Below are 87,861 nucleotides of genomic sequence, written 5' to 3'. Positions count from 1 at the left end.
AATCTTGGAGGAGCCGGATGCGATGACCCGCATGTCCGGATCTGTGAGAGGCCCATGCAATTGCGCATGGGCCTACTCGATATCCAATTATGCAAAAGTAAAGGTGCAAGGGTCGTCGGACTTACCTCTACCGATACTAAAAAGCAAGTCGCGCTAGACGCTGGGGCAGATGAGGTCATCTTGTACGGGACAGAGTGGGTCGATGAAGTACGGCAGTGGTCGTTTGAAAAAGAAGGTGTCCATGTCGCGTATGATTCAGTTGGTTCCACATTAATGGACAGTTTCGCTGCGGTTCGAACCAAGGGAACTGTCGTTTTCTATGGTATGGCAGGTGGAGACCCAGCACTCGTGGATCCAAGAATGTTGATGGATTCCTCCAAAACGTTAACTGGCGGCGACCTCTGGAATCACGTGACTAGTGTGGAGAATCGTATTCAGCGAGCTCATGATTTGTTTGAAGCACTTCGTGCTGGCAGTCTCAAATTGGATACAGTGACAACATTCCCATTGCAGGACGGGGCTGACGCCCATCGATTACTCGAGAGCAGAAAGAGTATAGGCAAAATTTTGCTAATACCATAAAGAAATGCGGTAAGTGTAGGGAGAGATTTTGAACATATAGTCCATGGAGCTGCTTATCATGGGTATTCTCGCTTTGTCCAAAGCATGTTAACTTTAAGTAGTAGTTATTTAAAGGAGGCTGGAATGTACAATGAGCATAAACCCATTGAGAATTGGCGTTATTGGTGCAGGTTCAATTTCTGATTTGCACTTTGCTTCATATACGAAATCAGATGATGCTGTCATTGTCGCTGTCTGTGATCTTAATCGTGAACGTGCAGCCGCGAAAGCGGAGAAATATGACATTGCGAACATTTATACAGATTATAACGAGCTTTTAGCGAATCCCGAGATTGATGCTGTAAGTATTTGTACATGGAATAATACACATGCTGAGATCAGTATTGCCGCTCTTCATGCAGGCAAGCATGTATTGGTTGAGAAACCGCTATGTAAAACGGTAGAAGAAGCGCAACGCATTCAGGATGCCGTTCGTGAAACAGGGAAGATTCTGCAAGTTGGATTTGTGAGAAGATATGATACGAATGCTCAGCTTGTGAAACATTTTATAGATAATGGTCAATTAGGTGAGATTTATTATGCCAAAGCGTCATGCCTTCGTCGTTTAGGCAACCCAGGCGGTTGGTTCTCGGATGTTGAGCGCTCCGGCGGCGGACCGTTGATTGATATCGGTGTTCACGTAATTGATGTCTGTTGGTATTTGATGGGCAAACCGAAGCCAGTTGCGGTGAGCGGTCATACGTATAACAAGCTTGGCAATCGAAAAAACGTGAAAAACTTATCCTTTTATCAAGCTGCCGATTATGATGCAGAACGCAATACGGTTGAGGATTTGGCGAATGTGTTGATCCGTTTTGAGAACGGCGCTTCTCTCATGGTGGACGTTAGTTTCACGCTTCATGCTAAGAAGGATGAAATCGCTATCAAGCTTTATGGGGATAAAGGCGGCGTTGAGCTAGAGCCTGAAATTGTACTTGTTACGGAAATGTTGGACACGATTACGAATGTAACCCCTCAAATCAATAACAAATCGATCGATATTAACGGCGCTTTCCAAAATGAAATCAATCATTTCGTATCCTGCTGTCAGTCTGGTGAAACACCGATTAGTCCAGTCGAAGATGGTCTTGAAATCATGAAAATCTTATGCGGTATTTACGAGTCTGCTGCGAAGGGTCAAGAAATCAGGTTATAATTCCAACGAATCAGAGAATTGGAGGAGCGCGTATGAAATTAGGGGTTAGCACATATAGCTTGTATCAAGCCTTGAATTCTGGCGAAATGTCCATCATGGACGTCATCGATTGGATTGCGGATCAGGGAGGTGAACACGTCGAGATCGTGCCATTGGGATATGATTTGCCGGGTAACTTTGCGCTTGCGGATGCGATTCGTGAGAAGGCTCAGGCTCGAGGTATTGATATTTCCAATTATGCCATCGGCGCTAATTTCCTTACAGAGACTGAAGAACAGTATCAGGAGGAAATCAAGCGAGTGAAGGGTGAGGTCGATCTTGCTGCCAGATTAGGTGTTACGAAAATGCGGCATGATGTTGCTCGAAGTGAAGATCTCTCGATTCGTAATTTCAATGTGAACTTGGAACGCTTAGCAGAGGCATGTCGTCAGATTGCCGACTATGCGAAGCAATTTGGCATTGTGACCAGTGTTGAGAATCACGGTTTCTTCGTGCAGCATAGTGACCGTGTTCAAGCCCTGATTCATGCTGTCGATCGTGAGAATTTCCGTACAACATTGGATGTTGGTAATTTTGTTTGTGTAGACGAGGATTCCGTGGCCGCTGTGACGAATAATCTTCCTTATGCCTCTATAGTCCATGTTAAAGATTTCTACATTCGCCCATCCAATCAGAATCCAGGCGAAGGCTGGTTCAAGTCGACTTATGGTACTTATTTGCGCGGCGCGATTGTGGCTCAAGGCGATTTGAATATTCCTGAAATTTTACGGGTCGTCAAGAACTCAGGTTATGATGGTTATATTTCCTTGGAATTTGAAGGGATGGAAGAGTGCAAGCGAGGCACATTGATCGGATTACAGAATATCCGCAGAATATGGGACGAAATTAACTAACGCTAAGCTCGTCGCGATAAGGAGTGTTTATACGAAATGCTAATCAATCCAATTGGTATTATGGTAGATAGCTTGCGTCTCGGACTACGGGATGGTTTGAAAAAATCGAAAGAACTTGGCGCCGATGGTGTTCAGATTTATGCGGTTTCTGGTGAAATGGACCCTGCTAACTTATCGGCTGGCGCACGTAAGGAATTGCGTGAGTACATCGCGTCGTTGGATCTACAAATTTCAGCCCTGTGTGGTGATTTAGGCGGACATGGCTTTCAGGATGAAACCGTAAATGCAGCGAAAATTGAGAAATCGAAGCGCATTCTTGATCTAGCTGTTGAGTTGGGGTCGAACGTGGTGACGACGCATATTGGTGTTGTGCCGGAAGATCGAAATAGCCCCATTTATCAAACGATGCTGCAAGCTTGCGAAGAGCTTGGGGTATATGCAAGCAGTTTAGGCGCCTATTTCGCCGTAGAAACGGGGCCAGAGACATCGGCACATCTGAAAAGCTTCCTGGATAACCTATCCACCAAAGGTGTCTCCGTCAACTTCGACCCAGCGAATATGGTGATGGTGACAGGGGATGATCCTGTTCAAGGTGTTTACACGCTGAAGGATTATATCGTTCATACGCATGTCAAAGACGGCATTCGACTTCGTCAAGCCGATCCGCGTGAAGTGTATGGCTCACTTGGCTATAAGCCAATGTCACACGAGAACATTGCAGAGGCCGCAACATCTGGAGATACGTACCGCGAGCTAGCGCTGGGCGAAGGTCACGTCGATTTCGGACGTTACTTCCAGGCGCTGCTGGAGATTGGCTACAAAGGCTACCTTACCATTGAGCGTGAAGTTGGGGCGCAGCCTGAGAAAGATATTGCAAGTGCGATTGCTTTTATTCAAAAGTATAAATAAGATGTTGGAAGCCTCGCCGGTGGCGAGGTTTCTTTGCGTAATATTGCCGTAGTCACTGGTTTTATTGTGTTTGATGTGAACTTGGGGTATGTAGGGGACGGGGAACTTATTAACCCAAGAAAATGAAGAATCCAGAACCCCCGACCCCAGAATTCAGAACCCAAGAACTAAGAAACCAAGAACCCAAGAACCCAAGAAAACCCAGAAATACAGGGGAAACCAAGATAATCTAGTAAACCCAGTAAACCCACCAAACCCACCAAACTCAGCACTTTCAGTCACTCACCACGCCAACACCATAATCCACTCATGCTGTACGCGAGAATTTGTAATAGTTCGATATTTCCCAACTAAATGGAGAATTTCTCTCTAAAAAGAGCAAATAGTCCGACTTTACCCAATTAAATGCTCGTTTTTTGATGATAAGGTGTGATTATCGCGATTTAGTAAGGAAAACTCGGACTATAGACTAATGAATTGTGCTTAAACAAGTAGACGACAATATACGCTCACATGCGACTCCAAATAAAGGTCTGCCTTAACCCTATTTATTCGCCCGGATTCTCTGCCATACGAGCAAATAAGTGATTTGCATAACGTTATTTTTGGTGACTGGCCTTAACTTCTTGGCAAGGTAGACAGTCGCAGGTTACGGACATAGATGACGAACGTATCCTATTTTTCTAAATTGGGCTTCTTAATCTTCCAAAAGGAGAGTAAAATAAAGGACAAGAGGAGGATTGATTTAGGATGTCTACATGGAAGAGTTTCACGGATTCGGAACAGCAGATTTCGTTGGAGTTACGAGATGATCATTTAACAGTGCTTCGTTTCTACGGTGAAACATCCATTTACCCCTTCAAAAATATTTCACTTGCCTCTGGACCTATTCCCGAGTACCCCTCTAATCGCGTTGCCCTAACTGTTATTGATTTCAACACAGGCGTAACCGATTTCAAATTTTCGTCACATTTACTAGAGTTTGAGATTTTCGTCCAAAAACTGCTTGAAGCACATAGTGAATTCATCCCAAACCACTAATTTTTTCATAAGTTATTCATTTGAAAAACCGCTGCGGCGGTTTTTTTCTATAAAGTTAACTCTTCCCAACTGCTATCAGTGGCGGACGGAATGTAGCTGCATTTAGCGACTACTTCACATACGGGTGCCTGAAAACATCTGGCGTAAGTCCAACTGCTTTCCGGAAAGTAGAGATGAAATGCGATGCATCAAGAAAGCCCGTGGCTTCGGCAATTTGCTTTACAGTCAGATCAGGCTGCGCGATTAGCAATTCTTTGGACTTCTGCAGGCGAAGCTGCAGCAGATATTGGTAGGGGGAGAGTCCGAAGGCGCGGCGAAACAAGGTATTCACATGCTGCGCAGAGACACCGAGCTGAGTCGCCATCCAGCTAAGGCCGACGTGAGCAGAGCCGAAGCTATGCTCTAGCTCGAGCAGCAGCGGAAGAAGTCGCTCATGACTTTGCGAGAAGGAAGCGCTCTTGTTGATAATGCCGTGCTTCTTCAACAGCGTCAGGAATTGATAGATTTCCAAGGAACCGTTGGTTCCAGTGAAGTCGTGACTATCGCGGTATTTATGATAGTAATACTCATGGATACTTGCAAGTGGCGTATCGGATCCCCAGCTAATGGGGGTAGATAGCGGGATGGCTAATGCGTGCACGATAGAGGCAGCTAACGCACCATCAAAGGTTAGATACCAAGTCGACCAAGGTGTGTCGGGGACTTGGTAAGCATGGGGGACACCACCAGCAAGCAGCATACCTTGTCGTTCGTTCAGTTTGACGGGGCCGCTGTCTAGAATAATTTCACCACTGCCGGAGATTGTTTGCAACCAGTGAAAACAAGGATAGCCCTCTTCACGTTGATAATGTTGCTGTTCGCTCTCATATCCGATCGTGTCGAGGATGAGTGGGAGTTTGCGGTCGGTTTCAGTAATGACAAAAAACTTTCGATAGTCATTCGCCAAGGGAAAATCATCTCTTTCATTTTTTAATATATCATGCGTTATTTATTATATTTTAAATGAAATAAATGTCTTGTACAATAAGGGCATAAACGAAATGATTAACCAATAATGCAAAGTGAGGACAATCATCCATGGCGAATAAATTTGTATACACAGCTCCTGCAAACGGTTACCCTGAATGGAATAATAATCCCGATATTTATCAATTAAATCGATTGGAAGCGCATGCGACACTGATGCCCTATCATACGGAAGCGGAAGCACTGGCAGGAGTACGCGAAGCGTCGCAATTTTATAACAACTTAAATGGCACATGGAAATTTCATTGGGCAGAAAATGCACAAGGTCGTCCTCAGGATTTTTACAAAAATGACTTTGACACCAGCACTTGGGCGGATATGCCTGTGCCATCGCATTGGCAGCTGCAAGGTTTTGATTTTCCGCAGTACACGAATATTATTTACCCATGGGTAGGACACGAGGATCTTAAGCCACCATTTGCCCCTGTGAAGTATAACCCAGTTGGTTCTTATGTGCGCAGCTTCTCAATTTCTGAAAGTTGGAATGGGCAGCCTGTCTATCTGAGCTTTCAAGGTGTGGAGTCGGCATTCTATGTATGGGTGAATGGTGATTTGGTTGGCTTTAGCCAAGATTCTTTTACACCTGCGGATTTTGATATTACACCTTATTTGAAGGATGGTGAGAACAAGCTCGCGGTAGAAGTGTATCGTTGGAGTGATGCAAGCTGGTTAGAAGATCAGGATTTCTGGCGTTTGAGTGGGATTTTCCGCGATGTATATCTGTACACAACACCTACGGCACATATCGCTGATTTCAAAGTAAATACGATTTTGGATGCGGCTTGCGAGGATGCTGAGCTGAACATTCAGGCAACGATCACCAATTATGATGGGAAGAGTCAAGGTCTGCATCATGTGGAAGCAATGTTGTACGACGGTGAGCAGCAAGCACTATGGGAAGCACCACTACGTGTAGGCATTCAAACGAAGGACCTCCCAAGCCAAGCTGTAGAACTGTCCGCGCATGTGACCCGACCAGCCAAATGGAGTGCTGAAAGTCCATACCTGTACACGCTCGTTCTTCGTTTAGTTAATGAAGAGGGTACGCTCCTTGAGACGGAAAGCTGCAAGGTTGGCTTCCGCAAGTTTGAGATTGAAGATGGTTTAATGAAAATTAATGGAGAAGTCATTGTCTTCAAAGGTGTAAACCGTCATGAATTTGACCGTGATCGCGGACGTTCCGTCGATGCGGAAAGTATGCTTGCTGATATTTTGCTAATGAAACAATATAATATTAACGCTGTGCGGACATCGCATTATCCGAATAATCCGCTATGGTATGAGCTTTGTGATCAATATGGTTTGTATGTCATTGATGAAACGAATTTGGAGACCCACGGTTCCTGGAGCTATCCGCAATTCGAATTAGGTGAAACGGTGCCAGGAAGTCGACCAGAGTGGACGGGAGCCGTACTTGACCGCGCTAACTCCATGATGCAGCGAGATAAAAATCATCCATCGATTGTCATCTGGTCATTGGGTAATGAGTCATTTGGTGGAGATAATTTCTTGAAAATGCATGATTTCCTGCGTGAAGCCGATCCGACTCGTGTTGTTCACTATGAAGGCGTGTTCTGGTGGCGCGAATCAGAAAGAGCGTCGGATATGGAAAGTCAAATGTATTCCAAAATTGAAAAGATTGAAGAATACGCCAAAAACAATCCGAAGAAGCCATTTATCCTTTGCGAGTATAGCCATGCTATGGGGAACTCTTGTGGTAACTTATTCAAATATTGGGAATTGTTTGATAAATACCCAGTTTTACAAGGTGGATTCATCTGGGATTGGATCGATCAATCTATTCGTACAACGACTTCTGATGGTGTCGCGTATCACGCGTATGGCGGCGATTTTGGTGATACGCCAAATGATGGCAACTTCTGTGGCAATGGTTTGATTTTCGCAGATCGCTCCGTTTCACCGAAGCTGCACGAAGTGAAGAAGTGCTATCAGAATGTGAAGTTCGAAGCGGTAGATGTGGCAAAGGGACAAATCAAAGTAACCAATCAATTCTTGTTCACTAACTTGAATGAATATGATTGGACTTGGACGATTGCTCGTAATGGTGTTGTGGAAAGCCGACAATTTACCGGAACATTTGCGGTTGCACCAGGTGAAACGACAACAGTTGAACTAGCACTTGATGCTGTTGAAAGTCGTTTCCCGAACGATGAATTTGTATTAACACTGAGTCTGGTCCTGAAAGAAGCAACTTTATGGGGAGCTAAGGGACATGAGATCGCTTGGGAGCAATTTATTCTTCCAGCGGTGAATACAGCAATCCATGCACGCAATGGGGAGGCGGAAAAAGAATCCGCAGCTGCACTTACAACGGTGACAGCTATTCAAGTCACGCAGTCATCCGATCGTATCAGCTTGCAAGGGGAGCGATTTGCACTTAGCTTTGATGCAGGAACTGGCGATATCACTTCCTATTTGTGGGACGGAGTCGAGTTATTCCAAAGTGGGCCAGTACCTAATTTCTGGCGTGCCTACACGGATAACGATCGTGGGAACCAGCACCACATTCGTTGTGCACCTTGGCAAGAAGCGGGCAGCGGGCGTAAACTCCTTACTTTGAATGCAAAATCACTGGATACTGGACGCGCTGAAGTTCGGGTACGTTATGAATTGGGGACTAAGCCAGTTTCTGAAGTACAGCTTGTTTATAGCGTTTCTTCAAATGGGGAAGTTGAAGTGGGCATGACCTTAACGCCAGGTGACAGATTGCCTGAAATTCCTGAAGTCGGTGTCATGTTTGAACTAGATGCTGCCTTTGAGAATTTAACTTGGTATGGCCGCGGGCCGCATGAGAACCACTGGGATCGTAATGTCGGCGCAAAACTTGCGCTTCATAATGGAACTGTCGAAGAGCAATTCGTTCCGTACTTGCGCCCACAAGAATGTGGCAATAAGACCGATGTTCGCTGGGCAACCATAACGAATGCGGCTGGGCGCGGACTCCGCATCGCAGGTTTACCAACCGTTGAGCTCAATGCCTTGCCATATTCACCATCTGAACTAGAAGCACACGATCACCCTTACAAGCTGCCTGCAAGTGATAAAGTTGTAGTCCGTGTGAATTACAAGCAAATGGGCGTTGGCGGAGACGATAGCTGGGGAGCTAGAACACATCCCGAGTTCACGTTATACGCGAACAGACAATATACGTATGTGTTCACTTTCCAAGGTATGTAATCGTTGAGTTAAGCCGTTCCATGGGGGTTGTCCCTGTGGAACGGCTTTTTGGCCGCCGCCCATCGCCCGCTAGCGCACCACGTTTGACCCGAGGGATAGAGGGTGATAAGTTTAAATGGAGAAAACATACGACATTTAGGTACCTGAGAAAGGTGGACATTGATATGACAACACCAACGGCACAACCAATCATAGGACTCATTGGCACAGGCGTGATGGGAAAAAGCATGGCAGGCCATTTGATTGGCGCAGGATATGAGGTACATGTGTATACACGTACGAAAGCTAAGGCAGGGGAGTTAGTGGAGAAAGGGGCACATTGGGAGGATACACCAGGCGCCTTAGCACAGAAGTGTCAGGTTATTATGACTATGGTCGGATTTCCAACGGACGTTGAAGACATTTATTTTGGGCAAAATGGTATTCTTGCTATGGCAGAACCAGGCAGCTTCCTGATTGACTTGACGACATCAAGCCCATCTCTGGCCAAACGCATCCATGAGGAAGCGCTGACTCGTCAGCTGTACGCCTTGGATGCTCCCGTTTCTGGCGGAGATATCGGGGCAAGAGAAGCACGATTATCCATTATGGTCGGAGGCGCTCGAGACGTGTTCGAGCAGATGGTTCCTATTTTCCAAGTAATCGGCACGAATATCGTTCATCAAGGTGAAGCAGGAGCAGGGCAACACACGAAGATGTGCAATCAGATTGCGATCGCTAGCAACATGATGGGAGTTGTTGAAGCGCTGGTATATGCGAAGAAAGCGGGACTTAATCCGACGACTGTGCTGCAAAGTATTGAGACAGGTGCCGCGGGCAGCTGGTCGTTAAGTAATTTGGGGCCGCGGATGATCGCTGACAATTTTGCGCCAGGTTTCTATGTGAAACATTTTATTAAGGATATGGGGATAGCTTTACAATCGGCTGAAGAAATGAACATTGATCTTCCGGGTTTGACTCTGGCCAAATCTCTCTATGAACAATTAGCTGCGATGGGCGAAGAGGATAGTGGCACCCAAGCGTTGTATAAGTTAATAGATAAATAAGCGTAAGTTGTTCAATCTGGAGGTTAACTTATGAAAATCGTGATTGCACCTGACTCGTTTAAAGGCAGCTTAAGTTCAGAAGAAGCAGCTAACGCGATAAGAAACGGAATTTTGCGGGCTATCCTAGAAGCTGAAACCGTCCTTATCCCTATGGCAGACGGTGGGGAGGGGACGGTTGATAGCCTTGTACAGGCAACGCGAGGGAGTAAGGTCTTTGTTCCCGTGCAAGGCCCGCTGCAAGATGAGGTAATGGCCTCATATGGTGTCTTAGGAGACGGGGTCACGTGCGTGATTGAGATGGCGTCAGCTTCCGGACTGGTGCTAATTCCAGAAGACCAACGAAATCCGCTGCTTGCGACGACCTACGGAACTGGTCAGTTAATTCGCCATGCGCTCGATCATGGCTATCGTTCCTTCATTCTGGCACTCGGTGGCAGCGCAACGAATGATGGTGGGAGCGGCATGCTCCAAGCGTTAGGTTTACGACTCCTAGATGCCGAAGGGCGTGACATTGGAGCAGGAGGCCAAGCATTGTCTCGCCTGACGCAACTGGATGCTACGCACTGGGATGAGCGAGCCATCCGCGAATCGCAGTTTATCATTGCATCAGATGTAACGAATCCATTTGTCGGCCCGCAAGGGGCATCCCATGTCTTTGGTCCGCAGAAAGGCGCGACACCCGAGATGGTCGAAGCCCTCGATGCAGCGCTCACCAATTGGGCAGATGTGATGGCAGCGCATACGGGAGTTGCCGTGCATCACCTTCCTGGAGCAGGCGCAGCAGGTGGGCTTGGTGGAGCGTTTCAAGCATTTTTCCCTGCAAGCATGAAGCGAGGAATCGATGTTGTGATCGAGATGACCCAATTAATTGAGCATCTGCAGGATGCCAATCTCGTCATCACTGGCGAAGGGCAGACGGATGCCCAGACAGCTTCTGGCAAAGCGCCGATGGGGATTGCGCAAGCTGCTTCAAAGCTTGGGGTACCCGTTATTGTTATCTCTGGTTCCATCGGGCAAGGCATCGAGAAGCTGTATGATTATGGGGTGACAAGTATACATAGCATCGTGAACGGTCCGATGACACTTCAAGAGGCGATGAATCGCACGCCTGAGCTTCTAGCGCAGAGGGCAGAGCAAGTCATGCGTACTTTTTTGGCTGGACGAAAGAAGGAGCTATAACGCCCCTTAACGAATAAACAAGAGGAAGAACAAGTAGAATTCGCGTATACTGACAAGCTCCTAGTCATAAGTCTGGTTATTATGATGTATAAAGGAGTATGCACATGACACTCACAACTCAATTGTATGTAGCGACAACCGGCAACGATGATAATAATGGAAGCCACGAGGCGCCATTCTTAACGATAACCAAAGCTCAGATGACAGTTCGGGAACTTATCCGTAAAGGGATAAACCACGATGTCATCGTCTTTGTGTTCGGGGGGACGTACTATTTAGAAGAAACCTGGCAGCTAGATGAGCGCGATTCAGGCAGAAATGGCTATCGGGTAAGTTATTGCAATGTATCTGGAGAAGTAGTATATATCGTAGGTGGCAGGCCAGTTACGAGCTGGGAGCCGTATAGTTCCGACATGTGGAGGGCGCGGATAGATCCTGGAAACAACTTCCATACGCTGTATGCGGATGGCGAACGCGTGGCTAAAGCACGTTTGCCAGCAAGGGGTTACTTTCAAGTTGCTGGCGAGCCAGAAACAGCTTGTCGCGAAGGCATGTATTATCGAGAGGGAGATCTGCCAGAAGGAAGTGACCTTACGCAAGCTCAGGTATTCATTTGGCCTGGAAAAGGAGAATGGAACTGGTTCTCTGAGCTTCGATCTTTAAAATCTCATGATGCTGAAGCTAGATATGTGGCATTTCAACAACCTTCCATTTGGGAGATTGGCGCAGATTCACGTTATTATATACAAGGATCACTGGAATTTCTACAAGAGCCAGGTCAATTCTATTGGGATGATAAGGACGGTTGGCTCTACTACAAGCCGTATTCAGGTTCACCTTTGCAGCAAGAGATTATCGTACCCACCGTCACGAGGTTAGTTGAGTTGAAGGGCAAAGATCAAGGTGAGCCTATTCAGCATCTTCACTTTCATGGACTCCACTTCTCCTGCACAGACTTCTGGCCCGATTATCAAATGATTCAAGAAGACGAGGGTCTAAGTAATGTCGAGCGGGATGAGCACCGTGAAGGAATAATCTATATGCAGCATGCAGCGGAGATCACAATCTCAGATTGCCACATCGTAAACTCAGGCAGCAGCGGGATCTTTTTGGATCAACAGACGAGGAACATCCGAATTAACAGAAATCACATCGAACATATCGGATATATAGGGATCTATGCTTCAGGCTTTTCACCACTGCAAGGGAATTTCACCTCAGCGACGACCTCCTACACGAATAAGGAACATAAGATAACGAATAATGTCATTCGCTATGGTGGTGAGCTGATTGGACATGGCTGTGGCATTCTCCTGTATCAAAGTGGACATAACGAAATCACTCATAATCGTATATCGCATATGCCGCGCTATGGCATCTCCTTGAAAGGCTTGCGTCACAAGGTTATGCCAGCGACCATATACGACATTCCAGTAACTTGGGAAAATCATTGGGATTTCCTGCACACGAGGAATAATTATATCGCCAATAACGATATTTCCAGTGTCATGATGGATAGTCAGGATGGCGGTATGATTGAATCGTGGGGTGTTGGGAAGGGCAATGCCATTCATGGGAACCGCTTACATGACAGTGGGATTCATTTTTCATTTGGTTTTGGTATTTATTTGGATGATGCTTCAGACTACTTCACGGTTACCCAGAATGTCATTACGGGGCTCTACAGCACAGGCGAAGGGAAGCTATGGATGCTCATTTTTTCCAAAGGCATCGGCAACCATATTCAAGGAAATGTGCTCGCATGTAACCCCGATGCCATAGCGGCGATTGGCACACAAGAGATGGCCGGCGAGGACAATAAAGAGCTCATAGTGAAAGGGAACATTGTATACAACTCAGGCTATCTCTACTACTTCGTCAATTGGCGGGATGATAAGTTTGCCGAAGCAGACGGTAATCTGTATTGGTCCGATCGTGACCAGGGTCTATGTCAGGTTGCAGGGAAACTACCTCTGCCTTCATCGGGAACGGACTTATTAGGTCGAGATATCTATGACTGGCAGGCATGGCGCTCCTTACTAGGTGGGAAATTCGACGCACGTTCGCTTATCGCAGATCCACTGTTGCTCCTAACGCCAGATGGGAAAATTCACCTTGAGACCACGTCACCCGCTTATGCACTAGGTTGGGTTGAATTGGATGATAAATCAATAGGGCCACAGTAAATTCATCCTAATAAGAGGGGGCTTGGTACTTATGAGAGGATTTGGCTTCTATAAATCCAAGAAATATTTACAGCGCGTACTAAGCTCCATCATGTTATCGATGGTTATTGTCCTATTAGCTTCCTCCTTTGCCAATACGTATTTGCTGGAAAAATCAATGAAACGGATTCAAGAGGACTCTAATCTCAAAATTCTCACGCAATTGCAATATAATTTCTCTTACATGAACGAAATCATTACACATTTATCTTACTTTGTTTTAAAAGATAACTTACTCATTCCTCTCATGTTCGATGAAACCTTGCCCAAAATGGATTTAATTCGCAGTTATCAACGCATGTCCAGTATCATGGACAGCTCCTCTTTCTTACATTCCATGGTCGTCTATAATCATTCTCAAAATGAAATCTACGGGACGACCACCAATTTCTTATTGGATGGCGGTGTGACCAAAAAGAAAATCTCGGATTGGCTGCTAGATCCTGCCCACCAACATGAAACATCCCGGCTCATTCCTGTCAGTCTCGAACGCGAGGATGGTCAAATGGATGCCTTCGCGTTCGTCGTAACCGAATCGTTGAAGCCTTTTTCACGTGGTGAGTCAGCTATTGTTCTCTATATCAAGTCGGATTGGGTTTTCGACAGCTTGAAGAAAATGAACGATACAGGCAGCCGCTCGCAAGGCGATATTCTAATGGCAGATCAGGACGGTCGCTTATACTCTTCCCACAACATAGATACTTATCAAAGCAAAGCGACACAGGAAACCATTCATACCTATATTAAGAATCATAAATCTGCAACGGGTGAGCCTTCAGGATTCGTTATTGGGGACGTGGAAGGCGAGAAAAGCATGATTACGTATATGGCTAATCCGATTCCTAATTGGACGATTCTGTATGTGCAGTCGTATGACCAATTGATGGCCGAAGTCACTCAGACGCGTGTGAAGTCGTTACTTGTCTCAGGCAGTCTCCTATTGATTGCGATTGCTATATCGGTCTGGTTATCCTATAAATTGTATCACCCCATTGAAGATATGCTGCAGCGCATTCGATTTCAGCAACCTCGGGGTGAATCTACGAGGCGAACCGAGGGCGGTGGTGATGAGCTACATGCCGTGAGTGAGAATTATTTGAAATTGTCCCATACGCTGCAGGAAATCAGCTCCGAACACATCGTCAATAAATATTACATCCGTAAATTTATGACCGACGGTCAGATGTTCTCTCATCACGATATGATTAGTTTAATTGACAAGCATGGGCTGAATATTGCTTATCCTGCCGAAATACTCGTTTGTGTGCTCCGTTTGGATCAGTTCCAATCGTATGCGAGTCACACGGCCCTTGCTTTGAAGAAAACACATAGCTTTGCCATCACGAATATTGCGCAGGAAATGATGATCAAGGCGTATCCCTGTGAAGCTGTGGAGGTGTGGGGAGATCATATTATTCTGATTGTATCTCTGGTTGACGCGCCTGCCACTGCGAAGACAGATACGATTCTTCCCATACTTCGAGATATACAGCATACGATTGAGCAATATTACCAGTTGAGTCTCTCGTGTGGGCTAAGTGATGCCATTTCTCAATTGACCCAGCTGTCATTTGGTTATACGCAAGCTTTGCAGAACAGCTTGTACACCCTTATTTTCGGTTATCAATCCATTATTACGAGTGACATGGTGAAAGAAAACAATGCGAATAAGCGGGTGTCGATTCCAGAAACGATTGAGAGGAAACTTTCGGAGAGTTTGAAGAAGGGGCTCATGACAGAAGCGGGAATTGAGCTGGAGAAGGCGTTCTCCCTTTTTGCCACCTTCCATTATCATGATATTCACCGCGCTGTAACGAATTTAACCTGGGTAATCAAGTATGCGGTCGTTGAAATTATGGAAAATCGCGTAACGAAGATGAGCTTCCATGTAGATTATATTCATCACATTCCGCAAGAGAAGGAAACGTTAGAAGAAATGTACCTAGCTTTGTTAGCCTTATGCGCACAAATTTGTGAAGGTCAGAAGCCGTCTAACGTGGAGCGGAATGACATGATCTTGGAAACAGTCAAAGAACTCATCCATCAGAAGTATGCCGATATTAATCTGAGCCAGCAAACGATCGCCTCGACAGTCAAGCTGTCATCCCCTTATTTGGGAAAGTTATTCAAGGATAGCTATCAGATTACACTTACCGAGTATATCAACGAAGTACGGTTGCAACATGCCAAGCATCTTCTTGAGAGCGGGGATCATTCGGTATTAGATATTATGGAAAAATGCGGTTATGCCAATCCGAGCTATTTTTTTCGATTGTTCAAAGCCAAATTCGGCAGTACGCCGAAGGAATATCGCATGAAGAAATCCATTTCATAACAGGGGAATTGTGTTATAACAGCCGCCAACTTCTTCCACCAATTGGTGCATAGTAGGGCGGTTTTGTGCATTTACATGGTAAAAAGAGAGTAATTCGAACATTGTACATATGCATTCTACACTTTTTCGAACATCGTACGCTATGTAAACGCTTCATCCTGTGGCAAGATGCGTTTAGGGAAGGAGGAGCACAATGACGAAATCGCATCCCAACAAAAAAGGTTGGCTATTCCAGGAATTTAAGTACCTGCGAAAAAATCGAGAGCTGCTGATGCTTGCGATGCCAGGTATTTTATTTGAACTGGTGATTAAGTATTTGCCCATGATCGGCCTCATCTTAGCTTTCAAGTATTTCAGGTATGATCAAGGCATTCTGGGAAGCAAATGGGTCGGCTTCAAAAATTTCGAATTTATTTTCAAATCGCAGGACGCCTGGCGCATTATTCGCAATACGCTTTTATACAACATGTCCTATATCGTTCTTGGAACGCTTGCTGCGTTAGTCCTTTCTATCCTGTTGTATGAGGTAAGCGGGCGCATGGTGAAGATGTATCAAACAACCCTATTTCTACCGTATTTCATCTCGCTTGTATTGGTCGGTTACATTACGTACGGTTTCCTGGAGCATAAGAGCGGGTACCTCAATAGCTTACTGATCAACATCGGGCTTTCTCCGCACAAATGGTACTTTGAGACGACACCTTGGCTATTCATTCTCCCTGTAGTCGCCGTATGGAAAAGTGTCGGCTTCTCGACCTTGATCTACTATGCTGGCATTGTCGGCATTAACACCGAATATTACGAAGCAGCTAAATTAGACGGCGCATCGCGCGTTCAAATGATTACTCGAATTACGCTGCCGCTCATGAAGCCGTTGATTATCATCGTGTTTATTCTGGGCTTAGGCAATATTTTCCGTGGGGATTTCGGATTGCATTACTTCGTGCCGAATAATGTTGGCGCTAATTTGGCCACGACAGATGTCATAGATACGTATGTGTATCGTGCATTAGCGAAGCTTGGTGATATTAATTCCGGGGCAGCAGTAGGCTTCCTACAGTCAGTTGTAGGACTAATCACCATTGTGACTGCGAATGCAGCGGTTCGCCGAATTGATAAAGAGAACGCGTTATTCTAATGGGGAGGAGACTAGGAGGTTTATGGAACTTGCCTTAGCTAAACCAGTGAGACCGGCATCGATGTGGTATATTCACGTATTTTTCACCCTTATCTCGGTGTTGATGATTATTCCATTTATCCTCGTGATTGCGGTGTCATTGTCATCGGAGAATAGTTTGGTTCATTTCGGATATCGTTTTATTCCCAAAGAGCTCAGCTTAGAAGCTTACCGAATTGTGTTCAAATCTCCCGAGATTTGGCTCAAATCGTATGGGGTTACGATCGGAATTACGATTATTGGGACTGTGTTATCGCTATTATTAACGACGTTGACGGCATATCCCATGTCACGACGCGACTTTCGTTATCATCGACCTCTTACGTTTTATATTTTTTTCACCTTGTTGTTCAATGGGGGCACGATCCCGTTCTATATCCTAATGACACAATACTTGCATTTGAAAAATTCCATCCTTGCTCTAATCATTCCGCTGCTCATGAATCCGTTCAATATTATTATTATGAAAAGTTTTCTCGATAAAATTTCGATGGAAATTATTGAATCCGCCAAGATTGACGGTTCCAGTGAACTTCGCATTTTCTATCGTATTATTATGCCGCTTTCGACACCGGCATTAGCGACACTCGGCTTATTTATTTCTTTTGCCTATTGGAATGATTGGTTTAATGCTCTGTTGTTTATCGATGATAACAAATATGTACCGCTTCAATTGCTGCTTGTTCGCATTCTATCGCAGATTGAATTCCTGGCGAATTCGCCTTTAGCCGAGGCGGCAAGCAAGTTACAATTTGCCAACTTCCCTACCTTATCTGTGCGGATGGCAATGGCTTTGGTTGCGGGCGGTCCGATGATGATCATGTTCCCTTTTTTCCAAAAGTATTTCGTGAAAGGGATTACAGTAGGTTCACTCAAAAGCTGAGAGGGGGTGAGGGCGCGTTTGTAAGGATTGATTGATGTTCTGAAGTTACAAGGGGTTCTTAATATGGAGGTGTTTAGGTTGATTCAAGTAAAAAAAATGTACCTGAGCTCTGCGGCCATTATGCTTCTGAGTATGTCCGTATTAGCTGGATGCAAGACCGACACGGCAAGTGAAACGACAACACCGGCAGCAACACCCCCACCAACAACGACGAGCGCGACGCCCGCTACACCTGCACCAAGCACATTGCCTGAAGTCAAATTAACATTCTATTATCCAAGTAATCCGCCTGGTAAAGATCAGGCACTCGTGAATGAGGAAGTCAATAAATATGTGAAGAGCAAAATTAATGCTACTGTCGATCTTAAGCCGCTTTCCTTTGATGAATATGATCCGAAATTGAACACTATCATGGCCTCCGGTGAAGCTTTCGATGTGGCGTGGGGCTCCAAATATTGGCTGCTTAGTTATCAGCCGAACATTGACAAAGGTGCGCTCTTGGAGCTGACCGATGCAATGATCAGTAAAAATGCTGCAGCGGCTCGGAAGAATATTCCCGATAAATTCTGGCCGGATATGAAAGCGACGGATGGCAAAGTGTATGGCTTCCCGGTTTATCAAATCGCAGCCAAGACCAAAAGTCTCGTCATTCAAAAGCAATTCGTAGACAAATATAAACTGGATGTTGCTTCAATTAAAACCTATAAAGATCTCGAACCTTTCTTGAAATCGATCAAGGACAATGAAAAGGATGTAATTCCTTTCGGGATGGCTCAAAATTCATGGGGCCTCTATACAGACCCGAATCTAGTTGCCGCAGATGGGCTTGCGGTTGCGTATAAGAAAGATGACAAAACGTACACCTCCATCACGAAAATTCAACAACTGCAGAATAAGAAGGACTTTTTTACGACGATGCATAAATGGTCATTGGCTGGCTATATCAATGAGGATGCGCCGCTATTGAAGAACATTACGGATCTCAAGAAGAAGGGGAAAGTAGCGGTAAGCCTTGAGTTTACGACGAAGCCAGGCGGCGAAGTGGATGAAATGGCGAATAACGGCGGCAACGCTGTTATGTATGTACCTATCTCTGATTCCTACTTCACAGGCGTTGCGAGTGCGATGCAGGTGATTAGCAAAACCTCCAAGAACCCAGATCGTGCCCTCATGTTCATCAACCTTCTGAACACAGATAAAGTGTTATATAATCTGATTTCGAATGGGTTGGAAGGCAAGCATTATACGAAGAAGGATGACAAGTATATTGAACCGATCAAGGATTCCGGCTATGCACCCAATGTGGATTGGGTATTCGGCAACCAATTTAACGCCTTCTTGAAAGGTGCACAGACTCCTGATGTGTGGGACAAAACGATCAAATTAAACGAAAGCGCCATGGTGCCAGTTTCCTACGGCTTTGATGTGAACAGAGACGCCATCAAGTCTGAGGTGGCCAATGTGACTGCTGTAGATAACGAGTTCCAAGTGGCACTTGAAACAGGTGCTGTAGATCCTGCAGATCAACTGCAGAAGTATATCGACAAGCTGAAAGCAGCGGGTCAAGACAAGATCGATGCGGAAACGACGAAGCAGTGGCAAGCTTTCCTGAAAGCGAGAGGCTTGTAACGCGTAGTAGACAAGAAGCCGTTCTTTGGGTCATTTGACCCCAAGGGACGGCTTTTATGTCGCTTCATCATATTAGGCCAAGCTTTCGAATATAGATGAGTAAACATGAAGACAAAGTAAGCTGCCTTTGCACACCTTTTTCACAGCAAAAGGATAGCTGTTTTTGTTTACATGCATATACTAATCATACAGTAGCAAGAATGAAAGAGGTGATCTTGGTGGGAACACGGCTATTATCGGAACAGCTAGTGAAAACTCGCTTTCCCCATTTAAGGTACATCCGAATTCACACGTCTGATAAATATAGGGCAACGATTTATGCATGGAATGAGGATCTGCAACTATCGAAACAGGATGCGCTCAATGTGGAAAAATATGCAAACGCTTACTTGTACCCATACGTGGTTTTTCAAGTTAAGGCTTATTGTGCAGTTCGTGCGGATAACGTGCCGCTGTTGCAAGAAGTGCCTGTGGATATTACGCAAACGGCGTTGCGCTCTAACTTAAATCAATATGGTATTCTAGCCGCGATCAATCGGCAATTTCCTTATGGACGTTTGCGATTTAAACATTATGACGTCATTCATAGCATGATCCATTTTGATTTTGATGCGCTTAAACGTATGGGGGAGCATGAGAAGGAGATTCTGCTGCGCTTCTTGCGCGAAATGATCCCGCTTGGCTGCTACTGTGAGGTTCAATTTCTAGAGGACGATAGTTAAACATGTGATCGTTCACCTGAGTCTCCGAGAGAATCGGAGACTTTTGTTTGCGTTTAACTTATAATTTGTACATGGCGTTCTCGTATTAATACATAATGACAACGATAAGGAGATACTATTTTCCATGTTGAAACGATCCCCGTACCTTTTGTTAATCTTAGCAACTTGTATTTGGGGAGGAAACTTTGTGGCGGGTAAGTCACTTGTTCTACATATTCCTCCTGTTACACTCGCAACTGTGCGCTGGGGTATAGCATTCTTGTGCTTACTACCCCTGTATGGCAAAGCTGCTTGGAAACTGAAACATGAATACCTTGCAAATTGGAAAATGGTGATATTCCTCTCCCTGACTGGGGTAGCGGGATTTAATTCACTCACGTATGTCGCTGTCCAATACACGGGGTCCATCAATGCCTCCTTAATGAATTCGGCGACACCGATATTCGTTATTCTCATCACTTGGGCAGTCATGAAGGAAAGACTTGCCTGGTGGGCACTTCCTGGAATAGGCGTATCGATCCTAGGTGTATGTTGGATTATAAGTCAAGGGGATTTGCCTGCCCTCCTTCGGTTATCCGTTAATCGAGGCGATATGTTCATGCTGATTGCCATCTTATGTTGGGCTTTATATTCAGTGGGCATGAAGAAAATGGCTGGTCGCTTTCCGGCAAGTCCATTTCTGCTGGTGCAAGTTACCGTTGCGCTTGTGGTGTTGATACCCAGTTCTTCGATCGAGTGGATCATTCAAGCACCTGATGTATCTTGGAGTCCTGCCTTAGTTAGTGGGTTGCTATATGTAGGTATCTTTGCATCCATCGTAGCTTTCCTGAGTTGGAATAAAGCCATTGAGCTTGCCGGTCCGCAGCGGTGTGCAGGATTCCTCAACTTCATCCCATTGTTTAGTGCGATCTTCGCAACCACATTTACAGGGGAATCCTTGCAGTTCTATCATCTTCTGGGCGCATTCTCCATCGTGTTAGGAGTGTATTTGACGAATCGGGCAATGAAGAAGCAAGTGCGCCTCATTTTATCTAAATGAATCAAACGCTACCTGAATATAGCATGGCTGTTTTCCTATTTCGTTGGCACGCCAATCCATGGTTTACATCGTCCTTTTACGGCATCAAGCCTGTTGTGACTGGTTTTATTATTTATGCAGCGCTGCATTTCGGCCAATCTACCTTTGGAACTGTAGAAGTGGGGGTCACGTGGAAACAAATTGCCACACTGCTCATTGCTGCCGGCGCTTTTGTGGCAATCGTCACATATAAGCTGCATCCTATTGGGGTTATTGTAGGCGCCGGCGTGATGGGCATTGTATTTTTCTTGTGAAATGCTGGAGTACCGTGGAGAGAGAAAAGCGCCCGCCGTAACTGAATAGATGGATTTTCTGTAGTTAAATTCTTAGATTTATCGATAAAAAGGAAATTAGATGGATTTCATGTAGCTAGTTTTGGGTATTTTTCCGGGATTGAGTGTTTTTAGGGAAATTAACTGTATATTTTCCATTAAAGAGGAATATTTGACGGATTTCTTCTGGATTAGCTGTATATTTTACAGGTAAATGGTTTATGTAAGGGTAGCAGAAGTTGTCCGTCTACCCACTTGCCATAGCTCACTCAAGTCCAAGAAATTCCATTGACTTAGCCGCAGCCAGAACCCGCCACGCCACCAGCTAGCCAATTCCCCAACCTGGCCTGGCCCGATCCAATCATTCAGTCGCTATCATCAAACCCTTACCATTCCTCTCAAAGAGTTGGTGGTAAGGGTTTTTCACTGTATTCAGCTTAGTGAACTGATAAATATTTCTTTTATAGGCAATAAACATCTTTATATTTCGAATAAATGTTATATAATGTACAATATATAACAAATAGAACACACTATATAGCATTGTTAAGTAGCATTAGGAGGGATACATCATTGAACTTACGGCTCGCCAAATAGAAATTATTGATCTCGTCGGCAAATATGCGCCGATTGCTGGGGAACGCATTGCAGAGCTGCTGGGAGTTAGTCGACCGACGATTCGGTCGGATTTAGCGGTATTAGTGATGTTACGGCATATAGATGCCAAGCCAAAGGTTGGCTATTTTCTCGGAACAGCAGTGCAAGACGCACATGCACCCAGCAAGTTGATTGAATCCTTGAAGGTGAAAGACGTGATGGGCATTCCTGTATTGCTTCGTGAAACGGTAACGGTAAGTGATGCGGTTGTTGCCCTTTTTCTCGAAAATGTGGGAAGTTTGATGATTGTTAATCAGGAAGATGCGCTAGCTGGCGTCGTTTCTCGAAAGGATTTGCTGAAGGTCACCTTAGGACATGCAACGGCAACGGCTATGCCAGTTTCGCTGGTCATGACCAGGCAACCCAACATTATTACGGTCAAGCCTGAGGATAGTGTGCTAGAAGCAGCCCGGAAAATGATTCAGCATGAAGTAGACAGCTTGCCTGTCGTTAAGGCGATGGAAGGCCGGGAAGGGCTGGAAGTGCTTGGCCGAATTACGAAAACAACAATGACCAAATTGCTGCTGGATGTAGCGCTAGGTACGTAAATCAGGGGGAATTTACATGGGAGAGAAGCTGCATACCATTTTCGTATGTTCGGATTCGGTAGGAGAAACAGCAAATACGGTTGTTCAAGCAACGATTCGGCAATTTAATGCAAGTCAGGTTGCCGTCAAGCGATATGGTTCCATTCGAACCGAAGATGAAGTGCGAGCGATTGTGGAAGAAGCCTCACGACTGAATGGATTTATCGCATACACACTTGTATTGCCTGAACTAAGAGAAATGATGCGGCAAGAAGCCATTCGTTTGAATGTGAATGCCATTGATATCATGGGACCGATGATGCAAGCCTTTATCGACACGTTTAAGGATTCGCCGAAGCGGAAAGTCGGGCTGCTTTATCAATTAGATGAACAGTATTATCAACGGGTGGAAGCAGTGGAATTTACAGTCAATAGCGATGATGGCAAAGATCCAAGCATGATGAAACAGGCACATATCGTCTTATTGGGACCGTCACGAACTTCCAAAACACCCCTTAGTATTTACCTGGCGCATAAGGGATTTAAGGTATCGAACTATCCGTTAGTTCCAGAGGTTAAGCCGCCTAGTCTATTATTTGAGCTTGACCCGAAGAAGCTTGTCGGGCTGACGATGAGTGTGGATAAGCTGATTGGGATACGTACAGAACGATTGAAAGCCGTTGGCCTCCCTTTCGGGGCTAAATACGCGACGAAAGAGCGCATAGAGGAAGAAGTAGCTTTTGCCATGAAATTGTATCGTGAGTTGGGTTGTTCGATTATTGATGTGAGTGAGAAAGCAATTGAGGAAACAGCGGGCTTAATTTTGGCGGAAAGATCATAACGCATCAGTCAACGAATCAAACCAATTTCGAGAGGGTGGGATCGCTTATGCACAGAGACTTATCGTTGGAAATCGTACGGGTAACGGAGGCGGCAGCCATTGCATCATCCAGTTGGACAGGGAAAGGGAATAAACATGATGCGGATGGAGCAGCTACTTCTGCGATGCGGGAATATTTTGGTGCTGTTCCTTTCCGGGGGACTGTCGTCATCGGTGAAGGTGAAATGGACGAAGCGCCTATGCTTTACATTGGTGAAGAGGTAGGGAGTGGCGTTGGACCTGAATTTGATGTAGCCGTTGATCCCTTAGAGGGAACGGATATTGTTGCAAGCGGACGGAATAATGCCCTATCTGTTGTGGCTATCGCGGAAAAAGGTAATCTCCTCCATGCCCCTGATATGTATATGGCTAAGCTGGCTGTCGGACCACGATTGGCTGGCAAACTGAGTCTGGAAGATCCGCTTGAGCTGACCATTCGGAAAGCGGCAAGCATTCTACATAAGGAAATCTCAGAATTGACCGTTTCCATCTTAGATCGCAACAGACATGCCGAACACATAATGATTTTGCGAAGACTCGGGGTCAAAATATATTTACTCAGTGACGGCGATGTGGCCGGTGCAATGGCGGTGGCATTCCCAGAAACGGGGATTGATCTCCATGTAGGCTCAGGGGGAGCTCCTGAAGGAGTTCTTGCAGCAGCAGCATTGCGTTGTATGGGAGGCGAACTACAAGGGCGTTTGCTACCCGAGAATGAAGAAGAGCATCTTCGGTGTCTAGCCATGGGGATTACGGATCCATTGAAAGTCTTAGGCATGCGGGACCTAGTTGGCGATTCAGATATTATTTTCGCGGCTACAGGGGTCACATCAGGCGATTTCTTAAATGGTGTTAAATATGGCTGGGGCGGTCGTGCACAGACGCACTCGGTTGTGATGAGAGCACAGACACAGACTGTGCGTTTTATCCAATGCCTTCATCAGTTGCATGAGGAGCAACGCGGAAGCGCCTAACCTAATCATGCTAGACATGTGCCAAGTTCCCCGCCGCATATACTTGAGATGAGAAGATGTGAAAAGAGGGATAACATGAGCTTGTCTTCAATTGATTTTCTTTCCGTCGTCCGCAGTTGCATACCTGAGGAGGCAGAGATTGTCGTGCTGAAGCAGGAGGGAGATCCCGCGGCAATTCTTTACGCCGATGTGGATGGTGATGGGTTTCCAGAAATCACAGCTCTATATAGATATTTGGACCATCAATATTTGTTTTCCTTGAAAGAGTACTCTGGCAATTGGTTTCCGATCGGGTCGGCATCCACAGGCAGGAATCTAGCGGTTAAAGATTTTGCTGCAGCCCCTATTTCTCGCAAAGAAGGCTGGGATGTCTTAATCGGTTGGGAGCGGGCAGAGGAACCTATCGCAGAGTTGGATATTATTCAATGGACACAGAATGGATTTCAACGTGTAATTCCACCTGGTACGACCTATTCACATTTGGAAATCGAAGATATGCCGACGCGGAATGGGCAGGATGGCCTTTGCGAAATCGCCTTATGGACGCAGGAGCAAGGTCAAGCGTATCGTGTAGAAACGTTTCGCTGGGATCCCTTCCGGCTAGTGCCGACCAGTGACGTACATGCTTATTATTTTCAAAAAGTCGCTCGCTACTATGAGAATTTAACGCAGGAACAGCCGAATGAACCCCTATATCGCAGTTATTTGGAGGATGCTCAGAAAAGGGTAGGTAGCAGCTAAGTAAGTCTAAGTAAAAGCCAGGAGACATCTTCTCCTGGTTTTTTGTCGTGTCGTAATTTCTGAGTCTGATTGTCCGAAAGTTAGACTAAAAATAAGCGTTTTCATGTGCTACATTTATTAGAGTTGTCTAGATATCATATATGTGTGTTGCAAGGCAAAAACCTACTGGAGGTCTTCACATGTCACGTAAGTATCGAATTGGTATTATTGGTTGCGGTGGAATTGCGAATGGTAAGCATTTACCTAGTTTGAGTAAGTTATCCAATGTTGAATTGGTCGCATTTTGTGACATTATTCAAGAGAGTGCTGCGACTGCTGCAGCGAAATATGGGATTGAAGGCGCGCTAGTTTGCGAAGATTATAAAGAAGTTCTACAAGATGCTACGATTGATATCGTGCATGTACTAACACCGAATATTTCACATGCGGAAATTTCAATTGCTGCTCTTGAAGCTGGCAAGCATGTTATGTGTGAGAAACCGATGGCGAAAACAGCTGAAGATGCGAAACGCATGGTTGAAACAGCGAAACGCACTGGCAAAAAATTGACGATTGGTTACAACAACCGTTTCCGTCCGGATAGTCAACATTTGAAAAATGTGTGTGAAGATGGGGAGCTTGGTCACATTTATTTTGCTAAAGCACATGCTATTCGTCGTCGTGCGGTACCTACATGGGGTGTTTTCCTTGATGAAGAGAAGCAAGGTGGCGGTCCGTTAATCGATATCGGTACGCATGCCTTAGATCTTACACTTTGGATGATGGACAACTATAAGCCGAAAGTCGTATTAGGTACGTCTTATCACCAATTGTCCCAAAAAGAGAACGCAGCTAACGCATGGGGACCATGGGATCCAAGTAAATTTACTGTTGAGGATTCCGCATTCGGGATGATCGTTATGGAGAATGGCGCAACCATTATTCTTGAATCCAGCTGGGCTTTAAACACGCTTGAAGTCGACGAAGCGAAGTGCTCGCTCAGTGGTACAGAAGGTGGAGCGGATATGAAAGGCGGCCTTCGCATCAATGGTGAGAAGCACAGTCGTCTATACACAACCGAGGTTGATTTGAATGCAGGCGGAGTTGCATTCTACGACGGTAAAAGCGAAAGTGCTGCTGACGTAGAAATGCGCACTTGGATCAATGCGATTGACCAAGACATTGATCCGGTAGTAACACCTGAGCAAGCATATGTTGTATCGCAAATTCTTGAAGCCATCTATGAGTCCGCTCGCACGGGCCAAGCTGTTTATTTAAACCAATAGCAACGGCCAAGGAAAACCATGAGGATGTTAAGTCCTCGTGGTTTTTTCTTTGCGTTTGTTTCAGATGGAATTTGAAAATAGGGGTGTAGTTGGCGTATGCTTATTAGTAGGTTGCCATAAATCTGGTATTGAGAGAAAGGAAGCGGACCATATGCACTTGGGCTTGCAAAATAAGGTAGCATTAATTACAGGTGGAAGCAAAGGGATTGGATTAGCTACTGCTATTTCGCTGTCCCGCGAAGGGGCGAAAGTGGCTATACTTGCGCGAAATCCAGAGCAGCTTCAGGAAGCTGCGATTCAAATTGCTAATCTAACTGAAGGCGAAGTTTTAACAATTGTGGCAGATGTGACATCAGAGGCCGATTGTCAGCGAGCAATTGAAGAGACAGTTCAGCATTTTGGCGGATTACATATTCTTGTGAATAATGCAGGGACTTCTGCTGCAGCACCATTTGAACAGGTAGGTTCGGCTGTGTGGCGTCAAGATTTAGAATTAAAATTATTCGGGGCGATCCATTGCTCGCAATTTGCGATTCCCCATATGCGAGAAGCAGGTGGCGGATCAATCATACATATTACAACTTCAGCAGCCAAAACACCTTCAGCTTCATCGCTCCCGACATCGGTTAGCAGAGCGGCTGGATTGGCGTTAACGAATGCGATGAGCAAAGATTTGGGCTCTGCACAGATTCGGGTCAACACCGTATGTATTGGAACTATTCGCAGTGACCAGATCGAGAAAGTGTGGAAAAAAGTTGCACCTGACCTCACGTGGGATGAGTTCGCAAGTGATCCGCGACATGATATTCCATTAGGCCGTATTGGGAGTGCGGAGGAAGCTGCGAATGTGATTACCTTTTTGGCATCTGATGCGGCTTCCTATGTAACCGGGACCTCTGTGAATATTGATGGTGGAAAAGGCGCAGCCTTATAGAAGTTCATATAAGTTCTCAAAATACAAATAAGCTCGAATGCAACAAAGCCTATGTCTCTCCGATAACGGAAAGCCATAGGCTTTGTTCTTCTTCTATGTTTCTTAGGGCATGGTGATTGGATTAAATTCTACGTTTCTTTCTTAGATACCAGACGATCTCAGAGATAGCGTCCCGGATAGAAGTAGTGTGGTGAAAGCCGAATGTGATTGTCATAAGCAAGAAACCTCCCTAACCCTGAAAGAATGTCATGCATGAATAGTATTACGTAAGGAAATCGATGTTGGTTCTATTTTTTTTTAGAGGGAAAAGCCTTTTTTGAAAAATAAATTAAATTAAAGTTTTACTTTAGAGATCGGCTTCAAAATCGTTAATTTTACTTGACAGGTTAAACGTTTCAATTTAATCTAAATATGAGTGTTAAACGTTTAACTCGCTCGTGAATTTGGAGGATGTAATGAGCAACCTATAACAAGGGATACGGAGTGATTCGATCATGTGGAAACAAGCGATTGAGGATGCTTTACAGAAGACGAAAGTGAATATTGAGCGTTTTGGGGATCAGTTCCCTCATGTTAGTGAGAACGATATTTATCATCTGAATCCGAATACCGATTGGACGGATGGCTTCTGGTCAGGGATTCTGTGGCTGAGCTACCAGTATAGCGGTGACAAAGTATTCCAAGAGGCTGCACAAAAAACGGTTGCGAGTTTTAAAAATCGACTAGAGAATCATGTTGGATTGGATCATCATGATATTGGATTCTTATATTCCCTTTCTTCCAAAGCGCAATGGATCCTGGAGAAGGATGAGAACGCGAAGCAACTTACATTGCAAGCTGCAGATGTGTTGATGAAACGTTGGAGACCGAAGGGCCAATATATTCAAGCTTGGGGTCCCGAAGGTGATGAGCACAATGGCGGGCGGATCATTATTGATTGTTTGTTGAATCTGCCGTTGCTTTACTGGGCATACGAACAAACGGGAGATGCAAAATATAAAGAAGTCGCGATTATCCATGCGGATCTATCACGTCGTTACTTGGTACGTGGTGATGATTCATCGTATCACACGTTCTATTTTGACCAAGAAACAGGTGAACCTCTGCGTGGCGGAACGCATCAAGGTTACCAGGATGGATCTACTTGGACAAGAGGACAAGCGTGGGGAATTTACGGGTTTGCGCTTTCGTATCACTACACGAAGAATCCGCTTTATCTAGAGACAGCTAAACGCTTAGCGCGTTATTTCTTCGAGCGTTTGCCAGAAGATGATGTTGTATACTGGGATTTCAATGCGCCTGTGAATGCTGAAACCAAGCGGGATAGTTCAGCTTCAGCGATTGCATCGGCAGGAGCTTTAGAAATACTTGAGCATTTGGCAGCGGATGATCCAGATCGTGCCTTCTTGGAAGATGGCGTACAACGTTCGATGGCAGGACTCGTGAAATCCTACGCGACAATTGGGAAACCAGGTGCACAAGGTTTACTCGAGCGCGGTTCTTACAGTGTTCGCGGCGGCGCCGCACCTGATGATTATGTGATTTGGGGCGACTACTACTATTTAGAGGCTCTGCTTCGTTTGGAAAAAGGATTCAAGGGGTACTGGTATGAGTAATTCACAATCGGCTGTGGCAACAGATCGCGCCTACTGGGTTCAGACGATGCTTCGCATCGCTGAGCCTGTCCTACGGGCGCTGGCAAGCAGACAACTTAGAGCCACAATGCCAGTTGAGTGTAAAAGAGAAGAACAACGCGCGTTCACGCATCTCGAAGCGTTCGGTCGAACGCTGGTAGGTATGGCACCTTGGCTAGAGACACCAGCGTTAGATGCCGAGGAAGAGCAGTTTCGTCAGGCATACGTTAAGCTCGCTCAAGAGGCGATGGATGCAGCAACGGATCCAGAATCTCCGGATTTCTTGAATTTTGCGACGGGCATGCAGCCAATCGTTGATACCGCATTCTTAGCACATGCCATTCTGCGTGCACCGAATGCGCTGTGGCACAGCTTAGAGCCCCGCGTCCAAAAGAATCTCGCTGCCGCGATGAAAACCTCACGGACGCGTAAGCCAGGTTTCAATAACTGGCTGCTCTTCGCAGCAATGACAGAGACTGCACTGGGTGTCATGGGCGAAGACTGGGACCATATGCGTGTTGACTTTGCATTGAAACAGCATGAACAATGGTATCTTGGCGATGGCATGTATGGTGATGGCGTGGACTATCATGCGGATTACTATAACAGTTTCGTTATTCAGCCCATGATGGTGGATATCATCGAGCATGTGCATGAGCTATATGCAGATTGGGGCAATATGCGCGAGAATATCCTGAAACGAGCGCAGCGTTATGCAGCCGTTCAGGAGCGCATGATTTCGCCTGAAGGCACATTCCCAGCGATTGGCCGTTCGTTAGCCTACCGCTTTGGAGCCTTCCAAGCGCTGGCACAGACATCACAGCGACGTGAGTTGCCTGTGGGCGTTCAACCAGCTCAAGTTCGGGGAGCTTTAACAGCCGTCATACGCCGATTGATTGAAGCACCAGGTACTTTCGATGAAGGTGGCTGGTTGCGGATAGGACTTTGCGGGCATCAGCCAGAGCTGGGCGAACCTTATATCTCGACAGGTAGCTTATACTTATGTTCTGCGGTGTTCCTACCGCTAGGCTTGACAGCGGATGATGAGTTCTGGCAAGGTGCGGCGGTTCCGTGGACCTCACAGCAAGTTTGGTCTGGTCAAACGGTTGCGATAGATAAAGCGTTATATGAGTAGTTGAATATTTGAGTGCTAAGCACGTACACGTCCTAATGGGATGGGTACGTGCTATTTGTATGCGTCAAAATGTAAATATTTGTGGGTATGGGGTGGCGGTAGAGGTATTGGTATTGGTATTGGTATTGGTATTGTGTTGTGTTGTGTTGTGTTAATAAAGGTAGAAGTACTCCATAGAAGTTTCCTCAATGAATAAAGTAAGAACCGTTCGATGTCTATGCAAATCGGGGGATAGCCTCATTGTCTGACTTAGAGTTGACCCATACAATAAGAGTTATGAAGGGGACATCTCCCTTATGACCTGTAAACCAAGGAGAGATCTTGATGGGCTTATTGGATGGATTGTACCGATTTCAAAATTGCCGAACGCTTCGGGTTTCAAGCTACGACCGATCAGGAGGAAATGCCGATTATATTCAAATTAAAGCTGGGGAGACAGCGGTGCTTGCCGATCTGCTCAATACGGGGATTATCAAACATATTTGGATCACGATCAATGCGAAGGATCCCATGTATAATCGCAATCTGATATTGCGGATGTACTGGGATGGCGAGTTGGAACCTAGCGTACAAAGCCCGATCGGCGATTTCTTCGGGCAGGGCTGGGGCGAGAATTATCTATTCGCCTCTCTTCCGATGGCTGCGGCTCCAGCAGGAGGAAGAGGGCTGAATTGTTACTTCCCGATGCCGTTCACCCAAGGCGCGAAGATTACACTGGAGAATGATTCGGAGTTGGATGTTCCTTCTTTTTATTATTACATCGATTATGAGGAGCATGCTTCTATACCGGACGATGCAGGCCGCTTTCACGCTTGGTGGAACAGGGAAATAACCGAACCGTCGTGTGAGCAAGAGAACGAGTGGGGACTAATGGGGGAACCACCGAAAAATCAATCAGATGCAGGCAATTATTTATTTGCGGAAATTAAAGGTCGGGGACATTTTGTTGGCGTTAATTACTATGTCGATAGTCCAGGGCCGATGTGGTATGGAGAAGGCGACGACATGTTTATGGTGGATGGTGAACCATGGCCAGGATCACTGCATGGCACCGGCACGGAAGATTTCTTCAATTCCTCGTGGTGCCCGAACGAGTTGTATACTCATCCGTACTTCGGTTACGCACGAGTACCGGATAAGCTAGGCTTTATGGGGCGCACGCATTGTTATAGGTTCTTATTGGAGGATGCCATCCATTTCCGCAAATCGCTCCGCTCCAGTATTGAGCATGGGCATGCCAATGTGCTGACATTGGACATCGCCAGTGTAGCCTATTGGTACCAAAGTGAGCCGCATAAAGCGTTCCCGGCGATTCCACAGAGATCATTGCGTCAAAATATGCCAGCTATTACCGCGAGTGACGTACACCGTTGGCGAGATGCGTGGAGAAACTCCAAAGGTTCTGGCAAGCTTTGGGGGAATGAGCTGGATTGAGTTAGGCCCATTCATAGAAGAAATCCCCCTGATCTGCGCAGCATGACACGCTTATGCGGTTATGTATATATGGAATCACGATGAGGAGGTAAGTAGTGGATGAAAAGAATGGTCACTAGTACGTTGATCGGTATCATGATGTTGCTTGCGTTATTGCTTGTTGGAAGCGCTGCCATGGCAAGCGGGGAAGAACAGATTATTAAACCTTCGGCGGCTGGTGCGGCGACGGGCAGTTTGTTTTTCCCACTGGATTATGCCTTTGACAGTCCAGATCTCGCTCTCGATCCTACCGGAGTGCCAATAGGTGGTCCGGGAACGAACTTTGCGCCTGCCTATGCGACAAGCCGCGTTGGTTATATTGATCTAGGACCGAATTGGGCGAATGTAAGAATTACATCAACTTGGACCAAGTACAGAGCATCAAGCGTTGGTAACATGACCCCGTATAGCGAAATATGGTGGGACAATGATATCGACACGATGAATGACAGCGGGTTAACTGAAACACACGTCAATTTCAACAGCGTACAAGGTCTTTCCAATACAGGAACTACCACCCCTTGGATACGTGACAATGATGTTAGCAGCAGTCCGATTACACCATTGGGGCGGTATATGATGCTCCGCTCTCCGATCAACATGACAAACAGAGCAAGTGAGTATGCCATTGTAGGTTATCTTTTTGAAGAGTCCATCAAAGTCATAACCCCTCCAATAGCAGGGCAGGCGAGCGGAAGTCAGTTTTTCCCAATGGACAGAGCATTTGATGGACAGCCGACCCTCAATTCGTTAACTGGGGATCCTACGGGAGGTGTAACAGGCATAGATGCGCCAGCATACGCAGACAGGGTTGGTTATATTGATTTTGGAGCGGATTGGAGCAAGGTAAGGATTACTTCAACATGGACCAAGTACAGGGCTTCAAGCTCAGGGAATCAGACCCCTTATGCAATACTTTGGTGGGATGATGATACTGATACTGCTAATGACAATGGGTTTGCGGAAACTCGGATCAACTTCAACAGTGCGCTTAACCTTTCTACAGGATCAACCACCCCATGGATAAAGGATAATGATGTCAGCAGCAACCCTGTGGCACCCAAAGCCAGATACTTGTTAGCCCGCAGTCCTCTTGCGATGACCAATAGGGCCAATGAATACGCCATTGTTGGGTGGATCGACGAGAATGGAAACGGGATCCAGGACTCGCTGAATCATCCTGTAAGCGGAATAACTGTAGCGGGACCCAGTGGAACAACTAGCCTATTAACGGGAAGTACATTACAGATGTCAGCTTCTGTACAGCCGTTCAATGCGACCAATAAGACTATTACCTGGTCAATTGTGAATGGAACTGGAAGCGCTACTATAAATGCAAGCGGCTTGCTCACTGCCGTTTCGGGCGGGAATGTTACGGTAAAGGCAACCTCACAGGATGGATCAGGCGTATTTGGTTCATCTGAGATTGCCATTTCCCAATACAGTCAACTGATATTGCCCGTTCAAGGAGCAACTTCCATCTATTATATTGATGTGCAAGCTTCTTTCCCGAATGTTAATTGGCAGACACTTGAACGTCTTTACATTCCTGCCGGTAATTATCAATATATGAAACTTGGTAATCTACCGCAACGAACTGCCAGCAATCCTCTGATTATCAGCAACTATGGCGGGCAAGTCAAAGTCAGCGGCACGTACTCATATACCTTATCGATCGAAGGTGGTAAGCACTGGATATTAACGGGCAAATATGATGATGCACTTCAAACTGGAAATATTAATTTCCAAGGGCATCAAAATGGAAATTACCTGAATTCAGAAGGCCAATATGGCATTGAGGTTGGTCGCAACACTTCCAACGGCATCAGTGTAAGCAAGAATGCTACGAACTTTGAGCTATCGCATATTGAGGTCGCCAATGCCGGTTTTGCTGGCCTATTAATTAAAACAGACGGTGTTCCAACGGCCACAATGGATGGTGTTAAAATCCATGATATGTATATCCACGATTCGGAATCGGAAGGGATGTATATCGGTAATACCAGCAGTGATATCAGCAAGCAGCACATCTTTACCAATCTGGAGATCTATAATAACAGGGTCTTGAGGGCCGGTACAGAAGGCATACAGCTGACTAATATGGGGGATGGCGTCAAGGTCTATAATAACGTTGTTATCATGAACGCGTTGGATTGGAAAGATCCATTCCAGCAATGGCAGGACGGTACGTTCCAGTATGGTCAAAGAACCGGCAGTGCTGAGATCTATAACAACGTATTCATCGGTACTGCAAGCACGCTCTTTACGTTGAAATTTTCTGCGGCTCCTGGAGAAACACCGGATCCTACGGATGAAGTGTTCATGCATGATAATTACTTCTCTCATAGCAGGGATATTCTTGCCTACATCCATGATACGCCATCCAATTATGCATCGAAATTTAGATTTGAAAATAATGTGATTCGGCAAATCAATTTCCAGTATGACGAAATTCCTGGCGGACATGTGGATTCGAATAAAATGTTCTATGTATCGAACAATATGCACAATCCAATGGTCTTCGCGAACAATACGCGAGATGGAGATCAAATCTTTATTGACACCCTTGCTGGAAACAACGGGACTGTAGGTAATATTTCCGCATCGGGCAATACCACCGCAGCAAACTTGGCTCCGATTAAATTCAAGGATGTAACGCCTTTCACTTCCACCTTTGACTGGAGCTTAGTAGAGAGATGGGATGACTATTCGGATCTATACGCGGTCCCGATCTATTTTAATTATGGTGATTATGTGCTTGATTTCCCGACAGGTAATCTATACTACAACATAGAATCGGGAACCCATACGGGCAAGAATCCTGCTACGAATCCTACCACATGGAGTCTTCTGACACCGATGAAGAATGATTTCAGGTTGGATACGACATCGCCTTACCAGGGATTAGGTCTTTTGCCATAACGAATTGGAATAATACTGTATCTTTGTAAGATCAAGCCGTTCTGCGCAAGCAGAACGGCTTGATTCCTGTGAGAATGGATGAGGAGGAAGATTATTTATGTATTTCGGAGCGTGTTATTATCCGGAGCATTGGCCGGAAGAACGTTGGGAAGCAGATGCCCAACTGATGAAAGAAGCCCATTTCAACGTGGTTCGCATGGCTGAGTTTGCATGGTCGAGGTTGGAGCCATCAGAGGGAGAGTTTGATTTCTCCTGGCTGGACAGGATTATAAAAATCATGGAGAAATACAGTATAAAAACGATACTGGGGACTCCGACCGCAGGGCCACCGAAGTGGCTGATGGATAAGAATCCCGACATGTACCAACTGGATATATATGGTCGGACGCGAGGTTTTGGAGCTAGACGGCACTACTGCTTTAACAATTCAGAATTTCAAATGTATACAGAGCGAATCGTTACTCAGATGGCCCGTCACTATGGGACGAATTCCAATGTAATCGGATGGCAGATCGACAATGAATTCGGGATGATCGATACAGCCCGGTGTTATTGCAGATGTTGTTGTGAAGCCTTTATAGGATGGTTGCGTTGGAAATATGACTCCATAGAGGCTGTGAATGAGGCGTGGGGGACGGTTTTCTCCAGTCAAACGTATCGCACATGGGATGAGCTGCATCTCCCTGCTTATGCCGTGCATCAGCATCACAATCCTGGCCTTGCCTTGGATTATCGCAGGTTCTCATCTGATTCAGTAAACGAGTACCAGCGTCTACAAGTGAATATTTTGAGACATTACACGACTGGTCAGCTTATTACACATAATGCGATGGGCAAGTATAACCAAGTGGATTTCTATGACGTTTCCAAAGAGCTGGATCTAATCTCCCTAGACGTGTATCCGAACATGAAATCGGAACTAAAGGAACGACCCGCTTATGCGGCAGAGCAGCATGATATGACCCGTGGCTTCAAAGGAGGTCGAAACTATTGGGTACTGGAGCACCAAAGCGGAGCACCGGGAGCAGTTGAGATGGCTCCGACACCGGTACCAGGAGAGTTGAGAAGATGGACGTATCAATCTATTGCCCGAGGTGCGGATGCCATTGTCTATTTCCGCTGGAGGACGCTCCCCTACTCCATCGAAGAGCTTTGGCACGGCATCTTGCAGCACCATGGTGAACCCGGACGTAAATATGAGGAAGTGAAACAGGTGGGGATGGAGCTGATGAAGTTGGCTCCACTCCTCTCGGGTACTTCACCTCGTGCTAGAGTCGCACTCATTCGCTGCTACAACAACGAGTGGGCATTTGAGCTTCAACCTCATAGGGAAGGGTACGAATATATCAAGCATTTTGAGACGTATTATGCCTACTTTTACGAACGGGGTATCCCCGTTGATATTCTATCTCCGGAAGCGGACTTCACTGGCTATGAGCTGCTCGTTGCTCCTAACCTGATGATGGCCAAAGAAGAGACCGTTCATGCTTTGTACCGTTTCGTGGAGGACGGTGGTTATTTCATAACGGACTTTCGCACTGGAGCCAAGGAGTGGAACAATCAGATTACACAGAAGCGTCTGCCTGGGATGTTTCGCGATCTGCTGGGTATCGGAATCGAAGATTACGGTATCATCGAGGGCGATCAGGCTGTCGGAATACGTAATCTGCACACTGGTAGGGTAAGTACAGCGAATATGTGGTACGAAGTGATCGATTTGCTACCGTTAGAGTCTGCAGCCGAACCGATGGCGGTATATACGAGCAATTACTTTAAGGATACTCCGGCTGTTACTCGGAGAGCTTACGGTAAAGGTTGTGGGGTATATATCGGCACAGTTCCTGATAAGAAGGGATTATTTGGTATTTTGGATCAAATCGTCAGCGAAACGGGCATTACGCCGACTTTGTTCGGACTACCTGAAGGTGTCGAAGCTATGGTCAGAGTTGGAACCGACGATCGGCGACGCAAACTCCTCTTTGTCATTAACCATACGGAAGATGCAGTATGCATTAACCTTGATACCATGTGTAGGGATGCGTTGACGGATAGAACCGTCAGTGGTGCGTTTGTATTAAATTCGCAGGATGTGCGTGTTCTTACTTTTCAGCAAGAAACCAAGTCGATTCCTATGCTTTTCGGTTGATTCCCTTATTGTTTCGTGTAAACGCTTCACTTACAATTTAAGTGAGAAGAAATTAAGGGACATCTCAGAAATGAAGGAGGCGAACTTCATGAGTAATGCACCGTCAAGTGCGAAGGATACGGCGCTTCAGGATAAGCACTCGCGACTTGTCGGAATCCCAACATTTCGATATATAAGGCGCTATTGGCCGTTTTATGCGATGTTGGTGCCAGGGATATTATATTTTCTAGTATTCAAGTATGTTCCTTTATTAGGAAGCATTATAGCGTTTCAAGAGTACAATTTGTATGGCGGATTCTTGCAAAGCGAGTGGGTAGGCTTCAAATGGTTTAGGCAGTTTTTCGAGTTTGTACACTTCCGACGGCTGTTATGGAATACGTTGGCCATTAGTTTCTATCAACTGATCTTTGCTTTTCCTGCTCCGATCATACTTGCCATTCTATTGAATGAGATCAGAAGCATGGCGATGCGCCGGACCATACAGACTATCGTTTATCTGCCTCATTTTCTATCGTGGATCATTATTGCTGGCTTTGGTTACATGCTCCTGTCCCCCCAGATCGGACTTATTAATCACATGGTAAAGGCCTTCGGTTATGAGCCCGTCTTTTTCCTACAAGAGCCGAGTTGGTTTCGTACAATTGTTGTAAGCTCTGGCATGTGGAAGGAAGCCGGGTGGAGTGCAATTGTTTTCCTAGCAGCTATTGCAGGAATCAATCCATCGTTGTACGAAGCTGCTCGAATCGATGGAGCAAGTCGCTGGAGGCAGCTCTTGCATGTAACGCTTCCGGGTATGATGCCTGCGATCATGCTGCTTCTGCTATTGAAAATCGGGCATACCCTCGATCTAGGCGTCGAGCAAATCTATGTATTCCTGAGTCCTATTACGTATGAGGTTGGGGACATTATTGATACATACGCTTATCGGGAGGGCATTCTGAAAGGTGAATACAGCATGACAACGGCGATCGGGTTGTTTAAATCGATTGTCGGGTTCGTATTATTAATTGTTGCTAACCGAATCAGCCGCAGCACGACTGGCGAGCGTTTATTCTAAGGGAGGAGGAACAAGCGATGCGCTATCGTCTCACATTCGGAGAGAAAGTCTTCGATGCGCTTAACTACATTGTACTGCTCATTGCATGCGCTGCTGTTATGCTGCCCTTTCTCTATATCATCGCAAGCTCGCTTAGTTCGCCAGAGGCGCTGATCCGGGGAGAGGTCACATTTTGGCCCAGAGGATTAAATATTACTAATTATCAAGTTGTGATGGAAAATAAAGTGTTTTGGAGATCATTTGGCATCACCCTCTTCATCGTAGTTGTCGGAACGATGGTCAACATGTTCATGACCGTCGTTACTGCATATCCACTTGCTAAACAGGGACTTAAAGGAAAAAATATGATTCTATTGCTGATTGTCTTCACGATGATATTCCAAGCGCCTATGATTCCGACATACTTAATTGTAAAAAATCTTCATTTGTTGAACACGGTATGGGCTTTAATCATTCCAGGTGCGATTTCAGCCTTCAATATGTTCATATGCCTGACCTTCTTCCGGTCGCTGCCAGAGGAACTGTTCGAGGCTGCTCGTGTTGATGGGATGAAGGAGTTCTCCATTTTGTGGCGAATTGCAGTTCCTTTATCAACACCAATTATGGTGACGCTGATTCTCTTCTATGCCGTCAGCCATTGGAACAATTACTTTTCCGCTCTACTGTACATTAACGATTTTAAACAGCGGCCCTTGCAGCTGTATCTTTACAATTTAATTGCACAGTTTAACATGAACGAGGAAATGGCCGCCCTAGTTGAATCCAACGTCGTCCTTTCACCGCAAGGTCTGCAAATGGCAACGATTCTAGTCGCGACAGTTCCGATCCTATTAGTTTACCCCTTCATCCAGAAGCACTTTATTAAAGGCGCACTCATCGGTTCAATTAAAGAGTAACATGCGTTGATTCATAAACAAGATCTGAGAGGAAGGTTTATATGAGAAAAGGGTTTAAACAAACAGCATTTATGATGTCCGCTCTCTCGCTATTAGCTGCAGGCTGCGGAAACGGGGAAGAGAACACGGTGAGCACGCCTGAAGCAACCAAATCGGCCACGGCCACGCAAGCAGCCACCGCAATACCAGCGGCTCCTGTGAAAATCAGGATGTTTGCTTCCGATCAATCACTTCCTCCATTGGATGCGAGCGATCCCAACATTGTCTTCATGGAGAAGAAAACGAACACGGACGTGGACTTGGTATCCCTGCCCCATTCGCAGTATGAGGATCAGCTTAAGCTGAAATTTGCATCAGGTGATTTCCCAGATGTCTATCAATCTTGGTCTGGCCCAGAAGCTGACCTGATTGCCGCAGGCAAAGTTCTCGAACTGAACGATCTGATCGAGAAATTCGGTCCAAACTTGAAGAAGAATATTCCCCAAGCGGCTTGGGATGCTGTATCTGTTAACGGTAAAATACTGGCCATTCCGCAGCCTTCCAGCAATTCCAATTCAACGCTGTACGTGCGTCAAGACTGGTTGGATAAGCTAGGACTGCAAGCTCCCAAAACTTCCGATGAACTGATGACTGTGCTGAAGGCATTCCGGGATAAAGATCCGAACGGGAATGGTAAGAAGGATGAAATCCCATTCTCCATGCGGGAGAAATTCACTTGGGGCGACAATATCTTCGGTATGTGGGGTGTCAACAACTCCTACACGGAAGTTTATTTCAACAACGAAGTAATTATCCAGAATATTCATCCTAATATGAAACAATCTCTTGGATTTATCAAATCGATGGTGGATGAAAAAGTGATGGATTCTGAGTTTCTGACCAATTCCAGGACGGTTTGGGAACAGAAAATTAAATCTGGGATGGTCGGGATGTGGTCTCACACCCAACAGTTGGCCTGGCAGTGGCAAGCCGATTTAGACAAAACCATTCCAAACGATAAGCCGAATGTTGTCGCCATTCCAACTCCGCGAGGTACAGGATATGATGGTCCTTTGGGTACTCGCTGGAGCCCTGTATCCAAGACGTACATTATTATGAAAAGTACCAAAAACCCAGAAGCTGTCGTCAAATATTTTGACTGGTTAATGAGCGAAGAAGGCCAAATGTTCACGGATTTGGGTCAAGAAGGAGATTCGTATAAAAAGGAAAACGGCAAGATCGTAGTTGATACTACGAAGATGGAGAAAAATAAGGCATTTAACGTGATCTTCAAGATTCATGGTACGAATCAGGCAGTAGAAGAAGCGAAATTGAGCAATCCTGCTGCTTTCGCCAAATTGAAGGCTGCATGGGCTATAGGTGAGAAAGAAGGATTCAAGAATGAGGCTGTAGGTATGCCGGCTGCCAAAAATACGTACAACATTGATACGATGTTCCTTGAGGAAGGCAGCAAAATTGTACTTGGCAAAGTACCTGTTGAACACTTTGACGAATTCGTTAAAACCTGGCGCAAGCAAGGCGGCGATCAGATGGTCAAGGAGCGTACAGACTGGTACAATAAAAATAGGAAAAAATAGGTCATTGGGTATAGAAACAACCCTCGACCGGGTTTCCCGGGGGAGGGTTGTTCTTCTATTTGGAGGTGCAAAGGCAGAAGTGTTGAAACGAATACATGCATCCTTAAAATGGAAGCTGGTTAGCCTGCTCATCGTTATCATTGTGTCAATGGTGTCGATGATCGGGTTTTTCAGTTATTACGATACGTCCCGGACCATACGGCAGGACGTTTCTCATTTCAGCGAACAGATCTTGCGTCAAGCCAATCTCAATCTGAACCGACAGTACATGGAATATGAGCGTGGGCTTCTGGTTCTTGGAACAAGCAATGAGTTCACGGAGTGGCTCAAAGTTGATCCAACGGACCGCTTCGAGCTTATTTCCCGCTTTCATTCTATGGAGCGTAATTATTTGCGGTCTTTTCTTGTTCGTCAGCCTGAGATCATGTCCATATCCATGTTATCGGATAGGGGCGGTGAATTTAATTATGCGCTTACATCCGGGTTATCCAAGGATTATTCGATGTCAAACGAGCCATGGCTAAGTGAAGTTGGCCGGCTTGAGAAGGTCCATCATCGTGTCGTTCAAAGTACCGCTTACGTGAATTATAAAAGTAATCCGGAGCAAGTACTTATCTTGTCGATGGCTGGACAATTTGGTGAGCCTGATGCCAAAGGATTCCTGAAGATGGATATTTCACTAGAGCCGGTTCAAACCATTCTCAACCAGATGCAGCTCGGGGATAAAGGCATAGGACTCATATCCAAACCGGATGGAACCATCTTGGTTCACCAGAATCAGTCGAAAGTGGGAAGTGTTCTAGAACCTGATATTATCGAACAATTGTCTGCGAAGAGCGGTACGTATCTTCGTAAAGATACGCAACAGTTGATTGTATTCGATACCATTCCTTATACGGGTTGGAAAACGGTCGCGATACTATCCAATCAAGATATTACGTCCAGCATCAACAGGGTTCGTAACGTCACGATCGGGATCGCATCGACGGGTATCCTACTTGCAATCATTCTTGTTACGTTGGTTGCCACTTCAATCACAAGCCGATTGTCCAAACTCAGATCACATATGAAGCGTGCTCAGTATGGTAATTTCAGGGATCGTATACATATTGAGGGTTCGGATGAAGTGTCGGATTTAAGCCATTCTTTTAACCGGATGTTGAATGAACTCGAAGACTCGATCCTTCAGCTGACGGAGACACGGTTGATGCAGCAACGCGCTGTATTCTCTGCGATGCAGTCCCAGATTCGCTCCCATTTTTTGTATAATTCTCTAGAGTCTATTAATTCCATGGCTCATTTAGCTGGACATACTGACATCGAGAAGACCTCTATCTCATTATCCCGCATGCTTAGATACACATCCAACTACCAGGATATGCTTGTGAAGCTGGAGGACGAGATTGCCCATGTCAGCCACTATATGAACATAAGCCGAATCCGTTTTGGAGAGGAAGTCAGTTACGAGATCCACATTCCGGAGGAATGCCGTGAGGTGCTATGTTTAAAAGTCATTCTGCAACCTATTGCGGAAAATGCAATTAAACATGGGATTGAAACCACGGGTGAGTTGACACGGTTAGAGGTTTCAGCGGTGAGAGAAGGAGACTTCGTGGCTATCATTTTTGAAGATAATGGGAAAGGCTACGACGTAGAACGGTTGGAAGCATTCCGCTCCCGACTGCTCAGGGTAATGCCAACGCAAGAAGAATACACCTCGCTTACGAATGTCGGTCTCTTAAACGTTCATTTCCGTTTGAAAGCTTTTTACCAGGTGAATGGTGTAGGTGTCGAGATTGATAAAGGAAGCCGTCTTGGAGGCATAAAGGTGACCATAAGAATTCCTTATAAATTAACAGCCCCAAAAAGGAGCGATAGCTGAAATGTTCCGCGTACTTATCGCAGATGACGAGCACCTTATTCGGTCAAGTTTGACAAGTAAAATCGAGCAGTTCAGCGAGGAAACGGTTGTTTCTGGCCTGGCGGCCAACGGTGTGAAGGCTCTTGAATGGTTAGAGGAGCACTATGCGGATATTTGCGTAACAGACGTCAAAATGCCGCTTATGGGCGGATTGGATCTGATTGCGAAGGTCAACGAGAGATATCCGTGGATGATTTCTGTCGTTGTGTCAAGCTATGATGAATTTGAATTTGCCAAAACAAGCATGCAGCTGGGTGCCATCGATTACATTATCAAGCCTGTGGATCAAGAGCAGTTGAATGGAGCTCTTGCCCGAGCAATAGGTGAGGTGGCCACGCAGCGCAGAGCGGAAGCAGCCATGCTGTTCATGCGATCGATTCCACATCATCAGGACATGCTGCAGAGATGGGTGCTGCAAATCCAGACTGTGCAACTAGAGACACTTCCGCTGTTAGTCGTGGATACATTGGATATGTTGGAGAGTTTAGCAGGAGACCGATTCTATTTGTTAAATCCTCTTTCCATGGCCTGGTTAGAAATGATTGTGGAAGAGCTTAAGAAAGAAAAGCTCAAGATCGAACTTCATGAAGGCAAGGATTTGGGCCTCTGGGAGAAGACCATTCTGCAAGATAAAGTACGCAGCTATTTTCGGTTATGCGCTGTGCGCCGTCTCGAGGAAGGCGCACAAAGGATTTTTGCAGTCACGCAAGCCGTTAAGGACCAACCGTCCCGCAGGGCGATAGAAGAGGTCAAATCATTCATTAACGATCATTACGCGGATAAGCTAAATCTGCAGGAAATTGCGGACCGAGTTGCGATCAGCAGGAATCATTTCGCCCATTTATTCAAGCAGGAAACCGGTACGACTGTCTGGAATTACTTGATTCAAATACGGATGGGGAAAGCGAGAGAATTGCTGCTTGGCACCGATAAGCGGGTTTATGAAATTGCTCATGATGTCGGGTACGATAACAGCGTTCACTTTTCACAAGTATTTAAAGAACAGTTTGGCTTATCGCCCGCTGAGTTCAAGAAACGGATGGAACGTTAAGTCTGGGTGACTTTCCGACTATTCCGATATTTATCGTGCCATGCCCTCATTGTGATGCGGAATCGATTCTCATAAAATGAGATTAAAGCTTTCTCAATCATTAGCTCATAGGAGGAATAACATGAGTCAATTCTATAAAGTAGAGCAATCCAACGGAAGATGGATGTTTATTTCGCCTCACAACAAGCCTTTTTATTCAGTTGGCGTAAATGGTGTGCATAATCAGATCGTGGACCAGACACATTGGCTGAAGACGGATTTGGTACACAAATATGGCGGGAATCGAGAATGGTTTCCCAAATGGGCTACGGAAAAGCTAAGCCAGGTTGAGCAGTTCGGCTTCAACACGTTAGGCGCTTGGCATGAACCCTATTATTGGGGAAACGGTACACCGAAAACCATTGAAATCCGCATGTCTAGATTTGCACCCAAGGTGAACACGGATTGGGGGACAGGTTTCCCAGATGTCTTCGACCCCAAATTCCATGCTTCTGTGGAACGTGCTTGTATAGATTGCTTTATGAGCGGGCGTGGCGAAGCCCTATTGAACGATCTTGGTGTTATTGGGTATTATACCGATAATGAAATCCATTGGTGGGGACACGGGGGCAAGTGGGGCAACAATGACCCGGGCAACGGTGCTAACGATACGAGCTTAGTTGACGACTATTTGGAACAACCGGCCGGCGGGCACGGCAAGTTGGCTTGGATTGAAATGTTGAGGAAACACCACAGCTCGATTGAGGTTTTGAATGAGACATGGGGAGCCGAATATACGGATTTTGAGGATTTGGCGCATATTGCGGTTTATCGGGCGGATTATCCGGAAGCACTGGAAGCAGATAAAATGGCTTTTCTTCGTCGGATTGCAGAGGTATATTACCAAACGACTTCAGCAGCACTTAAGCGATATGACCCAACCCGGTTAAACCTGGGGGACAGGATGGTCGGAACGAGTACACCTGAAGTTGTTTTTGATGTGATGAAAGACTATGTAGATGTCATTACACTGAACTTTTACAGTTTTAACCTGCCTGAACGGTGGATGAGTTATATTCACGAACGAACAGGCTTACCGATGATGATAACCGAATTCAGCTTTTGCGCAGGTGCGGAAGCAGGTTTTCTGGTGAATACGAACGGAGCCCGCAATGTCCTTGTTAGGAATCAGTCCCGCAGGGGAGAAACGTATCGTGCCTTTGTTGAAGAAGCGGCCCGTATGCCCTTTGTTGTGGGAACGCATTGGTTCGCCATGTACGACTATGGGAATCCGCAAGGTTTGATTGGGAATTATGGGTTGCTTGATCTTGCAAACGAGCCGTATGGAGGGTTCGCGGAACTGGTTCGCCAATCGAACGAAGAGGTGCTTCGGATCCGAAATTTACAGGAGTTGTAATTGGTATGCTTAAATGGAAATGTACGTGTGGATCATACGCCGTTAGCTCCTTTTTCTCGGAGTTGACGGTTTTTGTATTGTGAAGATGACGATAGGATGTTGGGGCAGGAATATGAATCCATTTTGATTTTCGTGTACAATTAATAAGAATCTGTCAAGAAGGTAAAATCAATTATTATATCCACAAATACTCTGGCGCAAAGACTGTGGATAACTTATTGCGAAACCTAGATCCAGAACGAGTAGAGAGAAGTGAGTTCACTTGCATCAAAACTATCAATTAACCGTTGAAGAGGTCTTAGCACGTCCATCTTTTCAACATGCCTATATCGCGGCTGGCAAAATGGGTTTGGGACGATTAGTCCGCTGGGTTCATATTATCGAGGTGATCCAATTTGAAGAGCTGCTGCAAGGTGGCGAGATGATTCTAACAACGGGTGCCGCCTTCAAGAACGATACGGAATCGTTCTTGATCTATCTCGAGCAGTTAATCCATAGAAATGTAACCTGTCTTTGTATTGAGATGGGACATCACATAAGTTCAGTTTCCCAAGAATGGTTGTATGCGGCCGAGGCGCACGATTTCCCGCTCATTATTTTCCCAGAAGCAGTTCGATTTATTGATATCACGCAGGATATCCATGCTCATATTATTAATCAGCATCATAGAGCGCTTCAGGATTTGGAGAAGGTATCGCGTGAATTCCATCGCATGACGTTGACGTCACAAGGTGTCTCGCATGTACTGGCTTTATTGCAAAGCAGCACCAAAGGTCAAGTCATTTATGTGCCAGTCGATGCACAGCCCAAATTCAATCCGCCGCTTGGTAAGCGGGAGTCAGCGCAATGGCTGGAATTTCTTGCAAGCCAAGGCACAGAAAACGGGTCTGGCGATACAGGGGCAGGGTTGTATTTGGAGGAGATAGATGGCCAATCCGTTATCATTCAGCCTGTTGGGGCTATGGGCAAAACATGGGCACACATTCTGCTCGTGCTGGATCGTAAGCCACAAGAATATGAGTATTTAATTCTGGATTCAGCCTCTCTGTCAATTGCCCAAGATTTGTTGCGGAAACGATACATGGAAGAAAGGAAATTGTATTCGCAAACCCTGTGGGTAGATGATCTGCTTCATATGCGCATTCAAGAGGAGGAGCAGATCAAGGATCTGATCGGTGCTGAATTTAAGCGTCTAAATGCGCTGGATTATCAAGTGGTTTTGATCGAATTTGAACAGGAACAAGAAGAAGGTCTGACTGCGGAAGATGACGGAATTGAATCTATGGGTCTCCACTTGTCGCTTGCGGCTAGATCGGTTTTTGAAGGGGGATTATTTCATCCCATCATAACTTTGAAACATAATAGACTTGTCGTTCTCGCGTTCGATAAGGCACCTAAGAAGCCAGCAAAGGAACGCTTGCAGCATGTGCTTGAGTCGCTTCAAAGTATGAAGGATCATGCAGGGGCTCGACTCAAGATCGGGATTGGACAGCCGAATCAAAGCTTCTTACATGCGCATCACAGCTACCAAGAGGCACTTCAAGCGTTGTCAGTAACGGTTACGTTGCAGCAGAAGAATGTGATGTTTTATGATGAGTTGGGTGTATTCGAGCTATTATTTCATATCGCGGACAAAGGAATTCTTGCGTCATTCGTGCGTACCTATCTCGGTCCGCTCATTGATCACGATAACCAAAAAGGAAGCGATTTGTTGCGAACACTTAAAGTGTATCTTGATCATGATGGGTCGAAGCAAGTTGCAGCGGGGCAGCTTTTTATCGTACGGCAATCGCTCTATTATCGTTTGGACAAAATCGAAGAACTGCTTGGCTCTGATTATATGCATCCTGAGAAAAGATTGGCACTTCAAGTGGGGATCAGAGCTTATCAGCTTCTATATCCGGAGAAGAAATTGTGAAAAGAAAAGCCATGGTTTTTTGACAAAATGTCTAATGGCATGATCCAAATTCTCTCTTATACTTGGAGACAAGTAGAGAGCGATCCTTCCTTTAAGGGGTCCTCAAGAGAGGTTGATGGGGCATGATCATAGGCGTTCCTAAAGAAATTAAAAACAATGAATTTCGCGTTGGCATGACACCGAGCTCGGTGCTTTCATACAAACAGGCAGGACATGAGGTAAGGGTCGAAACGTTTGCTGGACACAGCATTGGATTCACAGACGAAGATTATATGGCGGCAGGTGCGACGATCGTAGCAACCGCAGCGGAGGTATGGTCATCCGAGATGGTCGTCAAAGTGAAAGAACCACTCCCTGAGGAATATGGATTATTTCATGATGGATTAATCTTGTATACATATCTGCATCTCGCTCCTGAAGCGGAATTAACACATGCGCTTGTTAGTCAAAAGGTAACAGCTATCGCCTATGAAACGATCCAGCTCGATAACGGCAGTTTACCGCTCTTAACGCCGATGAGTGAAGTGGCTGGTCGCATGTCTGTGCAGATCGGTGCCCATTTTCTAGAGAAGGCGCATGGTGGTAAAGGCATACTGCTAGGTGGCGTACCTGGTGTTGAACCAGGTAAAGTCGCGGTGATCGGTGGTGGCATCGTTGGTGCGAATGCGGCAAAAATGGCCATAGGCCTCGGAGCTGATGTGACTATCGTTGACTTGAATGCTGATCGGCTTCGCCAACTGGATGATCAATATCACGGTCGTGTGAAAACGGTCATGTCCAATCCATACAACATTGCAGAAGTCGTCCGACGTGCGGATCTCGTTGTTGGCGCAGTTTTGATTCCGGGTGCACGCGCACCTCGTCTCGTGACGGAGGCCATGGTCAAAACAATGAGTCCGGGCAGTGTGATCATCGACGTTGCCATTGATCAGGGTGGATCGATCGAGACGATCGACCGTATTACAACGCATGATCAGCCAACCTATGTGAAGCATGGGGTCATTCATTACGCGGTAGCCAATATGCCGGGGGCTGTAGCGCGTACTTCAACATTGGCGTTGACGAATGTTACGACCAGCTATGGCTTGCAAATCGCAGGTAAAGGCTTCGCGCGCGCTGCCCTCGACAACAAAGCCATCGCCAAGGGGATTAATGTGGCACATGGTCATGTGACATATCAAGCCGTCGCTGAGGCTCATGGTTATACGTACACGGACATTTATTCGTTGATCCAATAAAATGGATTGAAGAATGACCGTAGTGAACTGCACCTCCAATCGTTAGACACCTGTCTAACGATTGGAGGTGTTTTTGGGTGGGTTGACGTACTGTGGCCCCTTCAGAAAGGGGAGCAGCCGGAAGCATCGGTATGCATTTGTAATTCCACGTTGAAGAGAATAGGGAAGCATGGTAACGGCTTGCTATACGATGAAATCCATCTTTGTTCTTGCCACAAATAGATGGATTTTCTACATTTATTTGATGTGGACTTTCATAGAATTAGCAGTTATATGTATTTTATGTAGTAAGTTCCAGTTAATTTGACTCTGGTGACTATTCTGCCCGATTCTGCGGAAGTTGCGGAACGAAGCTTCGCTATTTGGTGGGTAGAAGGGAGAAGAGCAAGAATGACTAAACATAGAGGAATGTCGTTCCGTAACTTTCTGTTTAGGCACTTAAGGATACATCCCCGTTTCCTCATAACTTCACATTGACGCTACATTTATTAACATATAAAATTGGTGAAGTGAAACGTTTCAATTCGAGAGTTTGCCTTATAAAATGGATACTAAACAAACATAAATCATATGTTCTCAATAGGAGATGACAAATTGACTACGATCCAGCAACGCCAAGACGAAATTATTGCGAATATTGCGCAAGCAGCTTATAAACAACCCATTTTGAGTAATGGTTTTCTTTTCGAAGGGGACGTGCGTGACAATTTCTATTATGCATCGTATCTTTTCGCGGCATCTGTAGATTCCGCAATCACATTCGAAGGTGATCGCGTAGCGGCGAAGGCCAAAGCTGAGAGTGTTCTCCTTCATCTACTCCAGATTCAAGATCAAGATCCAGCGAGCAGTACCTATGGTCACTGGCCATTGAACTTAAGACCATCGCCTCAAGAGGCGTCCAAGAATACATTGCCAGTCGAGCTCATGGGGAGCTTGATGGTTTATTTTGCTCAGCGTTATCAAGAACAGTTGAGTGAAGCGCTCCGTGTAGCTTTGGAGACAACGCTCCGCCATATTTATGAGAGCAACTTCTATCGGAAACCGCTCTCGAGTTATGGTCATCATGAGGCGAAATATACAGCAGCGAAGCTGATTTTCGGACAACGATATGGGGATGCCGCTTTAGTTCAAGATGGATATGAAAGTCTGCAATTGACACGCCAACGCGTCACTGCCAATGGGATGACGGAATACGGCGGACTGCCTTGGTTCTGGCATTGGGTACAGGCATTCACCTGTGCGTGGCAGTTGATCCAAGATACCGAAATCCGCAGCGAACTCGCTCGCATGCTTGACTATTTATGGAGCGAACGTGCGACGTTCTACTTAGGTGGCGCCTGGGTAGGGCCTCATGCACGAATTTGGCCGCATGACATGCCTAAAGATACGAATGTCCTGCATGATTATGTGCAATACGGAGATTTCAAGCTGCCGACTCACATGCCCAGAACAGAATATGCGGGATTTCTTGCGTATGAAGCGCCAGCACAAACGATTCAAACAGCCTTAGAGCGGTCATCGGGACCCGTTGAAATTAAGCGACAAATACCTAAACAAATCGGTCAAGCGCAGCATGAGAATGATCATCTTCATAGTTATGTCTATATCACAGAAAGCTTTGCAATGGGCGGCATATGGGAACGAATTCGTGAGTTCGATAATGAACAACATCGCTGGGACGTCGCTTTTCCGCTTGATCACGTACAAGGCGTGAATCACGGTTATTTTTTCCACCCAGATTTGGAACAGCCAGAAGGAGATTTGCGTCATCAAAGCGAATACACAGAAGTGCTTTTTCATAAGCAGGTTATTATGGCTTCCTATGACATTCCAACGGGCCAGCCTGATTACATCAAAGGTTGTTTGCCTCTAGGCGAGTGGATAGAGACACCTAATGGACTGTTTGGACAAATAGGTAACGTTTACATGGCTGTTTATATCCAGCAAGCGTTCAAACGAGAAGTGCTGGAGGATCGTTGTTTTGTAACTAGTCAAGGTAGTAGGAATGCAGTCGTCGTCGAATGCATTGATCAGTCACAAGCAGAATTACTCGAGATTCGCGATGTTCACCATTTTGCCCAACTGATGAATGACAAGCAACCTACATACGGTGCTACTAATACGATTACCTATACGTCTTTATTGAATCAAGCGTTGTTGTTAAGCGGCGATCTGGCGCAGGGAATAAGTAAACTTATTGATGGTGAAGTCATCGATTTCACTTCCTATACGGTCGCTTAAAATCGTAGAAATGAGGATGGACACATGCCAGCAATTGATTATCCGTTAGAAAAGCTACACACGTACGAAGGACGAAATCCAAGACCTGAAGATTTTGACACGTATTGGGAGCGTGCCATCGCTGAAATGAAGGCGGTAGATCCCCAAATCGAGCTTCGCCCTAGTGAATTTCAAGTACCGTATGCGGACTGCTTTGATCTGTATTTCACAGGTGTGAAAGGCGCTCGCATTTACGCGAAATATGTTCGCCCGAAGAATGTGACAGAACCGCATCCAGCGATTGTTCAGTTCCATGGCTACTCAGGCAATTCTGGTGATTGGAACGATAAGCTTTCTTACGCAGCACTTGGCTATTCTTTCTTCTCCATGGATTGTCGTGGTCAAGGTGGATTCTCTGAGGATGTCGGCGGAACCAAAGGGACAACGCTGAGAGGACACATCGTGCGAGGATTGGATGATCACCCGGATCAACTTCTGTTCCGCGACATTTTCTTGGATACTGCACAGCTTGCTGGCATTGCGATGAGTATGCCGGAAGTTGACCCGGCACGTGTAGGCGCTATGGGCGGCTCGCAAGGAGGTGCTCTAACGATTGCTTGTGCAGCGCTTGAGCCACGAATTAAGAAACTAGCACCCGTCTATCCTTTCCTAAGCGACTATAAGCGCGTGTGGGAGATGGATCTAGCGAAGGATGCTTATCAAGAGTTGAAGGACTTCTTCCGTCGTCATGACCCACAACACAAACGTGAGGAAGAATATTTCACGAAATTGGGCTACATTGATATTCAAAACCTAGCTAATCGCATTCAAGGTGAAGTGATGATGGGTGTGGGTCTTATGGACACAGTGTGCCCGCCGTCTACCCAATTTGCTGCATATAATAAAATTACGGCTACCAAAAAATTAGAAATCTTCCCAGATTTCGGACATGAAGGATTACCAGGTTTCGGTGATTTGACTTTCCAATTCATGTCGGATCTTTAAAAAATGAAAACCACTCTCATTCCAAAGATGCGAGTGGTTTTTTGCGCGCAGCCTGATGCTGGCGATATGGTCTCGGTATGCCACCGATCTTTTTTTGAGAAGCTGATTATTATTTTACTTTGAAATGAACAACTGCACTATAGAGCATTTTACCCGCATTGGGGTCGAATACAGTGTGATGCTGGATCGCAAATACATCAAGCATGAGCGCCTTGTTATTGTCGATTTGCTCATTAATTTTCTTTTCAAGTGTCCTTAAATCATAAGCCTGAAAAAACTCAATTTTATTTTCGATGCGATCTAAAATAAAGTCCATGATCCTACGCCTCCTTTGGGTCTATGTAAATTTATGACGACTTCTCTTATTATAACGTCAATATCTGATATAGGAAGTAGAAGTGAATAGGCGTATACTGGGAAAGGCGTGGACCGGACGTTTTTCATACATGGGAAAACTTACAAGCGAGTCAAAATTAGTAATGGGAAGTGATGTCGTTTTGAAACCTACACGGTTATTGGTTGATTTCTTGCGTAAGAATTGGCCGGTGTATGTGATTGCCGCACTCTTGATCTCGGTTGGGAATATTATTCACTCGTACTATCCCAAACTGCTAGGAATGTTTACGGACCAGCTCCAGAAGGGTGGACTAAGTAAAAGTTTAATTGCGCAATACAGCGTGAAATTACTTATCATTGGTGTAGCCTTTGGTGTATTGTGTGCGATTGGCCAGTATATGATTATGCGGAGCGGAAGGCGTTTCGAGTTCGAAACGAGAAATCGGTTGTTCGATCACTTTACTCGACTTGGAGCCACTTTTTATTCCCAAAATGGTGTGGGTAAGCTGCTGAGTTATGTGATGAATGATGTGACCGTTATTCGAGAGTCCATTTCACTCGGGATCAACCAGATTGTGAACTCGGTTATATTAATTGCTGCTGCGATTGTTTCAATGCTATTTAGCTCCATCCCGCTGTATGTTATTCTGATCTGCATCGTGCCCTTATTACTTATTCCTGTGTTATCGGCTAAATTTCAACCAATCATTAAGCAGCGCTCATTACAAGTTCAGGAAGCAATCGGAACGATGACGGAGTCCGCCGAAGAGCAATTTGGAGGTATCCGTGTTGCGAAGAAATTCGCGGTAGAACCCATCATGATTGGCAGATTTAGTGAGACTGTAGACCGGATACGTGACAAGCAGCTTCGTTTAGTCCGACTATCCTCGTTATTTGAAGCGTTAATCCCGTTTCTGGGTGCGGTATCGCTTATTATTGCGATTGCCTTCGGGGGCTATTTGACGATTCATGGGCGTATCACGATTGGTCATTTCGTTGAATTAACCTTGTATATTCGGATGATGGTGAATCCCTTACAGCAAATTGGGCGCGTAATTAATGCGCTGCAGCGCTCGCGAGCTTCCTTAGAACGAGTCAATGAGCTGTTAGCCAAGGAGTCCGAAATTAAGCAGAATGCGCTTGCCCAGCCAACGCATCTTGATCAGGAAGAGATTCGCATTGAGCATTTGTCATTTGCGTATCCAGATGATGAGGATGAAGTGCTTCATGATATCTCACTGACCATTGAACCAGGGAAATCGATCGGTATTATTGGCAAAACAGGCAGCGGGAAATCCACGCTGATGAAAATCATGCTGCGAATCTACGATCCGCCGGAAGGAACAGTATGGATCGGAGATAGCGATATCCGTGATGTGACACTGGAGAGTCTGCGCAATCAAATCGCTTATGTGCCTCAAGAGGGCTTTCTGTTCAGTACATCCATTAGGGATAACATTGCCTTCTTCAAAAGAGAATCCTCTATAGAACAAGTGGAACGCGCTGCTAACAAAGCGCAAATATTATCCAGTATCGTGTCATTTCCCGAAAAGTTTGAGACAAAACTAGGCGAACGGGGGGTCACCTTGTCGGGTGGTCAACGTCAGCGAACGAGTTTGGCTCGAGGCATCATTAAAGATTCACCCCTGATGATTCTTGACGACAGCATCAGCGCAGTTGATTCCGTAACGGAAAAACATATCATCGACGCGATTCGAAAAGAGCGATTGAATAAAACGACCATCTGGATTGCGCATCGCATTTCAGCTCTTAAACACACGGATGAGATTATCGTGCTGCATGAAGGTAGGATTGTTCAACGCGGCACACATCATCAATTGCTTGAACAAGAAGGCTTGTATGCAGAGTTGTATGCCATCCAAGAAGGAGGTAGTGACGATGTTCAAGCGGAATAAACGTCCACAAGACCTCAGTCCAACGAAAGCTTCCTTTCGTTCGCTAGCCATTTATGCTAAACCGCATAAGCTCACATTTGCAGCTGTTGTCGTATGTGCCTTATTAGGCATCGCGGCAGATTTATTTCAGCCCTATCTGGTTAAAATCGCAATCGATGATAATCTCATGATCGGTAAGAATGATTTCAGCGCACTGATCATGATCTGCTTGCTGTACGGTGGATTATCGATCTCGAGTATGTTTTTCAGCTACATTCAAAATAATTTGCTGCAATTCGCAGGTCAAAGCATTGTCGCTAAAATCCGCAAAGATTTATTTCAACATATTTTCAAACAATCGATGTCTTACTATGACAAAACGCCGAGTGGAAGCCTTATCACACATGTGTCCAGCGATACGGAAACATTGAATCAGTTTTTCACACAAGTGCTCCTCAGCTTAGTGCGTGACAGCATGACGTTGATTTTCATTATCGTGCTCATGTATCATTTGGACCCGATGCTGACGTTGTATAGCATGATTGTCATTCCAATTATCGTGCTCATCGCGGTGGGTTTCCGTACGTATATGCGCAAGACGTATCAGCTATCACGATCCAAGTTATCGCAAATGGTAGCGTTCACTGCTGAAAACTTATCAGGCATGCACCTTATTCAAGCGTTCCACCAAGAGAAGGAGCAGATGAGTCGGTTTACGGATAAGAACACAGGCTATTTTCGAGCGAATTTAAGAGAAATCCGTACGAGTGTGTTGTTTAACCGCTCTTTTGACATATTAGGTAATTTATCGATAGCCTTTATTACTTGGGTAGGCGGTATTGCTGTCTTTGATAAAGCGATTGAGTTTGGCGTACTGTATGCGTTCATTACGTATATTAGACAATTTTTCCAACCTATCAATAATATCACCCAGCAATGGAATACACTTCAATCTACACAAGTATCCATGAGTCGGATTTGGAATATTTTCTCGGCACAACCGGAAGTACAGGACAAAGAGGTTTCAGAATTGATTCCACTGGTTAATGTCCAAGGAGACATCCAGTTTGATCATGTGCATTTCGGATATCAGAAAGATACGGCTGTCATTGAAGATTTGGATTTACATATCGCTCCCGGTGAAATGATTGGGGTTGTAGGTACAACAGGCGCAGGTAAAAGTTCCCTGATCAGTCTGCTCTGTCGCTTCTATGACGTGCAGGGTGGTGCCATACGAATTGATGGCATTGATATTCGGGACATTTCCCAGACCGATCTCCATCGAACGATAGGATTGGTCCAGCAAGAACCATATTTATATGCAGGTAGTATTTTTGAAAATGTAAGGATGTTCGACCCCGCGATTTCACGTGAGACGGTTATTGAAGCTTGTAAATTGGTTGGTGCGGATGCACTTATTACACGGATGAAAGACGGATATGATTCCCGCATTTCAGAGAGAGGCAGCGGGTTGTCTGCAGGCGAACGGCAATTGATTTCTTTTGCACGAATCATCGTATTCAAACCGAAAGTTCTTATCCTGGATGAAGCTACAGCGAACTTGGATTCACAAACCGAGCAGCTCATTCAAACGGCCTTGAACATTGTTGCTGAAGGAAGAACGTCGATTGTGATCGCACATCGGATATCAACCATTATGCATGCTGACCGTATTATCGTGATGAGTCATGGGAAAATTGTTGAAGAAGGCACACACGCTGAGTTACTTGCACGTCAAGGTATTTATGAACAGCTGGCCCATCATTCACAAGGAAGTCATGCTTCAGAGAATGAAGCGAACGGTCGTATGTCTTCTATAGGCTAATGATCAGGTACTAGGAATAGATAGTACTTCTCAAATCAGCGATGTCATGTAGAATGAGAAGTAAGTCGAGGGGAGGGAAAACAGCATGAAATCCAACAAAATCATGATCCAACTTGGTTATGTACTAGGGGCTAGTGCTCTTTTAACTGCTATTGGTTACTTCTTTGCTTCTAACTGGGAGAAGTTGAACCGATTAGAGAAGTTTATTCCTATATTTGTACTTATATTGGGGTTTTACGGGTTATCCGTTTGGCTTTCCCGCAAGGTGGGAAGGGAGTTTCTAAGCAAGTTAAGCTTGTTCGCCAGCTGTATTTCTTTCGGTGTTGGGATCGGGTTAATCGGTCAAACCTATAATTCACATGCGGATAGTTATAGCTTGTTTCTTATTTGGTCTATTCCAGCAGTTCTGTATGCGATTCTTACAAGATGGCAGCCCTATTATGTCTTGAGTTATATACTTGGACACCTTGCTTATGGATTGTTCTTCTTTCCCAAATGGGGCAGTTATTCCGAAGCCGAGGGTGTTACACTCGTGATCTGGTTAGGGCTTGCGATCGTGAATGGTGCCTTGTTTGTTTTATTTGAGAAGGGGATCTTTCATTCCCCATTTCTCAAATGGGTGACTTTTCAAGCGACACTTTGTATCTTCGTAATCATGTCAGTGTCTCACACTTTTGAAAATTATGGGATTTGGATGAACGTGCCACTCGTTGCAGCGCTTGCAACGGCCATCCTGTATGCACATCGCACACAGAGTAAAGTCTATCTACTGTTCGCAGGACTGTGGATTTCAGCCGCGATTACCACGAAGTATGTGGAATTGATTATTGAGTATCATAATGAACTCTTCTTTATCGTGAGTTTGTTGTTCATTATCGTGTTTATCGGTGCGAACGTGATGTTCATGAACTATGTTCGTGCTTGGAAGCCATCGACTGAGAAGATCGAGTCGGGAGCAGCGGCAGAAGCCGAGGAGCCGACCAAAAACGACGGAGACTTCAGCAAATGGATCGTACGTGTGCTTACGATTTCTGTTATTATCATCGGTTCCTTGCTAGGGAGTTTTACCCTGATTGGACTCGTGACAGTTGTATTAGGATTTGATGAGCCAGCCAATATCCTGATCGGATACGGGTTTATCGCAGTGATTGGCATGTTAGCCGCTCGTAAATTTAATGTCTTAGCTCGTTTTACCATTATGTTAAGCGGACTTATGTTAGGAACCGGCGCCTCGGTTGGTACAGAACGACCTGCGATGCTGCTGATCTATCTTGCCTTAACGCTTGCGGCTTTTGTATTTTTACAGGGGTTGATAACACGGATTCTTTTTTTCTTAGCCTCCATAATTATCCTGGCCCTCGTGTTATTTATATGGAACTATAGCGGCGTTGCCGTGTTAAGTATGATTGCCGGTTTACTATTCCTGATCTTCGCAGGTGGTCAAGGAATTCGTCCGGTGACTTTCCGAAAGCCCATCCTGTATAGCTCTTTTCCTGCTTTCTTTCTAGCCATGTTCTCGTTAACCTTTATAACGGAATCAGGGTGGTACTATGCCACGAATGCGCTATTCTTCGTAATCGTTCTAGTGGCAATTTTGATAAGCAGGCAGCTTCATATCTCATGGATATTTGATTGGTCAATGGGCTTCTGGATCGCTTTCCTCGTTTACAAATATTACGATTTGGCTTGGAAGCTTCTGCATAAATCCATTAGCTTCGCGATTATCGGTATTCTAATTATTGGAATTACGGTGTGGATTGAGAAGAAGAAGGGTCTTCATTCAGAGGAGGACTCGAATCAAACAACGGGTATTAGCCCGAATCGTTGGGTAATTGCATTACTAGTTGGCCTTCAACTCGTGGCAATGTCTTTGCAAATTGGTAAGAGTGAGTATCTCCTCAGTCATGGGAAACTGATCAAGTTGCAGTTGCAGCCTTTGGACCCGCGCTCCTTGATTCAGGGAGATTATGTTCGTCTGCGATATACGATTTCTGAGCCTCCGATCTATCAGGACAATTTAGAAGAACGGACTTCCAAAGGTAAAGTAACCGTCGTTCTTGCACCCAGTGGAACGTCTGATGTGTATGAGTTCCGCAGGGAGTACCACGAGGGAGAACAACTTGCATCTGACGAAGTTCGGTTGAATGGCGAAAGAGAGGGCTATGAAGGGATTAAGTATGGCATCGAGAATTTCTTTATCCCCGAAGGAACGGGAAGAAGTTATGAACAAAATGCCAAATTTGCTGAAGTCAAAGTATCCGCAGGCGGGGATGCCATATTAGTTCGACTAACGGAGAAATAATACTTTCAGACAAGAAAGAGAGAGGTAACGAACATCATGTGGCTGTTATTTTCTGTCCTCGCGGCGCTATGTTTTGGGCTGCGAGGAATTTTATATCATTGGTCAAGTCAGCAATCGCTGAATCGAAATGTATTACTTTGCGGTACTTTTGCTATGGGGGCGGTTGTAAGTTTGGCATGTGCTCTCGTATGGCGGTCGGAATGGGAAATCTCGGCACTTATTGGGATTCAAATGGGCTTGTTCTCTTTCGGAGCCAATGCCAGCATGTTCAAAGGCTTCGCAGTAGGCAAGGCTTCTTTGGTCGCCATTTTGACAGGATTGCCATCGGTAGTTGTTGTGCTATTCGCATATATCTTATGGGGTGAACGGCTGAACTTGCTTCAGCTGTTTGCCTTTGTTGTTATTGTCATTGGCATTTTATTCGTCAGGTATTCCAATGATATTACGTTAAAAAACCTGCAAGGTGCAGGTTGGGGAGTCATCGCGCTGCTTCTATTTGCAGCCAACGACTTGTCAAGCAAATGGACAACCCTCGTGCACGCTTCCTTATTCCCAACCTTGTTCTTTATGTTTGCAACGGGCACAATTTGTTTTGCGATCTGGTGGTGGAGAGACAAGAAGAAGGAAGCTCCGCAATCAACAGTGCGAAGCACTTGGACAGAACGTAAGACTTTTCTGTTCGGTATGGCTGTTGGCATTACGAATGTCATGGGAATGATTCTTATTATTCATGGTTTTGCGAACGGAATTACGGGATTAGTTTCAGCGGTTGTAGCTCTGAATGTACTGATCGTCCTGTTGTATACCCGATTTATTTTGAAGGACAAATTCTCGAAACTAGAACAATCTGGCCTTGCAATTGCGATGGTTGGGATCCTTATGATGAAGCTAGTTGCTTCTTGAGATTGTCGCTCGGCATGTAAATTACAACATATACTTTCTGAACTGGCATAAATGCGTTACAATAGAGGTATTCGTGCCATTAAGAATGATTCAGGAGGCTATAACGACAATGACAGACAAAGATATCGAAACACTAGCAACGGAAGAGATCGAGAATGATCCAGAACGTGAACAGGCCCAAATCATTATTACATGGTTCCAACATATCCAAGAAATTGTGAAAGAACAATTCCCAGAGTATGAAGTTGATGGACAAATTGGCAACAACCCAACTTATGGTCCGATGTTTGCTTTTACACTCAAAAAAGACGAAAAGTCCACAGCATGCGGATTTTTCTTAAATGAAATTATGCGTAACTTCCAAACGAATCCCAATGCAGGACTATGGATGTCCTCCTTCTTCGTTGATTTGTTGAGAAGCGAAGAGAGTCACCTTCTGCCGAATCCACCACAATCCGAAGATGAAGCAAAAGAACTGTTGGACAAGCATATTGTTCCTTATTGTGCAGGAGCTGTTCGTGCAGAGTTCCCTGATCAGAAAATCTACGTTGATCTTGAGCTGCATGAGGAACATGGCCCTGTTCTTGAAGCTGGATTTGTTGCTGTCGAAGATGGCAACAATACATGTGCACTTCCGCTTCAATACTTAATGACATTATACTTATTGAATCGTGACCCAGCAGAACCGTTGATTCAAGCGATGTACCGATTGTATGAGGAAAATAATTTAGGTCAATAAGATAGCAACAATGAATGTGTGAAGCACACGCCGCTAGCTCCTGATTGTAGGAGTTGGCGGCGTTTTTGTTTTCTAGGAGGCGATTGATTTGTTCGAGAAAGCGCGCCTGTCATCCCCAAATAAGAATTGTGTTTGAGGAGGACAGCTTCATTACGCACGCTGAGAAAATAACGAGAGACCGCTTCTCATTAGAAAGGGCACGTGCTCGAAGTGTTGCTATGCTGGGTTATACCTATTTCCCATACAGCCGGGATGAGCTTGAGAAAAAGCCAATCTTGTGCCAAAGAAATTTATATGGATGGTTAGGCAGATTCGGTACTGTACAGGAAGCCGGACTGCTCAAGTTGCCGATTTATGAGCGGGAGATTCTGAGATTTGCTCTTACTTGTAATAAGCCATTTGGTATGAAAGAAGTGTGCCACTGGTTGCAACTTACGAGAGAAACTTGTAGCAAAATCGTACGAGACATGGCAGCCAAAGATTTACTTAGCCATAGTGGTGGAAGTCAGACAAGAAGCTACCAATTTCTGATCACTGAAAAAGCAATCGCACTTTTTCATCGCAGCAAGTGAAGAAATGAGAGAGGAGTCGAAAAAACCGACTATCTCGGGCCTGAAAGGGCAAAAATCCCCCGAGATCGTCGAAAAAACCGACAATCTCGGGCCCGAAGAGGCAAAAAGCCCGTAGATCGTCGAAAAAGTCGACGATCTACGGGCCAACCTCCAAACAAGCTATATACTCCGATATAGCATAAACTCATCATACGTCCGTATGATGGGAATAGCCGCGCTCGCCCCAAGCTTTGCATATTTCATCGCATGCGAAGTGTTGAACAGAACCACAGAGTCCGTGGGGCGAAGCCAGCCTCGGTCACTGAGAACGAGCATAGCTGCCCAGGTCGCTGCGCCTTCTGGCGACGAGGAAATTCCTTCCGAGCCTAAGCTGTGGGTGGCTTGGGCAATTTGCTCCTTCGACACAGCGATGGCAGTTCCACCACTTTGCTTGATAATGGACAGCAGCAGTTCCAAATCCGGTGGATTCGGAACACGCATCCCGGTTGGATTGGGAATAATTCGCTCCTCAACAGGAGTAGAAGCCGTATTGATTGCACTCGTTCCCCCTAACGAATGCATTAAACCATCGACAATAGGCTGACAGCCCTCTTCTTGTACACAAACGAATCGAGGCATGTCGCCACTAATGAAGCCTAATGTCTTCAATTCCAAGAAGGCTTTCCACATGCCAATAATGCCCGAACCGCCGCCAGTGGGATAGATAATCACATCAGGCAATGTCCAGTCAAGCTGCTCCGCGAGCTCAAGTCCCATCGTTTTTTTGCCTTCTACACGACCTGGCTCTTTCAATGTGCCGACATTCACCCAACCTTGATCCTTGCGGCCTGACTCGATGATCGCGGCAGCATCATGAATAAAGCCATCGACGAGTACCGTCGTTGCGCCATACATCGGGCATTCATCGACAATGAGTGAGGGACAGTCCATGGGGATGAACACAAATGCTTGGATGCCAGCTCTTCCTGCATAGGCAGCTAGCGCACTTGCTGCATTCCCGTTGGACGGAACTGCAGCTTTCGTTGCGCCGGCTTGTTTCAACAAGGAAACCGCAACCGAAAATCCGCGTGATTTAAAGCTGCCCGTTGGATTCTGTTCTTCTCGTTTGATCCAAAGACGTTTGAGCGATAGCTTGCTCTCCCAGTCTGGCAGTCTTAACAGAGGTGTCCAACCTTCGCCTAGAGAAACGATATGGGCCGGATCGTGGATCGGAAGCAGTTCATGATATCGCCACATTGAAGGATAACGCTGCCCAAGGGATGCTTTCGTAAACGTTTGTGCGACATGATTAAGATCATAACTAACCAATAAAGTGCCGCCGCATGTGCATTTCATGTCTTGATAGCGGAAGGGCAGTTTCGCAGAACATCGTGAGCATTGCAGCTCCCATTGTTTCATATCTGTACCTCCTCAGCGTCTCTACTAATAGGAGTGCTCATGTTTGTTTCCTACTAGTATGAAATGACTTGATTGCATGGTAGGCAGATTTATTGGGCAGCTTCAAGAATAGCCCGAGCATAGGGGCGAAGTTCACTTCAATAATCCATACATGTCCTTGCTTATCGAAAGCCATGTCAATCCCCATCGTTTTGACCCAGCGATAAGAAGGGCCGAGCTGATTAGCTGTTAGTAAGGCTACCGAACGCAGCTCAGCAAGAAGTGCTGAGGTCTGCATGCCCTGGAGCTCAGAGCCCTGAATTGCTTTCTCTACGGTGACTACGCGACCGCCACTTCTACGAATATTGGTAATAATGTAGCCCTTGCCTGCTACTTTGGCCAACATGCCTGTCACTTGCCAGTCAGATTTCGTATGCCGTTGCACCATGACTCGCAAATCAAAGGGACGCCCATGCTTGGTTGCAAGAGGGATCCGTTGTTGGATGATATTGGTATTGTTCATTTTTCTCTTAATAAATGGGGAAATGGCCTCATAATTTGTATAGGTTCGAGTTCTAGATCCATCTTGAACCTCATAGGATGAGTTTCCGGAAGTTCGGACCTGTATAACCCCATTGCCCCCATAGCTGCCGGTCGGTTTAATGATGACTTGACCATATTTGGATAGAAGTCGCACGAAACTGCCCGTGCTTAACCATTCTGTTTCAGGGAGATGAGCTTGCAGCTTCTTTGATCTACGGAGGATTTTATGTTTGGTCCATTTACTCGTAGATAGATTACTCATACGCTTTCTCCTCTTGCCTTTGTATGACGAGATCGTGTTCTTCTACTTGAAGGAGCTGGTTATGTTCATCAACAAAGACAACCTGAGGCTTGAGTGAGAGAATTTCCTCTTCGTTCATAAGTCCCATGCTGAGTATGATCACGAGATCTCCTGGGGAGAAGAGGTGGGCAGGCGGACCGTTTAATCCTATTTTGCCGCAGCCTTCTGGCGCGGGAATCGCATATGTTTTCCAACGGGTGGCATTGCGCAGACTAGTGACTTGAACCATTTCATACGGATGGATATTCGCCTTACGCATTAGTAACCCATCAATCGTAATACTGCCTACGTAATCCAAATCGGCTTCCGTTACAGTCGCACGATGTATCTTCCCTTTACACATTAATCGCTGCATGTGCAGTAGCTCTCCTTTATGATCACATGTTGTTCTTCACAGGGTATGAGAGAGACTAGTCTCACGGTGTAGGTAAGTGCCTATTTGTATGGAAAAATGGGCACAGCACAACAGGGAATATTCAGTTTATTTCCCGGGCAACCGCAGAATCTGACAAAGTAGTCCACTTCTTGCAAACAAAAAAGCAGAGCCTAGGGCTCTGCATCAACTTCAAATTAATTTAAGACCGCTAATTAATACCAAAGTGGCAATAATGGTCCGAAGTACAGTTGTAGGTGCTTTCGTTGCGAGCATACTGCCGATAAGTACACCCGGGATCGAACCAATCAGAAGATTAAATACGAGTGAATAATTGACATTCCCCAGGCTTGCGTGCAGGATTCCAGCTGTCGAGGAGAGTAGAAACGCATGTGCGATATCTGTACCAACCAGCTGTGCAGGCATCATTCGGAAGAAGTATAGCATAGCAATGGCATATAAGGATCCGGAGCCAATGGAAGTGAGTCCAACAATGAAGCCAAGGACGGCGCCAATCCCAATCGTCAACCAGCGCTTCTCCTCCAAAGTTCGAAGCTGCCATCGATTTTCTTTCAACCGATGCCCGAAGAAGACTTTGAATAGAGTTGCGAAAGCTACCATAATCAACACATAGCCAAGTGCGTGTTTAATGATGACTTCTTGATTATCGAAGAAAGAATCAAATAATTTCAGGAAAACGACAGCAACGACAACACCTGGAATACTGCCTAGGGCAAGCATTTTCACAAGTTTAAAATCAATTGTTTTTTGCCGCCAATGTTGAACCGTACCGAAAAGCTTCGTAATCGAATTATAAAGAAGATCAGTTCCTACAGCAATGGAAGGATGAATACCAATTAGAATTAAAATGGGAGTCAGCAAGGAAGCTCCGCCAACACCTGTCATTCCGACCAAAAAGCCAACAATCAAACCCATTAGAATAATACTCAAAGTCATGTTGTCATGTCCTCTTTTCATTACCCACTAAACACATTGGATTAATTTTAGTCCTCTCAAGTGTATTTGTAAAGAGAAATTTTCCATATGTATCGCTATCCCGAGTAAATCGCTTGCTATTCATCAATTCTGGAATGGGGTACAATGGTTAGATGTGTTTAAGTCAGCTGAGGGAGGACAATTCATGCGTAATCGAACTACCGTAATGGTCAGTATCGTACTGGCCATGTTAGTCGCGTCAATGGATACAACAATTGCCAATACAACGATGCCGATCATTGTGAATGACATTGGTGGAAACAGTCTATATGCCTGGGCATTTACCTCTTATATGGTGCTCTCTACGGTGCTTGCTCCTCTAGCAGGGCGACTATCGGATTTATTTGGGCGCAAACGGATCTATGCCACGGGCATTCTGTTATTTCTAGGGGGTTCCGTCCTCTGCGGATTAGCCCATAGTATGGTGCAACTCATCATTTTCAGAGCCATTCAAGGGATTGGCGCAGGGGTGATGATGCCGTTTCCCTCTATTATTGCAGGAGATATTTACCCAGTGGAACAGCGTGGGAAAGTTCAGGCCTTTTTCACAGGTATGTGGGGATTAGCTGCGATTTTAGCTCCTACATTGGGAACGTTCTTTGTAACCTATCTGAATTGGCGCTGGATTTTCTTCGTGAATGTTCCCATATGTCTCATTGCCTTACTTGCCTTGCTTCCATACAAAGAAGTGTATCAAGCGAAGAAATCCGTCATTGATTATTGGGGAGCACTTTTGTTTGCTGCGGGGATCTCATCCTTGTTGCTAACGACAGTGGTCGAATCCCATACCATCCTGTACGGTGTCGTTGGAGCTGTTTTACTTATCGTATTCTTCCTCTATGAAAAAGGGCATGCTGCCCCGATCGTTCCGATGACGTTGATGCGCAATAAGCCAGTAGCTTTAATGATAGCCGGTTCATTTCTTAGTTGTGCGGCTCTTTTCGGGACGTCGAGTTTTATTCCATTATTTCTGCAAAATCAAGGGCACTCGCTGTTCATCAGCGGAATTGCGCTTCTGGGTACATCACTCGGTTGGATGGTTGTCGCCATTCCAAGCGGCAAGTGGGTAATACGCTTCGGTTACAAACCGCTGCTGTTAACGGGCAATGTTTTACTTGTCATCACAGCCGTTCTCTTATTCTTTATCCGTGAAGGTACCTCATTTAGTTACATATTCGGCTCACTGACCATGCTAGGACTCTCGTTCGGACTCCTATTTACGGTTTCAACAATTGGTGCTCAGCAGTTAGTCGAGGCTCATCAGAAGGGGATTTCAACTTCATTGCAGCTATTCGCCCGTAATATTGGAACGGCAGTCAGTGTCACGGTGATGGGCTCTATTGTCACCAAAGCAGACATCTTCTACACGGGCATTCATGGGATGTTCGTTTATGGGTTAATCGCAAGTATTGTAGCTTTTGCAGTGCCTTTGGCGATTCGAACTACGAAGCAAGAGGGTTTGGCAGGATAGTGAGCACGACACTCGACGTAAGTTGACAGCCTGCACCCATTAGTAGAAAATTAGAGTTATACGAATATAGAAAGAAGTGAGTGTACGTGCTGTTAAATGTGAAATCCCGTCTTCTTGAGGGTGATATTCAACAATTGCTTAGCTATAGTGTGTTTCCAGATCCAGATAGCCTTCAAGAAGCGGTCAGTTTCTATGAAGATAATGAGAACACGTGGTTATTTGCCTATGAATCGGAAGGTTTACCAGTCGGAATTATCGGCTTCGAGTTGAATGAGAAACAAGAAATGACGCTTCGCCACCTCGCTGTTGAGCCAGAGAGCAGAGGAGAAGGTTTCGGACGCGGCATGCTGCTTGAAATTATTGATGATATGCAGCCAGTGCGCATTACCGCGGAAACGGATGAAGAAGCAGTGCAATTTTATCGCAACGTTGGATTCGTTATTCGCAGTCTTGGAGAGAAATATCCAGGCGTAGAGCGGTTCCTATGCACGTATGAGATTGAGGAAGAAGACGAAAAAGAGTGAAAATCGTTGTATAAGACAACAAATCCCGAGGAACTGCTTGTTGCAGCTTCTCGGGATTTTTGCATGCTATGAGGTAGAATAAGTGCCTACATGCGGGATTTGACCGTTCTTGCATATTCAGATGGGCTCATTAAGGTAGCTTTCTTAAAGGCCTTGGAGAAATAATGAACGGAGCTGAAGCCCAGTTTCCTGGCTATCTCCGTGAAATTATACGTTTCTTCGCGTATCAAAATTTTGGCATGATCGATTTTCAGTTTGGCGAAATACTCCATGAGCGTGTAGGTGGTATGCTTTTTGAAAAGGTCTTTGAGCTGCGTTTTGCCAACACAGAATACTTGGCTGATTTCATTGAGAGTAAGTGGAGCGTCAATATGCTGCTCCATGTAGTTCATGACCCTGTTGGTCAAATCATGGACGGACTTCTCCTTAGCACCCGTAGAGAGAGGTGATTCAACTTCCGATTGAGCAGATTTCCGCAGCAGACGGACAAAAAGAATTTCTAGGTAGCTTTGAATCATTTGTTCACTACCTACAGGTGCATCTTGCCTGCGCACAAGGGGATGTCCGAAGGGGAATTCGAACGCTTGTTGTCCTTCTCGAACGATTTGGGCTAGGAGATTCCGTTCCTCATCTTCTAAATGCAGCACTTTCTGCTCGAAAAATTGCATAGCTTTCGAATGACAGTCGAACGTCATGACGATCAAATTAGGAGCTTTCCCTTTGGTCGCGTAGAAGCTATGAAATTCATTGGGTCTATGAAAAATAATGGATCCTTGCTTCAGTAAATAACGCTGATCATCCGCATGAACTTCCACTTCCCCGCGATCGACATAGAGAAATTCCCAGAAATCATGTTTCTCCCCATTGAACGAATAATCCTTGCCGAACTCGAAGTAATGCATGGTAATTACTTTATTAATGACCAGACTCATTTTCAAATGCGTGCGATGGTACGCTGTGGTGTTCGTTTCGCTAATCGCCATGGGTGTCACTCCTGATCTTTCGATGCAATACGTATAGGTCTATCATAACACAGTAGAAAATACAAAAAAATCGGCTTTCAAGACAAAGAAAAGCCCCCGACCTTCTTTTATAATCAAGGTATCGCAAAGTTCGAGGGGGAGCTAGCATGAAGATAGGTGTAATTGGATATGGACTTAGAATTAGTCATGTGATTAATGAAGTTTTGAAGGCAGATGCGGACTGCCGGATTGAAGCGATTGTTGATGTACGCAAAGATCAGATTAAAGCCAAGTTACTTGAGCGAGGGTGGGATCATATTAAGTACTATGATACACCGGAACAAATGCTGGAGACAGAGCAGCTAGACGGGGCCATGATTGGCACGCGCTGTAATCTGCATACAACGATGGGATTGAAAGTGTTGCAACATGATTTACCTCTGTATATCGAAAAGCCGGTATCTACGAACTACGATGATCTGCTTCGGTTGAAGCAAGGTTATGAAGCATCCAAGTCGCCAGTCGTCGTATCCTTCCCATTGCGGGTAACCTCTATTGTGGAGTTGGTTAAGGACATCATTCAATCGGGTAAAATCGGCACGGTTGAGCATGTTCAGGCGATAAATAATGTACCGTATGGCCGTGTTTATTTCCAAAGTTGGTATCGAAATGAGGAGGAAACAGGCGGACTATTTCTTCAAAAAGCAACGCACGATCTTGACTACATCCAAGCTATCCTTGGTCAAAGACCGATTACTGTCTGTGCGATGACATCCAAGCAAATTTTCAAAGGGAATAAATCTGCGGGGCTCAAATGTGTCGATTGTGAAGATAATCGTACTTGCCCAGAGAGTACTGTGAATGCTTCGGAACCACTAGATCCAACATGGCAGTATTGCTGCTACGCAGAAGATACGGGGAATGAGGATTCCGGAAGCGCGCTGTTTCAATATGAAAGCGGTATGCATATGTCCTACTCGCAGAATTTCTTTATTCGCAGGGGAGCTGCTGCACGTGGAGCGCGGTTTATGGGTTACAAAGGTACGGTGGATTTCGATTTCTACACAGGCATTGTCAAAGTCCATATGCATCATACAGCGCATGTTGAGACTTACGAAATCGGAGCAGGAAGCAATCATTTTGGCGGCGATGAGAAGTTGGCACGTAATTTCACAGAAATTATGAAGGGGACTGCCAGTTCAATCTCCACACTAGATGATGGTTTGATGAGTGCTATGATGTGTATCAAAGCGCAAGAATCTGCACGAACCGGAACATTCCAAGCATTGAAATGGGATTAATAAAAAGATTGAAGGAGGGAGAATTCACATGGACAAAAAGATGACGTTTCAAACCATTTCTTTGAGTTCGTTATCCAAAGTTTTTGCGGATGAGGCGCCTCAAGAAGCGTCGTACAAGCAAGCAACCGCCTTGCGAGGAGAGCACTTTGCCTACCAAATTGCGTATACCTCCAATCAACAAATGAAAGACATTGAGGTAGAGATCCATTCGACACTTGGGCTTCCTTTTACCCTTCGCGCTGTAGGACTTGTTCCTGCAGAAATGCCTTGCTATGCGGACCATGATGAGCATGTGCTGCGGACGGCGCCGGGGTTGTACCCAGATCCTTTGTATCCGCTTGAAGAATCGACGATAATAGCACTTCCTGGCCAATGGCGATCCGTCTGGATTCATGTTGAACTGGATGCATCTGTTGTTGCGGGCACGTATAACGTGCATGTAAGTTTCCTTTCACCGCAAGGAGAGAAACTAAGTGAAGAAGTGTTGGAACTCACCGTACTCGCAGCCACACTTCCTAAGCAGAAACTAATCCATACGGAGTGGTTTCATACGGATTGCATAGCAACGCAATATAACATCGATGTGTTTAGTGAGGCGCATTGGTCACGCATTGGACAGTTCTTAGAAACAGCAGTTAAGCATGGTATCAACATGATTCTGACTCCGATCTTTACCCCGCCGCTGGATACAGCAATTGGTGGCGAGCGTCCTACCGTGCAGTTAATTGATGTCAGTGTTGTTGAAGGTAAGATCGATGCCAGTACCACGTATGCTTTTGAATTTTCAAAGTTAGAGCGATGGGTAGCGCTTTGTCAGAGCAAAGGTGTTGAGTACTTCGAATTCGCCCATTTGTTCACCCAATGGGGTGCTAAACATACCCCGAAAATTGTAGCTACGATGAATGGGAGCGAACAGCGAATTTTCGGTTGGGATACAGATGCGGCAGGGGAAGCGTACGCTCATTTCCTAGAGCAGTTCTTACCAGAACTAGATAAAGTTATCCGACGTCTAGGTATCGCATCATGCAGTTATTTCCATGTGTCTGATGAGCCTACCAAAGATCACTTGGAATCTTATAAAAATGCGAGTGATCTCGTGCGGAAGCTGCTTCCTCCCGATTATCCGATTATCGATGCATTGACGAATATCAGTTTCTATGAGCAGGGGATTGTTCAAAAGCCGATTCCATCGAACGACCATATTGAGCCTTTCCTTGAAGCAGGTGTCCCGGATTTGTGGACGTATTACTGCTGCGTACAGTACAAAGAAGTATCCAACCGTTTCTTTAACATGCCGTCTGCACGGAATAGGATCATTGGCTTGCAGTTGTACAAGTTTGATATCCAAGGATTTCTACATTGGGGTTACAATTTCTATTACTCCCAGTATTCCATGAAACAATTGGATCCGTTTAAAGTAACAGATGCCTTGTATACATTTCCTTCTGGAGACAGCTTCGTCGTGTATCCAGGAGAAACAGGGCCAATCGAGTCGATTCGGTTGGAAGTATTCCATGAGGCACTGCAGGATTTGCGAGCCCTACAGTTGCTCGAGACGTATATCGGCAAGGAGCGAACCCTTGCCTTGATTGAAGAAGGCTTGCCAGAGCCCCTCACATTTTCCGTTTATCCGCGCAGTACAGAATGGATGCTCGATGTGCGTGAGCGGATTAATCAGGCGATTGCAACTTACAGTTGAATACGATACAAACGTGATAAGCTGCTCCCCTGGAAAAGGGGACAGCTTTTTTGGTCTTGACACATGATGGAGCGTGATCTAATATTATTCTATTATAAAACCAAGTTAACTAATCGGAATAATATGTTTTATTTCATGTAGGGTGAAAGGGGTGCTTGCCTTGAACATTGAGAATATCGAAGCCTTCGTGTATGTCATTCATTATGGCAGCTTTAACAAAGCGGCAGAAGTTCTTTTTTTATCCCAGCCATCCGTCACGGCACGCATACAATCCCTAGAGCGTGAGCTGGATTGCCGACTTTTCGAACGGATTGGGAAGCAGATTTCATTGACGGACGATGGGAAGAAATTTCTTCCTTATGCTGGGCAGCTGTTGCAAACTTTTCAGAAGAGTAAAATTCAATTAAAGCAGAAACGCACGCTGCCCAACGAGTTGCGCGTAGGTTGTACTGTATCGGTTTCGAACTATATCATCCCATCCATTATACCGAAACTCAAGATAAAATATCCCGATGTGAACTATAAGCTAACTACAGCATCTTCCGAGGAGATCATTACAAAGGTGCTGAATCGCGAGTTAGATTTCGGTTTTGTACGGAATATTAGTCACCCTAATCTCGTTTCAGCCAAAGCTTATGAAGATCCTATTCGTTTATATGTCTATGAAGGCCATCCATTTATAGGGGACGAGACCATTTCTATTGATGATATAGGTGATTATCCGCTTGTTTTCTTTGAATGCGGGTCCCTCGACTGGATGCGAATCCACCGACTATTTGCCAGTATGAAGCAACCGCCGAACATTGAATTTCAGACAGATACGCTAGAGACTGCGAAGAAACTAGTGCTTGGACGTGTAGGTATTGCGTTTCTTCCTAGCCTATGTGTCGAGCAGGAAGTCAAAGAGGGGAAGCTATTCCCCATTCACTTTCCAGAAGTAGCAGGTATCTCCCTACAAACGAACATGATTGTATTGAATGGTGAGAACGCCTTGTTTTTCAATAGTGCCTTAGATTTGTGTAAAAGAATCGCTCAGTCGATTCGAGAAACGATTTGACTTCTCGATATGCATATAGAAAAACTCTATTATCCAGTTCGACGACTCCATGATACATTAAATCCACAGAATTAATTCATATAAAACAAGTAGGAATTATAAGAATAATTACAATGGGAAATTTGGAGGGGTTCACGATGAAACAATTCACAACACTTACGGTAACAACATTAGCATTAGCTTTGGTAGCGGTAGGATGCGGATCGAAAAGCGAGACAACGAATGCTTCTCCTAAAGGAGCTGCTGAGGCAACGACAGCACCAACTGCCACTGCGGCTGCAACGGCTGCACCTGTGAAAGTAAAGAAAATCATCGTAGGCACAGGGACACAATTCCCCAATGTAGCCTTTCTAGATAAGGATGGAAAACTTACAGGATACGATATTGAGTTAGTAAAAGAACTCGACAAGCGGTTGCCAGAATATGAGTTCGAGTTCAAAACGATGGACTTCGCTAACCTGCTGCTTAGCTTGGAAACGAACAAAATTGATTTCGTTGCACATGAAATTGAGAAGAACAAAGAGCGTGAACAGAAATATTTGTTCAACAACGAGCCGTATGCGTACTGGAAAACCAAAGTCATCGTAGCGAAAGAGAACACAACTGTGAAAACGATCGATGATTTGAAGGGCAAGAAAGCACTAACGACAGCTACAAGTGCAGAGGCCACACTGCTGGAGAACTATAACAAAGCCAATGACAATGCGATCAAAATTGTGTATCAAAGCGGCGCAGCCAACGACTTGGTTACGCAGCTTACAACAGGGCGTGCTGATGGCGCACTTGGTGCAGATTTCTTGCTTCCACTCGTAGATCCGCAAAGTAAATTGAAAACAGTCGGACCGATCATTGAGGAAGCGGAAGTGCGTTTCTTATTCCGCAAAAATGATAGGGATGGGCAAGAGCTTGCAGACAAAATTGACGTGGCTCTGAAAGCTGTCAAAGCAGACGGTACGCTCGCGAAGTTGAGCACGCAGTGGCTGGGTGGAGACTTTACGAACAAAGATGATGTGAAATAGATAAACGTTCCATAATGTTAAGAAAGGTGAGATCGCTCTTATGGCAAACAAATTCGATATCACCTATGTATTTGATTTTCTGCCGAAATTACTGAATTACATTCATATTTCCTTATTCATTGTTGCTTGCTCGATGGTGCTCGGAATCGTCTTCGGATTTCTCATAGCCTTGCCCCGGCTGTATCAAGTACCAATTGTACAAAGGTTATCTCAGATTTATGTTTCCTTCTTCCGAGGGACACCGATTCTGATTCAGCTATTTCTGATCTATTACGGTTTACCTGAGCTGCTGAAGGGGATCCATATGGATGTCTCCAGAGCCCCTGTTTTATCGTTTGTGATTCTAACATTTGCTTTACATTCTGGGGCTTATATTTCGGAAGTCATCCGCGCAGCGGTCAAAGCCGTGGACAAAGGGCAAGTAGAAGCCGCCTATTCTATAGGGATGACGGGTTACCAGGCCTTTAACCGCATTATTATGCCGCAAGCACTAGCGATTTCGCTGCCCAACTTTACAAACCTGCTTATTGCCAACTTGAAGGATACCTCATTGGCATTCTCACTAGGTGCGATGGAATTGATGGGGAAAGCTCAGACGCTTGGAGCGGCCACTCAACATTTTATGGAAACGTACATTTCCTTGTCCATTATCTATTTCGTTATTTGCTTTGGACTGGAGAAACTGTTTATGTACATCGAGAAACGCTTACTCCAACACGAGCAACCGCTAGTGGCGGAGGAACGTGAGCCTCTATCACGCAGATGGTTCAAGGGTGTCTGGTCCTCGCAACCAGATAAAGGAGGCTTCCAAGCATGAGTATTGATCCAGGATTCATAGGGACGGCCTTTGTTCAATTGCTTTCTGCACTGCCAACTACACTAATTATTACTATTGTCTCAGTCTTCTTTGGATTCCTAATTGGAGCCTCCGTAGCTTTAATCCGACTATACCGCGTGCCTTATATCCATTATATCGCAACAGCTTATGTGACATTTGTTCGCGGAACACCGATGCTTATGCATCTGCTGCTAATCTATTTCGGATTGCCGATGATCATCGATTCGATTGCCGTTACTTTCGGATGGAGCTTCCGTTCCGTGTCTATACCGATGATCGGCTTCGCCTTTCTTTCCTTCTCGATCACCGCTGGTGCGTACCTTTCAGAGGTCGTCAGATCGGGTATCGTAGCGATTAATCGGGGACAGATGGAAGCGGCCTATTCCATTGGGATGACGACCACACAGGCGCTGCGACGCATCATTTTGCCACAAGCATTTGCGGTCAGTTTACCGAACTTATCCAATACGTTGATTGGTATGCTGCATGGCTCTACATTGGCTTTTACGGTATCTGTGGTGGAAATCAACGCCAAAGCACAAATCGTCGCAACGACAAATTGGAAATTCTTCGAAGCATATATTGCTGCAGCCCTGCTATTCTGGGGAATCACCTTCTTGATTGAGCGAGCCACGGGCTTACTAGAGAAACGAATCAATCTGTATAACCGAGGTGGCGTGTCATGATTCAACTGACGAATATCACCAAATCGTTTGGTAAAAACGAGGTGCTTAAGGGGATCAACCTTACTGTGCAAAAAGGCGAAGTCGTCTGTATCCTTGGCCCCAGCGGTTCGGGAAAAACAACGCTGCTCCGTTGCTTGAACTATTTGGAGAAGCCGAGTCTAGGCGAAGTGACGATCGGAGATTTCACCGTGAATTGCAAGCGTCCCAGCAAAGGGGACATTCATGCGCTCAGGCAAAAAACCGCGATGGTATTCCAGCATTACAACCTATTCAAACATAAAACAGTGCTCGAAAACGTTATGGAAGGTCTTGTGATTGTCCAGAAACAATCAAAGGAACTGGCAAGAGCGACCAGCGTAAAGGTGCTGGAGAAAGTGGGTTTGGGAAGCAAGTTAGATGCCTATCCAAGTCAGCTATCTGGTGGGCAGCAGCAACGTGTAGGGATTGCCCGTGCACTGGCTCTGAATCCTGAAGTCATTTTATTCGATGAGCCGACATCCGCACTCGATCCCGAACTTGTTGGTGAAGTGCTGGACGTGATTCAGAAGATCGCGAAGGAAGGCATCACGATGATCATCGTTACCCATGAAATGGGTTTTGCCCGAGAAGTGGCTAATCATGTGGTCTTTATGGACGAAGGCGTTATCGTTGAAGAGGGCAACCCGAGGGACATTTTCGGCAATGCCAAAGAAGAACGCACGAAGCAATTCCTGAAGCGTATTACGCCCGAATGGAGCTACAACATTTAGCATCAGGCAGTTATGGAAATGGAGTGTATGAACATGGGGATTAAATTAAGCATTTTGGATCAAAGTGTCGTATTTCCCGGTGAAACGGCTTATGACGCTTTTCAGCATACGATTGAACTTGTACAGAAGGCGGAGTCGCTCTCATATAACCGCTTCTGGGTATCTGAGCATCACGATTCCGAACAAGTAGCGGGTTCTTCACCGGAAGTATTAATTTCTCATTTGCTGGCCAAAACAGAGCGCATTCGCATTGGCTCCGGCGGGATCATGCTGCAGCATTACAGCCCCTATAAAGTGGCTGAGAACTTCAATGTGCTTGCTTCGCTTGCACCAGGTAGAGTGGATCTCGGCATAGGCCGCGCACCAGGTGGTCTTCCTCGTTCTACGAAAGCTCTGCAACAGGGGATTACAGAAGCAGCTTCCTTATCCCATAAGTTGGAGGACCTTCAACAGTTTGTGACAAATCAACTGCATGATGAGCATCCTTTGAAGGGCTTGAAGGTCTCGCCAATACCAACAGTGCCTGTGGATATTTATATCCTCGGGGCAAGTGCAGCGAGTGCACAATCGGCTGCTGAAGCTGGTTTACCGTATGTATTTGCCCAATTTATTAATGGGGATCATGCGATTGCAGAAGCGGCTTTTGAAGCGTATCATCACCATTTTAATACGGGAAAAGGTACACAACCTAAGCTTCTCTTGGCGCTCTCACTTATCGTAGCTGACACGGAAGAAGAAGCAATCAAGCTTGCAGGAGAATATAAGAATGTAAAAATTCATTTGGAAAATGGCAAGACATTAACCGTTGGAACCCTTGAGCAAGCTGAGGAATATGGCCGCCAAACGCAGGCAAAGTTTACGGTTGAAGAGAAACAGGCAGAGATTACGAAGGGTACCAAAGAGACCGTGCGTCAAAAACTACTCGAGATCCAACAGAAATATAACATCGATGAATTTATCGTAACGACATCCGTGAAAGATTTTAGCAAACGCCTGAGGTCATTTGAACTGCTAAGTGAAGCATTCGCGGAATTGTTGGTGTAAGTCCGAAGGAGGTAAGTAGAATGAGTGCAACAACTTTTCAAGAGACGTCTCCGGACTTGGCACAGAAGCTGGTGGATATACGACGTCATTTACATCAGCATCCTGAATTGTCGCATGAGGAAATCCAAACAACAGCTTCGATAACTAGTTGGCTTAGGGATGCGGGGATCCGTATTGCGGATTACCAGCTGAAAACAGGTCTAATTGCAGAAGTCGGCGGCTTGCAGGAAGGGCCAATCGTTGCCATACGGGCTGATATCGATGCGCTTCCAATTCAAGAAGATACAGGGCTTCCTTATGCATCGCAGGTAGCAGGGAAGATGCATGCTTGCGGTCATGATTTTCATACAGCTGCCGTTCTTGGTGCAGCGATTCTGCTCAAACAACACGAGCGAGAGCTCAAGGGAACCGTTCGTTTCATTTTTCAACCGGCGGAGGAGAAGGCACAGGGAGCGGAGCAGGTGATAAAGAGCGGCGCACTTGAAGGGGTTCGCGCAATTTATGGCATGCATAACAAACCTGATCTTCCTGTCGGCACGATCGGGATCAAAGAGGGGCCACTGATGGCCGCAGCGGATGGATTTGTGATCGAAGTTGAAGGACTTGGCACACATGCTGCTGTCCCAGAAGCGGGGATAGATCCCATTGTAACAGGAGCACATATCATTACTGCCCTCCAATCGATCGTTAGCCGCAATGTGAGTTCATTGCAAAGTGCAGTCATCAGTGTAACTCGTATCCATAGCGGAACAGCTTGGAATGTCATTCCGGACAAAGCCATTCTGGATGGCACGCTGCGCACATTTGATGAGAATGTCCGTTCACTCGTTATTGAGCGATTAGAGCAAGTAGTTCATGGTGTTGCTGCCGCATATGGAACCAAAGCCTCAGTCCGATGGATTAAAGGACCACCATCGGTATTCAATGATAAGCAATTAAGTCTGTTGGCGAAAGAAGCGGCAGAACAAGCTGGTCTGAATGTCATTACACCTGTCCCGTCACCAGCAGGCGAAGATTTTGCCTTTTATCAGAAGAAAATTCCCGGGGTCTTTGTATTTATGGGTACATCAGGCCCGCAAGAATGGCATCATCCTGCTTTTGATATTGATGAACGAGCTTTGCCGATTAGTGCACGATATTTTGCTATTTTAGCTCAGAACGCCTTAGAAGACCTATCATCCGACAACCCTTTGGAGGTATCCATATGAGTACAACAATTCCCGATTTATCTCTCTATCTGCATACACACCAACAACTCCAGGAAGCGATTCAAGGCCTGAGCGAAGGGCAATTGGTTTGGAAACCAGCATCGGACCAATGGAGTGTGACAGAGGTTCTGTCTCATTTGGCCGACCATAACATCGTCGTGTCCTTTCGAATCCGTGCTATTATTTCGGGCGCATCCGCCATATTACCAGCATTTGATCAAGATCCATGGGTAAGCAGCACCAAAGCCAATGAAGGCTTAGCTTCCGATATCTTAGTTCTATTTCAGTCGTTATTAGTGTATAACCATGAGCTTTTTGGGCGATTATCACCCGAGGATTGGGAGAAAACAGGCGTTAATTTCAAAGGACAAACACTCACACTGAAAGATGTTGTTCACTCCTTTATCGCACATGTACAGCATCATTTGGGACAAATCGCACGAATCAAGCGAGCGTTGGAAGCGCACGTATAGGAGGGATTGGATATGGCGGATGCACAAGAAGTACACCTTCGAGATGCCAACGATGGAGACCGAGAAGTGATTCGAAGAGTTCTGGAAGATGCCTATGGTCAATATCGTAATGTGTTGCCTCCAGAAGGCTGGGATCAATATAAAGAAAATATTATCGCATCTGTCGATAGTAATAAGCCCATTGCACGGATTGTTGCATTGATTAACGATGAAATTGTTGGCACATCTCAATTGTTCCAATCCTCTGAAGCTGCTTATGGCGCACCAGAGCTAGAGATTGAGTCGCCTATTCTTAGGTTGCTAGCCGTTTCGCCAAGTGCCAGAGGCAAGGGGATTGCTACCGCATTAATTAAAGAAAATGTGAAACGCGCTGCTGAGTTAGGTGCAGTTACACTTCATTTGCATACCTCGGATATGATGGAATCGGCCGTGAAGCTTTACGAACGATTGGGCTTCGAACGCGCTTATGACAAAGATATCCAAAAAGGTGAAATACTCGTGAAAAGCTACCGGCTTCATATACAAACCGCCGCGATATTGTGAAAGGATGGAGATAACCATGGCTAAACAAAAACAAATCAAACTAGGTGCCATTATTCATGGTGTTGGTGGTCATGTGTCAGGATGGAGACACCCTGAAGCGATTACAGATGCTAGTGTGAATTTTGGTTTTTATAAGGGGCAAGCACAGAAAGCCGAAGCAGGGAAATTCGATCTCTTATTTATCGCGGATGGCCTCTATATTACCGAAAAATCGATCCCTCACTTCCTTAATCGATTCGAGCCGATTACCATTCTATCTGCGTTAGCGTCAGTCACTTCGAACATCGGCCTTGTAGGGACATTATCCACGTCCTATAGTGAGCCTTTCACCGTGGCTCGGCAATTTGCTTCCATTGATTTAATTAGTGACGGACGTTCCGGTTGGAACGTAGTTACCTCTCCACTAGAAGGTTCAGCCAAAAACTATAGCAAAGCTGAGCACCCCTCTCATCCCGAACGCTACCAGATCGCTAATGAATATTTGGAAGTGACACGTGGGCTATGGGATTCGTGGGAAGATGACGCTTTTGTTCGTGATAAAGAGAGCGGTGTGTTTTTTGACCCAGATAAACTCCATACATTGAACCACAAAGGTGAATATTTCTCCGTCCAGGGGCCGCTGAATATCGCTCGCTCTAGACAAGGACAGCCGGTCATATTCCAAGCAGGCGCTTCAGAGGATGGCCGAGCGTTTGCGGCGAAAGTGGCGGATGCGATTTTTGCAGGACATGAATCAATTGACGATGCGAAAGCGTACTACGCGGATATCAAAAAGAGGGTAGCCTCCGAAGGTCGTAATCCGGATGAAGTCGTTATCCTACCGGGCATTGCCCCGATAATCGGACTCTCAGAAGAAGAAGCCGAGCGCAAATACCAAGAAGTCGCGAACCTCGTCACCATTGACAAAGCGCTGGATTATCTAGGCCGCTTCTTCGAGCATCACGATTTTTCACAATACCCATTAGATGAACCTTTCCCTGAACTAGGTGATTTCGGGAGCAATAGCTTCCGTAGTGGAACTGACAAAATTAAGCAAAATGCCAAAGAAAAGAACCTAACCCTACGCCAAGTCGCTTTGAACGTGGCTACACCTCGCAACGAATTCACGGGAACCCCTGAATATGTGGCTGATCGCGTACAAGCGTGGTTCGAAGAAAACGCCGCCGATGGTTTTATCATCGCAGCTGCCCTGCCCAAGGGCTTGGACGACTTCGTCGACCACGTAGTACCAATCCTGCAGGAGCGCGGATTGTACCGAACAGAATACGAAGCCGATACACTTCGCGGAAACCTCGGCATCCCAGTACCCACGAATCGTTACACAAAAGTGAATGCGTAGTCGCATGACATGACGTTCCTGCTGCCTACATCAATCAAAACATCTGCAATAACCGTGTAGCACCCGTTTTCAATATGACTGTCCACAAACCCGAAAAGGCCAGTGGGCAGTTTTTTTGCGACTAACGTATCAAGAACAATTAAGTAGCTAACCTAAATACAATACCTTATAGTCCCTATAACCCTGAGCCACAAACGCCAAACGCCAAACGCCAAGCGCCAAGCGCCGAACGCCGAACCCCAAACCGCAAACCGCAAACCGCAAACCGCAAACGCTGAACTCCAAACCCTTAAGCTCCTCAAGTATTCACAAACCTATTGGCATCGTAACTTTTAGACTCATTGCGCGGTAGCCGTCCGCCCTTATATCTAATGAAAAACTATTTTCTGAGATATCTACAATAAATTAATCTAGCAATAACCGAACCCCGAACCCCGAACCTAAAAACTTAAGCACTTTAAGCATTCACATATTTACAAAGCTACTCGAATCTTAATTTTGTAAACTCATTACACGATAAGCGTCCGCCCCCCTTATCTAATGAAAAACTTTTTTCTGAGGTATCTACAACAATAACTCAATCTAGCATTAAGATTCTTAAAGAAAAGAACAATATATATAGCATTGAATCTAAGAGGGAAATAGAATTTCAAAAATTGAAAAATCACCTTGACCTCATAATGGTTTATTTAACACACACACACACTCATTCACTCACTCATTTACTTACTCACTAATTAACACACTTTCTTGTAGATACCACAGGAAATGTTCTTTGGTGAAATGGATGTCGAGGGGATGCCTCCAATTGAGAAATGATATTCATCTAGATGTAAAATAACTGATTTATCGTGCTTGGTTGAAACTTGTAGATACGACAGAAAATGTCTTTAGGTGAAAAGGTTGTCGAAGGAGCTCATCCTAGTTGAAATGAGATATGTATTTAGTGTTGATGTAGTAGATCTATCCCACGTATCTGTATTTTTTAATACTTTAGTCAAGTTCCGTACCTTTGCGCATATACTGTGTTAGATTCTTATCTTATGTTTGTACGAAAGTCATGAACATGCTCTGAAAGCGATTACCTATCTACATTTACGTGACAAAATTCACAATGATGACAGGCCTTACAGGTCAGTTGTCCAAACATGCAAGCCAGTTCCCCGCAGAAACAGGAGGGTGCAGAGATGCTGCATATTGTCGTTTGTATTAAACAAGTACCGGACTCTAGAGAAATTCGCATTGATCCCAAGAATAATACGCTCATACGTCAAGGTGTACCTAGTATTGTGAATTTCTATGATATGCATGGCTTGGAAGAGGCATTGCGCATCAAGGATGAGCAAGGTGCGCGTATTACTGTTGTCACGATGGGACCGCCCCCAGCTGAAAAAGGCCTCAAAGAATGCATTTCGTTAGGCGCTGATGATGCCGTATTGGTGACGGATCGTGGTTTTGCTGGAGCGGATACCCTAGCTACCTCGTATGTTGTTGCTCGAACCATTCGCAAAATTGCGGAAACGTGGGGGCCAGTGGATATCGTTTTTTGCGGAAAACAAACGCTAGATGGTGATACCGGACAAGTTGGACCAGGTGTTGCTTGCCGGTTGGATTTGGAGCAACTGACTTATGTTAACAAGGTAGTTAAAGTCGATGAAGAAAACCGTAAAGTACGTGTACACCGACTTCTTGAGGACGGTATAGAAGTGGTTGAGACAAGCATGCCCGTCTTGATCACCGTATTAAAAGAGTTGAACAAAGTGCGACGAGCTTCACTGCCGGGCATGATTCGTGCGGCTAGATATAAGCCAACGGTTTGGACGACGGCGGATTTCCCAGATCTGGAGCGAGCAAAGATTGGGCTTAAAGGTTCGCCGACGATTGTAGCCAAAACATGGGTACCTGAGATCAAAGCGGTGAAAACGCAAATGATCACTTTCGATAGTCCAGAAGCAGGCGCAGTTCAACTGGCCGACAAGCTATTGACGAAGGATATGCAGACACTATTGGATTGGGCTTGATAGATAGGAACGGAGGATGACACGATGGCAAGAGAAACGGAACAGATTGATCCGACGATGCCGGACTGGTCGGCATATCGTGGGGTTTTGATCGTTGTTGAGCAGCGTGAGGGCATCGCGAAAAAGGTGTCCTGGCAGCTGCTAGGCGAAGGCAAAAAGCTAGCTGCGAAGCTGGAGGCGCCGCTCATGGCGCTCGTCATCGGCGAGAATGTTGCACATCTCGCTGATGAAGCCGTGGCCTACGGCGCGGATCGGGTGTACCTCTGCGAAGCTGCGGAGCTTCGCAACTACAGGACCCGGCCTTACAGCCGGGTCTGCTTGAAGCTGATCGAGGAAGCGAAGCCCGAGATCGTGCTGTTCGGCGCGACAGCTACCGGTCGCGATTTAGCAGGTGCGATTGCAACGCACCTGCCGACGGGGCTGACGGCCGACACGACGCAGCTCGATGTGGAGCCGCCGCCATCGCGGCTGTTGCTGGCCAGCCGGCCAGCTTTCTCTGAGAAGATGATGGCCACCATCCTCTGTAAGCAGTACCGGCCGCAGATGGCGACAGCGCGCGCTGGTGTGTTCCAGGCGCTGCCGAAGGACGCGGAGCGCCAAGGCGAGATCATCGCGATTACCGCGACGATGCGGGAGGAAGAGATTGATGCGCAGGTGCTAGACTTCCTGCGCGAAACAGGGAAGCTCAATCTCGAGGAATGCGAGATTATCGTGGCTGGGGGCCGTGGGCTGGGCGGGCCCGATGCTTTCAAGCTGCTTGCCGAGCTAGCGGAAGCGCTCGGCGGTGTCGTTGGCGCGTCCCGCGCTGCCGTGGATGCGGGCTGGATCTCCCACGAGCATCAGGTGGGGCAGACGGGCGCCACGGTTCGGCCTAAGCTGTATTTCGCCATCGGGATCTCTGGCGCCGTGCAGCACACGGTTGGTATGAGCCATGCCGATGTGGTTGTCGCAATCAACAAAGATGAGAGGGCACCTATTTTTCAATTTGCTCATTATGGGCTTGTTGGCGATCTATTCAAAATAGTCCCTGCGATTACAGAGGAGTTCAGAAAACGTCGTACGCTTTTTGGCGTTCCTCCTTCATCAGTGGTGGATGCCTCGATATCCACTACACAGACGCAGACTGAGGCGACCATCACGCGCGAGAGGAGTGAAGCAAAATGAATGAAAAATTCGACGCTATCGTCGTTGGTGGCGGACCAGCAGGAGCAGCCGCAGCGCTAACCATGGCACGAGCTGGTTTATCGGTTGTATTGCTCGAGAGAGGCGAGTTTCCTGGTGCCAAAAACATTTTTGGTGGTGTCCTCTACCGTAAGCAAATCGAAGAACTTGTTCCTGAGTTTTGGACAGAAAAGAACTTTCCAATGGAGCGCTATATTGTTGAACAAAGAATATGGATGATGGGCAAAGAGTCCATGGTCACGTTCGGCCATCGCAATGAAGCTTATAAGGAGCCTTACAATTGTTTCACGGGGCTGCGGGTCAAATTCGATCAGTGGTTCGCTGAAAAAGCTGTCGCAGCAGGCGCGATACCAATTTACGAAACCGTGGCACTGGATGTTATTCGTGAAGGTAACAAGGTTGTTGGCGTAAGAACCGACCGTGATGATGGTGATCTATATGCAGATGTTGTCGTCATTGCGGATGGTGTTAACTCCTTGCTTGGCAAAGCAATGGGGATTCATAAAGAATGGATGCCAGATGAAGTGTCTTTAGCAGTCAAAGAGGTGATTGCGCTGCCACGCGAGAAGATTGAGGACCGCTTTGGGCTTGAGGGGGACGAAGGTGTCACCATCGAATTTATGGGCGAAACCTCACTCGGCATGGCGGGTATGGGTTTTCTATATACGAATAAAGAAACGATCTCATTAGGGGTCGGAGTGATGGTTAACCATTTACGGGATAAAAAGGTGAAACCATACGCTGTACTTGATGCGGTTAAACAGCATCCGATGATTCGGAAGTTGATTCAAGGTGGCGAGACCAAAGAGTATTCTGGCCATCTCATTCCAGAAGGGGGGTTTCATTCAATCCCAACCTTATCTGGTGATGGCTGGTGTGTCTGTGGTGATGCTGCGCAGTTAATTAACTTTGTCCATCGGGAAGGGACGAATCTAGCTATGACCTCGGGCCGATTAGCGGGTGAAGCCATTATCGAAGCGAAGGCACGCGGGGATTTCACTGCTCCTACGATGCATCTCTACGATAATAAAATCAAAGAATCATTTGTACACAAGGATCTGCAGAAGTACAAGGGTATGCACCAATTTTTGAAAGAGCAGGATCCGGAATTATTGTTCGATCGGCTGCCTCGCGCTGTCAATGAAGCGGCATACAATATGTTCCTTGTGGATGGGATTACGAAAGCCGAGAAGCAAAAAATGGCTATGAAGCTTATCAAAAATGCTGCAGGCGGTACAGTAAATTTGATGAAGCTGGGCTATAAGGGATGGAGGGCGATGAACGGATGAGCCAAAGTGATATTTCAGATAAACTGTTTACCATTCGTTACAAATGCGATGACAAGTCCCATCTCGTCATTAAGGACAAACAAACCTGCTTGAATTGTGTTACTAAGGATTGTAATTATTTCTGTCCTTCCGATGTGTATGAATGGGAAAAGAAACTTAAAATTACGACGGTTGCATTTGAAAATTGTATTGAATGTGGCACATGTCGGATAGCGTGTCCTTCGTATAACATCGACTGGGTGTATCCGAAGGGCGGCCATGGGATGACGTATAAGTACGGTTAAGTGTAGTGTTTGAATGAAGATAGAGTGGAGACCAGATTTAAGGTTTCCACTCTATTTTTTGTCGAAAAACAACATTTCTCCATATGTAGGTGTCGTTTCTCCATAGTTTTGTTCCTTTTCGGACATGATAATAGAACATAGGAGGGATTAATAATGTCAATTTCGTTTGAATCTGTACAAGGTATTTTCCATTTGCACAATAAACATATGAGCTATGTGATTCAGCTTATCAATGGTTCCTATCCAGCCCACGTGTACTGGGGTAGATCAATACGTTCTGGTCAACTCGGTACAGTGATTCAATATAAGGAACGAGCTTCTTTTAGCCCGAACCCGGTCAAGGAAAATAGAAAGATCTCTTTTGATACACTTCCACAGGAATACCCTGCTTATGGGACAAGCGATTTCCGTGAACCTGCTTATCAAGTTGCTCTTCCGAATGGCTCTACGATCACTGAGCTTATCTATGATAAACATAGGATCATCCAAGGTAAGCCTGCATTAGATGGTTTACCCTCAACTTATGTAGAAAGTGATCACGAAGCGGAAACGTTAGAAATTGAGCTGGTTGACAAAGTTGCTGGTTTGCGTGCAATTCTAACCTATACGATTTTCACTGATCATGCCGCAATCACTCGTTCTGTTCGTTTCGTGAACGAAGGTACGGCTGATCTGAAGCTGCTGCGTGCGTTAAGTATGAGCGTGGATTATTCCCATGCAGACTGGGATCTGTTACAACTCTCAGGCAGTTGGGCACGTGAACGCCATATTGAAAGAAGAGCTTTGGCGCCAGGTAAGTTGACTGTCGAAAGCCGACGCGGATCCAGCAGTCATTCACATAACCCGTTTGTTGCTTTACTTGCCAAGGATGCTAATGAAGACTATGGGGATGTATACGGGTTTAATCTTGTGTACAGCGGGAATTTCGCAGCGCATGCCGAAGTGGATCCTTTTGCAACAGCACGTGTTTCCATTGGGATTAATCCTTTCGATTTCAGCTGGTTATTAGAGCCAGGACAGCAGTTCCAAACGCCTGAAGCCGTAATGGTGTACTCTGGTCATGGGATTGGCGAAATGTCCAGATCTTATCACCGCTTGTACCGTACGAGACTATGCCGCGGGGAATTCCGTGATCGTGTACGCCCTGTTCTCGTCAACAATTGGGAAGCGACGTATTTCGATTTTAATGCCGATAAAATTGAGAGCATTGCGCAGGCTGGTAAAGAGCTTGGCATTGAGCTTTTTGTCTTAGATGATGGTTGGTTTGGCAAAAGAAATGATGATACGACTTCACTTGGGGACTGGGTTGTCGATAAAGCGAAGCTTCCAAATGGACTTGAAGATTTGGTAGAACGAGTGAACAAGCTTGGCTTGGAATTTGGCCTATGGTTTGAACCTGAAATGGTATCACCAGATAGTGATTTATACCGTAAACATCCCGATTGGTGTCTGCATGTGCCAGATCGTCGACGTACGGAAGGTCGTGGGCAGCTCATTCTCGATTTCTCACGCGAAGAGGTATGTAACGGCGTGATGAGCATGTTGCGTAACATTCTAAGCAGTGCACCAATTACTTATGTCAAATGGGACATGAACCGGAATATGACTGAAATTGGCTCCGCGGCTTTGCCGCCAGAACGTCAAAGAGAAACTGCACATCGTTACATGCTTGGCTTGTATCGTGTAATGGAAGCCATCACATCAGAATATCCGCATATCTTGTTTGAAAGCTGTTCGGGTGGTGGCGGACGTTTCGATCCAGGTATCCTATATTACATGCCGCAAACGTGGACAAGCGACAATACCGATGCGGTATGCCGTTTGAAAATCCAATATGGTACGAGTATCGTGTACCCTGTTAGTTCCATGGGATCACATGTATCTGCTGTGCCTAATCATCAAGTTCATCGCATGACATCTTTGGAAACTCGCGGCCATGTCGCTATGTCTGGCAACTTCGGCTATGAACTTGATCTGACGAAGTTTACGGAAGAGGAGAAGGAACTTGTCAAACGTCAAGTTGCCGATTACAAACAACTCCGACCGCTTGTTCAATTTGGCGATATGTATCGCCTGTTGAGCCCGTTCGAGGGGAATGACACCGCTTGGATGATCGTCTCCGAAGACAAGACACAAGCTATGGTTGTTTTCATCCGAGTGCTTGCTGAACCTTATGCACCGTTAAAAACGTTGCGCTTAAAAGGACTCAACCCTGACTTCGATTATCAAATCGAAGGTTCCGAAGGACTGTTCCCTGGCGACCATCTGTTATATGCCGGTTTACCTGTCACTGGACTTCATGGTGACTTTGAGAGTAAAATCTGGCTGCTAAACGCTAAGCAGCAGTAATTAATAAGACAGAGAGTAACCCTCATTTCCCTTTTTGGGAAAATGGGGGTTTTACGCATCTTAGCAGAAGATTCATTTTTCTGGAATAATGCGATATGATAGATGGAATCAACCATTTTATAAGTGAAGGGAGACATTTCTAATATGTTGCAGCGTCCTCGTCATGACGAATATTCATCCTACTATACGGGGTATATCGGGCTGGTGCCCGAAGGAGATTATGTATCCATTTTGATCAGCCAAGAAAAGGCACTCGTTTCCTTATTTTCTAATTTAACTGAGCAGATAGCTCTATCTCGCTATGCCCCTGGGAAGTGGAGCCTGAAGGAAGTGTTGGCTCATATCACTGATACAGAGCGAATTATGAGTTACCGATTATTGCGCATCGCGCGGGGAGATACGACGGATTTACCGGGATTTGATCAGGATATTTTCATTGCAAATGCCGCGTTTGACGATGTAGCTCTGACAGATTTAGTGAAGGATTTCCAAGCTGTGCGACAGGCTACATTAGCCTTGTTACCTACGATCACTGAAACAGCGTGGACACGTGTTGGGACAGCGAATACATTCGCCATTTCTGCGCGAGCCATTGCCTATGTAATCGCAGGACATGCTCAGCATCATCTTAACATCGCCCAAGAGAAGTACTTATGAGTTAACCCCTATCGAGGCCATTCATTGATGAGCGACCGCTTTTAGATGTAGATTTTATCGCCAATAAGAAAGCTGTTTTAAGGCCTGAAAACTTATCATTTCTTATGTGGTAGCAAAAAGAAACCTGAAATCCATTATGGATTTCAGGTTTCTTTTTAGTACAGTGAAAGTGCCAGTGAATCTCGTTCATTCAAGGAATGAAGAATTGCTTCACACCCGACAATCTCGATGCTGATGATTGAATCCAGACATTTCTTGAGTGTTGCTCTACCTTTGGTGACCTTGGCCTCAAGCGCTGACTTCAGTAAATTGAACTTCTTTTTATTTTTCTCATCGGAGTATACGGGTACAGGTTTGTTATGAATCGTAATAAACATTTTCATGAGTTCCACCATCCTAAGAATTGGATATAGTTCTAGCATATCGGATTATTATTAATAGAACCTTAAAATAGTTTTACAATTTTAAGACAAATAAGAGATTGCTATGTATTTTCGTATATAAATAATACGATTTAGGTGCAGAAAATGTTTCATACATTGGATAATAATATTGAATATTGTGTGAATTTATCTGAAAATATGACTAGGTGTGCTGCATGTTAAGGCGATATGCTTTAGGTGAGGTGCCGAACCGTTGCTTAAAAGCACGATGAAAGTAAGGGTATGAGCCGAAACCGCAGCTAAGAGCGATTTGTTCTAAGGACATAGAACTATCATGCATTCGCTCGACCGCACTGGAGAGACGGACTTCTGTCGCATATTGGATCATCGTTTTACCAAAATATTCTTTGAACAAATGAACCGCTCGGGAGATACTAAGACCTACGTGGTCTGCGACATCTTCAATCTTGAACGCTGCGGTAGCATGTGCCTCTATGAAACGTTTCATGCGTGTGCCTGTGAAAGGGCGACCTTGCACCGTTTCTGTTGCCGCGCGTTCAAGATAAAGGCAAAGTGCTTGGAGCAAATAGCCGCTTAGTTCCGGATTCTCATCTTCCATTCTGCGCTTCTCGAGACTTAATTGCCGCCACAGTGAAATCATTCGGGGATCAAGGTCAATCCGCATACATGTGGGTCTATTGTTACTTTTCCACCAAGCATCAATCCAGTCACCTTTGCAAAATAAATAATAGTCGCCGCTAGCAATTTTTTGATCAGGTTGTGTCTTTTTCTGTTCGATTCGTAATTCGTAGGGATCACCTGGCTTAAACAAAAGAAGATGACCAGCTTCAATCGGGATCATACGCCCATCTACAAGAGCCTCACAAAAGCCTTCAGTTTGTAGTCGAAAAAGATAATAATGCAACCCCGATTTATTACTGCTATAAAACGGATCCATATGAAAAGAATACCCGCAAGTTAATAGTTCAGCTTTCATGTCGTTTCGCCTTTCGTAGCCAAATAAGAGATGTTTTAATTATATCGTGAATGGTCATAATAGGCTAATCTCGCTTATACTAAGGCCAAGGTTACTAATATCGATTTCACTAAGAGAAAAGAGGAGAACAAATGGGACGTTTAGGAATTGGCATTCAACTGTACACATTGAGAGATGATATGGCACGTGATATGGAAGGTACTCTTCGCCACGTTGCGAAGTTAGGATATGAAGGTGTTGAATTTGCTGGATATTTTGACATGCCTGCAGATAAACTTAAAGGTTTGCTTGACGAGCTTGGATTGAAAGCTTTCGGAAGCCACATTAGCTTGCAAAGATTCCGTGATAATTTCCAAGCTGAGATTGACTACTTGAAAACAATCGGCGCTACTTATGCCATTTGTCCGTATGTTGGCGCTGAAGAGCGTGAGAACGTAGAACAATGGAATTCCCTTATTGCTGAGTGCCAAGCTCTTGCGGTTGAGACGCAAAAACAAGGCTTGCAATTCCTTTATCACAACCATGACTTCGAATTCCACTACAAAGTCGAAGATGAGTTTGTTTTCGATGCGATGTATGCAAATAACGACGCGATTAAAGTTGAAATGGACGTGTGTTGGGTACAGTTCGCTGGGCAAGATCCATTAGCGTACATTGCTAAGTATGC

The 87,861-nt window shown here is 45.5% G+C and carries 73 protein-coding genes; 64 read left to right on the top strand and 9 right to left on the bottom strand.

Annotation, left to right across the window (positions count from 1 at the left end):
* The 5 genes from A8708_RS26285 to A8708_RS26265 form a co-directional block, all read left to right on the top strand.
* A partial coding sequence (locus A8708_RS26285) for a zinc-binding dehydrogenase (RefSeq protein WP_157265043.1) occupies positions 1–582 on the top strand: 582 nt, incomplete at its 5' end.
* A 130-nt stretch (positions 583–712) separates the two neighbouring features.
* The gene (locus A8708_RS26280) at positions 713–1,777 is read left to right on the top strand and encodes a Gfo/Idh/MocA family protein (protein WP_068668549.1); all 1,065 of its coding nucleotides are present in this window, start codon (positions 713–715) and stop codon (positions 1,775–1,777) included.
* A gap of 32 nt (positions 1,778–1,809) precedes the next feature.
* Positions 1,810–2,670, top strand: coding sequence for a sugar phosphate isomerase/epimerase family protein (locus tag A8708_RS26275; protein ID WP_068668548.1), 861 nt, complete (start codon positions 1,810–1,812; stop codon positions 2,668–2,670).
* A 36-nt stretch (positions 2,671–2,706) separates the two neighbouring features.
* On the top strand, positions 2,707–3,579 hold the full coding sequence (locus A8708_RS26270) for a sugar phosphate isomerase/epimerase family protein (RefSeq protein ID WP_068668544.1): 873 nt from the start codon (positions 2,707–2,709) through the stop codon (positions 3,577–3,579).
* Positions 3,580–4,329: 750 nt separating this feature from the next.
* Positions 4,330–4,620: a hypothetical protein gene (locus A8708_RS26265; protein WP_068668538.1), complete on the top strand. Its 291-nt coding sequence runs from the start codon at positions 4,330–4,332 to the stop codon at positions 4,618–4,620.
* A 109-nt stretch (positions 4,621–4,729) separates the two neighbouring features.
* On the opposite strand, the gene A8708_RS26260 is transcribed toward A8708_RS26265, so the two are convergent.
* A complete protein-coding gene (locus A8708_RS26260) occupies positions 4,730–5,566 on the bottom strand; it encodes an AraC family transcriptional regulator (protein WP_068668535.1) in 837 nt (278 codons plus the stop codon).
* Between the two features lie 131 nt (positions 5,567–5,697).
* Between A8708_RS26260 and lacZ the strand changes: the two genes are divergently transcribed.
* The 32 genes from lacZ to A8708_RS26100 all read left to right on the top strand — a co-directional run bounded on the left by lacZ (position 5,698) and on the right by A8708_RS26100 (position 50,957).
* Positions 5,698–8,844, top strand: a complete 3,147-nt coding sequence (gene lacZ / locus A8708_RS26255; RefSeq protein ID WP_068668533.1) for a beta-galactosidase, LacZ type — start codon at positions 5,698–5,700, stop codon at positions 8,842–8,844.
* A gap of 164 nt (positions 8,845–9,008) precedes the next feature.
* Positions 9,009–9,890 carry an NAD(P)-dependent oxidoreductase gene (locus A8708_RS26250; protein WP_068668531.1) on the top strand — a complete coding sequence of 294 codons (882 nt, stop codon included), beginning with the start codon at positions 9,009–9,011 and terminating at the stop codon, positions 9,888–9,890.
* Positions 9,891–9,920: 30 nt separating this feature from the next.
* Positions 9,921–11,069, top strand: a complete 1,149-nt coding sequence (locus A8708_RS26245; protein ID WP_068668529.1) for a glycerate kinase — start codon at positions 9,921–9,923, stop codon at positions 11,067–11,069.
* A 104-nt stretch (positions 11,070–11,173) separates the two neighbouring features.
* Positions 11,174–13,255, top strand: a complete 2,082-nt coding sequence (locus A8708_RS26240; RefSeq protein WP_068668527.1) for a right-handed parallel beta-helix repeat-containing protein — start codon at positions 11,174–11,176, stop codon at positions 13,253–13,255.
* A 31-nt stretch (positions 13,256–13,286) separates the two neighbouring features.
* A complete protein-coding gene (locus A8708_RS26235; RefSeq protein WP_068668525.1) occupies positions 13,287–15,629 on the top strand; it encodes an AraC family transcriptional regulator in 2,343 nt (780 codons plus the stop codon).
* A gap of 193 nt (positions 15,630–15,822) precedes the next feature.
* The gene (locus A8708_RS26230) at positions 15,823–16,767 is read left to right on the top strand and encodes an ABC transporter permease (RefSeq protein WP_068668523.1); all 945 of its coding nucleotides are present in this window, start codon (positions 15,823–15,825) and stop codon (positions 16,765–16,767) included.
* Positions 16,768–16,789: 22 nt separating this feature from the next.
* Positions 16,790–17,689: a carbohydrate ABC transporter permease gene (locus tag A8708_RS26225; RefSeq protein WP_068668521.1), complete on the top strand. Its 900-nt coding sequence runs from the start codon at positions 16,790–16,792 to the stop codon at positions 17,687–17,689.
* Positions 17,690–17,767: 78 nt separating this feature from the next.
* Positions 17,768–19,318 carry an ABC transporter substrate-binding protein gene (locus A8708_RS26220; RefSeq protein WP_167355933.1) on the top strand — a complete coding sequence of 517 codons (1,551 nt, stop codon included), beginning with the start codon at positions 17,768–17,770 and terminating at the stop codon, positions 19,316–19,318.
* Positions 19,319–19,536: 218 nt separating this feature from the next.
* A complete protein-coding gene (locus A8708_RS26215) occupies positions 19,537–20,040 on the top strand; it encodes a hypothetical protein (protein WP_082927814.1) in 504 nt (167 codons plus the stop codon).
* A 124-nt stretch (positions 20,041–20,164) separates the two neighbouring features.
* Positions 20,165–21,079 carry a DMT family transporter gene (locus A8708_RS26210; RefSeq protein WP_275667936.1) on the top strand — a complete coding sequence of 305 codons (915 nt, stop codon included), beginning with the start codon at positions 20,165–20,167 and terminating at the stop codon, positions 21,077–21,079.
* Positions 21,076–21,372: a chromate transporter gene (locus A8708_RS26205; RefSeq protein WP_068668519.1), complete on the top strand. Its 297-nt coding sequence runs from the start codon at positions 21,076–21,078 to the stop codon at positions 21,370–21,372. Before A8708_RS26210 ends, A8708_RS26205 begins: the two co-directional genes overlap by 4 nt.
* A gap of 587 nt (positions 21,373–21,959) precedes the next feature.
* Positions 21,960–22,595, top strand: a complete 636-nt coding sequence (locus tag A8708_RS26200; RefSeq protein ID WP_239696855.1) for a helix-turn-helix transcriptional regulator — start codon at positions 21,960–21,962, stop codon at positions 22,593–22,595.
* Between the two features lie 16 nt (positions 22,596–22,611).
* Positions 22,612–23,415: a pyruvate, water dikinase regulatory protein gene (locus tag A8708_RS26195; protein ID WP_068668516.1), complete on the top strand. Its 804-nt coding sequence runs from the start codon at positions 22,612–22,614 to the stop codon at positions 23,413–23,415.
* A 47-nt stretch (positions 23,416–23,462) separates the two neighbouring features.
* Positions 23,463–24,428: a class II fructose-bisphosphatase gene (glpX, locus tag A8708_RS26190; RefSeq protein ID WP_068668514.1), complete on the top strand. Its 966-nt coding sequence runs from the start codon at positions 23,463–23,465 to the stop codon at positions 24,426–24,428.
* 75 nt (positions 24,429–24,503) lie between these two features.
* Positions 24,504–25,169: a hypothetical protein gene (locus A8708_RS26185; protein ID WP_068668512.1), complete on the top strand. Its 666-nt coding sequence runs from the start codon at positions 24,504–24,506 to the stop codon at positions 25,167–25,169.
* Between the two features lie 179 nt (positions 25,170–25,348).
* The gene (locus A8708_RS26180) at positions 25,349–26,434 is read left to right on the top strand and encodes a Gfo/Idh/MocA family protein (protein ID WP_068668511.1); all 1,086 of its coding nucleotides are present in this window, start codon (positions 25,349–25,351) and stop codon (positions 26,432–26,434) included.
* Between the two features lie 151 nt (positions 26,435–26,585).
* Positions 26,586–27,368, top strand: a complete 783-nt coding sequence (locus A8708_RS26175; protein ID WP_068668509.1) for an SDR family NAD(P)-dependent oxidoreductase — start codon at positions 26,586–26,588, stop codon at positions 27,366–27,368.
* Positions 27,369–27,862: 494 nt separating this feature from the next.
* Complete coding sequence (locus A8708_RS26170; protein ID WP_068668507.1) at positions 27,863–28,984, top strand: glycoside hydrolase family 88 protein; 1,122 nt, start codon at positions 27,863–27,865, stop codon at positions 28,982–28,984.
* Positions 28,977–30,137 carry a DUF2264 domain-containing protein gene (locus A8708_RS26165; protein ID WP_068668505.1) on the top strand — a complete coding sequence of 387 codons (1,161 nt, stop codon included), beginning with the start codon at positions 28,977–28,979 and terminating at the stop codon, positions 30,135–30,137. The genes A8708_RS26170 and A8708_RS26165 overlap by 8 nt, the downstream gene beginning before the upstream one ends.
* A gap of 324 nt (positions 30,138–30,461) precedes the next feature.
* A complete protein-coding gene (locus tag A8708_RS26160) occupies positions 30,462–31,571 on the top strand; it encodes a glycoside hydrolase family 172 protein (protein ID WP_068668504.1) in 1,110 nt (369 codons plus the stop codon).
* A gap of 99 nt (positions 31,572–31,670) precedes the next feature.
* Complete coding sequence (locus A8708_RS26155) at positions 31,671–34,532, top strand: Ig-like domain-containing protein (protein ID WP_068668502.1); 2,862 nt, start codon at positions 31,671–31,673, stop codon at positions 34,530–34,532.
* 97 nt (positions 34,533–34,629) lie between these two features.
* Positions 34,630–36,678 carry a beta-galactosidase gene (locus A8708_RS26150; protein WP_068668500.1) on the top strand — a complete coding sequence of 683 codons (2,049 nt, stop codon included), beginning with the start codon at positions 34,630–34,632 and terminating at the stop codon, positions 36,676–36,678.
* An 88-nt stretch (positions 36,679–36,766) separates the two neighbouring features.
* Positions 36,767–37,735: an ABC transporter permease gene (locus tag A8708_RS26145; RefSeq protein WP_239696853.1), complete on the top strand. Its 969-nt coding sequence runs from the start codon at positions 36,767–36,769 to the stop codon at positions 37,733–37,735.
* Positions 37,736–37,752: 17 nt separating this feature from the next.
* Positions 37,753–38,631, top strand: a complete 879-nt coding sequence (locus tag A8708_RS26140; protein WP_068668498.1) for a carbohydrate ABC transporter permease — start codon at positions 37,753–37,755, stop codon at positions 38,629–38,631.
* 41 nt (positions 38,632–38,672) lie between these two features.
* Positions 38,673–40,208 carry an extracellular solute-binding protein gene (locus A8708_RS26135; RefSeq protein WP_068668496.1) on the top strand — a complete coding sequence of 512 codons (1,536 nt, stop codon included), beginning with the start codon at positions 38,673–38,675 and terminating at the stop codon, positions 40,206–40,208.
* 79 nt (positions 40,209–40,287) lie between these two features.
* Positions 40,288–42,090 carry a cache domain-containing sensor histidine kinase gene (locus tag A8708_RS26130; RefSeq protein WP_068668494.1) on the top strand — a complete coding sequence of 601 codons (1,803 nt, stop codon included), beginning with the start codon at positions 40,288–40,290 and terminating at the stop codon, positions 42,088–42,090.
* A gap of 1 nt (position 42,091) precedes the next feature.
* Positions 42,092–43,180, top strand: a complete 1,089-nt coding sequence (locus A8708_RS26125; RefSeq protein ID WP_068668492.1) for a helix-turn-helix domain-containing protein — start codon at positions 42,092–42,094, stop codon at positions 43,178–43,180.
* Between the two features lie 121 nt (positions 43,181–43,301).
* Positions 43,302–44,576 carry a hypothetical protein gene (locus tag A8708_RS26120; RefSeq protein ID WP_068668491.1) on the top strand — a complete coding sequence of 425 codons (1,275 nt, stop codon included), beginning with the start codon at positions 43,302–43,304 and terminating at the stop codon, positions 44,574–44,576.
* 262 nt (positions 44,577–44,838) lie between these two features.
* The gene (locus A8708_RS26115; RefSeq protein WP_068668487.1) at positions 44,839–46,494 is read left to right on the top strand and encodes a PucR family transcriptional regulator; all 1,656 of its coding nucleotides are present in this window, start codon (positions 44,839–44,841) and stop codon (positions 46,492–46,494) included.
* Positions 46,495–46,616: 122 nt separating this feature from the next.
* Positions 46,617–47,732, top strand: coding sequence for an alanine dehydrogenase (gene ald / locus A8708_RS26110; RefSeq protein WP_068668486.1), 1,116 nt, complete (start codon positions 46,617–46,619; stop codon positions 47,730–47,732).
* A 594-nt stretch (positions 47,733–48,326) separates the two neighbouring features.
* Complete coding sequence (locus A8708_RS26105; protein WP_068668484.1) at positions 48,327–49,973, top strand: hypothetical protein; 1,647 nt, start codon at positions 48,327–48,329, stop codon at positions 49,971–49,973.
* A 24-nt stretch (positions 49,974–49,997) separates the two neighbouring features.
* Positions 49,998–50,957 (top strand): acetylxylan esterase, encoded by a 960-nt coding sequence (locus A8708_RS26100; RefSeq protein WP_068668482.1) that lies wholly within the window; start codon positions 49,998–50,000, stop codon positions 50,955–50,957.
* 109 nt (positions 50,958–51,066) lie between these two features.
* Here A8708_RS26100 and A8708_RS26095 read toward each other — a convergent pair whose 3' ends face one another.
* On the bottom strand, positions 51,067–51,273 hold the full coding sequence (locus A8708_RS26095) for a YrzA family protein (protein WP_068668478.1): 207 nt from the start codon (positions 51,271–51,273) through the stop codon (positions 51,067–51,069).
* A gap of 130 nt (positions 51,274–51,403) precedes the next feature.
* On the opposite strand from A8708_RS26095, the gene A8708_RS26090 reads away from it, so the two are divergent.
* The 6 genes from A8708_RS26090 to A8708_RS26065 all read left to right on the top strand — a co-directional run bounded on the left by A8708_RS26090 (position 51,404) and on the right by A8708_RS26065 (position 59,529).
* Positions 51,404–53,209: an ABC transporter ATP-binding protein gene (locus A8708_RS26090; protein WP_239696852.1), complete on the top strand. Its 1,806-nt coding sequence runs from the start codon at positions 51,404–51,406 to the stop codon at positions 53,207–53,209.
* Positions 53,193–55,013 carry an ABC transporter ATP-binding protein gene (locus A8708_RS26085; protein WP_157265041.1) on the top strand — a complete coding sequence of 607 codons (1,821 nt, stop codon included), beginning with the start codon at positions 53,193–53,195 and terminating at the stop codon, positions 55,011–55,013. Before A8708_RS26090 ends, A8708_RS26085 begins: the two co-directional genes overlap by 17 nt.
* 85 nt (positions 55,014–55,098) lie before the next feature.
* Positions 55,099–57,315: a GDYXXLXY domain-containing protein gene (locus tag A8708_RS26080; protein ID WP_068668468.1), complete on the top strand. Its 2,217-nt coding sequence runs from the start codon at positions 55,099–55,101 to the stop codon at positions 57,313–57,315.
* A gap of 36 nt (positions 57,316–57,351) precedes the next feature.
* The gene (locus tag A8708_RS26075; protein WP_068668467.1) at positions 57,352–58,218 is read left to right on the top strand and encodes a DMT family transporter; all 867 of its coding nucleotides are present in this window, start codon (positions 57,352–57,354) and stop codon (positions 58,216–58,218) included.
* A 109-nt stretch (positions 58,219–58,327) separates the two neighbouring features.
* The gene (locus A8708_RS26070; RefSeq protein WP_068668464.1) at positions 58,328–58,957 is read left to right on the top strand and encodes a hypothetical protein; all 630 of its coding nucleotides are present in this window, start codon (positions 58,328–58,330) and stop codon (positions 58,955–58,957) included.
* 83 nt (positions 58,958–59,040) lie between these two features.
* Positions 59,041–59,529, top strand: coding sequence for a hypothetical protein (locus tag A8708_RS26065; RefSeq protein WP_068668463.1), 489 nt, complete (start codon positions 59,041–59,043; stop codon positions 59,527–59,529).
* Between the two features lie 159 nt (positions 59,530–59,688).
* Here the strand turns inward: A8708_RS26065 and A8708_RS26060 are convergent, their stop codons facing one another.
* From A8708_RS26060 to A8708_RS26045, 4 genes are all read right to left on the bottom strand, one after another.
* Positions 59,689–60,927 carry a threonine synthase gene (locus tag A8708_RS26060; RefSeq protein ID WP_068668462.1) on the bottom strand — a complete coding sequence of 413 codons (1,239 nt, stop codon included), beginning with the start codon at positions 60,925–60,927 and terminating at the stop codon, positions 59,689–59,691.
* A gap of 37 nt (positions 60,928–60,964) precedes the next feature.
* A complete protein-coding gene (locus A8708_RS26055; protein ID WP_068668460.1) occupies positions 60,965–61,711 on the bottom strand; it encodes a YheC/YheD family protein in 747 nt (248 codons plus the stop codon).
* A complete protein-coding gene (gene panD / locus A8708_RS26050) occupies positions 61,704–62,105 on the bottom strand; it encodes an aspartate 1-decarboxylase (RefSeq protein ID WP_068668459.1) in 402 nt (133 codons plus the stop codon). The genes A8708_RS26055 and panD overlap by 8 nt, the downstream gene beginning before the upstream one ends.
* A 210-nt stretch (positions 62,106–62,315) precedes the next feature.
* A complete protein-coding gene (locus tag A8708_RS26045) occupies positions 62,316–63,080 on the bottom strand; it encodes a sulfite exporter TauE/SafE family protein (protein WP_068668458.1) in 765 nt (254 codons plus the stop codon).
* A gap of 184 nt (positions 63,081–63,264) precedes the next feature.
* Between A8708_RS26045 and A8708_RS26040 the strand changes: the two genes are divergently transcribed.
* Complete coding sequence (locus A8708_RS26040; protein WP_068668457.1) at positions 63,265–64,590, top strand: MFS transporter; 1,326 nt, start codon at positions 63,265–63,267, stop codon at positions 64,588–64,590.
* Positions 64,591–64,688: 98 nt separating this feature from the next.
* Complete coding sequence (locus A8708_RS26035; protein WP_338044240.1) at positions 64,689–65,114, top strand: GNAT family N-acetyltransferase; 426 nt, start codon at positions 64,689–64,691, stop codon at positions 65,112–65,114.
* 86 nt (positions 65,115–65,200) lie between these two features.
* Here A8708_RS26035 and A8708_RS26030 read toward each other — a convergent pair whose 3' ends face one another.
* On the bottom strand, positions 65,201–66,097 hold the full coding sequence (locus A8708_RS26030; protein WP_082927812.1) for a helix-turn-helix domain-containing protein: 897 nt from the start codon (positions 66,095–66,097) through the stop codon (positions 65,201–65,203).
* Between the two features lie 146 nt (positions 66,098–66,243).
* On the opposite strand from A8708_RS26030, the gene A8708_RS26025 reads away from it, so the two are divergent.
* The 18 genes from A8708_RS26025 (at position 66,244) to A8708_RS25940 (ending at position 85,814) form a co-directional block, all read left to right on the top strand.
* Positions 66,244–67,377, top strand: coding sequence for a Gfo/Idh/MocA family protein (locus A8708_RS26025; RefSeq protein WP_068668455.1), 1,134 nt, complete (start codon positions 66,244–66,246; stop codon positions 67,375–67,377).
* 28 nt (positions 67,378–67,405) lie between these two features.
* Positions 67,406–69,076: a DUF4091 domain-containing protein gene (locus A8708_RS26020; protein WP_068668447.1), complete on the top strand. Its 1,671-nt coding sequence runs from the start codon at positions 67,406–67,408 to the stop codon at positions 69,074–69,076.
* Between the two features lie 160 nt (positions 69,077–69,236).
* Positions 69,237–70,133 (top strand): LysR family transcriptional regulator, encoded by an 897-nt coding sequence (locus tag A8708_RS26015; protein ID WP_068668445.1) that lies wholly within the window; start codon positions 69,237–69,239, stop codon positions 70,131–70,133.
* A gap of 137 nt (positions 70,134–70,270) precedes the next feature.
* A complete protein-coding gene (locus A8708_RS26010; protein ID WP_068668443.1) occupies positions 70,271–71,152 on the top strand; it encodes a transporter substrate-binding domain-containing protein in 882 nt (293 codons plus the stop codon).
* Between the two features lie 40 nt (positions 71,153–71,192).
* Entirely contained in the window at positions 71,193–71,969 is a 777-nt protein-coding gene (locus tag A8708_RS26005; protein WP_068668441.1) for an amino acid ABC transporter permease, read from the top strand.
* Complete coding sequence (locus tag A8708_RS26000; RefSeq protein WP_068668439.1) at positions 71,966–72,676, top strand: amino acid ABC transporter permease; 711 nt, start codon at positions 71,966–71,968, stop codon at positions 72,674–72,676. Before A8708_RS26005 ends, A8708_RS26000 begins: the two co-directional genes overlap by 4 nt.
* Positions 72,673–73,425 carry an amino acid ABC transporter ATP-binding protein gene (locus A8708_RS25995; RefSeq protein WP_068668437.1) on the top strand — a complete coding sequence of 251 codons (753 nt, stop codon included), beginning with the start codon at positions 72,673–72,675 and terminating at the stop codon, positions 73,423–73,425. The genes A8708_RS26000 and A8708_RS25995 overlap by 4 nt, the downstream gene beginning before the upstream one ends.
* A 33-nt stretch (positions 73,426–73,458) precedes the next feature.
* Positions 73,459–74,469 carry an LLM class flavin-dependent oxidoreductase gene (locus tag A8708_RS25990; RefSeq protein WP_068668435.1) on the top strand — a complete coding sequence of 337 codons (1,011 nt, stop codon included), beginning with the start codon at positions 73,459–73,461 and terminating at the stop codon, positions 74,467–74,469.
* Positions 74,470–74,489: 20 nt separating this feature from the next.
* Positions 74,490–75,677: a M20 peptidase aminoacylase family protein gene (locus tag A8708_RS25985; protein WP_068668433.1), complete on the top strand. Its 1,188-nt coding sequence runs from the start codon at positions 74,490–74,492 to the stop codon at positions 75,675–75,677.
* Positions 75,674–76,150, top strand: a complete 477-nt coding sequence (locus tag A8708_RS25980) for a DinB family protein (protein ID WP_068668431.1) — start codon at positions 75,674–75,676, stop codon at positions 76,148–76,150. The genes A8708_RS25985 and A8708_RS25980 overlap by 4 nt, the downstream gene beginning before the upstream one ends.
* 12 nt (positions 76,151–76,162) lie before the next feature.
* A complete protein-coding gene (locus tag A8708_RS25975; RefSeq protein WP_068668429.1) occupies positions 76,163–76,693 on the top strand; it encodes a GNAT family N-acetyltransferase in 531 nt (176 codons plus the stop codon).
* A gap of 16 nt (positions 76,694–76,709) precedes the next feature.
* Positions 76,710–78,032: an LLM class flavin-dependent oxidoreductase gene (locus A8708_RS25970; RefSeq protein WP_068668426.1), complete on the top strand. Its 1,323-nt coding sequence runs from the start codon at positions 76,710–76,712 to the stop codon at positions 78,030–78,032.
* A 1,187-nt stretch (positions 78,033–79,219) separates the two neighbouring features.
* Positions 79,220–80,053: an electron transfer flavoprotein subunit beta/FixA family protein gene (locus A8708_RS25965; RefSeq protein WP_068668424.1), complete on the top strand. Its 834-nt coding sequence runs from the start codon at positions 79,220–79,222 to the stop codon at positions 80,051–80,053.
* Between the two features lie 24 nt (positions 80,054–80,077).
* Entirely contained in the window at positions 80,078–81,217 is a 1,140-nt protein-coding gene (locus A8708_RS25960) for an electron transfer flavoprotein subunit alpha/FixB family protein (RefSeq protein ID WP_068668422.1), read from the top strand.
* Positions 81,214–82,524 (top strand): FAD-dependent oxidoreductase, encoded by a 1,311-nt coding sequence (locus A8708_RS25955; protein ID WP_068668420.1) that lies wholly within the window; start codon positions 81,214–81,216, stop codon positions 82,522–82,524. The genes A8708_RS25960 and A8708_RS25955 overlap by 4 nt, the downstream gene beginning before the upstream one ends.
* A complete protein-coding gene (locus A8708_RS25950) occupies positions 82,521–82,808 on the top strand; it encodes a ferredoxin family protein (protein ID WP_028554142.1) in 288 nt (95 codons plus the stop codon). The genes A8708_RS25955 and A8708_RS25950 overlap by 4 nt, the downstream gene beginning before the upstream one ends.
* A 153-nt stretch (positions 82,809–82,961) precedes the next feature.
* Positions 82,962–85,157 (top strand): alpha-galactosidase, encoded by a 2,196-nt coding sequence (locus A8708_RS25945; RefSeq protein WP_068668418.1) that lies wholly within the window; start codon positions 82,962–82,964, stop codon positions 85,155–85,157.
* Positions 85,158–85,301: 144 nt separating this feature from the next.
* Positions 85,302–85,814 carry a DinB family protein gene (locus A8708_RS25940; RefSeq protein ID WP_068668416.1) on the top strand — a complete coding sequence of 171 codons (513 nt, stop codon included), beginning with the start codon at positions 85,302–85,304 and terminating at the stop codon, positions 85,812–85,814.
* A gap of 155 nt (positions 85,815–85,969) precedes the next feature.
* On the opposite strand, the gene A8708_RS25935 is transcribed toward A8708_RS25940, so the two are convergent.
* Together A8708_RS25935 and A8708_RS25930 are read right to left on the bottom strand one after the other, a co-directional pair.
* Positions 85,970–86,197 (bottom strand): hypothetical protein, encoded by a 228-nt coding sequence (locus A8708_RS25935; protein ID WP_028554145.1) that lies wholly within the window; start codon positions 86,195–86,197, stop codon positions 85,970–85,972.
* Positions 86,198–86,399: 202 nt separating this feature from the next.
* Complete coding sequence (locus tag A8708_RS25930; RefSeq protein WP_068668414.1) at positions 86,400–87,194, bottom strand: helix-turn-helix domain-containing protein; 795 nt, start codon at positions 87,192–87,194, stop codon at positions 86,400–86,402.
* Between the two features lie 131 nt (positions 87,195–87,325).
* On the opposite strand from A8708_RS25930, the gene A8708_RS25925 reads away from it, so the two are divergent.
* Positions 87,326–87,861 (top strand): sugar phosphate isomerase/epimerase family protein (locus A8708_RS25925; protein ID WP_068668412.1); only part of this gene is annotated, 536 nt, incomplete at its 3' end.

Source organism: Paenibacillus oryzisoli, from assembly GCF_001653565.1.
GTDB classification, from domain to species: Bacteria; Bacillota; Bacilli; order Paenibacillales; family NBRC-103111; genus Paenibacillus_E; species Paenibacillus_E oryzisoli.
This window is presented reverse-complemented; position numbering and strand designations above follow the sequence as displayed.

Bases quoted from the DNA above. Each gene is read 5' to 3' on its own strand.
- A8708_RS26280 (WP_068668549.1), top strand. From the start codon at position 713: ATGAGCATAAACCCATTGAGAATTGGCGTTATTGGTGCAGGTTCAATT.
- A8708_RS26275 (WP_068668548.1), top strand. From the start codon at position 1,810: ATGAAATTAGGGGTTAGCACATATAGCTTGTATCAAGCCTTGAATTCT.
- A8708_RS26270 (WP_068668544.1), top strand. From the start codon at position 2,707: ATGCTAATCAATCCAATTGGTATTATGGTAGATAGCTTGCGTCTCGGA.
- A8708_RS26265 (WP_068668538.1), top strand. From the start codon at position 4,330: ATGTCTACATGGAAGAGTTTCACGGATTCGGAACAGCAGATTTCGTTG.
- lacZ (WP_068668533.1), top strand. From the start codon at position 5,698: ATGGCGAATAAATTTGTATACACAGCTCCTGCAAACGGTTACCCTGAA.
- A8708_RS26250 (WP_068668531.1), top strand. From the start codon at position 9,009: ATGACAACACCAACGGCACAACCAATCATAGGACTCATTGGCACAGGC.
- A8708_RS26245 (WP_068668529.1), top strand. From the start codon at position 9,921: ATGAAAATCGTGATTGCACCTGACTCGTTTAAAGGCAGCTTAAGTTCA.
- A8708_RS26240 (WP_068668527.1), top strand. From the start codon at position 11,174: ATGACACTCACAACTCAATTGTATGTAGCGACAACCGGCAACGATGAT.
- A8708_RS26235 (WP_068668525.1), top strand. From the start codon at position 13,287: ATGAGAGGATTTGGCTTCTATAAATCCAAGAAATATTTACAGCGCGTA.
- A8708_RS26230 (WP_068668523.1), top strand. From the start codon at position 15,823: ATGACGAAATCGCATCCCAACAAAAAAGGTTGGCTATTCCAGGAATTT.
- A8708_RS26225 (WP_068668521.1), top strand. From the start codon at position 16,790: ATGGAACTTGCCTTAGCTAAACCAGTGAGACCGGCATCGATGTGGTAT.
- A8708_RS26210 (WP_275667936.1), top strand. From the start codon at position 20,165: ATGTTGAAACGATCCCCGTACCTTTTGTTAATCTTAGCAACTTGTATT.
- A8708_RS26205 (WP_068668519.1), top strand. From the start codon at position 21,076: ATGAATCAAACGCTACCTGAATATAGCATGGCTGTTTTCCTATTTCGT.
- A8708_RS26195 (WP_068668516.1), top strand. From the start codon at position 22,612: ATGGGAGAGAAGCTGCATACCATTTTCGTATGTTCGGATTCGGTAGGA.
- glpX (WP_068668514.1), top strand. From the start codon at position 23,463: ATGCACAGAGACTTATCGTTGGAAATCGTACGGGTAACGGAGGCGGCA.
- A8708_RS26185 (WP_068668512.1), top strand. From the start codon at position 24,504: ATGAGCTTGTCTTCAATTGATTTTCTTTCCGTCGTCCGCAGTTGCATA.
- A8708_RS26180 (WP_068668511.1), top strand. From the start codon at position 25,349: ATGTCACGTAAGTATCGAATTGGTATTATTGGTTGCGGTGGAATTGCG.
- A8708_RS26175 (WP_068668509.1), top strand. From the start codon at position 26,586: ATGCACTTGGGCTTGCAAAATAAGGTAGCATTAATTACAGGTGGAAGC.
- A8708_RS26170 (WP_068668507.1), top strand. From the start codon at position 27,863: ATGTGGAAACAAGCGATTGAGGATGCTTTACAGAAGACGAAAGTGAAT.
- A8708_RS26165 (WP_068668505.1), top strand. From the start codon at position 28,977: ATGAGTAATTCACAATCGGCTGTGGCAACAGATCGCGCCTACTGGGTT.
- A8708_RS26160 (WP_068668504.1), top strand. From the start codon at position 30,462: ATGGGCTTATTGGATGGATTGTACCGATTTCAAAATTGCCGAACGCTT.
- A8708_RS26155 (WP_068668502.1), top strand. From the start codon at position 31,671: ATGAAAAGAATGGTCACTAGTACGTTGATCGGTATCATGATGTTGCTT.
- A8708_RS26150 (WP_068668500.1), top strand. From the start codon at position 34,630: ATGTATTTCGGAGCGTGTTATTATCCGGAGCATTGGCCGGAAGAACGT.
- A8708_RS26145 (WP_239696853.1), top strand. From the start codon at position 36,767: ATGAGTAATGCACCGTCAAGTGCGAAGGATACGGCGCTTCAGGATAAG.
- A8708_RS26140 (WP_068668498.1), top strand. From the start codon at position 37,753: ATGCGCTATCGTCTCACATTCGGAGAGAAAGTCTTCGATGCGCTTAAC.
- A8708_RS26135 (WP_068668496.1), top strand. From the start codon at position 38,673: ATGAGAAAAGGGTTTAAACAAACAGCATTTATGATGTCCGCTCTCTCG.
- A8708_RS26125 (WP_068668492.1), top strand. From the start codon at position 42,092: ATGTTCCGCGTACTTATCGCAGATGACGAGCACCTTATTCGGTCAAGT.
- A8708_RS26120 (WP_068668491.1), top strand. From the start codon at position 43,302: ATGAGTCAATTCTATAAAGTAGAGCAATCCAACGGAAGATGGATGTTT.
- ald (WP_068668486.1), top strand. From the start codon at position 46,617: ATGATCATAGGCGTTCCTAAAGAAATTAAAAACAATGAATTTCGCGTT.
- A8708_RS26100 (WP_068668482.1), top strand. From the start codon at position 49,998: ATGCCAGCAATTGATTATCCGTTAGAAAAGCTACACACGTACGAAGGA.
- A8708_RS26095 (WP_068668478.1), bottom strand. From the start codon at position 51,273: ATGGACTTTATTTTAGATCGCATCGAAAATAAAATTGAGTTTTTTCAG.
- A8708_RS26090 (WP_239696852.1), top strand. From the start codon at position 51,404: ATGGGAAAACTTACAAGCGAGTCAAAATTAGTAATGGGAAGTGATGTC.
- A8708_RS26085 (WP_157265041.1), top strand. From the start codon at position 53,193: ATGTTCAAGCGGAATAAACGTCCACAAGACCTCAGTCCAACGAAAGCT.
- A8708_RS26080 (WP_068668468.1), top strand. From the start codon at position 55,099: ATGAAATCCAACAAAATCATGATCCAACTTGGTTATGTACTAGGGGCT.
- A8708_RS26075 (WP_068668467.1), top strand. From the start codon at position 57,352: ATGTGGCTGTTATTTTCTGTCCTCGCGGCGCTATGTTTTGGGCTGCGA.
- A8708_RS26070 (WP_068668464.1), top strand. From the start codon at position 58,328: ATGACAGACAAAGATATCGAAACACTAGCAACGGAAGAGATCGAGAAT.
- A8708_RS26060 (WP_068668462.1), bottom strand. From the start codon at position 60,927: ATGAAACAATGGGAGCTGCAATGCTCACGATGTTCTGCGAAACTGCCC.
- A8708_RS26055 (WP_068668460.1), bottom strand. From the start codon at position 61,711: ATGAGTAATCTATCTACGAGTAAATGGACCAAACATAAAATCCTCCGT.
- panD (WP_068668459.1), bottom strand. From the start codon at position 62,105: ATGCAGCGATTAATGTGTAAAGGGAAGATACATCGTGCGACTGTAACG.
- A8708_RS26045 (WP_068668458.1), bottom strand. From the start codon at position 63,080: ATGACTTTGAGTATTATTCTAATGGGTTTGATTGTTGGCTTTTTGGTC.
- A8708_RS26040 (WP_068668457.1), top strand. From the start codon at position 63,265: ATGCGTAATCGAACTACCGTAATGGTCAGTATCGTACTGGCCATGTTA.
- A8708_RS26030 (WP_082927812.1), bottom strand. From the start codon at position 66,097: ATGGCGATTAGCGAAACGAACACCACAGCGTACCATCGCACGCATTTG.
- A8708_RS26025 (WP_068668455.1), top strand. From the start codon at position 66,244: ATGAAGATAGGTGTAATTGGATATGGACTTAGAATTAGTCATGTGATT.
- A8708_RS26020 (WP_068668447.1), top strand. From the start codon at position 67,406: ATGGACAAAAAGATGACGTTTCAAACCATTTCTTTGAGTTCGTTATCC.
- A8708_RS26010 (WP_068668443.1), top strand. From the start codon at position 70,271: ATGAAACAATTCACAACACTTACGGTAACAACATTAGCATTAGCTTTG.
- A8708_RS26005 (WP_068668441.1), top strand. From the start codon at position 71,193: ATGGCAAACAAATTCGATATCACCTATGTATTTGATTTTCTGCCGAAA.
- A8708_RS26000 (WP_068668439.1), top strand. From the start codon at position 71,966: ATGAGTATTGATCCAGGATTCATAGGGACGGCCTTTGTTCAATTGCTT.
- A8708_RS25995 (WP_068668437.1), top strand. From the start codon at position 72,673: ATGATTCAACTGACGAATATCACCAAATCGTTTGGTAAAAACGAGGTG.
- A8708_RS25990 (WP_068668435.1), top strand. From the start codon at position 73,459: ATGGGGATTAAATTAAGCATTTTGGATCAAAGTGTCGTATTTCCCGGT.
- A8708_RS25985 (WP_068668433.1), top strand. From the start codon at position 74,490: ATGAGTGCAACAACTTTTCAAGAGACGTCTCCGGACTTGGCACAGAAG.
- A8708_RS25980 (WP_068668431.1), top strand. From the start codon at position 75,674: ATGAGTACAACAATTCCCGATTTATCTCTCTATCTGCATACACACCAA.
- A8708_RS25975 (WP_068668429.1), top strand. From the start codon at position 76,163: ATGGCGGATGCACAAGAAGTACACCTTCGAGATGCCAACGATGGAGAC.
- A8708_RS25970 (WP_068668426.1), top strand. From the start codon at position 76,710: ATGGCTAAACAAAAACAAATCAAACTAGGTGCCATTATTCATGGTGTT.
- A8708_RS25965 (WP_068668424.1), top strand. From the start codon at position 79,220: ATGCTGCATATTGTCGTTTGTATTAAACAAGTACCGGACTCTAGAGAA.
- A8708_RS25960 (WP_068668422.1), top strand. From the start codon at position 80,078: ATGGCAAGAGAAACGGAACAGATTGATCCGACGATGCCGGACTGGTCG.
- A8708_RS25955 (WP_068668420.1), top strand. From the start codon at position 81,214: ATGAATGAAAAATTCGACGCTATCGTCGTTGGTGGCGGACCAGCAGGA.
- A8708_RS25950 (WP_028554142.1), top strand. From the start codon at position 82,521: ATGAGCCAAAGTGATATTTCAGATAAACTGTTTACCATTCGTTACAAA.
- A8708_RS25945 (WP_068668418.1), top strand. From the start codon at position 82,962: ATGTCAATTTCGTTTGAATCTGTACAAGGTATTTTCCATTTGCACAAT.
- A8708_RS25940 (WP_068668416.1), top strand. From the start codon at position 85,302: ATGTTGCAGCGTCCTCGTCATGACGAATATTCATCCTACTATACGGGG.
- A8708_RS25935 (WP_028554145.1), bottom strand. From the start codon at position 86,197: ATGAAAATGTTTATTACGATTCATAACAAACCTGTACCCGTATACTCC.
- A8708_RS25930 (WP_068668414.1), bottom strand. From the start codon at position 87,194: ATGAAAGCTGAACTATTAACTTGCGGGTATTCTTTTCATATGGATCCG.